Origin of the sequence: Grimontia sp. AD028 (assembly GCF_000973155.1) — a bacterium.
Lineage (GTDB): Bacteria > Pseudomonadota > Gammaproteobacteria > Enterobacterales > Vibrionaceae > Enterovibrio > Enterovibrio indicus.
The window spans coordinates 57,672-153,829 of the sequence record NZ_LASY01000070.1; the positions used below are offsets into that span (position 1 = coordinate 57,672).

Consider the following 96,158-nt stretch of genomic DNA (forward strand, 5'->3'; position numbering starts at 1 on the left):
TGTGTACGCTGGAATTCCAGGACAACCGTCGTCTGTACGACTGGGTTCTGGAGAACATCACTATTGAGTGTCAGCCACGTCAGTATGAGTTCAGCCGTCTGAACCTGGAATACACTGTGATGTCAAAGCGCAAGCTTAGCCAACTGGTCAGTGAAAATCTGGTTAATGGCTGGGATGACCCACGCATGCCGACCATTTCTGGCCTGCGTCGTCGCGGTTACACGCCTGCATCAATTCGTGAGTTCTGTAAGCGTATTGGTGTCACTAAACAAGACAACACCATTGAGATGAGCTCACTGGAGTCTTGCGTGCGTGATGACCTGAACGAAAACGCACCTCGCGCGATGGCCGTGCTTGACCCAATCAAACTGGTTATTGAGAACTACGCAGAGGGTGAAATCGAAACGCTGAATGCAGCTAATCACCCGAACAAACCAGAAATGGGCGAGCGTGAAATCCCATTCAGCCGCGAAATCTGGATTGAAGCTGAAGACTTCCGCGAAGAAGCGAACAAGAAGTACAAGCGTCTGGTGCTGGGTAAAGAAGTGCGTCTGCGTAACGCATACGTCGTGAAAGCTGAACGCTGTGACAAAGATGCTGATGGCAAGATCACCACGGTTTACTGCACCTATGATCCAGAGACACTGGGTAAAGACCCGGCAGATGGCCGAAAAGTAAAAGGCGTTATCCACTGGGTATCTGCGGATGCAGGTGTTGAAGCGGAAATCCGCTTGTACGATCGCCTGTTCACTGTGCCGAACCCTGGCGCAGCTGATGACTTTGCAGCGACCATTAACCCTGAGTCACTGACCGTGGTTCGTGGTTACGTGGAGCCAAGTCTGAAAGCAGCAGAAGCTGAGCAAGGCTACCAGTTCGAGCGTATGGGTTACTTCTGCGCAGATCGTAAAGACAGTAAAGAAGGTGCACTGGTATTCAACCGCACGGTCGGTCTTCGCGATACATGGGCGAAAATTGGCGACTAACGAGCCTTAAAAACAAAAAACCGGAGCTTGGCTCCGGTTTTTTTTGCCCGTTTATCGACGATATTAAACGTCGTGAATGCTCGGGTCGTCTTTGCAGCCATCTTTCGTGCAATGGCCATAAAGATACAGACTGTGGTTTGTGAGTCTGATGTTGAACTGATTTGCGATATCTTTCTGGCGCTGCTCGATGACATCATCAGTAAATTCGATAACGCGGCCACAGTCCAGACAAACTAAGTGATCGTGATGGTGTTGTGTCGCCAGTTCAAAAACCGATTTGCCACCTTCAAAGTGGTGACGGGTAACAATTCCGGCATCGTCAAACTGGTTAAGCACGCGATACACGGTAGCAAGTCCAATTTCTTCGCCGATATCGATAAGCTTTTTGTAGAGATCTTCAGCGCTGATGTGCTGGCAGTCCGGCTCTTGCAGTACTTCTAAGATCTTCAATCGAGGCAGCGTTACTTTCAGTCCTGCGTCTTTTAGTGCCTTGTTATTATCTGACATCCGGTTCTTTCCTACGTAATTGCTTTTTTCCCTGTGTGAGAGAACGGGAAAATTGATGTTTAGCGTAACAAATGTGATAAGACGTCGCCAGTGCAAAGGGGCAAATATCTGACCTAATTGGTTGGTTTTGCGGCTTGTTGTCGCATTGCAAAACTGGCAGTATTGACTGGTATGACCAGAAAAGGAATTCCTGTGTACAAATACTACAAACCCGGCATTGTGAAATTCGCCTTGAACTGTTGGCCTCCATTCTGGGGTGCGGGTATTAAGATCCTGAATATTAGCGAAGATTTCCGCCATGTTAAGATTCGTTTGAAACTCCGCTGGTGGAATAAAAACGCCAATCGAACCCAATACGGTGGCAGTATTTTCTCTATGACTGATCCTACTTATGCCCTCATGTTGATGGGGATCCTGGGAGAAAAATACTTTGTTTGGGACAAAGAGGCCGATATCAATTTTATCAAACCAGGTACCACAGATTTGTTCGCGGAATTTGTGATTTCTGAAGAAGCGATAACGTCTATTCAGCAAGCGACGGCGAACGGAGATAAGGTATTTCCGGAGTTCATCGTAAATGTGCAGGATGCCAATGGGGAAGTAGTGAGTCGAGTACGCCGCGTGCTGTATGTGCGGAAAAAACCAAAGTATCGTGAAGAAAAGTTAGCTTAAAGCCCTAAGACAGATACAAAAAACGCGCTCAAGGCGCGTTTTTTGTTGGGTGCTTGCTTAGCCTTCCAGCTCAGCCAGACACATTTCCTCGTAGACTTGGTTAACCCATTTTTCTACGCGGGCAGAAGTCAATTCTGGTTGGCGGTCTTCATCAACACATAGGCCGACAAAGTTGTTGTCATCAACCAGTGCTTTAGATGCCTCGAACTCGTAACCTTCTGTCGGCCAGTGACCAATAATGGTGCCGCCTTTGGTTTCTACGATGTCACGGATGGTACCCATCGCGTCACAGAAGTATTCCGCGTAGTCTTCCTGATCACCACAGCCAAAAATAGCGACCAACTTGGTAGAGAAATCGATCTGCTCAAGCTCTGGGAAGAAGTCGTCCCAGTCACATTGCGCTTCGCCGTAGTACCATGTTGGGATGCCAAGCAGAAGCAGATCAAAATTATTGATGTCTTCTTTGCTGCTCTTTGCAATGTCCTGAACATGGACCATGTGCTTGCCCAGTTGTTTTTGAATCATCTTGGCGATAGCTTCAGTGTTACCTGTATCGCTACCAAAGAAGAGACCTACGCTCGCCATAATAGAGAATACCTATTTATTGTTAATCGAGCCGCAATATACACAGCCCAGAATCTAAAGTGTAGAAGAAGGCTTCGCCTTCTTGCCGTTGTAATCTTTGTTAGGTGCCACAGTGGCAGGCTTAAATGCCTACGCCTTCCCAGAAAAGCTGGATCACGCCTTTGGTGATAAAGCCTGCACACCCAAGGAAAAGTACCAGCCACACAATTTTGCGGCCAAAAGGTGGGACTTTTCCTTCATTGAGCACATCCTTGATTGCCATGCCAATGAAAAAGAAGATACCTGCAAACAGCAGATCAAGACCTATCTTCTCGAGCAATTCGAAGTGCTCGTATAGCATTCCCGCCTCCGTTCGGAACCCATTTTCGCCGCGCACTATAGCACAAGTAAGACGGGTCTGTTAACGCTCTGAGTTTGTTAAAAAGCGAGTGATCACACGCGCTACTGTGTCCGGTTTTTCTGCGTGCAACCAATGCCCGGTGTTGGCAACGACGTGTGCCTTTGCTCGGGGGAACTGACGCTCAATATCTTCGCGATGTTCGGCGGAAATGTAGTCCGAGTTCGCACCTTTCAAAAACAAGGTATCACCCTCGAAGATCGCGTGTTCTTGCCAGCCAGTAATGTCGGCATAACGAGCTTCAAGTGTGGGGACGTTAAAACGCCAATCAAAAGTGCCATCTTCCGTTTTAGCGAGAGATTTCAACAGAAACTGACGAACGCCAGGCTCAACAATATGTTCAGCGAGTTTCGCTTCTGCTTCTTTTCGGCTCAAAATGGGCTGCGCCATACTGGCATTCAAACCAGCCAACACCGAATCATGGCGACGGACTTTGTACTCAACGGGCGCAATGTCCATCACGACCAAATCTTGCAGATAATCCGGGTGGAGCTGCGCAAGCATCATGGCCACTTTGCCACCCATGGAGTGACCGATAACAGTGACTTTCTCTATTTTCTGCTGATCAAGAAATTCTTTCACTGCGGTGGCTTGGGATACATAGTCAACGCTTTCAGAACGCGGAGACTGGCCATGATTAGGCAAATCAATTTGATAGACCTGATAATGTTCAGCCAATACTTTTGCTAATCCGCCGAGGTTGTCCAAACTGCCAAATAAGCCATGGATCAACAGTAGAGGCTTGCCTTCGCCCTGGATCTTAAAGTTCAGTTGCACTGCGTGTTTCCCGTAAAGTTCGTTGTTGAGCCTAGTATAACGATCCTGATGATGACTCAAAACCTTACCTCGATCACGAAGAGAGTTATTCTCACTGAAACCAGCATCTTGAGGTGGCTCGGGTACCCCTAACTCTGTATAATCGCAGCGTTGAATTGTAAACAGGACACGATGATCAAACGATGAAGACAATTGAGGTTGATGAAGAGCTATACCGGTACATTGCCAGCCAGACCCAGCACATTGGTGAAAGTGCATCGGACATTCTGCGCAGACTGCTGATGGCACCGCAGGTGGAGCAACAACCCGTTGCAACGTTGACACCGACCCCAGAGAAAAAGGGTATTGTGGTCAGTAAAGATGCGGGCAAAAGTGACACCGTTGATCGTGTAAAAGAAATGCGCTCCCTGTTGATCTCAGATGAATTCGCGGCGCAAGAGAAAGCCATCGGTCGCTTTATGCTGGTGCTTTCTACGTTGTACCGTATTGATTCCCAAGCGTTTGCCGAAGCAACGGCGCTGAAAGGACGCACGCGTGTTTACTTCGCGGATAACGAGCAGACTTTGCTCGAGAGCGGTAAAACGACCAAACCAAAACACATTCCGGAAACGCCATTTTGGGTGATCACCAATACCAACACAGGCCGCAAGCGTCAGATGGTTGAGCAGTTGATGACCAAAATGAATTTCTCCAACGACATCACTGAAAAAGTGGTAGGCGAGATTTAATCGCGCAACGTTTGGTGTAAAAAGAACATATCGATGAAGAGGCCTTGTCACTGACGGGCCTCTCACTATATCTAGACCTGTTGGGCGTTTAGTGCGGTGGTTATGCTGCCTCTCAACAGGTAACGTCAGAATTTTTTGTAAGGATGCGAGTAATGGCTAGCCATGAACGCGCTGGACAGCGAGCCCAGCAACAAGACCTCCATAATATTCCGATGCTGGTGTCGAACTATTTCCAATTGACACCAGATGCTGCGAATCCCGCCCACAAAGTAGAGTTCGGTACCTCTGGTCACCGCGGTTGCGCGGACAAAGTAACTTTTAACCAGCACCACATTTTAGCTATTGCTCAGGCAGTAGCAGAAGTACGAGCAGAGAAAGGTGTAACCGGTCCACTATTTGTGGGTAAAGACACCCATGCGCTGTCAGAGCCAGCGTTCTGTTCCGTTGTAGAAGTGCTGGTGGCAAATGGCGTGAGTGTGATTGCTCAGAAAGAGGGTGGGTATACACCGACCCCAGGCATCTCTCACGCGATCCTGACGCACAATCAGCAAAACGACGATAAAGCGGATGGCATTGTGATTACGCCTTCGCACAACCCACCTCAAGATGGTGGCATCAAATACAATCCGACACACGGTGGCCCGGCGGAAGGTGATCTCACTAAAGCTATTGAGCAGCGAGCCAATGCGCTGATTGCTGAAGGCTTGGCGGGTGTTCGCCGTATGACTTTTGCTGAAGCGGTGGCGAGCGATCTGTTTGTTGAAGCGGATCTGGTCATGCCATATGTGCAGGATTTAGCTTCTGTGGTTGATATGGATGCCATCAAAAAAGCGGGTCTTCGTATCGGTGTTGATCCATTAGGTGGTTCGGGTATTGATTACTGGAAAGCGATCACCGAGCACTTTGGTTTGGACATCACACTGGTTAACGACGATGTGGATCCGTCGTTCCGCTTTATGTCGCTTGATAAGGATGGTGTGATCCGTATGGATTGTTCATCACCGTCAGCGATGGCGGGTCTTCTCGCCTACAAAGACCAGTATGACCTGGCGTTTGGTAACGACCCCGATTTTGACCGCCATGGCATTGTCACGTCAGCCGGTCTGATGAATCCGAACCACTACCTTGCTGTGTGTATCGATTACCTTTACCAGCATCGTCCGCAGTGGGGCGCAGAAGTCGGTGTAGGTAAGACGCTGGTATCCAGTGCAATCATCGATAAAGTGGTGGCTAACCTTGGCCGAAAATTGTGTGAAGTACCAGTAGGCTTCAAGTGGTTTGTTGATGGCTTGTATTCAGGTGACATCGGCTTTGGTGGCGAAGAAAGTGCAGGAGCATCTTTCCTGCGTATGGACGGCACAGCTTGGGCGACGGATAAAGACGGTATTCTGCTTTGCCTTCTGGCGGCGGAGATTACCGCGGTGACAGGTAAGAACCCACAGCAGTACTATGACGAACTCGCGGCGAAGTTTGGTGCTTCCAGCTATGCGCGTTTGCAAGCTCCTGCAAACGGTGAGCAAAAAGCGGTGTTAAGCAAACTTTCTGCGGAAATGGTTACCGCTGAAACCTTGGCCGGTGACACGATCACAGCGAAACTGACTCATGCGCCGGGCAATGGTCAGGCGATTGGTGGTCTTAAGGTGACAACTGAGTTTGGTTGGTTTGCCGCGCGTCCATCCGGCACAGAAGATATTTATAAAATTTACTGTGAAAGCTTTAAAGGCGAAGAGCACCTTGCGCTGATCCAGAAAGAAGCACAAAGCATCGTGAGCGATGTATTTAAGGCTGCCGGGCTTTAATACTCCTCAGCGAAGTAAAAATTGAAAAACCACCGCATGGCGGTGGTTTTTTATATCTAAATAAGGGGCGGTTCAAAGAGAAGGCCAATTCTCTGGAACAACAAACCAGCGGTGACGGTTTTCGTCAATAAGATGTGTTGCCCTTGTGACAGTTTCTGGCAGCGAATATACAGGCAGATCTTCCAAAGAAGGGGCTTCCATCCACTGTGCTCTGGTTAGCTCGAAAAACTTTACATCTATAGGCAATTGGGAGGGCCAACACCAAAATCCATTGACGCTCTGCTCTTGCACATCTGGAGGCGAAGGCAAATCACTGAGAGGTAAGAAAGGATTGGTGTAAAGTCTGCCTTGAACGAGCAGTCTGCGTTTGGCTATCGGGTATTGGGAAAACTGCGTTTTGTATTCTTCAGTATCGGTAAGCATCAACTGTTGTTTGACCATCTTTTTGTGCTTCTTCGCCAACGTATCTTTTGCGTTCGGGCCTCGCCATTCTCCGTCAAACGCCAGATAAAACTTAATGGCAACTTCCCAGTGTTCCAACTCTCCGTTAGGGCTTGCAACGACAAAATCCACAGCACCAAGTGTGCGTTTCTCTCTCTCTACCTGTAATTCTTCGGCAACCAGTCGGTAAGTATCATTGTGATGCAAACATTGTTTGATCAGCCACTGGTAGTAGAAGCCAATCCGTTGACCTCCCTCATAGGCTGGGAATTGCTGGAATGAAATAGAAGACCAGAATGTGGGAGGGACGACGCTTGCGGCGTCTTGAACGATAATGTCTGTTGACTGCTGAATCCAAGCAATATCCCTTTGAACTTGAACACTGTCTGCGAACATGAATGACCTTCCTTGATAACTGTACCGAGAGCATATAGCAAACGAGGTTCACCTGCATCGTCATGGTGGTTAGAATATGTGTAACAGACACTGAGATTCAGGAAGAACATGAACAATTACCAACTCGAATCGCTCCTCAACGACTTTCTAAAGCCTTTCGCGATTAAAGATTACTGCCCAAATGGTATGCAGGTAGAAGGGAAGACTGAGGTGAAGAAAATCGTCACCGGTGTCACTGCTTCACAGGCACTAATAGATGCCGCGATTGAGCAGGGTGCAGACGCGCTGCTGGTTCACCATGGTTACTTTTGGCGGGGAGAGTCTGAGCCACTCAAAGGCATGAAATTTAAGCGTATCAAAGCGTTGATTGAGAATGGAATTAACCTCTATGCCTACCATTTACCACTGGATGTGCATCCTGAGGTGGGTAACAACGCACAACTTGCAAAACTGCTGGGTATCGAACAACGCGGTGGTTTAGAAGATGGCAATCCAAATTCGGTCGCTGTTTGGGGAGAGTTGCCGAATGCAATGTCTGCGAAGGAGTTTAGCGAACTACTGGCAATGAAATTAAACCGCGAACCACTGCATATTGAAAGCGGTGTTGCCAAGTCGATCAAGACAGTAGGTTGGTGCACAGGTGGTGGTCAGGACTTTATTGACCTGGCAGCAAGTAAAGGTATGGATGCTTTCGTTTCGGGTGAAATTTCTGAGCGCACGACGTATTCAGCCAGAGAGTTGGCTATCCATTATTTCAGTGCGGGACACCACGCGACAGAGCGCTATGGTGTGAAGGCTCTCGGCGAGTGGTTGGCGAACGAGCATGGTTTCGACGTGACCTTTATCGATATCGACAATCCAGTATAAGGTCGCTTACAAAACAAAAAACGCCGCGAGAAGCGGCGTTTTTTTCTTTGGCTTTTGCCTATTACTCGCGGTCTTTCAGAGGTTTGAAATCGCGCTTGTCGTAACCAGTGTAAAGCTGACGTGGACGACCGATTCGGTTTTGCGGGTCACTGTGCATTTCATTCCAGTGAGCGATCCAGCCGATGGTACGAGACATCGCGAAAATCACGGTGAACATCGACACTGGGATACCGATTGCTTTCAGAATGATGCCTGAGTAGAAGTCTACGTTCGGGTAGAGTTTCTTCTCGATGAAGTAAGGGTCAGAAAGTGCAATTCTTTCCAGCTCCATTGCTACATCCAGCAGAGGGTCATTGATTTTCAGCTCATCAAGAACTTCGTGACATGCTTCGTTCATGACGGTAGCACGCGGGTCGTAGTTCTTGTAAACGCGGTGACCGAAGCCCATCAGACGGAATGGGTCATCTTTGTCCTTAGCACGTTCAATGTACTCTGGAATGTTCTCTACAGAACCGATTTCTTCCAGCATGCGCAGACACGCTTCGTTAGCACCGCCGTGAGCAGGACCCCACAGTGAAGCAATACCCGCTGCAATACATGCAAATGGGTTTGCACCGGAAGAACCAGCCAAACGAACAGTAGACGTAGAAGCATTTTGCTCGTGGTCTGCGTGAAGGGTAAAGATTTTGTCCATTGCACGCGCAACAACAGGGTTCACTTCATACTCTTCTGCTGGTGTTGCAAACATCATATGCAGGAAGTTTTCAGCGTAATCCAGATCGTTACGTGGATAGATGAACGGTTGTCCGATCGAGTACTTGTAACACATCGCCGCCAACGTAGGCATCTTCGACAGAAGACGGAACGCAGTGATTTCGCGGTGCGTGTCGTTGTTGATGTCCAAAGAGTCGTGGTAGAACGCAGCCAGTGCGCCAACCACACCTACCATAACGGCCATTGGGTGGGCATCACGACGGAAACCATGGAAGAAACTCGCTATTTGCTCGTGAACCATGGTGTGGCGAGTTACGATACGACGGAACTCTTCGTATTGTTTAGGGCTTGGGGCTTCACCATATAGTAGGATGTAACAAACTTCCAAATAGTCAGCGTTATTGGCTAATTGATCAATTGGGTAGCCACGGTGCAATAGAACGCCAGCTGCGCCATCAATATATGTAATTTGTGACTCACACGACGCTGTTGCAACGAAACCTGGGTCAAACGTAAAAAAGCCGTTCGCACCCAATGCACGTACATCGATCACTTCTGGACCGACTGTGCCCCCTTTGATCGGCAGTTCGATAGGTGCTTTCCCTTCAATTTGTAGGGTAGCTTTCTTATCTGCCATAACATTCTCCTTTGTTTTTTTATAATCCTATCCCGGATACGGACCCCGTTGTTGTACCGATCGTCTCATTAGATGTCAATTTGCAGACGTGAACTTTGTCGGGTGTGCGCAAGTATCAAATTTATGTGCGCTTTAAGTTAATGCTCTGTTTCGGGATTTCCGTCAATTTTATTGGTTTGTGTTTAAATGTTACGGGGCATATACTCTCCGGCAGGTCTCTGGATATTACATAATGCCGGGGCGTTTCGGGGCTCAAATCGATATTTTCAATGCGGATTTCAGTGCTTCAACTGCAGTTAATAGCAGTGGCACGTGAAAACGTAATAAATGATGTTGTAGGTCTGGCGCAATAGCGAGATGTGATTCCAGAGAGTGTAATAACAATAATTTGCTCAATGGAGCTGAGTGGGCCATATCGTGAAAGTAAGAAAGCCAAGACCGGTAAACCTCGACCTCCAGACCATTCGCTTCCCTATCACAGCGATCGCGTCTATTACGCACCGTGTGTCGGGTGTCATCACCTTTATCTCGGTCGCCATCCTTCTCTGGCTGTTAAGCCTCTCCCTATCATCCCCTAGTGGTTTTGAAGCCGCCTCTGACATCGTAAACAGTTTCTTCGCCAAGTTTGTCCTGTGGGGCATTCTGACTGCGCTTGCCTATCACATTGTTGGCGGTATCCGTCACTTGTTGATGGACATGGGCCATTTTGAAGAGATGGAAGGTGGTTCGCAGAGCGCGAAAATCGGTTTCATCATCACTGCAGTGCTGTCTGTTTTAGCGGGGATTTTAGTATGGTAGGACACGTATCTTCTTTCGGCAGAAACGGGGTTCATGACTGGATCTTGCTCCGTGCGACTGCCATCATCATGACGCTTTACACCCTATATATGGTGGGTTTCTTTGCGTTTGGTCCCGAATTGACATATCAGAGCTGGATCGAGTTCTGGGGACAAACAAGCAACAAAGTTTTCACCATGTTGGCGCTGGTGTGCGTACTTATCCACGCTTGGATAGGTATGTGGCAGGTATTGACTGACTATATTAAGCCGACTGTGCTGCGTATGTTTATGCAGTTTGGTGTTGTCGCGCTGCTGTTTGTCTACCTGTTGACTGGCTTTTTTGTATTGTGGGGTGTGTAAGTGAGTATTCCAGTAAGAGAATTCGACGCAATTGTTATCGGTGCGGGTGGCGCAGGTATGCGCGCGGCACTGCAAATTTCTGAGCAGGGTCTTTCTTGTGCGCTGCTGTCTAAAGTTTTCCCAACCCGTTCCCACACCGTTTCTGCTCAGGGCGGTATCACGGTAGCGCTGGGTAATTCCCATGAAGATAACTGGGAATGGCACATGTATGACACGGTCAAAGGCTCCGACTACATCGGTGACCAAGACGCGATCGAGTACATGTGTAAAACCGGTCCTCAATCAATCATCGAACTGGAAAAAATGGGTCTTCCATTTTCCCGTTTCGATAACGGTCGCATTTATCAGCGCCCATTCGGTGGACAGTCTAAAGCTTTTGGCGGCGAGCAGGCTGCGCGCACTGCAGCAGCAGCTGATCGTACTGGCCATGCACTGCTTCACACCTTGTACCAGCAAAACATCAAGAACAAGACCACCATCTTCTCTGAGTGGTACGCGTTGGATCTGGTGAAAAACCAGGACGGCGCAGTTGTTGGTGCAACTGCGATGGACATGGAAAGCGGCGAAATTTGTTACTTCAAAGCGAAGGCAACTGTCTTGGCGACAGGCGGTGCGGGCCGTATTTACCAGTCAACGACGAATGCGCACATCAATACAGGTGATGGCGTAGGTATGGCGCTGCGTGCAGGCGTACCAATGCAAGACATGGAAATGTGGCAGTTCCACCCAACCGGTATCGCAGGTGCAGGTGTACTTGTGACGGAAGGTTGTCGCGGTGAAGGTGGTTACCTTCTCAATAAAGATGGTGAGCGCTTCATGGAGCGTTATGCACCAAACGCGAAAGACCTCGCGGGTCGAGACGTTGTTGCACGTTCAATGATGGTTGAAATTCGTGAAGGCCGTGGTTGTGAAGGCCCATGGGGTCCACACATTAAACTGAAACTGGATCACTTAGGTAAAGATGTTCTCGAAGCGCGTCTGCCAGGTATTCTTGAGCTGTCCCGCACATTTGCTCACGTTGATCCAATCAAAGAGCCAATCCCTGTTATCCCTACCTGTCACTACATGATGGGCGGTGTACCAACGCAGGTTTCTGGCCAAGCGATCAAGCAAGACGCAAACGGTAATGATGTGGAAGTACAAGGCCTGTTTGCATGTGGTGAAATCGCTAGCGTATCTGTTCACGGTGCAAACCGTTTGGGTGGTAACTCGCTGCTTGATCTCGTGGTATTTGGCCGCGCAACAGGTTTGCACTTGGGTGAAACTCTGGCTGCACAGGTTGAAGCACGTGATGCGTCAGAGTCTGACATCGAAGCGTCTCTGGCACGTGTCAACCGCTGGAATACAACCCAGAAAGGTGAAGACCCAGTTCAAATCCGCAAGGACCTTCAATCTTGTATGCAGAACAACTTCTCGGTATTCCGCGAAGGCGATGCGATGGCAAAAGGTCTGGAAGAGCTCAAAGTTATCCGCGAACGTCTGAAAGAAGCGCGCCTGGATGATACTTCCTCAGAATTTAACACTCAGCGTGTTGAGTGTCTGGAGCTGGACAACCTGATGGAGACAGCATTCTCTACAGCAGTTGCCGCAAATTACCGTACTGAGAGCCGTGGTGCACACGCACGCTTTGACTTCCAAGAGCGTGATGATGAGAACTGGCTGTGCCACACCATCTACAACCCGGAAACAGAAGCGATGTCAAAGCGTGATGTGAACATGACGCCAGTACATCGTGAAGCTTTCCCACCGAAAGCGCGTACTTACTAAGGGAGGTAGAAGATTATGAAACTGAATTTTTCTGTATACCGTTACAACCCGGACGTTGATGACGCGCCACACATGAAAGGGTACACCCTGGAAGTGCCTGACGGTTCTGACATGATGGTACTAGACGCACTGATCCTGCTGAAAGAGCAAGATCCAACGCTGTCATTCCGTCGTTCATGCCGTGAAGGTGTATGTGGTTCTGATGGTATTAACATGAACGGTAAGAATGGTTTGGCATGTATCACACCCTTGTCAGCGCTGACTGACAAGTCGAGCATTGTGATTCGTCCACTGCCTGGCTTGCCTGTGGTTCGTGACCTGATTGTCGATATGACTCAGTTCTACCAGAACTATGAGCGTGTTAAGCCTTACCTGATTAATGACAGCACACCGCCATCGCGTGAGAATCTTCAATCGCCTGACGACCGTGCTCACCTTGATGGTCTGTATGAGTGCATCATGTGTGCATGTTGTACCACCTCGTGCCCATCGTTCTGGTGGAACCCAGATAAGTTCGTAGGTCCTGCGGGACTTCTGGCTGCATATCGTTGGCTGATTGACAGCCGCGACACTGCCACAGATGAGCGTTTATCAGATCTGGACGACGCTTTTAGCGTTTTCCGTTGCCATAGCATCATGAACTGTGTAAATGTTTGTCCTAAAGGGCTAAATCCTACGAAGGCAATCGGCCATATTCGTTCAATGCTGCTTAAACGCGCAGTGTAATATCGGCCTCTGTACACCTACATATATCAAGATTTAGGCTCCCTTTCGGGGGAGCTTAAAAGGAACGCCGGCTAACCCCCGGTCGTAGCAACATAAAAACTAAGTGGTTAAGGGATAACAATGCAAAATGGCGTGATGAAGGCTTGGTTTGAGTCTTCTCATTTGGCTGGCGCCAATGCAACTTACGTAGAAGATCTCTACGAACTGTACCTCAGTGACCCCGAGTCTGTAGATAGCGAATGGCGAGCAGTTTTTGATGAACTGCCTGTCGTGAATGGCAACGCAACCGAGCAACCCCACTCAAGAGTTCGTGAATATTTCCGCAGACTTGCTACCGAGACAGCGCATTTCAGTGCATCAGTCAGTGATCCGGACGTCGACGCGAAACAGGTAAAAGTTCTCCAACTTATCAACGCCTACCGTTTCCGTGGACACCAACAAGCAAATCTGGACCCTCTCGGTCTTTGGCAGCGCGATCGCGTGCCTGACTTAGACCCATCTTTTCATAGTCTGAACGAAGACGATTTCCAAGAGACGTTTAACGTTGGTTCTTTTGCCATTGGGCAAGAGAGCATGAAGCTAGCCGATCTCTATGACGCATTGACCAAGACCTACTGTGGTTCTATCGGTGCCGAATACATGCACATCACCAATACAGAAGAGAAACGCTGGATTCAGCAGCGTCTTGAGTCTGTGATTGGCCAGCCAGAATTTTCAAGCGACGAGAAAATTACTTTGCTGGAAGAGCTGACGGCAGCGGAAGGTCTCGAACGTTACTTGGGCGCAAAATTCCCAGGCGCGAAGCGTTTCTCATTGGAAGGCGGTGATGCGCTGATCCCAATGGTGAAAGAAGTGATTCGCCATTCAGGTACGCAAGGTGTGCGTGAAGTAGTCGTTGGCATGGCGCACCGTGGTCGTTTGAACATGCTGGTCAACGTTCTGGGTAAGAAGCCTTCTGAGCTGTTTGACGAGTTTGCGGGTAAACATAGCGACTCTTGGGGAACGGGTGACGTGAAATATCACCAAGGTTTCTCAAGTGACTTTGCAACGCCGGGCGGTGACGTTCACCTGGTACTGGCATTTAACCCGTCTCACCTGGAAATCGTTAATCCAGTGGTCATGGGCTCAGTACGTGCGCGTCAAGATCGTCTTGGTGACAAAGACGGCTCAATGGTTCTGCCGATCACCATCCATGGTGACTCAGCGATTGCTGGTCAGGGTGTCGTGCAGGAGACGTTTAACATGTCTCAGGCACGTGGCTACAAGGTTGGCGGTACTATCCGTATCGTGGTTAACAACCAAGTGGGCTTTACCACTTCGAACCCGAACGACACACGCTCAACGCAATACTGTACTGACATCGCGAAGATGGTTCAGGCGCCAATCTTCCACGTGAATGCAGATGATCCGGAAGCGGTGGCATTTGTTGCACGCCTGGCAATTGATTACCGAAACGAATTCAAGCGCGATGTGGTGATTGATCTGGTGTGTTACCGCCGTCATGGTCACAACGAAGCGGATGAGCCGAATGCGACTCAGCCTCTGATGTACCAAAAGATCAAAAAGCACCCAACGCCACGTAAGCTCTATGCCGATGTCCTGTCAGACAAAGGTGTTGCCGACGTTGAAAAAGCCACCGAGTTGGTGAACGGTTATCGTGACGCGCTGGATCACGGCGAAATCGTGGTGAAAGAGTACCGCCCAATGGCGCTTCACTCTGTTGACTGGTCTCCATACTTGGGTCACGACTGGACAGTTGAATGGCCAAATACATTTGATAAGCAGCGCTTGGTTGAGCTCGCTAAACGTATTTGTACTTATCCAGAGAGCCACAAGCTTCACAGCCGCGTTAACAAGCTGTACAACGATCGCCTTGCGATGGCCAACGGTGAGAAAGCGTTGGATTGGGGCATGGCTGAAACACTGGCTTATGCAACGATTGTCGATGAGAGTCGTCGCATCCGTATCACGGGTCAGGACTCCGGGCGTGGTACCTTCTTCCACCGTCATGCTGTATTGCACAACCAAAACGATGCAAGCACCTATATTCCGCTGACTAACATTCATGACAAACAAGGCCCATTCCAGGTCTTTGATTCTGTGTTGTCAGAAGAAGCGGTACTGGCGTTTGAATACGGCTATGCGACTGCAGAACCTGGTGGTCTGACAGTTTGGGAAGCACAGTTCGGTGACTTCGCAAACGGCGCACAGGTTGTTATCGACCAGTTCATTAGTTCGGGTGAGCAGAAGTGGGGTCGTATGTGTGGCTTGACCATGCTGCTGCCTCATGGCTATGAAGGTCAGGGTCCAGAGCACTCCTCTGCACGCCTTGAGCGTTACTTGCAACTTTGCGCTGAGCAAAACATGCAGGTTATCGTCCCTTCAACGCCAGCACAGGTTTACCACATGCTGCGTCGCCAGGTGTTCCGCCCAATGCGTCGCCCTCTGATTGTGATGTCGCCTAAATCATTGCTCCGTCATCCACTGTGTACTTCAACACTGGATGAACTTGCTGATGGCAACTTCCAACCAGCAATCGGCGAGATTGACGATCTGGATCCAAAAGCGGTCAAACGTGTCGTGATGTGTTCGGGTAAAGTCTACTTTGACTTGCTGGAAGCGCGTCGCAAAGAAGAAATTAAAGATGTCGCCATCATTCGTATTGAGCAGATCTACCCGTTCCCGAAAGAGGACGTACAGGCTGCGATCAGCGAATATGTCAACGCCAAAGATTTTGTCTGGTGCCAGGAAGAGCCTCAAAACCAAGGCGCTTGGTACAGCAGCCAGCACAATTTCCGCTTGGCCATCCCGGCTGATGCCACCCTAAGCTATGCAGGCCGTGCGGCTTCTGCATCGCCAGCGGTAGGTTACATGTCGGTACACTTAAAACAACAAAAGGCGTTGATTGAAGACGCTCTTACCCTGAATTAAGAACTAGAAAGCTAAGGAATTAAACGAAATGACAATCGAAATTCTGGTTCCCGACCTACCTGAATCTGTTGCTGATGCAACAGTGGCGACATGGCACAAGAAACCAGGCGATGCGGTAAGCCGTGACGAAGTACTGGTTGATATTGAAACAGATAAAGTGGTTCTGGAAGTTCCAGCACCAGATGATGGCGTGCTAGAAGCCATTGTTGAAGAAGAAGGTGCGACTGTTCTGTCTAAGCAACTGCTTGCTAAGCTCAAGCCTGGTGCTGTTGCTGGCGAACCTACTCAAGACGCGCCAGCGTCTTCTGAAGCATCGCCTGACAAGCGTCACACTGCTTCTCTTTCTGAAGAGTCTAACGATGCCCTGAGCCCAGCTGTTCGCCGCCTTCTAGCAGAGAATGATCTGACGCCTGAGCAAATCAAAGGCACCGGTGTTGGCGGTCGAATCACTCGCGAAGACGTGGATGCCTTCCTGAAAAGTGGCGGTGCGAAAGCGGCTGCCGCAGCGCCAGCTGCAGCCAAAGATGAAGCGCCTGCACTTGGCCACCGTAGCGAGAAACGTGTTCCTATGACACGTCTTCGTAAGCGTGTTGCCGAGCGTCTGTTGGAAGCGAAAAACAGCACTGCGATGCTGACCACGTTTAACGAAGTGAACATGAAGCCAATCATGGACATTCGTAAACAATACAAAGATGTTTTCGAAGAGCGCCATGGTATTCGTTTGGGCTTCATGTCTTTCTACGTGAAAGCGGTTGTTGAAGCGCTGAAGCGCTACCCAGAAGTGAATGCGTCAATTGATGGTGATGACATTGTTTATCACAACTTCTTTGACGTAAGCATGGCCGTTTCGACTCCTCGTGGTCTAGTAACGCCAGTATTGCGTGACTGTGACCGCCTGGGCCTGGCTGAGATCGAAAAAGGGATCAAAGAGCTGGCTATTAAGGGCCGTGACGGTAAGCTGACGGTTGACGAACTGACCGGCGGTAATTTCACCATCACCAACGGTGGTGTATTTGGTTCTCTGATGTCGACGCCGATTATCAACCCACCACAAGCTGCTATTCTTGGTATGCACAAGATCCAAGAGCGTCCAATGGCAGTCGATGGCAAGGTTGAAATTCTGCCAATGATGTACCTTGCTCTTTCTTACGATCACCGTTTGATCGATGGACGCGAGTCTGTTGGTTTCTTGGTGACTGTAAAAGAGCTTTTAGAAGACCCAACGCGTCTGCTGCTTGACGTATAAGCAGCCCGGTTTTTACCGGATAACAGGGGGCTGGAGCCCCCTGTGTGGAAAGCAAATTAAACCTATAAAACGGAAATAGACACGGATAGAACATCATGAATCTGCACGAATATCAGTCAAAACAGCTGTTTGCTGAATATGGGCTGCCAGTATCCGAAGGGTATGCCTGTGACACTCCTCAAGAAGCTGCTGAAGCTGCCGACAAGCTTGGCGGAAATAAGTGGGTTGTTAAATGTCAGGTACACGCTGGCGGTCGCGGTAAAGCGGGCGGTGTGAAACTGGTTAGCAACAAAGAAGAAATCAAAGAATTCGCACAAAACTGGTTGGGCAAAAATCTGGTGACTTACCAGACAGATGCAAATGGCCAGCCTGTTAGCAAAATCCTGGTTGAAGAGTGTACTGACATTGCTCAAGAGCTCTACCTGGGTGCAGTAGTAGACCGTGGTACACGTCGCGTTGTTTTCATGGCATCGACTGAAGGTGGTGTGGAAATCGAAAAAGTCGCTGAAGAGACGCCAGAGCTGATCCACAAAGCTGCGATCGATCCATTGGTTGGTCCTCAGCCATATCAAGGCCGCCAACTGGCATTCAAGCTGGGTCTACAAGGCGAGCAAATCAAGCAATTCACCAAAATTTTCATGGGTATTGCAAAGCTGTTCATCGAGCGCGATGTTGCGCTGGTGGAAGTGAACCCATTGGTTATCACTGATCAGGGTAACCTGCACTGTCTGGATGCAAAACTGGCTGTTGATAGCAACGCTGTTTACCGTCAGCCAAAAATCCGTGAAATGCACGATCCATCTCAGGACGATCCACGTGAAGCACACGCTGCACAGTGGGAACTGAACTATGTTGCTCTGGACGGCAGCATTGGTTGCATGGTTAACGGTGCGGGCCTGGCAATGGGTACCATGGATATCGTTAACCTGCATGGCGGCAGCCCTGCAAACTTCCTGGATGTTGGTGGCGGCGCAACCAAAGAGCGCGTTACTGAAGCATTCAAAATCATCCTCTCTGACGACAACGTAAAAGCTGTTCTGGTGAACATCTTCGGCGGTATCGTACGCTGTGACCTGATCGCAGACGGAATCATCGGTGCGGTAGAAGAAGTTGGCGTTAAAGTACCGGTTGTTGTTCGCCTTGAAGGTAACAACGCTGAGCTTGGCGCGAAGAAACTGGCTGAGTCAGGCCTGAACATTATTGCTGCGACCTCACTGACTGAAGCAGCAGAGAAAGTTGTTGCTGCAGCGGAGGGCAAATAATGTCTGTTTTGATTAACAAAGATACCAAAGTAATCTGTCAGGGTTTCACCGGTGGTCAGGGTACTTTCCACTCAGAGCAAGCGATCGAGTACGGAACGCAAATGGTTGGTGGTGTATCACCAGGCAAAGGCGGCACGACTCATCTGGGTCTTCCAGTGTTCAATACTGTGGCAGAAGCCGTGGAAGCAACTGGCGCGACAGCGACTGTAATCTACGTACCAGCTCCGTTCTGTAAAGATGCGATCCTGGAAGCGATTGATGCAGGTATCGAACTGATTGTGACCATCACCGAAGGTATCCCTACGCTGGATATGCTGGAAGTGAAGGTGAAGCTGGATGAAGCTGGCGTTCGCATGATCGGTCCGAACTGCCCAGGCGTTATCACTCCGGGCGAATGTAAGATTGGCATCATGCCTGGCCACATCCACAAGCCAGGTAAAGTGGGTATCGTATCTCGTTCAGGTACCCTGACTTATGAAGCGGTTAAGCAGACGACTGACGAAGGTTTCGGCCAATCTACTTGTGTAGGTATCGGTGGTGACCCAATCCCAGGCTCTAACTTCATTGACGTTCTGAAAATGTTCGAAGAAGATCCACAGACTGAAGCGATTGTCATGATCGGTGAAATCGGTGGTACTGCAGAAGAAGAAGCAGCGGCATTCATCAAAGAGAATGTGACTAAGCCAGTTGTTTCTTACATCGCTGGTGTGACTGCTCCTCCGGGCAAGCGTATGGGTCACGCAGGTGCGATCATCTCTGGCGGTAAAGGTACTGCGGAAGACAAATTCGCAGCGCTGGAAGCGGCCGGCGTAACCACAGTGAAAAGCCTTGCTGATATCGGTAAAGCACTGCGTTCACGTACTGGTTGGTAAGCAAATCAGAATAGAAAAAACCGCTCCTTGGAGCGGTTTTTTTATGCCTTTAAATACTATTCGGCTTGTCGGTAGAATTGACTTAGAAAGAACAGGCTGGCAGCTGCGACTACTACAGAAGGGCCTGCCGGGGTGTCTTTAAACCATGACAAAGCAATTCCACCAAACACAGCAATGACGCCAATGACACTGGCAAGCATAGCCATTTGTTCTGGACTCCTTGAGAAACGTCGAGCTGTCGCCGCAGGGATGATCATCAAGGAGGTGATGATCAGAGCACCGACAAACTTCATCGCAACAGCAATGACCAGCCCAACCAATAACATCAGGATCAGTTTGAGTCGATCGACGTTGTAACCATCGACCCTTGCCATCTCTTCGTTAACCGTAATTGCGAGAAACGGCGTCCAGAGTTTATAGAGAAATGCCAATACCAGTGCGCAGCCTGCTGCAATCCAACTAATGTCTGCCGTTGTCACAGACAGAAGGTCACCAAACAAATACGCCATTAGGTCTACGCGTAAGTCGTCAACAAAACTGATTGTCACAAGGCCGAGCGACAAAGACGTATGTGCGATGATGCCAAGCAGAGTGTCCGTTGAGACACTGCTTTTACGTTGGAGCCCCACCAGTAAAATACCAATCACTATACAGCTGAAAACGAGCGCGATGTTCAGATTGATCTGAAGCATGAAGCCAAGAGCTAATCCCAGCAGTGAACCGTGAGCAAGCGTGTCGCCGAAGTAAGCCATCTTACGCCATACAACAAATGAGCCGAGAGGGCCTACAGTGGCAGCAATGAGGACACCTGCAAAAAGCGGGATCGCAAGAAACTCAAGCATTGTGATGGTCTCCATGTTGGCAGGGACCAATAGGGCTTCCTGACAGATCGTGTTCGTGGTTATGGTGATGCTGGTAAAGCGCTAGCTGTTCGCATTCTCGACGACCGAACAACGCAATATATTCAGGGTGAGATGAAATCGCTTCAGGTTCTCCAGAACAACATACATGGTGTTGAAGACAGATAACCTCATCAGTTTTTGCCATGACGATATGGAGATCGTGGGAAACCATGAGTACAGCACACTGCAACTTATCCTTTAGTTGGCCTATCAGGCTATAAAGCTCCAGCTGGCCTGACACATCCACGCCTTGAACCGGCTCATCCAAAACCAGCAAATCAGGCTTTTTCAAAACCGCACTGGCCAGCAATACTCGCTGGCATTCACCGCCGGATAAAGTGTGCATATTGGAATGAAGCAACTTAGTTGCTCCGACAAGTGCTAACGCTTCGTTAATGTTTTTGCGGTTAGCTCCCGGAGAAAGCTTCAGAAAACGCTCTACGTTAAGAGGCAGGCTTTCATTGAGCTTCAGCTTCTGCGGTACATAACCAACTTTTAATCCCTTGCTCTTTTCTACTTTGCCTTCTGTCGGGGCGTTCAAGCCAATAACTGTTTTCACCAGTGTGGATTTGCCTGCACCATTCGGGCCGATAAGGGTCGTGATTCTATTGCGGTACAGAGACAGTGACACACGGTCCAGTACACTTTTTCCATCAAAGTTGACGGAGACGTTGTCGAGTTTAACGAGAGCTGCGGACATATCTTGAACAAGTGGTTTAAAAATGAAATGTTATAATATAACATTTCTCGCTGTTTTTAAATTCGCATGATGGATGACACGATGATCAGTAGTACAAAGAAGTTTTTCATAGCCTTAATGTTATTCCTTCCAGCAGTTGCGAGCGCCCAGCCGAACTTGGTTACGACTATCAAACCGCTCGGTTTGATAGCCAATGACATCGCGGGTAATCATGCCAACGTGGAAGTGTTACTGCCGGATAGTGCATCTCCACATGATTATGCGCTGAAACCGTCAGACCTCAAAAAAATCTCCTCGGCTGATGCGGTATTCTGGGTAGGGCCAGAACTAGAGTTGTTTTTGGAGAAGCTACTGAGCGATGCGGACAATGCCGTTCGTTTAACAAGCTACCCAGGCATGCCAGTTCGCTACTTCGAAGAAGGCTCGCATGGTCACGATGACCACGACCACCACGATCACTCTCATGATGGTATTGATGGACACATCTGGTTAGGCCCAGATCAAAGCATCGTTATTGCACAGGCGGTAAAAGACAAGTTATCAAAAATAGACCCAGAGAATGCGAAGGCTTATGAGGATAACTACACAGCGTTTAAAGCTGAGTTGGAGCAGACAAAGCTTGCACTTCAAACTCGTCTCGCTGCTTTCAACAACAAAGGCTACTTCCTGTTTCATGATGCATACGGCTATTTTGAAGATGCATTTAAACTCAGTCCACTTGGTCATTTGACCATCAACCCAGATCGTAAGCCAGGTGCTAAAACGCTGGTTGCTATCCGTGGTGCCATCAAAGAGGGTAAAGCGCAGTGTGTATTCAGTGAGCCGCAGTTTAACCCAGCCATGGTATCAACCTTAGTGAAGGGAACTGACACGAAAGTGTTGGTGCTTGATCCAATGGCAACGGACTTAAAAGTAGGAAGCAATCAATATGTTGATTTCTTGAATCAACTAGGAAGCCAGTATCTATCTTGCTTTGGAGAGATTTGAGTCGGTGTAGTGTGAACTTGTTCGCATAATTCCTAACTTCGAAGAAGACCAAATCCGAAAAGCTGCGAAACTGCAGTGACAGTAAAAAATCATATAAAACAATGTTGTCACTGTTTCGCATTTTGCTTGCTCTGCACAAACCATTTCTCATGGCGATGTTGATCTTTACCGGACTGACGATAACGGTACAGGCATCGCCTATTTTCTATTCCTTCCCATTTGCCTCCGCGAGTGATACCACCAAAATCAAAGAGATAGAGCATGCCGAAGGAAAAGGTGTCTGGCTGCTCGATACCGGCGGTCGTGTCAGTTTCTATGACGGGTCGCACTACCACAAATTGGATGCCTTTACGCCCATCGGTAAGGGCGTTTCTAAAATTGAACTGTTCAGCGGAGATTTATGGCTGGTATTAAAAGGCCAGCTAATACAATACGATATCGACGAAAACCAGTTAACCCCTATTGATTTAGAAGGAGAGGTTACTGCGTTGGTTGGAACGAAAAAACAGCTCTGGGTCACCACGTCGCGCAAGACATTCACAATAGACACTGATAGCCATCAACCAGCCACCGTATCTGATAGGCCATATGACGCCTTGATAGCAATGGACGACAAGGCTGTAGCTCTGCACGAAAGCAAAGCTTACGCATTACCTTCGAAGCAACTCCTTTTTGAATTTGATGAGAAGATTAATAGCGTCTCGAAGCGTGGCGACCAATATTGGATGGGTACTGACAGGGGCGTGTTAGTCATTAAGTCTGGTACGGTGCTGAATCGTTACCTACCTGAGCTGCGCATTGATCACGTAGCAGTGACCCATGAAGGGGTTTGGGCGGGGTCACCAGCAGGGCTGTTTTTCAAGCAAGAGAATGAACGCGACTTTGATGCGCTCTCTGGACAGAGTGATGACACCTTCAGTTTTTCCGGACACGCCATTATGGATATTGAAGTGGGTGAAGCGGAAGATTTATGGGTCGCGAGCGATGTCGGGCTCAATTATCGCAGCAAAATTATCAGCCACATCAACCGATTCCCCATGTATGTTCTGTCCCCTGAACCTGGGGAGGAACAATTATCCTCACTGGTAGAGCACGATGACGGTTACCTTTTGAGTACCAGATATAAACTCGTCATGCTTAATGCCGAAATGATGCCGGTAAAATCCACTAAGCTGGACACCGCAATCGACAGCATGGTCAAGTTTGACGGTACCTTGTGGGTGGCGACTGCGTTAGGCCTTAAGGCCTATAACCCGGACACTTTTTCAAGGTTGGAGGGGCAGATCCCACCAGTGCTCGAGGGCGTACCCGTTGATCGCATTATTAGCGACAGCCACTCACTTTGGCTGGCAACTGGCTCCAAGATCATGCGTTTTTGGCCTCAAAGTCAGACAGTGGTGGACTTTGGCAGCGATTGGTCAGGTGCATTCAATAATCGACTTACCTCAGTGATCGATCTTGAAGAAAGTGGCACCTGGCTTGGAACAGCGAATGGTCTCTATTTCTATTTTGATGGCAGGTTTATTCCGAAACTCAGCCGGGAACAAGTGGGAGCGATAAAGTCCCTGAAAGTCGGGCCGAATGGCGAGGTATGGATGCTGACACAGCGTGGGATTTATACCTATGACGCTATCCAGCAATCTCTGCCCAAAGAGCAGTTTATTCATGCCAGCGACGATGTGGCCAAGTGTTTGGTTGTGAATGGCGCCTCAGCGCTTTATGTGACTAAAAAAGGGGTGTACCGACATCAATTCTCCCCTAATGCTCTGCAATTTGTGCAAGGCTCCCCAAATCCAGTCGCCTCTTTGCGTCATTTCTGTCAAAAGAACGCAGAGAGGATGTTGATTGCAGGGGACTTTGGTGTGTTCTCGATTCCTGAGGCGACTCTCACATCCCTTTTCAATACCCCATCTACTCCGGTATCGCCAAGCGCTGTTTATATCAACGGGATTCCCTGGCGGTTGGGACTTTCATCGGACAAACCACTTGGTATAAACCCCAATGGTACTGTTGCCGTTGAAGTGGGGCGGATACCGTTTGGAACCAGTGAAACACTCAAGTATCGCCTTGAAGGCCATGGTGATGGGAACTGGTATTCAACAAGTGATCAAAAACTCGTTTTCAGTGCGTTAAAACCCGGTGATTACACCTTGATGATCAAGATGGAAAAAGGTGACGGCACCAGTCAGCAGATACGGTTGATTAGGTTTGTGGTTGCGTCACCCTGGTACCAGCGATTGGGTTATTTCCTGCTGGTCTTGATCATCGGCATCATCTTTGTGGCCGTCTATTATCGAAGAAAGCACGATGCTGTAAGGGTTCAGAACAAGCAGCTTAGGGAAACCGTTCACCGCAAAGTTATTGAAATTGATAAGCGCGAAGTTTCCGTCAAACGCTTTTGCGGTGCTTTGCCGCCTGAAGATGATGACTCACCAGAAGCGCTCACAACGGTGCGAAGTGAAGACTTATCTTCTGAGTCTAAAGAGTCCGAAGCGTGGCGTGAGCGGGTGATTGCCGAAATTAACAGCCATTTCCATGACCCTGAATACTCTACTGCGCTGTTAGCAAGGGCGTTGTTTATCTCGGAGCGAAGCTTGCAACGCCGCTTTAAGCAAGAACTGGGCAATACATTCAAAGAGATGCTGATTACCACGCGACTGGAGAATGCGAAACGTATGCTTTGTCAGGGTGACAAGATCACTGACGTCGCCGTTGCCTGCGGATTCAACGAACCTTCCTACTTCGCCAAGTCGTTTAAGCAAAAATATGGTGTTACTCCCTCACAATTCCGTGAAACCTGCGGTAGTGAACAGCATCCATAAACGCTCTCTTCAATGCTAAATACCTGCTGGTGTAAGTCTATGGCTCGGGGTGGGGGCTACTACAAATAAAGGGAGGGCGAGAAAAAAAGAGCGTGGTATAGCCTGCTGACCATACCACGGGCGTCAAAGACACCTTCGCTTGCTGCCGGAGGTGTGTGGGAGACCGCACACCATCTGGAATTAGGTTTTAAATAACTTGGGTTCATTAAAACGATTTAACCGCGATCGCTGATAGTAATTTCCCGCCATTATTTCATTTCCATTAAAAAGCCCTGATTTCTTTGCACCGCCTCTAAAATTTCTAGGGGTCGAAGGGTTTGAAATTTTTTCTTTTGACGTTTTTAACGAAGAGTACAAGGTTTGATTTTTCTATTGAAGCTCAACCAAGGTGTGCGTCAACTGGCTGTTTTTATGATGAAACTGACGAAGTTAACGAGAATATTGACGAAATTGACGAACGGATCGACGTGCTGAACGAGTGAGGTATCGAACTTTCCTAGGGTCTGTTGATCAAAAACAACTTTCCTACGGAAACAATTTGCAATACTTTTGACTGCAAATGTATATGATTCTCATTGTGGTTGTATTTATGAAGCTTACGGAACTTAAACCCGGTAAGGCTGGGCGGGTGCTATCTCTCTCGTCTGTGCCTACTATCCCTCGAAAAAAACTGATGGCAATGGGTTTACTGCCCGAGACTGAGTTCAGTGTTATCCGTTATGCACCAATGGGCGATCCGGTCCAAATCCGAGTGAGAGGATGCGACATTGCACTTCGCCTATCTTTAGCGCAAAACATCGAGGTAGCCTCTCATGATGGGTAAGCAATTACTGACGGTGGGAAACCCCAATTCTGGTAAAACGACCTTGTTTAATCGCCTGACAGGCTCTCGTCAGGAAATCGGTAACTGGGCGGGTGTTACTGTCGACAAGAAAATGGGGCGGCTGTCACTGCAAGGTGAAGAGGCCTCACTCACTGATTTGCCGGGCATCTATACGCTCGACAATGCAGATGGTGAGAATAGTCTTGATGAATCAATCGCGATTTCCGCTTTGTTCAATCTCCCTTGCGATTTGATTGTTAACGTTCTAGATGCGAGCAGTCTTGAGCGCAGTTTGTATCTTACGCTGCAACTGCGTGAGCTTGGTCGTCCCATGGTTGTGATACTGAACAAAATGGATGTGGTTAAGGCTCAAGGTTTTGAAATCGATGAAAACGTTTTGTCGAATTGGCTCCAGTGTCCTGTCTATTCCGTGACAGCAACCGACATGAAGTCAGTTGAGGCGCTAAATGTTTCACTCTCTGAGGCGTTATCAGTTGCACCGTCTTCAAACAGTGGTTTTGAACTTCACTACGGTGAAAACCTTGAGCAAGGCATCTCGACGCTGTCGCAAGAACTTGTAAAAGAAGGCCATGTGTATAGTCGGGCAGCGGCTATCCGTCTTCTTTGCGGAGATAGCGCTCTTAAGCGTCAGATGTCTGATGGCATTGAGTATACCCTCCATACGGTCACAAACTCTCTGGAAGCAACAGATATCGACCTTATGGTTGCAGATGTCCGTTATTCACGGGTTGCGAAAATCTGTCATGCAGCCAAAACACAAGTCGTTCCTCTCAAAGCGAGAGTCACAGATGCCATCGATAATCTGGTATTGAGCCGCTACTTTGCGATGCCAATCTTCTTTGCCGTGATGTACATGATGTTTATGTTCTCCATCAATATTGGAGGCGCATTCATCGACTTTTTCGATATCGGTACTGGGGCATTGTTGGTCGATGGTGGTCATTATCTGCTGGATGACCACCTTCCGGTTTGGCTGGTCACTATTATTGCTGATGGTGTCGGTGGTGGTATCCAGACTGTCGCGACATTTATTCCTGTGATTGCCTGTCTGTATCTGTTCATGTCCCTCCTTGAAACGTCTGGCTATATGGCACGTGCTGCTTTTGTGCTGGATAAGGCAATGCAGAAGATAGGGCTGCCGGGTAAGGCTTTCGTTCCATTAGTTTTGGGCTTTGGCTGCAATGTCCCTGCGATTATGGCAACCCGAACACTGGATCAGGAACGTGAACGCCGGTTGGCGGCAGCGATGGCACCGTTTATGTCTTGTGGTGCAAGGCTACCGGTTTATGCACTGTTTGCAGCGGCATTTTTCCCGGAAAACGGTCAAAATGTTGTTTTTCTCCTTTACCTTTTGGGCATCGCTGTCGCCATTTTTACGGGTATTGTTTTGCGTCGGACTTTGTACCCCGGTGATAGCGAAGCCTTGTTAATGGAAATGCCGCGCTATGAATGGCCGCGGGTGAAAGACATCTACGTGAAAACCTGGCAGAAACTCAAGCGTTTTGTGCTTGGTGCCGGTAAGACCATTGTGGTGGTGGTGACTATCCTGAGCTTTGTGAATTCAATTGGTACGGATGGTTCGTTTGGTAACGAAGATTCAGATAACTCCGTGTTGGCAAAGGCGGCCCAATTTGTCACGCCAGTGTTTTCACCAATCGGTATTCAGGAGGATAACTGGCAGGCGACGGTTGGCATCATTACCGGCATTTTTGCTAAAGAAGCAGTTGTGGGCACGTTGAACAACCTTTATGCCTCTCCAAGTGATGAAGATGTATCAGAGTACGACTTGCTAAGTAGCCTGACCGAAGCGGTACAGACTATTCCTGAAAACCTGATGGGACTGAACTATGCAGACCCTCTGGGTATCCAAGTAGGTGATTTAGCAGACAATGAAGCAGTGGCTGAAGAGCAAGAAGTTGATCTGAGCATTTTTGCTAATCTGAGTGCTAATTTTACCGTGGCGAGCGCCTTTGCTTATCTGGTTTTCATCTTGCTATACACACCTTGTGTCGCGGCGATGGGGGCGTATGTCCGTGAATTTGGCCGACCATTTGCTGTCTTCATTGCTGGATGGACCATGCTGCTAGGTGTGGTGGTTGCAACCATTACCTATCAGTCGATGATGCTAATGGTGACACCTTTGGCGAGTGGTCTATGGATTGCCGGTAGCATTGCGTTGATGGTGGCGACGATAGCGTTACTCAAACGCCAAGGTTCATTCGCAAACACACTCAGAGTCGTTACAGTATGATTTTGTTTGCCTTGCGGGATTATATCCAATCTCACCCAAAGTGCTCTTTAAGGGAGTTGGCAAAAGCGTTCGCGCTGTCTGAAGATGGTGTTGAAGCCATGCTGAAAGAGTGGGTGAAACGGGGAAAACTCAAGGTGACAGTATCTAAGCGATCATCTTTCGAAGTCCGGCAATATACCTGGTTGGAAGACTCTGAGCTGGGGCTGACTGTCTACCAGTAAATACAAAAAGCGCGGATATAATCCGCGCTTTTCTTTTATCCCGCCGGCGTGAAGTCGGCGATCTCGCCGAGGAGGGCGCGCCATTTTTCCGTAATTTCGACTTGGGCTAAGTCATGGCGCAGCACCCCGTTGGTGTTGCCCCATACAGGACCAGGCCACGCAGTATCGGTTTGGAAGCGGGCAATATGATGAACGTGAAGCTGAGGCACCATGTTACCCAGAGCAGCGATGTTGAGCTTGTCTGCATTCGTGTGTGCTTCCAGTTTTGTCGCGACCCAAGAAGATTCACGAATAAACTGGAGTTGATCAGTTTCGGACAGATGGTGAATTTCGCGAATTCCTTCGACTCTGGGAACCAAAATCAACCAAGGACCAAAGTCTTCTTTACTTAAAAGAACACGGCAAAGTGGCAAGTCGCCGAGCCATGTGGTGTCTGCGTCCAAACGTGGGTGGAGTTCGAATGGCATTTCATCTTCTCTTGATGTCAGGAAATCAGGTCAAAACTACTGGGATTCCGCGCCAATGTAAATGATTGTTGGAGTGCGCATTCTCATGATTGAAACGATAGCTCAACCCTTTGAGCGGCTTGACCAAGATTAAACTCTTACTTGTCCTGTCGTGCAGGTCTTGCGTAAATGTCATAGTAAAATCACAAAACCAACGCCAATAGTGTCATTGAACCGCGTTAAATCAAATATGCAGTTAGGCTTTAAAGGTACTTATATTGCGTCAGAGGGAGGCGCGAATGGACTACATAGAAGTACTAGAGTTTTGGTTTGGCGATCCTGATGCTCCCAAAACAGACGATATGCTTAACGCCATGTGGTTTGAAAGCGATGAGGCGTTGGACAAGCAAATCCGAGAGCAGTTTCTTCCCTATGTCAGCATGGCGGGCGAGGGGAAATTGAATCAGTGGCTTTCTTCACCACAAGGAACATTAGCGACTATCGTTCTTCTTGATCAGTTTAGCCGCAGGGTTTATCGCGGATTGAGCGCGGCATTCCGGTATGACGAGTTTGCTTTGGCGGTCTGCAAGCGTGGCCTAGCAGAAGCACAGGATTTAACCTTACCGACCATTCAGCGAGCGTTTTTCTATATGCCTTTGCAACACTCGGAACACATGGAAGACCAAGAAGAAGCCCTTTTTCGTTTCAGTCAGCTGTGTAGTTCTGCTGGACTGGATGAGGCAGGGTTGTTTGAAAATATTTTTCGCCACGCGAGAAACAACTTTGACGTTATTAAGCGATTTGGACGCTTTCCGAGCCGAAATGCTTCGCTGGGCCGACTTTCTACAGAAGCTGAGTTGCAATGGCTCGCTGGTGGCGGAGCGAAGCTTACTCAATAGCAGGTTCGCTTAGCTAACCTGCGGCATGACGCAGTTGCGGCCTTTGTGTTTTGCGTTGTACAAGGCTTCGTCTGCTCTGGCTACTAATGCCAATCCACACTCATCACCTTCTCTCTCCGCGATACCAAATGATGCCGTAATCGAGTTGATTTTCTGTCCAGAACGCTTGTCTGTGACCGACAACCTTTCGAGTGTCGAACGCATTTTCTCGGCGAGCATAAACGTCGACTTTAGAGGCAGACTTGGCAAAATAGTCACGAACTCTTCTCCGCCGTATCTAAATACTGCCCCTGATTCATCAACCACCTGCTGCAGTTTGGCTGCAACAATCTGAAGTACCTTGTCGCCCATTTGATGACCAAACTCATCGTTGAAAGATTTGAAGTGATCGATATCTACCATCATGACACTGAATACGTTGTTTTGGCTAACGTTTTCATCGAGCTGCTTTTCAAATTCACGACGGTTTAAGCAGCCTGTCAAAGCATCATGTGAGGCTTGTTTCTGATATTCCTGAAGTTGTTTTTTTAGTGCGTCAATTTCAGTTTTTTGTGAGGTAACTTGTAACTGGTATTGGGACGTAGCACTCAGCAGATGCTGTGAACCTTTGAGAAGTTCATGCAGCACTTGCTTGCTTTCTCCGTTTTTGGCGATATCACCTTTTACGTTTTTCAGTTTATCTACAGAACTGCTTAGGATGTCTCGAAACTCTTCGGTATCCGATACCGTGTGTTCCATGGATTCGCCAAGATCAGCAGTCAGGTTCTGAAGCTTTTGACGGAAATTGTTCACTTCCCGCCTGGCATCATCAATCAGATACGTATCGATAATTTCGTCGCAGTGTTTAATCGAGCAGGCTCCAAAACGGCTGACTTTGTTATCAACAGCTTGATTTAACTGGGGGTTTGTACCTGCACAATAGGTATACCAAAGCGAGAAATAGTGAGGCGTTGTCGGTACCTTGTATTTTACCATTAAAGGTACGGCACGCTTGAAAATACTGGTGGCTTCAAAAAAGGCGTAATCACTCATTAGTGTCTCCTTAACGAACACTTTCTCCGTTATTGATACAGGATTATGTGCGATAAATTAACACTAGGTGTAAAAAACCCCGTACATTGGTACAGGGTTTTTGAGAATTGTGATCTAAATCTGATTTTAATTGGTTACATACGTTCTAGCGTATTAATTCCAAGCAGATCAAGGCCTTGTTTTATAGTGCGTGATGTCAGTGCAGCTAGTTTCATTCTGCTTTGCTTAGTTTCACCTTCAGCATTCAGGATCGGGCACGCTTCGTAGAAACTTGAGAAGGTACCAGCCAGATCAAACAGGTAGCTACACATGATGTGTGGCTGACCTTCGCGGGCGACACCATCAACGGCTTCTTCAAATTGCAGAAGTTTGGAAACCAGTGCTTTCTCTTTCTCTTCAGATACAATGATTTGGCCTTCGATGCTGTTCGCATCAATGCCGGCTTTGTTGAAGATAGAGGCCACACGGGTGTAAGCGTATTGCATGTAAGGCGCAGTATTGCCTTCAAACGCCAGCATGTTGTCCCAGTCAAACACGTAGTCAGTGGTGCGGTGCTTAGACAAGTCAGCGTATTTTACGGCTGCCATTGCTACTGTGTTCGCAATGTTGTCTTTTTCTTCCACTGACAATTCAGGATTTTTCTCTTCAATCAGCTTCTTCGCGCGAACTTCTGCTTCGTCCAGCAGGTCAGCCAGGCGAACGGTACCGCCTGCACGGGTCTTGAACGGCTTACCATCTTTACCCAGCATCATGCCGAACGCATGGTGCTCAAGGCTCATGCTTTCAGGTACATAACCCGCTTTACGAACGATAGTCCACGCCTGCATCAGGTGCTGGTGTTGACGTGAGTCGATGAAGTACAGCACGCGATCTGCGTTGAAGGTTTCGTAGCGGTATTTCGCACACGCGATATCCGTGGTGGTGTACAGGAAGCCGCCGTCACGCTTCTGGATGATCACACCCATAGGCTCGCCATCTTTGTTCTTGTATTCGTCCAGAAACACAACCATGGCGCCGTCATCTTCGACTGCCAGGCCTTGTGCTTTCAGGTCTTCAACAATGCCAGCAAGCATGCTGTTGTACATGCTTTCGCCCATTACGTCTTTGTCTGTTAGGGATACGTTCAAACGGTCGTAGTTACGCTGGTTTTGTTCCAGAGTGATTTTTACCAGTTGCTGCCATTTTGCTTTGCAGTACTCGTCACCGCTTTGCAGGCGAACAACATAGTTACGTGCAGTTTTCGCGAACTCTTCGTCTTCGTCGTAAAGCTTCTTCGATTCACGGTAGAAGCCTTCGATGTCGCTAAGATCCATTGAAATGTCGCCGCCTTGCGCTTCATGACGCTCAAGGTTTGCGATCAGCATGCCGAACTGGGTACCCCAGTCGCCAAGGTGGTTAGCGCGGATAACGTTGTGACCCATGAACTCCAGAGTGCGTACAACCGCATCACCAATGATGGTTGAACGCAAGTGACCAACGTGCATTTCTTTCGCTACGTTTGGTGCAGAGTAGTCAACCACAATGTTTTGTTTTTCAGCTTCTGCCACACCCAGACGGTCACTCGCCAGCGCTTCGTCTGCTTTGGCTGCGAGCCATTCAGTGCTCAAGAAAATATTGATAAATCCTGGGCCAGCGATTTCGGTTTTTTCCGCCATGCCATCCAGATCCAGAACATCCAGCACTTTCTGCGCGAATTCGCGTGGGTTACAACCCAGCTTTTTGGCAACACCCATGATGCCGTTTGCCTGGTAGTCACCAAACTGTGGTTTCGCTGATTGACGGACAGCCGCTGGGCTGCCTTCAGGTGCACCTGCAGCAACCATGGCTGCAGCGACTTTGTCGTTAAGAAGGGCTTGAATATTCACTTGCTTACCTTAATTCTGACACCCGGCAAAATGCAGCCGGGTTAAAGCAAAAAATCCGTCAACAATACCCACTGCAATTTGAGGCAAACAGGGCATGGTTGACGGCTTTAGCACTGAAACTTGGGCATCAAAGTGTGATGCGCGTATGTAGGCGTAATAATACCCACAAACAGGCGCAGTTTAAAAGCTGAATCCTGCGAAATGGGTGGATTTCATAACAAGTAAAAGTGTGTGCGTTCCAGTGATATCAACGCTGTGGTAAATTCCTGTCATCTTTGAAGGTAACGAGATGACCATGTCAGCATTAACCGTCGAATCCCTCTTCGCTACGCTCCCTGAATTTTCTGCTCGCTTGGATACGCTGTTAGAAGTGTTGGAGTTGGATCTTAGCGCCTATCAGGCCGACCACATCGCTTTGCGCATTAACGACAGAAAAGCGGCTGAGGAACTTCACCAATCCTGGCTTTCTTCGGGTGAAGAACTTTCTGTGAATAACATCAATGGCCGTCCGATTGTGGTGATCAAAGCCAACGAATTGCTGTCTTTTGGTCAATGGCAAACGCAATGTGTCGAGTTGCCTTATCCGGGTGACAAGCTCTATCCAGAAGAAGGGTGGGAACACGCCGAATGGGTGGTACCGTCTAAGGCGACAACACCAGAATTGTTGCTTGAGGATGTGTTTAGCTTGTTCCCAGCGCTTGCAGCAAAGTGGGATCAACTGGCATCACTGGGTGTGAAGGTGAAGCTGAGTTCTCCCGCAGGCGAGGGCGAGCGTATTGCCAACCCGACCGTGGCATTCAAGTTCAAGGGCGTCTGCGTCAAGCTCCACCCGGTTCCTCTGGAGCAAGTGATAGAAAGTGAAAAAGGAGCCTGAGGCTCCTTTTTCTTTGGTCGACTTCCGGCTTACAGAATGACGGTCTTGTTGCCATAAACGAAGACTTTGTCTTCGAGCACTTGGCTCAGAGCATTACTCAGGACGGTTTTTTCTACGTCACGACCCGCTTTCACCATGTCTTCTGCACTGAAGGTGTGGTCAACATGTTTCACGTTCTGGTCGATGATTGGACCTTCATCTAAATCGTTGGTCACGAAATGTGCCGTTGCACCAATGATTTTTACGCCACGTTCCCACGCCTGATGATAAGGGCGTGCGCCGATGAATGCTGGCAGGAAGCTGTGGTGAATGTTGATGATTTTGCGAGGGAAACGTGCAACGAAGTTTGGTGTCAGCACACGCATAAATTTCGCCAGAACAATATGGTCTGGTTCATACCCTTCGATGATGTCGATGATTTGGTTTTCATGCGCTTCACGTTCCAAGCCTTCATGGCTCACAAAGTGGAACGGAATATCGAATTTTTCCGTTAATGCTGCCAGCTTATCGTGGTTACCAATTACGGCGGCAATATCCACATCCAAAGAACCGTCATAGGCTTTCATCAGGATGTCACCCAGACAGTGTGACTCTTTGGTCACCATGATCACCACACGTTTACGGCGACTGGTGTCAACGAGATTACGGTGACTGCCTGCGGGAAGTGCCTGATCGATATCCATCAGGAAGGTTTCATCATTGAAAATCCCTTCCAGCTCAGTACGCATGAAGAACTGACCGGTACTGTGGTCAACGTACTCATTGTTGTGGATGATGTTGAGTTGGTGTTTGTAACAGATGTTGGTGATCTTGGCGATAAGACCTTGAGCGTCAGGGCAGTCCGTCAGCAGGATTTTTCTTTCCATAGAAACGTATTACTCGTGATGAATTTTAATTTGCTGTTCATCACGTTTTACTCTGAATTGGCCTCAAGGTCAAAGACTTGACAGTGGCGCTCTCCATGTCTGGCGATAAGGGGGGATTGTTGGCATAATGCAATCCTTTCAAATACTGTATAAATGACCAATGATTTCGAAGGTTTTCTCCACCACAGGTGCGTTGGCTAGAGCGATAAAAGGCTTCCAGCCACGCCAGCCGCAGACCGACATGGCGTTGTCAGTTGAGCGTTCAATCAAAAACCAAACTCAACTCGTGGTCGAGGCAGGGACGGGTACCGGTAAAACTTATGCTTATCTGGTACCTGCGCTGCTTAGCGGAAAGAAAACCATTGTCAGTACAGGTTCGAAAAACCTTCAGGAACAGCTGTTTCACCGCGACCTACCATTGATGGTCGACACCCTCGGCTTCTCAGGTCGTGTTGCCTTGCTGAAAGGGCGCGCAAACTACCTTTGCCCAGAACGCTTAAGCCGCCAGATGATTGAGAGTCACGACGGTCACGCCGACCCGACGCTGCTCAGCCAGTTAGTGAAAGTACGCAGCTGGTCTTCAGAAACCAAAACCGGCGATCTGGGCGAGTGCGATGATTTGGCGGAAGACAGCCCAATCATCCCCACAATTACTTCGACCAACGACAACTGTCTGGGTAAAGAATGCCCAAGCTATGAAGACTGTTTTGTGGTGAAGGCCCGCAAGCGCGCCATGGATGCAGACTTGGTGGTCGTGAATCACCATCTTTTCCTTGCCGATCTGGCGATCAAAGAGACAGGGTTTGGTGAGCTGATCCCGGAAGCGGAAGTGTTTATCTTCGATGAAGCGCATCAGATCCCCGATATCGCCAGCCAGTATTTCGGCCAGAGTCTTTCCAGTCGTCAGCTTCAGGAACTCGCCAAAGACATCAACATTGCGTATCGCACTGAACTTCGCGATACCAAACAGCTTGAGAAAGTGGCTGATCGCCTCTCTCAATCGGCATCTGATTTACGCATTGTACTGGGCGAGCCGGGCTTTCGCGGTAACTGGCGTGAAATAAGCACTTCGCCAGCCGTGGCAAGGGAGCTGGTGCGTTTGACTGACGCACTAGAGCTTGCCCACGACGTGATGAAACTGTCGTTGGGTCGAAGCCAGCTTTTAGATGCAGCTTTCGATCGTGCTACTTTATTTAAAGCCAGACTTGAGCGGGTAAAAGATACCTCCATCCCTGGGTATTCCTACTGGTACGAATGCAGCCGTCATCATTTCAGCCTGAACATCACACCTTTGTCCGTGGCTGAAAAATTCCGCGAGCAAATTCAGCAGCAGGAAGGGGCGTGGATATTTACCTCCGCAACGCTCGCGGTGAATGATGATTTCAGTCACTTCAGCAACCGCTTGGGTTTAGAGCCCACAGAGCAGTTTACGTTGCCCAGTCCATTCGATTACGAATCTCAGGCTATTCTCTGTGTGCCGCGCTTTTTGCCTGAGCCAAACAGCTATGGCCTTGCAGATAAGCTGGTGGACATGCTCAAGCCAGTGATTGAGCAAAACAACGGACGTTGTTTCTTCCTTTGTACGTCACATCAAATGGTGCGTGATTTGTCGGAGCGTTTCCGCGAATTGTCAGACTTGCCCGTATTGGTGCAAGGGGAAATGTCGAAACAGAAACTGCTCGCTGAATTTTTAGAGCTGGGTAATGCGCTTTTGGTTGCCACAGGTGCCTTCTGGGAAGGGATAGACGTTAGAGGGCAGGCGCTGAGCTGTGTTATTATCGACAAATTGCCTTTTACTGCGCCGGATGATCCGCTGCTAAAAGCACGGATTGAAGACTGTCGCCTTCAGGGCGGCGACCCGTTTTCCCAAGTTCAAATCCCCGATGCGGTGATTACCCTCAAGCAGGGAGTTGGTCGACTTATCCGTGACAGAAACGATCATGGTGCGCTTATTATCTGTGATAACCGCTTGGTGAGCAGAAATTATGGTGAAACCTTCCTGCGCAGCTTACCGCCAATTCCGCGAACGCGTGATCTGGCAAAAGTCAGTGAATTTCTCGCTGAAATAGATACGAACAACCAGTCTGCAGAATCGTCTGCAGCGTCAGAGGTATAAATGGCTTCTAAGATCCTTGCCGTCGATACGGCCACTGAAAACTGCTCCGTCGCCCTTAAGGTGGGGAATGACATTATCGCGCGTTGTGAAATGGCACCGCGTGAACACACCACGAAAATCCTGCCTATGGTCGATAGTGTACTGGCTGAAGCGGGCTTAAAGCTGAACCAGCTGGATGCGCTGGCGTTTGGTCGTGGTCCTGGCAGTTTTACTGGTGTGCGTATTGGCATTGGTATCGCTCAGGGTTTGGCATTTGGAGCCGACCTGCCAATGGTCGGTGTATCGACACTGGCTGCAATGGCGGAGCAAGCTCATCGTAAACAGCAGGCCACACACGTGCTGTCTACCATCGATGCGCGCATGAACGAAATCTATTCAGGTGGCTATGTGCGCCTTGAAAGCGGCGATTGGGAAACGGTCGTCGAAGAAGCAGTACTGCCTCCTGAAATGTTCAAGCCTGAATTGGCAGAAGGTGAGTGGTTTGTAGCAGGAACGGGCTGGCATGCTTACCCTGATCTGCAAGGCCAGCTACACTTGTCAGTAAGCGACAGCGGTGTGTTGTATCCTGAATCGCAGGATATGTTAATCCTTGCTCATCATGCGTTTGCGCGTGGAGAGGCAGTGGATGCAGAACATGCTAGCCCGGTATACCTTCGTGATACTGTGGCATGGAAGAAATTACCAGGTCGCGAATAGTTTTATCTAAAGCTAACCGATAAGGTCTTTCATGGTTTCAATTCAGGGATTACCACAGCAGATACAGCGTCCAGGAAAAGCTGGACGCAAACCCGCGCAGAAGAAGGAGGAGGCTCGTGATGTCTCCGAGCCTTCCGTGGTGGCAAAAGCGGTATCCCGTGGTATTCGAAACCCTGAAATGGCGGAAGATGCCTTTCAAAACATTCATTACGATTTACCCGATGGGCGAAGCCGCCATGCGCTGGCGTCCTACATGGATGTGAAAAACCAGGCCCGTCGTGAAGAACTTATCGCCATGTTCGGCGTAGATGTCTTCGTTTAAGTAACTCCTCGTACCACTTGGCCTGCACTCTCTGTGGTAGGCTTCGCGCGCTCTCAAACGGTCCAATATGACATTACAAGAAAAAAAATATGCAGTGAGATTTGGCGATCTCGCCGCGCAGGTTTATCTGACCGAGCGAAACACGCCGACTCTTCTGATGTTGCATGGGTGGCAAGATAATAGCGGAAGCTTTGCGCCACTCGCCCCGCAGCTCAGCGAGCACTTTGATTTGGTCATGCCAGATTGGCCCGGGCACGGTTATTCCGACCATAAAGGTGCCGACAGCTTCTATCCCTTCTTTGATTATGTGGACGACCTCCACCAACTGATCCTTCAGTTGGGCGACAGGCCGATCTATCTGGTCGGGCATTCGTTGGGCGCATTGGTAGCGTCTTGCTGGAGTGCTGCTTTCGCTGAAAGGGCGAAAGGGTTGGTGATGATAGAAGCGCTTGGCCCAATGTCTGAGCGCGAAGATAAAGTCGTCGAAAGGCTGAAACACGGCGTTGAAAGCCGCGAGAATATGAAGTTGCCTCGTGACTTACCCTCGCTGGATGCGGCGCTGAAACTTCGCCGGGGTATCAACAAAGTCAGCATTGAAGATCTGACACCGTTGGTTACGCGCGGCATTGAGCAAGTAGGCGATATCTGGCGCTGGCGTCATGATGCCAAGTTGAAGACGGAATCGATTTACCGGATGTCGACACATCATGCTGAACATTTGGTCCGTGGTATTGAATGTCCGGTGATGGCGATTATTGGCGAAGACGGTTATCCGGAACTTCGTAGCCCCATGGCTGAAAAACGTAAGGCGTGGTTCAAGAACCTGACCGTAGAAATGGTGGAAGGCACACATCACTGCCACCTTCAGAGTCAGGCGAAAACGGCGTCTCTGATCATTGATTTTGTGACCAAGCTACATCTCACAGCGCTTAGCGATGTTAATTGAATGTTACTTCTGGTCTAATTGCGAGTTAAAACACTCGTTTGAATTTATTGCGTCTGTCGCGGGCCTTTTCTGCCTGCGGTAAAAAATAGGAGAGATCAAGTGGATAAGGTTTGGCTTAACCGCTACCCATCAGATGTACCAGCGGAAATCTCACCGAACATGTACCCATCACTGGTAGAGATGTTCGAAAAGTCTGTGCAGAAATATGCTGATCAGACTGCCTTCATCAATATGGGGCAGGTGATGACCTTCCGTAAGCTGGAAGAACGCAGCCGTGCTTTTGCAGCTTACCTGCAAAACGATCTTGGCCTTAAAAAAGGCGATCGCGTGGCTGTCATGATGCCAAACCTGCTGCAATATCCGATTGCGCTGTTCGGTATTCTGCGTGCTGGCTGCGTAGTGGTAAACGTTAACCCGCTGTACACCCCTCGTGAACTCGAGCATCAGCTGAATGACTCAGGTGCGACCGCGATTGTTATCGTGTCGAACTTTGCGCATACGCTGGAAAAAATCGTCGATAACACCAGTGTGCGTCACGTTATTCTGACCAGCCTTGGCGACCAACTGCCACGCGCCAAAGGAACTATCGTTAACTTCGTGGTTAAGTACATCAAGAAGATGGTGCCGAAATACAACCTGCCACATGCGACTTCTATGCGCCTTGCATTGAAGCGCGGCCGTCGTATGCAGTATGTGAAGCCGTTTATGACGGGCGATGATATTGCCTTCCTGCAGTACACCGGCGGCACCACAGGCGTTGCGAAAGGGGCGGTTTTGACCCACAACAACATGCTGGCGAACCTGAACCAGGCGAAAGCTATGTATGCGCCTGTGTTGAAAGAAGGCCGTGAGTTAGTGGTCACTGCGTTGCCGCTTTACCACGTGTTTGCTTTGACGGTGAATGGTTTGCTGTTTATCGAAATGGGCGGACAAAACCTGCTGATCACCAACCCGCGCGATATTCCTGCGTTTGTGAAAGAGCTTAAACAGCATCCGTTTACGGCAATCACTGGCGTAAACACCCTGTTCAATGCCCTGCTGAACAATGAAGACTTCCATGAGTTGGATTTCAGTAATCTTAGCCTGACGGTTGGGGGTGGCATGGCGGTACAACGCGCCGTGGCTGAAAGCTGGATGAAGCTGACGGGTAAACACCTGCTGGAAGGTTACGGCCTGACTGAGTGTTCTCCGCTGGTGGCGGCGTACCCGTATGATTTGAAAGAGTACAACGGTTCTATCGGCCTGCCAGTGCCATCAACTGATGTCCGCATCGTTGATGAGGAAGGTAACGTACTGCCAAACGATCAGATTGGTGAGCTGCAGGTGAAAGGCCCTCAGGTTATGCAGGGTTACTGGCAGCGTCCTGAAGCGACAAAAGAAGTGATCACCGAAGATGGTTGGCTTTCAACGGGCGACATCGTCAAATTCGACGACGACGGTTTCCTGCACATTGTTGACCGTAAGAAGGACATGATTCTGGTGTCTGGCTTTAACGTTTATCCAAACGAAATCGAAGATGTTGTCGCGCTGCACGGTAAAGTGTTGGAAGTTGCGGCAATCGGCCAGCCACACGAAACCTCTGGTGAGATCGTGAAGATCTGTGTGGTGAAACGCGATCCAAGCCTGACGAAAGATGAGCTTCTTGCGCATTGTCGTGAACACCTGACCGGTTACAAAGTGCCTAAGGTGATCGAGTTCCGCGAAGATCTGCCGAAAACCAACGTGGGTAAGATCTTGCGTCGCGCTCTTCGTGAAGAGCAGGACGCCAAAAACGCAGAAGCATAATCGGACATGCGTCGACTCGCTTAAGCGCGTACAATAGGTAGTAACTAAACTACCTATGCCTTTGAAAACATGCTGGCTCAGGCCGGCATGTTTGTTTTCTGGGCTCAAAGATTGAACCCGGAACCTAAATGTGGATGACAGCGTGAATTTTGACATTGTAACTGAGCTATCCCAACTCGAACGTGTGTGTGAGAGAGCACGCCAAGTACCAGCAGTGATGCTGGATACCGAATTCGTTCGTACCCGCACACTCTATCCGCGCCTAGGTCTTATTCAGCTTTATGATGGCGACACGCTGTCCCTGATTGACCCGATTGAACTGGAAGACATGTCGCCGCTTTGGGCGCTGCTAACCGATGAATCTGTGGTGAAAGTACTGCATGCGTGCAGTGAAGATCTTGAAGTGTTTCATCATTATGCGGGCGTGATGCCAACGCCAATGGTCGATACCCAAATCATGGCAGCATTCTTGGGTCATGGTTTGTCGACGGGCTTTGCAACACTGGTTGAAGAGTATCTCGAGGTGACATTGGACAAAGGTGAAGCCAGAACTGACTGGTGTGCTCGCCCGCTAAGTGAAAAGCAACTCGAGTACGCTGCTGCCGATGTTTACTACCTGTTACCACTCTATAGTCTGCTTGCGAAACGCATCACCGAAGAAGGCTGGGAAGATGCGGTGAAGCAAGAATGTGCGCTGATGGTAAGCAAACGCGGCAAAACCCCGGAGCCAGAAAAAGCCTACCTTGATATTAAAAATGCGTGGCAACTGCGCCCGAAACAACTGGCTGTGCTGCAAAAGCTCGCGAGCTGGCGATTAAGAGAGGCGCAGCGTCGGGACTTGGCGTTGAACTTTGTGGTGAAAGAGCTGCACATTTGGAAAATGGCGCGTTTTAACATCCGTTCATTAGACAAAATGGCGGATGAAGGCTTCGATCGATTTGAGATTGAACGCCACGGCAGCCGCCTGATTCGCATGGCGCAGGAGGCAGACAAGACGCCTGTCGTTCATTACCCTGAAGAGATTCAGCGTCTTGTCGACATGCCTGGCTACAAACAGGCAGTGAAAAACATCAAAGAGCAAACTAACGCAGTCGCCGAGCAGCTGGGTATGGTGCCGGAATTCATCGGGTCGAAGAAGCAAATTCACCAGGTGCTTAAATGGGCATGGATAAATGACCGGAATCCAGAAAAAGCACCGGATATTCTCTCGGGTTGGCGTAAGCCATATCTGGAAGAAAAAGTGTTGGCAGTTCTGGATAAATAATCCGAACTCTGAAATAAGAAAAACCGGCGATTTCGCCGGTTTTTTCATTTATTCATCCCAATAAGAGCAGTAACTATATGGGTTACTTGTCTTCTGGCAGGGTGACGTTGAGCTCTAGAACAGACAAATCGTCATCGCGTTGTTCAAGAGCTACAGATACCTGCTCAGGGGAGATATCCACGTACTTGCGGATAACCTCAAGGATGTCTTGCTTCAGCTGGGGTAAGTACGTTGGCTCAGCACTCCCTGCGCTGCGGCGTTCTGCAACGATGATCTGCAGGCGCTCTTTAGCAAGCGATGCGGACGTCTTCTTCTTTGGACGGAAAAACTCCAGCAGTGCCATGAATTACCCTCCGAACAGTCGCTTCAAAAAGCCTTTCTTCTCTTCCTCCAGGAAGCGGAAAGGACACTCGTTACCCAGCAGACGGGTGATGGCATCGCTGTATGCCAGACCTGCATCAGACTCCTGATCCAGAATCACTGGCTCACCTTTATTAGACGCGTGCAATACAGAAGGGCTCTCTGGGATAACACTCAGCAGCGGTATGCGCAGGATTTCTTCGACGTCTGCGACGCTCAGCATCTCACCACGTGCAACACGCGCTGGGTTGTAGCGGGTCAGCAGCAGGTGAGTTTTCACTGGCTCTTCGCCGTTCTCTGCGCGGCGAGATTTAGAATCCAGGATGCCCAGAATACGGTCTGAGTCACGAACAGACGACACTTCAGGGTTAGTCGTGACGATGGCTTCATCGGCAAAGTAAAGCGCCATCAGTGCGCCAGCTTCGATACCTGCTGGAGAGTCACAGATGATGAAGTCGAAGTCCATTGCCTTCATATCTTCCAATACTCGGGCCACGCCTTCTTTGGTCAGGGCGTCTTTGTCGCGGGTTTGGGAAGCAGGCAGGACAAAAAGGTTTTCAACGCGTTTGTCTTTGATCAGTGCCTGATGGAGGTTGGCCTCGCCGTTGATGACGTTAACAAAGTCATAAACCACGCGACGTTCACAGCCCATGATGAGATCAAGGTTACGCAGACCAATATCAAAGTCGATAACAGCGGTTTTCTTCCCCGACAGCGCAAGGCCGGTAGCAATGGCAGCGCTTGAGGTGGTTTTACCCACGCCGCCTTTGCCAGAAGTGATTACGATAATTCGAGTCATTCCTCAGTCCTTTGGAAAGTTAGAGTGTGAGGTGTTCAATGTTTAATGAGTCGTCTTTCAGTGAAACTTTCACCGGGCGGGCAGCGTACTGCTCTGGGATGGTTTCACTGAGCCAGTATGTGCCTGCAATGGAAAGCAACTCGGATTGCAGGTTCTGGCAAAAAATATGGGCTTCTTTTTGTCCGCTTGCGCCAGCAATGGCACGTCCGCGGAGCACGCCGTAAATATGAATGCTGCCATCAGCAATAATTTCCGCACCGGCGCTGACATGGTTCAGCACGACCAAATCAGCATTCTTGGCATAAACCTGCTGGCCGGAGCGAATCGGCGTTGTGATGACTTTTGTTGGGGTTTGAATAGGGTCGTTAACGCGTACGGCTTGTTTGGCGGGGTTCATGACCGCCAATCCAGCGAGCTTTGCGGCTTCACGTACCTGATTTTGCTTGCAACCTGTGACTCCAACAACCAGCATGCCAGTCTTTTCGATGGTGGCTTTTAGCTGGAAGAAGTCAGGCTGGGAGTGAAGTCGGGAGATGTCGACAACAACAGGAGCACCGTCGAAAAAAGCGGGTGCCTGGCTTACTTTGTCAGACAGCACTTGCATTGCGCCATCCAAATCATCGTCCATTAAATGGAGCACAGAAAGAGTAAACGAACTGCCTTTGAGTTCAGCATTTTTTGTCATTCGGGTAGTTATCCAGCTGGCACGGTATTGTTGGATTTGACAACACTAACGTGGATTTTCGTCACCCAATTTTTCCGGTGGCGGACAAATTTAATTTGTGTGCCAATTTCAGGAGGAAGAAAGCGGGTTTCGTGCATTATCAGACAGTGTTCTGCATGGTATATTCATGACATCTTTGCGGCAAGCGCCAACGCTGACTGTGCTGCTTTAATCGCCGATTTCATTGCGATTTTCTAAGCCATTTCTCTAAATTGGGAACAGCGCAAAAAACGTTTGCTGCAAACTGACATGAATAGTGAGAGGTACAAGGTGTATTGCGCAATTTATAAGAGCACGAAAAAGGAATCGACCTATCTTTACGTAAGCCGTAAGGATGATTTTTCAGACGTGCCTGAACAATTGTTACAAACTTTCGGGAACCCGCAGTTCGTTATGATGGTCAACTTAGACAAGCGCGAAAAGCTGGCAATTGCCGATATCAATAAAGTACGTGAAAACCTTAAAAACGATGGATTCTATCTGCAGCTTCCACCTGCACCAGATGCGGCGCTGCAGCACATTCGACAAAAAAACACCAAATTATAAAGGAGCGCTATGCGTAAGGGATTAATCTCGATCCTCATTGGGGCTGCGTTATCTTTGTCTGCACCAGCGATGGCTGAGAAGCAGAGTTTTGACAGCTACGTTGAGGGTTTGAAGAAAGAAAGTGTGGAAAGAGGTTATGACGCCACACTGATTGAACAGGCATTCAGTAATCTGAATTACCGTGAGCGAGCGGTAAAAGCTGATCGTAATCAGCCAGAAAAACGTTTAACACTGGACGAGTATATTCCGCGCGCAGTGCCAGATTGGAAAGTAGCGCAAGCGCGTGATCTATATAACAAGCACTACGATGATTTAAAGCGTATCGGTGAAATATACGGTGTTCAACCGAGGTTTCTTGTCGCCTTGTGGGGTGTAGAAAGTAACTTCGGTAAGTTCACTGGTAACTTCAACGTGATTGAAGCGCTATCAACCATGGCCTATGACGGTCGCCGTGAAGCCTTTTTCCGCAATGAGGTTTTTGAAGCCCTCTCTATTTTACAGCAAGGTCATATAGGCATCGATGAATTTAAAGGCTCTTGGGCTGGCGCTATGGGACAGTGCCAGTTTATGCCAAGCTCTTTTAATGCCTTTGCAGCTGATGGCAATAATGACGGCAAAAAAGATATCTGGAATTCTAAGCCTGACGTGTTCGCTTCTTCCGCTAACTATTTAAAGAATGCGGGATGGAATGATGAATATACCTGGGGACGCCAAGTTATCATTCCAAAAAACCTCGACAACGATTTGTCAGGTTTGAGTCAGGATAAAGCAAAAACTTTGGCTGAATGGCAAGCACTTGGCGTACGACGTATGAATAATGCTTCGCTGCCTAATGTCGACATTAAAGCGTGGCTAATTCAACCTGATGATGAATATGGCCGAAGCTATTTGGTTTATGGCAATTATCAAAGCTTGATGAAGTGGAACCGTTCTCACTACTTTGCGTTAGCGGTGAGCCACTTAGCTGATCGTATTAAATTTGGCTGAGATAAGTAGTAAATAGGAAAGCGCGCGCTATGCGCGCTTTTTTGTATCTGGTCTTGGTGTCTTGAGAGGCGTCGTTTTACCTCAGGCACAAAAAAAGGAGCAAACTGCTCCTTTTCGTAATGATAGTTTTCTATCGTAGTATTAGATGTGATCCAATTAGATCAGGAAGTCTTCTACTTTACCACCAGCTTCAATAGCGTCTTTGATAACTTTTGGTGTACGACCCTGACCAGTCCAAGTTTTTTCTGAACCGTCTACGTCAGTGTATTTGTATTTCGCTGGGCGTGCTGCACGCTTAGATTTTGGCTTAGTACCACCAAGCGTTGCCAGAAGTTCTTCTGGATCAATACCGTCTTTGATCAGCATTTCACGATATTTCTCAAGCTTCTCAACGCGCTCTTTTTCCGCTTCACGTGCTTCTGCTTCGGCTTCTTCACGCTCGCTAACTACTGCTTGTAGTTTTTCCAGCGCTTCTTGTAGTTGTTCCAGAGTAAGTTCACGCGCAACGGCACGCAGGCTGCGCAGGTTTAACAATACTTTCAGTGCATCAGACATTATGCCAATCCTATTCTCTCGTTATGTAATATTTATTGCTTCACTAAGAGTAGCAAGAATAAATAATTCTTTGCAATATTTAATAAATAAGTTTCCCGCTTATTAGATATCTATTTTAATTAAAGTGCAAATTTAATATTAATCTGCCCTTTGATTTCATAGAAAACCCCTCCTTAATCGGTAGGCTGTACAATAAATCCGTCATACTTGTGTGAGTTTATGTGCGGAAAGAATAACCAAATCGTAAAATGTATCCAGTTTGTAACCATGTTGAGCTTGGTGTGTAAAACTTTTTATCTTTGTATTGCAAATAGACCAATGTCACATAAAATACGCTAGCTTTATGCTCAAACGGGCTTACTTTGTATATGTTTACCGGTGCAAAAACCGTCAATCGTATAAAAAGGTTTGAGTTGATACACGTAGAGGTGCGCGGTTTATCAGTAGTTTGTCTTAGGGTGATGCCAGTGAGGACAAATGAAAGGAGATAGCGCCGAAGCAGAATGTCGCTTATCTGGGGACTCTGCTGGGGTTGTGACCGAACAGGCACAACACTGCCATAGTATTGGGATTTAACTATGGAGCGCTACTGTAGGATTTAACGATGTGTATAACCGTTGTCTTCGTTCAGTCTGGTTTTCCATTTCTGCAGTAGATCTCCAACCGAATAGGTTGATATAGAGATCATGAATTTAGTCGATTTTTCTTCTTCTTCTCTTTCTTTGCTCCCCGCCATTTTGGCGTTGGGACTGGCTATTGTAACTCGCCGCGTTTTGCTCTCTTTGGGTCTGGGTATTCTGTCCGGTGCATTTTTGCTCAACGATTTTTCCGTTTCCGGCACAGCCTCTTATCTTGGCAACCTGATTAAGGGACTGTTTATTTCAGATGGCAGCATTAACTCATGGAACATGAGCATTGTTGCCTTTCTTCTGTTGTTGGGTGCAATCACGGCATTGTTGACGCTTTCTGGTGGTACACGTGCATTTGCAGAATGGGCACAGAGCCGCGTGAAAAGTAAACGTGGCGCGAAACTGCTGGCAGCATTTCTGGGCGTATTTATCTTTGTTGATGATTACTTCAACAGCCTGGCTGTCGGTGCCATCAGTCGTCCAGTAACGGACCGTTTCCACGTCTCCCGTGCGAAACTGGCTTATATCCTAGACTCAACTGCAGCGCCAATGTGCGTGATTATGCCTGCTTCAAGCTGGGGTGCTTACATCATTACTGTGATTGGCGGCATTCTGGTCAGTCACGGGGTCACTGATTACAGCCCGCTAAGCGCATTCGCACACATGATCCCAATGAACTTCTATGCCGTTTTCGCACTGCTATTGGTCTTTGCTGTGGCTTGGTTCCAGATGGATGTGGGTCCGATGCGTCGCTTTGAATACCAAGCATCAACCGGCAGTCGTCTGGGTGATGAAGAAAGTGGTCATGAGCCAATCGATGACGAACTTGGCATTGAAGAAAGCGAAAAAGGCCGAGTGTCTGATTTGGTTGTGCCGATTATCGTCCTTATCGTGGCGACCATGTCTTGGATGGTTTATTCAGGTGCACAGGCGCTGGAAGCCGACGGTAAAGCGTTCTCTGTGCTGGGTGCATTTGAGAACACAGATGTAGGCATGTCGCTGCTATATGGTGGCGCGATGGGCTTGCTATCAGCGCTGATCACTGTGGCGAAACAAGGCTTGGCGGTTTCTGATATCGCCCGTACCACTTGGATTGGCGCGAAATCTATGTTTGGTGCCATCCTGATCCTGTTCTTTGCATGGTCAATCGGTAGCGTAATTGGTGACATGGCGACCGGCAAATTCCTGTCGACCCTCATTCAGGGCAACCTGCCAGTTCAATTGCTCCCAGTGCTGTTGTTCCTGTTGTCAGCGGCGATGGCTTTCTCCACCGGCACATCTTGGGGTACCTTCGGTATCATGCTGCCAATCGCGGGTGACCTTGCAGGCGCAACAGATATCGCGCTGATGCTGCCGATGCTGTCAGCCGTTCTGGCGGGTGCGGTATTTGGTGATCACTGTTCACCGATTTCAGATACCACTATTCTGTCTTCTACCGGCGCGCGCTGTGGCCACATCGACCACGTAGCGACTCAGTTACCTTACGCTTTGGCTGGAGCACTGATTGCAGCTGTGTCTTATTTGGTGCTGGGTTTCACGGATTCACTGAGCATTTCCCTGCTGGCAGGTATGTGTGTATTCGTCATGGTATGTGCGGTGTTTGGCTGGATGTCACGTCGACCGGGCAAGCTGGCATAAACTACTCTCTGAGCCTCCGATTTCGGGGGCTTTTTTCTTGTAACGCGCTTTGCGCCGCTTTTACCGTTCTCCATTTTTCGGTAGCATTCGTCAGTCTTAATTTCGGGAGAATTCCATGGCCCAGCTGTACTTCTATTACTCTGCGATGAATGCAGGTAAATCCACCACGCTTTTGCAGTCTTCGTTTAACTATCAGGAACGCGGCATGAACCCGCTGATTTTTACCGCTGCAATCGATGACCGCTATGGTGTGGGTAAAGTCAGCTCTCGAATTGGTCTTCAGGCAGAAGCCCAACTTTACTCGCCGAAAGACGATATCTACGCAGCTGTTTGCGATATCAACGCCAACAACAAAGTGGATTGCCTTCTTATTGATGAATGCCAGTTCCTGACCGAAAAGCAGGTTTATCAAATCACTGAAGTAGTCGATAAACTGCGTATTCCTGTGCTTTGTTATGGTCTACGTACCGACTTCCGTGGTGAGCTGTTTGAAGGGGCGAAATACCTGCTGGCATGGGCAGACAAGCTGGTAGAACTGAAGACCATTTGTCACTGTGGCCGCAAAGCGAACATGGTGATCCGCACCGACGCAGAAGGCAATGCCATTGCTGATGGTGATCAAGTCGTGATTGGTGGTAACGACAGATACGTGTCAGTGTGTCGTGTGCACTACAAAGAAGCGCTAGGCAAATAAGCATAAAATCGATAAAAAATGCCGCTGAATTCAGCGGCATTTTTGTTTCTGGCGTTCTGAGTTTAGAGCCTTGAAACGAGCGGAATGATACTAACCCGATCACCCACTTCTGCGCTCTCCACTTCCGGTGACACCTCAATCAGGCAGTTTGCTTCATGCATTGAACGTAAAATCCCTGAGCCTTGGGAACCTGTCGAACGTACTTCAATTTGACCATTGGCGCTGATGGAATAAATACCGCGTGTGTATTCTGTGCGACCGAGACGGGAGCGAATTTTCTCTTGGGTCACTGCCGAGAAGAGCTGAGGTTGCCAGTTAGCATCACCCTGCATTTTACGAATGGCAGGTTCTACAAACTGCAGGAAGGTCACCATAACAGCTACTGGGTTACCCGGTAAGCCAAAGAAAGGTGTATTACCTAATTTGCCGAAGGCGAGAGGACGGCCTGGACGCATATTTACGCGCCAGAAGTTAATATCACCCAAGGCATCCAGAACGTTCTTGATGTAATCCGCATCACCGACTGATACACCACCGGAGGAAATCACCACATCGGCTTTTTCCATAGCCGTGGCCAGTGTATTTGTCAGTGCTTGCTCACTGTCTTCGATAATGCCCAAATCAAGAATTCGGCAACCGAGGTTTTCCAACATGCTGCGAACCGTAAAACGATTGGCATCATAGATGCAGCTTTCTTTGGCAAGAGTTCCGGGTGCCTGCACTTCATCTCCGGTTGAAAACAGAGCAGCGGTGAGAGGTTTGTAACACTTGGCTTGATTGAAACCCAGTGACGCCATCATCCCCACTGATGCGGCGTTTAGGCGGGTGCCTGCGTTAAATACCGCAGCACCTTTTTTAAGATCTTCGCCTGCCTGACGTACATTTTGTCCTGGACGGATGGCACCTTTTCGGGTATCGAACATCACCAAATCGCCGTCCATCGCTGCTTGCTCTCGCATCACGACAGTGTCAGCGCCTTCGGGAACAGGCGCGCCTGTCATGATGCGGACACACTCGCCTTTTTGCAGTGGTATGCCAAGACCATGGCCTGCATAAATTTCGCCTACGATTTGATAGCTGTCGCGCTCTAAATCATCACTGCGAATCGCGAAACCGTCCATTGCCGAGTTGGTGCTCGAAGGCACATTGACCGGTGCGATAACATCTTCTGACAAAACCCGTCCAGATAGAGACTCCAGTGGGTGAACTTCGCTGGACGTTGGCTCATCAATGGCTGTTAAAATCTTTGCCCTTCCAGCATCTACAGAGAGCATAGTGGGGGATAAGGAATCACAGGTGGCTGTCTGTGCTTTGTGGCCTTCCATCCAGCGCAGGATAAAACCGCAAATTGCCGATACATCATTGATGTCTAGCGTTGGCAAATCCGAATCCGGGTGGCTGTCGCAGGCAATCGCGATGATGTTTTTATCTTCTTTGTGAAGCCACTGCTTAGCGAGCTCATCGCGGCGAAGTTCGATTTTTGGGAAGCTCTCGTGCTTAAAGCCCTCTACAAGAACAAGATCGGCGCGGTTTTGGTCAAGGCGGCTGAGCAGTTGGTTGAGGGTATGTTCTTCTTCGGGTGTTTCTGTCATCAAGGCATTGCGATTGCGCGAGCTGATCAGCATTTGGGAGGCGCCTGCTTTTCTGAGGCGATAACTGTCTTTACCCGGTTTATCGACATCAAACTCGTGGTGCGCATGCTTCACCATGGCAATGCGCACGCCCGATTCCACTAACTGTGGAATGAGTTTTTCAAGCAGGGTGGTTTTACCTGTACCACTAAAGGCAGCGAACCCAAGTACAGGCAAAGAACAGTTGGAAAGACTCATGAAAGCGCCCCGAATTTTTCCAGCTCATCAGGTGTATTCAGATTAATGAAGGCATCATGCTCATCACTGAAATCAACGAATTCTGTCTTACATATGTCGTAGAGCAGAACGATTTTACGGTCACCGTTATTGAGGAAGTTTTGTAATCGCTCAAACACACTGCGTTTGTACATAGTCACCACTGGCTGGACGGACTCGCCATCATGGGCGACCACAATTTCGGTATCATCAGAGATAGTTTGATACATCTTTTCCAGCAGGTTATGAGGCAGGTTAGGACAGTCACAAGGGACGAAGCCGTACCACTCACTGTCCAGTTGTGCCATGGCAGCATGGATACCACCCAAAGGCCCAGGAAAGCCCTCGAAAACATCACTGAAAACCTGCCCGTATTGTGCATAGGTTTCCTGATTGCGGTTGGCATTTACGGCAACATGCGCGCCTTGCTCGGTCAGGCGGTCGTGAACATAATCGATGAGAGGTTTGTTATTCAGGGTCACAAGGCCCTTGTCTTTTCCACCCATGCGACGAGCTTGGCCGCCGGCAAGAATGACCCACGTGGTTTCAGGAAGCGACTGCATGGTTATCCTTGTTGATTAAGTTAAGTTTTGGCTTATGGATCAAGCGCTGGCTTTCGATCGACCAGCGTTGATTGCAGCAAGCAGTTAGCGAGTTAGGATGATGGCTGGTGATCACCAGACTTGAGCCACGATCTAACAGATCTTCGACCATGACCTTCTGTGCTTCGATGGCATCAGGGTCAAGGTTGGCGCAGGATTCATCCATCAAAAGGATAGAAGGGTTTAGCGCCCAGGCGCGAGCCATCGCCACTTTTTGTTTTTCTCCTCCGGAAAGTACGGAGATATGCTCCCGACTCAGGCTTTCCAGCCCAATCATTCGCAAGGCCTGCATTGTAAGCTGGCGGCAGGTTCTTTGACAGAAATGCCTGCCTTTCAGACCATAAGCCACGTTTTCAGCAACTGTACCGTCGAAAAGATAAGCGGCTTGGTGCATGTAGATAACACCGCTTTGCCCGGCGAATCCTGCCAGACGTTGCATCAGTGTCGGCTTGCGAAGGTTCAAAATGCCGCTGGTTGGTTTTTGGATACCAGCCAGTACCTTCAGCAGGGAGGTTTTGCCGATGCCATTTTGCCCGGTGAGATAAATCGCATCACCAGGGGTGATTTTCAGCGAAGGAATATGGAATAAAAGTCGGTGTTTGTATTTCACCGACAGGTCGCTGGCTTCCAATGTAATCTGACTCATCCTTGCCCCTAACTTGTTCTCAGGTGACCGTTACCACGCGCGTAACTAATGAAAAAGTTCATCGTGAGCGCGAGGATCAACAAAACCATGCCTAGTGCAACGCCTTGAGCAAAAGCCCCTTTTGACGTTTCAAGCGCAATGGCCGTGGGGATGTTTCTTGTGTAATTCAAAATATTGCCGCCGACCATCATGGAACAACCCACTTCCGTGATAATTCGGCTAAATGCTGTGATGACAGCTGCCAGCAATGGGAAGCGAATTTCCCACATCAGTGTCAGCATGGCGCGGGGGATAGAAGCGCCCAGCGTGTAGGCGGTTTCCCAAGCGCGGCGATCGCTGTTTTGAAAGGCCGCATGCATCATGGCGATCAAGATCGGCATCGCAATTAAAATCTGTCCGAGGATCATGGCTTTTTGGGTGAAGAGCATTTTCCAGTCGCCCATTGGTCCTGCTCTTGAAAGCATCATGTACAGCAGTAGGCCGATGACCACGGTAGGAACAGATTGAAGGGTGTTAACCAGTGACAACACCACCCATTTTCCGGGAATATCCCAGTACGCAAGCGCAAAGCTTATGAGAAGGGCGGGTAAAATCACCAGCCCGATAGCAAATAGCGATACGGAAAACGATACCCCGACAATACCCCATAGTGTTGTATCGCCACTAAACAGCAAGGTAACTGCCTGTCGGGTTGTTTCCATCATATCCATTAGCCAGCATCCGCCACGAATAGTTGTTGGCCGTTCACTTTAAAGCCATTAATCATTGCCTGTGCCTTTGGGTTCACCAGCCAATCACTGAAGACCTTCGCCCCTTCGTAGTTCATGTCTGGGTAACGGCTTGGGTTGATCAAAATGACTTGGTAAGGGTTAAAAAGACGCGTATCGCCTTCCACCAACACTTCCATATCCAGCTTGCTTTCATACGCTAACCAGGTACCACGGTCAGTCAGTGTGTAGCCCTGCATTTCGTTCGCCATGGTCAACGTTGGCCCCATGCCTTGGCCGACTGCTTTATAAGCACTAAATTCAGGACGTTGACCAGCCTTTTCCCATAGAAGCAGCTCTTTCTTGTTGGTACCAGAGTCATCACCACGGGAGATAAAATCAGCATTTTTCGCAGCAATCTCATTAAATGCGGCGGCGACGTCTTTCCCGCCTTTTACACCCGCAGGGTCGGACAATGGGCCGACCAAAACAAAATCGTTATACATCAGGCCGCGAGGCAGAACGCCAAAACCTTTGTCGACAAACTTAGCTTCAGCATTTGGCGCATGCGTCATGACCAAATCGACATCGCCATTTTCCCCCATTTTTAGTGCTTTACCTGTGCCTGCCGCCAGGATCTGTACTTCATAGCCAGTGTCTTTTTTAAACTCTGGTAATAGATACTCCAATAACCCTGAGTGATAAGTACTGGTGGTGGTGGCCAGTCTGATAATCTCCGCGGCATTTGCCGTCATGGAAAAAGTGAGGAAAATGATGAGCGCAAATATTTTCGAGTTTTTAATGAAGTTCATTTTGTCTTCCTGACGTTTGATTGCTTTTCTTGTTTTAGGGTGTTGCCTCGCCCACTTGGGATGGGTCGAATTGTGGACACTGCAACAAAAATGCCAAAAATTGAGCGCGTGCATTTAAGCGCATAAATAATTGAAAATTAAATAGGTTCGTCACAGTTCTGCGATCTGATGACCAGCTTTATATACATGATTCATTTAAGGCTTTGTTGGACTGAGTCAAAATGTCGCATGTATGATGATTGAGTCGGTATGCTATCGATACATACCAAACTTACTGATTCTTCACGCTGTTTGGGTACACCTGATACGAATACGAAGGCTTTTGACTGAATGAAGGACGCATTACAGCAATTCGGTTTCTCCGCGCTGGTCGTTGATGACGAACCCGGCATGCGCGCTATCTTAAATAAAGCGCTCTCCAAGAAGCTTACTCAGGTCGAAACGGCCTCTTCATTGGAAGAAGCTGAAGCGTTAAGACAGCGCAATCATTTCGATTTATTGATTGTTGATATCAACCTGCCGGGGCGTTCTGGTATCGATTGGCATGAAGCCTTCACCGATGATGAAAGGCGCAGCGACATCATTTTCATGACAGGTTATGCGGAACTCGAAACCGCCATCAAAGCCCTTCGCGCTGGTGCTTCCGACTTTATTCTCAAACCTTTCAACCTCGAACAAATGCTGCAATCGGTTCAACGCTGCCTCGATAAACGCATGATGGAAAGGCGTAATGTCGCCTTGCAGCGCGATGTCGCCCGTTCATTTCCAGTCGATATTATTGGCGAAGCACCCAAAACCCTCGCGATGCGAGAGATGGTCTCCCGACTGGCACCCTCTCCGGCAGCCGTCTTGATTGAAGGGGAGTCCGGTACAGGTAAAGAGTTGGTGGCGCGTGCACTGCATTCATTAAGTGGGCGGGGTGGGCCTTTTGTTCCGCTTAACTGTGGTGCCATTGCGCCAGAGCTTTTGGAAAGCGAGTTGTTTGGTCATGTATCTGGCGCGTTTACAGGTGCGCGAAAGAGCAAGGACGGACTCTTTAGGGTTGCGGATAAAGGGACGCTTTTCCTCGATGAAATCGGCGAGATGCCACTGCCGATGCAGGCTTCACTTTTACGAACTCTTGAACAAAAAACTATTCGTCCCGTCGGCGCAGAACGGGAAGTACAAGTCGATGTGCGTATCGTCGCGGCGACCAACCGAAACTTGCAGGAAGAAGTAGAAGAAGGGCGATTCCGAAAAGACCTCTTCTATCGCCTGAATGTGCTTTCCATCGAATTACCTCCGCTTCGAGAGCGTGCTGAAGATATCGGATTACTACTCAATCATTTCTCCGAAACACTGTCGCGGGAAATGGGCTTGAAACCTGTGGTGTGGTCAGCGGAAGAACTGGCAGCAATGCAAGGCTATGAGTGGCCGGGCAACATTCGTGAGCTTAAAAATACCGTTGAAAGGGCGGTATTGCTGGGTAAACCGGATCTGCAACACTGGAGTGACGGAGAGTTGCCAAAAGCCTCCACCAGCGGAGAAACACAGGTCGTGACAATCTGCGAGGATGGCTATCCGCAAGAATGGCAATTAAAAGACGTAGAACGCGCGCACATCGAAAAAGTCGTCGATGCTCATGAGGGAAATAAATCTGCTGCTGCGCGACAACTGGGTGTGGCGCGAAAGACATTGGAGCGAAAATTTAAAGAGTGGAACGACGAGTAACATGATGGAGCACAATGGATGAAATGGTTCACTAAATGGCGACAGCGTTTTCGCACTATGGTGCGTTATCGTCTCTTGGTGCTGACGTCTGTTCCCATCATTATTACTCTGCTTGCGCTGATTGCACTCACCATGTACTGGACCTTGGCGTATTCTTGGAAAAGCGCATTGGCGGGTGTGAACGCTGACCTTGCCGTCGCTAGCAACAGTATGGAGGTGTTACAGCGCGAACAGCGACTGCAATTGAATGCCATTGCGGGCTCTTATGATTTCCAAATGCAGATTGAACGTGACCCTGAGGGTATATTTTCTTGGGCGCAATCAAGAGCGGGGAAATATGATGTTGATTTCCTTGCGGTCTACCCAGCCAACGAAATAGACAGACTACCGCAAAGCTTACGAAAACCACTGATTGAAGGTCGCGAGCGCACTTTCTTTCAGGTGATGTCGGACATTGAACTGGAAGCGATTACGCCGGACTTATCTTCACGTGCGGAGATTCCGCTTCTCAATGAGCAGGTGATTGAATCCCGAGGTTTGATCAGCCGAAGCTTACTCCCTCTTTTCAACGAGGCTGGCGAACTAGAGTGGATCATTGATGGCGGCATATTGCTGAATAACAGTACTGAGCTGGTGGACAGAATTCGTGACCTTGTTTTCCCAGAAGGTACTCTGCCAGATGCCAGTGTGGGAACCGTCACCCTGTTTATGGACGACATCCGCGTCAGTACTAATGTGCCTCTCGATTCCGATAACAAGTTTGGCCGTGCTATCGGTACCCGTGTGTCGGATGAAGTGCGAAAGTCAGTGTTAGAAAATGGCGATGTATGGGTTAACCGGGCTTATGTTTACGATGCTTGGTATATCTCGGCGTACAAGCCAATCAGAGACTTCAATAACCGGGTGATAGGCATGCTTTACACTGGCTATCTCGAATGGCCATTGATCTCCCGTTACCTCACCAACTTGGTGGAATTAGGCTTCGGTATTCTCGCCACGTTGTTTGTGACGGGACTATTGGTGTATCGCGGTGCGAAGGACCTGTTCCGGCCCATTGAGCGTATTCACCGTGTCGTACGTCTGGTGCGCTTTGATCAGGATGCACGCATTGGCAAGCTGGGGTTGGACCCGCAGCATGAACTCGCGATTCTTGCCCGTCAGTTCGACACCATGCTCGATCAGCTCAAGCAGCAAAATGAAGCCATTCGACAGAATGCTTTGGAGCTGGAAGACAAGGTCAAAGAGCGGACAGCCAGTCTTCATGAAACCACCGAAGAACTCCGCCAGAACATCACCTTGTTAGAACAAACCCGAAGTAAGCTGCTACTAAACGAGAAGCTTGCTGCTCTGGGTGAGCTGACAGCGGGGATTGCACACGAAATCAATAACCCGACTGCGGTGATCCTTGGCAACATTGAGTTGATGGAATACGAGTTGGGCAAAAACGCGACGTTGGTGTCCGAAGAAATGAGTGCGGTCTTGGAGCAGATTGACCGTATTCGCAATATCACCCGGAGCTTACTCCAATACAGCCGCCAGGGTGGGGTGCAGGATGAAATCACTTGGCAACACGTCAATCCGGTGATTGAAGAGAGTGTCACTTTGGTTCGTTCGGGAACCAAGAAATCTGATGTGGAAGTGGTGACAGAGCTAAACGCCAAATGTTGTGTGGAGATTAACCGCCATCAGCTTTTGCAGGTACTGGTGAATCTGCAGATGAATGGCGTTCATGCCATGAATGACAGAGGTAAGCTGGTGGTGCGTTCTTCTGATTGGTTAGATGAGAACGGCAATCCCATCGGGGCGACCATTTCTGTGCAGGACTTTGGCTGTGGCATCGCCAATGAAAACCTCACCAAAATCTTCGACCCGTTCTTCACCACGCGCCGATCAGGAACTGGGCTTGGACTTGCGGTAACCCATGGCATCGTCAGCGGTTTGGGCGGTGAGATTAAGGTGGAATCCGAGCTTGGCGAAGGAACCACCTTCACGCTTTATCTGCGTGAAAAGATTCAGACCGATGATGAAATCACTTCGCTGCAGGTGATGGAGTAAGGCTGGCGCTTAGCCAGCCGCCCACATTTGCTTGCCAGCATGTTGAAGGTTGTAACCGCCGAACTGCTCGCTTTGTTTGACGATCTCCTCGTCATCCAGATGTTGCATCAGCTGTTGAACTAAGGAGCGGAAATAGATGTTTTTCGGGATGACCAGTTCAAAGGCCTCATTGGCAATGGGATGAAAAGCGAGGCCAAATTCTCCCGCGGCACTTTGGCTACCAAACCCAATGTCAGCCGCCCCCCGTGCAATCGCAGAACCTAATTCCCGCTCATTCAGACACACAGTGACCGTATTGAGCATGTCAGTGGTAATACCGTTTCTAAATAGCCATTCTTCCATCGCACGAGCACTGCCAGCGCCGCCTTGACGACCAGCCCATCGCCATTCTTTTCCCGTGAAATGGTGCGGGTCGTTCAATTGCTCGGCGAGTTCAGGGCGAACAATCAGACCTTGTTGGCGCTCGAAAGCATGGAGTAACACCCAGTTTTTGTGTCCGGCATATTGTTGGATAAGTGCAGGGTGGCGGAGCTTGGCTTCCTCGGCATTTCCCCAATGAATCGCACAGATATCGACATGCCCCTTTTCCAGCATCGACAATCCTTGCTTGGTGCCCGTGGCGGTGTAGCCAACCAATGCTGTACTTCCCAGTGCATTGGCCATTTTGCTCACAATGTGTTGCAGCAAAGGGTCATCAGAGCCTGCAATCAAAAGTCTGTCGCTGAATACGCCATTGTGGCTGGACTCCAGCAGCCATCGGTCAAGCAAGCTTTTTGGGAAAAGCCATTTTCCTGTGACTTTGGTGGCGGGAAGCACGCCGTCGTTGGCCAGGCTGTAGACCTTCTTTTCGTTCAGATCGAGATACTCCGCAACCTGGCGGGCATTCATGAACTCCGGAAATTCACTCATCTGACCCACCTTTTACATCGAAGTCTATGTTCTCTGCGCCATTGAAGACCTGAAAACGGTGGCCTTTAGCGCGGGCAATCATGGTAATACCAAGTTGTTTGGCAAGGTCATAACCCATCTGTGTCACGCCCGAGCGAGAGAGCAGCACAGGGATCCCCATTTGCGCCACCTTAATCACCATCTCTGACGTCAACCGCCCTGTGGTGTAGAAGACTTTATCTTCGCCAGTTTCACCTTTCAGCCACATCTCGCCCGTCAGGGTATCGACCGCATTGTGACGACCAATATCTTCGACGAAAGAAAGAATTTCCGTGCCTTTACACACCGCACAACCGTGTACAGCACCTGCTGCTTTGTAAGTGTCATTGTGGTGAGTGAGCGCTTCCAGCAGGCCATACAGGGAAGACTGAGTAATGCGGTGCTCTGGCAGTTTCAGGTCTTCGAGTTTTTTCATAACGTTGCCAAACATGGTGCCTTGACCGCATCCCGAGGTGACGGTTTTCTTGGAAAGCGTCTCGTCGATATCGTCGTTTTGCTCTGCGGTGACCACTGCGGCGGATTGGGTTTCCCAATCGATGATGACTGAATCCAGTGCGTCAGCATCGTTAATCAACCCTTGGTTTTTGAGATACCCCAATACCAGCATGTCCGGTCGGGCACCCAAGGTCATCAGGGTCACGATTTCCTTCCAGTTGAGATAAACCGTTAAGGCGCGTTCGCAGGCAATTTGCTTGGTCATTGGTTCGCCATACTCATCGAACACTGTCACATCAATGGTTTGAGGAATGTCGGTCTGGGTTTGAATAATTTTTGGTTGGGTCATTTACCCGGCTTCCTTTTGGGTGTGTAAGAGGCACGAAAACTGAACATCATCAGCAAAGTTAGCAATTCCCGTTCCAAGCCAGCAGAGTAATCCGGTCGCTGGTATGTGTTTTGCTTCATGGGGTTAGAAAATCAGACTTCTGCGTGCCTGCGGTAGCGTTTTTGAAGCCTGGAACCTCAAGGAGTGATGTGTGACGAAAATAATAAAAGACCCTCAATACTGGCTAATGCAATTTGACCTGGAAGCCACAGAGGTTGATGTCGGTCGCTGGAAAACCAAGCGCTGGTCTATCGCGAACCTGAACCTGCCCCGTACGGAGGAAGAGTGTTCAGGGGAACAGATTTCCTTGCCTTTAGAGCTATTTAAAGACGAACGCACGGACTATCGGTTTAACCTCAGTTCCCGCGATCCCCACCTCTTTTTCATCTTCGAAGTCGAAGACGATGAATCCATAAAACCCCTGAAACTTACAGCATCGCAGACCAATGCAGCCAGCTTTATGGATGGTGATTATCTGGTGCAGTCTGTGCCTATGCCATTGCCTGTTCAGGCCTGGATGGAAGCCTTTATTGGTCGTCATGGCGAGCTCCTCGAAGTGCGTAAGAAGAAGCGCAAAGGCGCGGGGAGGGCGAGTGGCAACTGATTCCTTTTTACACCGTTGGTCCAAGCGAAAGCAGGAACAAAGCACGGCTGAAGATGAAAAGCCGCCAGAGACTGAGCTGATTGAGGACGATGCCGAGCTGGTGGTCTCCGAGGCTTCGGCTGAACCTGAAGAATCAGAACTTCCCCCACCGTCCATGGACGACGTTGAGCGTTTGAGAGAAGGGGACTCCGTTGCAGCATTCCTGGTGAAAGGTGTGTCCTCACAGGTGAAGAAAGCGGCGCTTCGCAAACTATTTCACAGTGATGCTTACAACGTGCTTGATGGCATGAACGACTATGACCTCGATTATTCCAAAACTGCCAACCTCAGTGCGGAAGTGGCTGAAACCTTGAGAAAGTGGACTAAGGAAAAGCTGGAAGAAGCGACCGAGGAGAAACCGGAAGACGAAGCGTTGGCTCAGGAAACCTCAAGTGATCAACCAGTTAACGAGGGTGGTCTCAAGGAATTACCAGAAGGTGAGACAAAAAGTACCCATGAGGAATTAGGGGACAATTTGTCTCACCCGGAGGGACAAAATGTCCCAATAGAAAGTGTGGATAAGAATTTGGACGGATCCTGACTCCGTTTAGGTCATTTTTCTTCCTTCAAAGCTGGTTCGCTACTTGCTGTAACAGAAGTGTCTTACTCGAAGACGTAGCTAAGCCCCTGTTCAGCAACGCTAAACGGTGTAAAGCCAGCCTTGAAGAACTCTCGCATTGAAGCAGATTAACGCCGTTTGCCGGCTAGGGACGCAGGTGTTTATGGCTACACAGACAACAGCAATTGAGAATATGTCGACGGAAAACAACACAACAACACTCAATCAGTATCTAGAAAAACAAACAGATACCAATGGATTGGCCAGACTGCATGCTCTGAAAAGCACAGTCACGTTAGGAAACCTTATCCCGCCTACGGTGAGCTTTGAAAGCCGTGGGCTTGCTCTCGTTGTGGGAACGGCTGATGCACTCTCTGCTTTCAGTGAATCAATCGCAGATGATATCCGTGACCGCGTTGTGCTGCTTTGCAATCAAGCGGGCGCGACATTATCGAACCCTTCAGAGGGTCTTGCGCTGTTCTATGGCAGCGACGTGAGTATCGAAGGCTTCTTAGGAGCTTTTCAAGTCACCTTGAAGCGAAACGGAACGCCGCAAAATCTGGCGCAAATTGCTGTCGGGCGGGAGCATTTTGACCTGATCGTCGACCTCACTGAAAACGGTATCCATGCAGCACAATTGCCTCCTCTGGGATATCACGCTGTAGGTCGTGGCTTGGTGGCTACAGAAGAAGCGTTAGCGGCGATATCTGAAACGGTGGGAACCTTCGACAAGCCTAAATTTTTCCGTTTGGACAATGAGCGTTGTGCTCATGCATCCCGCGGACTTGAAGGCTGCACCCGTTGCATCGATGCTTGTCCTGCCGACGCACTAAGCTCGATCAATCAAACCATCACCATCAATCCTTACTTGTGTCAGGGGATGGGCTCGTGCGCTACTGCGTGTCCAACAGAAGCCATCAGCTATGCCTTACCTGATCCGGAAAACACCCAGCATTTTGTCTTCGACCTGATTCAAGGTTACCGTCAACAAGGTGGTGAGGTTCCAGCAATCCTTTTCTACGCCGAAGCGGATGAAGACGCTTTGGTTGATGCCATGTCAGTGCTGCCGAACAATACCATTCCAGTCCGACTGGAAGAGCTGGCCTCCGTCGGGTTGGACACATGGCTGAGCGCATTGGTTTACGGTGCTTCTCAGGTGATACTGGCCATGGCGCCAAACCTTCACGCTAAAACACGTCATGTGCTGGAGCAGGAACTTGCGGTATCTGCTTCCTTCCTTAGTGACCTCAATATCGAACCAGACCGCATTGCGTTGAAAGCTGTCGACTCACTTTCGTCACTCACCCAATACTCCAATGCGTTGCTCTCTCATACAGAGAGACTCACTGGTACCAAGCGCGAGAAACTAAGCGCAGCGTTGGATCTGTTGGCTGCGCAATCTGCTCAAACTCTCACCGTATCAATGTTTGCTCAAAATGCGCCATATGGCCGCGTAAACGTGAAAACTGACGAATGCACTCTTTGTATGGGGTGCGTGGCCGTGTGTCCGACTGATGCACTCTTAGCGATAGGTTCCCATCCGGGAATGACATTCCGCGAGCAGGACTGTGTGCAATGTGGGTTGTGTGAAACGAGCTGTCCTGAATCTGTGATCACGCTTGAACCCCGCTACAACTGGGACACCGAAACGCGTCAGCAAAGAGAAATCTTACATGAAGAGGAGGCGGCGAAATGCACCAGTTGCGGTAAGCCATTTGCGCCGGTTTCCATGGTGAACATGCTGATAGAAAAACTGCAAAACCACAGTCACTTTGAAGGTGATGCCATCAAACGTCTCTCGATGTGCGAAGACTGCCGGGTTCGCGACATTGTCGCTGAAACAATGATCAACAACCCAGAGAAACAGATGAAGGTTTAGGAGGGACGAATGGCAATGCAGGAAATCATCAACGTGGAAGATGTCACCCGTGAAGAAAATGAAATTCGTCTCAACATTTATCACCTTCTGGCGCATCTGTTCAGACAGGCACCTGATCAGGATGCACTGAACTGGCTTGCGACACTGGAAGTGGAAGGCGACGAAGAGGCAGGCATGGCAGCGGCTTGGTCTGTTCTCAGGCTTTCCGCTAGTAAAACCACACCCATGCAGGCGGCCGATGAGTATCAACAGCTATTTATCGGTGTCGGACGTGGTGAAGTGGTGCCATTCGGTTCCTGGTATCTAACCGGGTCTTTGATGGAACTGCCGTTGGCACACCTTCGTCAGGATTTACGACGATTGGGGTTTGAGCGTCAGGAAGAAACCAAAGAGCCAGAAGATCATATCGCCGCATTGCTGGAAGTGATGGCGATGCTGGTGGATGAAGAGGATATGGAAAGCCAGAAGGCTTTTTTCAACCGTCATATTGCGCCGTGGTTTGAGCGATTGTGTGACGACGTGATTCGTGCGAATGCAGCCGTGTTTTACTCCTCTGTTGCTGCACTCGCGAAACAGTTCTTAACGATAGAAAAAATAAGCTTTACCCAGCGACCGTGGTAGTTCTGCCTTGCAGAAAGCGGACAGAAGCGCTGATAAAAAGTACAAGGAGCAATGTGATGTCAGAGAAGCAAAAAGAGACAGACAAGCCAAATGAAGCGCGACGCCAGTTCCTTAAAGGACTGGGTGTTGCTGCAGCAGCTGGAGCGGCCACTACTGTGGTGAGCGGTGCGGCTCAAGCGGAAGTCACGGTGGCTAAGCCGGAACAGGAAAACCCCTCGGGCTATCGCGAAACGCAACATGTTCGTGATTACTACGATTCCCTCTAACCTGGCTGATGGAGTGAGATGATGAAACTGACGAAACGGTCTGACACCGTCAGCAAGGACGAAAAGCAACTGGGTGTTTCCCGTCGTACCTTTATGCGTAATTCTACGCTGGCTACCGCAGGTGGTATTGCCGCTGCTGGCATGTTTGCACCAGGTATGATGAAAAAAGCTGCAGCGAAAGACGTTGACCCAAACAAACCGATTGAACAAAAACGCACGATTTGTTCTCACTGCTCAGTGGGTTGTGGCGTGTATGCAGAAGTACAGGATGGTGTCTGGACGGGTCAGGAGCCTGCGTTTGACCACCCATTCAATGCCGGTGGACACTGCGCCAAAGGGGCTGCACTTCGTGAACATGGCCATGGTGAACGTCGCCTCAAATACCCAATGAAACTGGTGGATGGCAAGTGGCAGAAAATCAGCTGGGACACCGCCATCAATGAAATTGGCGACAAATGTCTGGAAATCCGCAAGCAAGACGGCCCTGACTCTGTGTACTTTCTGGGTTCGGCAAAGCATAGCAACGAACAGGCCTACATGTTCCGTAAAATGGCATCGCTTTGGGGAACCAATAACGTCGACCATCAGGCACGTATCTGTCACTCCACCACGGTAGCAGGGGTGGCGAATACCTGGGGTTACGGTGCGATGACCAACTCCTTTAACGACATGCATAACTGTAAGTCGATCCTTTTTGTCGGCTCCAACCCTGCCGAAGCTCATCCGGTTGCGATGCAGCATATTCTCATCGCGAAAGAGAAAAACGGCTGTAAGATTGTTGTGGCTGATCCTCGTCGCACCCGCACTGCCGCGAAAGGCGACCACTTTGTTTCTCTACGTCCGGGTACCGATATTGCGTTTATCTGGGGCCTGCTATGGCACATTTTCGATAACAACTGGGAAGACAAGGAATTCATTTACCAGCGCGTGTTTGGCATGGATGAAATCCGTGAAGAAGTTGCGAAATGGAATCCTGAAGAAGTAGAGCGTGTGTCCGGTGTTGGACGTGACGACATGTATCAGGCGGCGAAAATCCTTGCCGAAAACCGCCCAGGCTGTGTGGTTTGGTGTATGGGTGGTACGCAACACACCACAGGTAACAACAACACCCGCGCTTATTGTGTGCTGGAGCTTGCTCTGGGGAACATCGGTAAATCAGGCGGTGGTGCCAATATTTTCCGCGGACACGATAACGTGCAGGGTGCCACCGACCTTGGCGTGTTGTCCCACACCTTGCCGGGTTACTACGGTTTGTCTAACGGTGCATGGAAACATTGGTCGAAAGTCTGGGATCTGGACTATGACTGGGTTCAGGGGCGTTTTGACCAAACGGAATACAACGGCTCTAAACCAATGAACAGCAACGGTATACCGGTTTCACGCTGGATTGATGGCGTGCTGGAAGACCCTGATAAAATTGCCCAGAAAGCCAATATCCGCGTCATGTTTTACTGGGGGCATGCGGTGAACTCGCAAACCCGTGGTCCCGAGATGCAAAAGGCAATGGAAAAACTGGATATGATGGTCATTGTCGACCCTTATCCAACCGTTGCTGCAGTCATGAACAACCGTAAAAACGGCGTTTACCTGCTGCCAACGACCACTCAGTTTGAAACCTACGGATCGGTGACCGCATCTAACCGTTCACTGCAATGGCGTGACAAGGTGATTGACCCTCTGTTTGATTCAAAGCCTGATCACAACATCATGTATCTGCTTTCCCAAAAACTGGGTTTCTCAGACCAACTGTTTAAGAACGTGAAGGTGAATGGCGATGAACCTCTGATTGAAGACATTACCCGCGAGTTCAACCGTGGTATGTGGACAATCGGCTACACAGGCCAGAGCCCAGAACGTATCAAAACGCATCAGCAAAACTGGCACACCTTCAACAAAACATCACTGGAAGCAGAAGGTGGCCCGGTTAATGGGGAGACCTATGGTCTGCCATGGCCTTGTTGGGGAACACCGGAAATGAAACATCCGGGTACACACATCCTCTATGACACATCAAAAGAAGTCGCCCGCGGTGGTGGTAACTTCCGCGCACGTTTTGGTGTGGAATATGAAGGTGAAAGCCTGCTGGCAGTCGATAGCTATTCAAAAGGCTGTGAGTTGGAAGACGGGTATCCGGAGTTCACTGACAAGATGCTCAAACAACTTGGCTGGTGGGATGATCTGACAGCAGAAGAGAAAGCGGCTGCTGAAGGTAAAAACTGGAAGACAGACCTGTCTGGCGGTATTCAGCGTGTCGCCATCAATCACGGTTGTATCCCATTTGGTAACGCCAAAGCGCGTGCGATTGTCTGGACCTTCCCAGACAAAGTGCCACTTCACCGTGAACCACTGTATACCCCGCGCCGTGACTTGTTGCCTGAATACGCAACCTGGGATGACAAAGCGGATATCTATCGTCTGCCAACGCTGTACAAATCGATTCAGGAAATTGATGCGGCGAAAGAGTATCCAATCATTCTCACATCTGGCCGATTGGTTGAGTATGAGGGTGGGGGTGAAGAGACCCGTTCAAACCCATGGCTGGCGAAACTGCAGCAAGAGATGTTTGTGGAAGTCAACATTGCTGACGCGAACGATCTGGGGATTGTGGATGGACAGGATGTTTGGGTTGAAGGCCCTGATAAAGGCCGCGTGAAAGTGAAGGCCATGATTACACCTCGTGTCTACAAAGGGCTGGCCTTTATGCCATTCCACTTCGGTGGTGTGTTCCAGGGTGAAGATCTGAGGTCGAAATACCCAGAAGGGGCTGACCCGTATGTCGTTGGTGAAGCGGCGAACACCGCAACCACCTACGGTTACGACCCGGTTACCCTGATGCAGGAAACCAAAGTGACACTTTGTAAGATCTTACCGGCGTAATGGGAGCGCATAGTTATGGCTGATATGAAATTCTTATGTGACACCAAACGCTGCATTGAATGTAATGGCTGTGTCACCGCGTGTAGTAACGCTAACTCTGAAGTGGTGACCTGGGGAACCCAGCGTCGTCGTGTCGTCACCCTGAATGATGGTGAAGCGGGTGAGAACTCGGTGTCAGTTGCCTGTATGCACTGTGCCGATGCCCCTTGTATGGCTGTGTGTCCCGCTGACTGTTTTTACAAAACAGAAGATGGCATTGTTTTGCACAACAAGGAGACCTGCATTGGCTGCGGCTACTGCTTGTTTGCTTGTCCGTTTGGAGCGCCTCAGTTCCCGAAAACGGCGGCATTCGGGGAGCGCGGCAAGATGGATAAATGTACCTTCTGTGCAGGCGGTCCTGAGCCGGACGGTTCGGCAAAAGAGCGAGAGCTATATGGTGCAAACCGTATTGCCGAAGGTAAGTTGCCTTTGTGCGCTGAAATGTGTTCTACCAAAGCACTGTTGGCGGGGGATGCAGAGAAAATTTCTGCAGTATTCCGTCAGCGCGTTGTAGAACGTGGCGCAAAAGGGGCTGGCTGGACTAAGGGCGATGACCTCGCCTACGACGCGACCAAAAGCTGATTAGCAGGGACTCTGTGGGACGTGGCTCGTCCCACGGAGTCAGGAGGAGAGATATGTTTAGAACATTGCTCGCCATGCTAATGGTGATAGCAACCTTTTGGTCTCCAGTCAGTCTTGCTGAAGGCGGTGCCAAGGCGGATCCCCAGAAAGAAATAGTGCAACTGGCTGGCCCTGAATTCTGGAGAGAAGTGCGAGGCGGAGAGTCGGGATATACGGTTGCGACGGGAGCAGAAGCTGGACAACTGATCAATGTTGATGGTCAACGCTGGCGGGAAATTCGTAATGAGTGGATCAGTCCGCTTGGTTTGATTTTCCTTGGCGCATCGGCAGGCAGCTTGTTGTTGTTTTACCTGTGGGCTGGACGCATAGAGTTATCGCACAAGCGCACTGGTAAAAAGGTGATGCGCTGGACACCGTTTGAGCGCGCCATGCATTGGTTCACCGCCATCAACTTCCTGATCTTGGCGGTCAGTGGCGTGCTCTTGCTATACGGTAAGCACTTTATTAAACCTGTGGCGCCTGAAGCAGTTTGGGGCAGCATCATCTATGCGGCTAAAGTGTCGCACAACTATCTGGGGCCGTTGTTTGTGCTCGGACTGTTTTGTATGTTGGTGAAGTGGATGAAGAACAATTTCATCAACAAAGTCGACATTGAATGGTTCAAGCAGGGCGGTGGTATTCTGCCAAACGGCAAACACCCGGATGCAGGTTTTTGTAATGGTGGCGAGAAGATCTGGTTCTGGCTGCTGGCAACCGTTGGTGTGGTGGTCTGTGTTACAGGTCTGGTGATGGATTTCCCACTCTTTGGTCAAACCCGTGAGGATATGCAGATAGCAAACCTGCTACACGGTATCGCTTCTTTGGGTTTGTTCGCAGCTGCGTTAGGGCACATCTACATCGGTACAGTGGGTACTGAAGGTGCGCTTGAAGGGATGGCAACAGGCTACGTGGATGAAAGTTGGGCGAAGCAACACCACAAGCTTTGGCTGGACGAAGTGCAAGGCCAAAGCAGTTCTCAAACGACAGAAGCGAAAGAGCAACAAAGTACCTGACGTATAGGTAAACAAATGGAAGCCCGCAGATGCGGGCTTTTTTGTGCTTATTGCTGAGACTCATTTTTGGTCGTAGGCAGCCAAAACGAAATCACTGTGGTTGTTGCGAGGAAAGCGAAAGATACCCAGAGACATGCTGCAAACCCCCAGACCTGGAATATCCACCCCGAGAGAATGGTGCCAATCAAGCGTCCCATCGCGTTCGCCATGTAATAGAAACCCACATCCAGCGAAACGCCGTCACCTTTGGCATAGCTGACAATCAGGTAAGAGTGCAGTGAAGAGTTCACAGCAAAAACAGCACCGAACACCATCAAGCCAACAATAATAACGGTTTCTGGATGCCACTGTTGTTGAACGCTGACGGCAATGATCCCCGTGACGACGGAAAGCAACATAGCCCAATAGATTGCGGCTTTGCCATCCGGCGTTTTACCAGAAGCTTTACCTGTGATCTTCGGAGCAATCCCCTGAATAAAGCCATAGCCAATCACCCAAGTTGCCAGAAATGCGCCGACGGCACTGTGGTCCCAGCCAAAGGTGGTACCGAGATAGATGGGAAGGGCAATCACAAACCAGACATCACGGGCACCGAACAGGAACATACGGGCAGCAGACAGAATATTCACACTGCTGGATTTTGAGAATATCTCTGAGAACTTAGGCTTGGTTTTCGCTTTGCCCATGTCTGACTTCAGGAACAGCAGGCTGCCGATAAATACCAGCAGCAAGACACCTGCCATCGCAGCAACCGCAGATTGGAAACCAATCAAGGAAAGCAGTGCACCGCCCAGGAAGAAACCAGCACCTTTCAATGCGTTCTTAGATCCTGTGAGAATTGCAATCCACTTGTAGAGTGCGCCTTGTGCATCTTCAGGAACCAGTGTTTTGATTGAGCTCTTTGCGCTCATCTTATTGAGGTCTTTGGCTATACCGGACATGGCTTGCGCTGCCATTACCCAGGGAATACTGAGCCAAGCTGTCGGTACCGCCAGCATGGCGAGCGCGACAATTTGCATGCCGAGACCAATGTTCATGGTTCGGTTAAGACCTAACCTTGCACCGAGCCAGCCGCCAATCAGGTTGGTCACCACACCAAAGAATTCATAGAAAAGAAAGAGTGAAGCGATTTCCAGACTGGAGTAACCCAGGTCATAAAAATAAAGGACCACCAACATGCGCAGTGCACCGTCAGTGATGGTGAAATTCCAATAATTGAATGTCACCAGCATGTACTGGCGAACGTGGGAATTTAATTGAGACAGCATAACAACTCGCCCAAAAAAGAGCTGCGTTTGCAGCTCTTGATGTTTTTTCTGTGTTTACGCTAGACCTACTTTACGAACCAACTCTGCGGTGCGCGTAGCGTAGCCCATTTCGTTGTCATACCAGGCGTAGACTTTCACCATGCGCTTGCCAACAACCATAGTCGAGAGTGCATCGACGATGGTAGAGCGCTGATCGCCTTTGTAGTCGATAGATACCAGTGGGCGTTCTTCAAAGCCAAGAATGCCTTTCAGCTCGCCTTCAGACGCTTCCTTCAGCAGAGCATTCACTTCTTCTGCGGTGGTGTCGCGCTTCACATCGAAGATGATGTCAGTCAGAGAGGCATTCGCCAGCGGAACACGGACTGCATGACCGTTAATTTTACCTTCCAGCTCAGGGAAGATTTCAACGATAGCTTTCGCAGAACCCGTGGTGGTTGGGATCAAACTCATGCCACAGGCGCGCGCACGGCGAAGGTCTTTGTGCGGTGCATCCAGAATGGTTTGGGTGTTGGTGAGATCGTGAATCGTTGTGAAAGCAGATTGCTCGATACCCAGTTTCTCGTGAATCACTTTCACCACAGGAGCGATACAGTTGGTGGTGCACGATGCTGCGGTCACAACGCGGTGGACCTCTGGATCGAAGATGTTGTCGTTGATGCCCACAACAATGTTGGCAATACCGTCTTCTTTCACGGGTGCAGAGACAACCACGCGTTTAACGCCTTGCTCGAGGTATTGATTCAGAAACTCGGATTTACGGTGTACACCTGTTGCCTCGATAACAACGTCACAACCAGACCAATCGATATCACTGATGTTCTTTTGCTGTGTCGTGCGGATGGTTTTACCGTTGATCAGCATGGTATCGCTATCGGTGGAGACTTCATGGTGCCAGCGGCCCTGAACAGAGTCGAACTCCAGAAGGTGAGCCAGCGTCGCTGTATCGCCAGCGACATCGTTGATTTGAACAAACTCCAGTTCAGGCCAGTCGAATGCGGCGCGAAGTGCCAGACGGCCGATACGGCCAAAACCATTAATTCCTACTTTAATAGACATCTCAATTTTCCTCTAAACACAGCACTCTGGGCGAGATTTCATCTCCGAGAGACGCTGGATATCTTGCTGGTATTCTTGTTTAAGGCAGTTCGAATCGACCAGCCCCTGAATTTGTTTGCGCATCCAACCGGGAAGTTGGTCAGACAAGCGGTAAAACACCCATTGACCCTGGCGGGTATCCAAAATCACGCCGCTTGAACGAAGTTGTGCCAAGTGTCGGGAGATCTTTGGCTGGCTCTCGTTGAGTGCTTCCGTTAGCTCGCCCACGCAGATTTTTTCTTCCCGCGCGATGAGCAATAAACATCTCACGCGGGTTTCATCTGCGAGCAGTTTGAAAAACTGATGAGGTAACATTTGAATATCTCCATATGCGAATATCCATATATTAATTTCAATAAGGCATGAGTCAACAGGAAATAAGGTATGTCATGAAAGCTTCATATTTGGAGCTAGAACTAAGCAACAGAGTCGCTAGAACACTGTTGCTTGTTTGGAAATGGCTATTTGGAAATGAGTTCCCAATTAAGGGCCGTGCCCGCTGGAATATCAGAGAGTGCTATTCGTCCCATGACAACATCATAGTGCTTAGGCTCTAAACCAAACCCCGGACGAACGCTTTTTACGTTGTCTGGATTGAGGGTTTCACCTTTTTTGATGTCTTGAGCAACATAGAGCGAACGGCGAAATTGCACATTGCCTTTCTCCGCTTCTTTAAGTTGATAGCCTGCTTGTCCCAATGCTTGCCACGCGGTTTCTGTGTCCCTACAGAGCGATGCCAATTCATCAGGCTCCAGAGAAAAGGTAGAGTCTGGGCCTGGGTCATTGCGGCTCAGAGTGACGTGTTTTTCAATCACGGACGCGCCGAGCGCAACAGCAGCAACAGACACTGTGGTACCCAATGTGTGGTCAGACAGACCGCCAATGACACCGAACTTCTCCGCGAGATCGGGAATGGTGCGCAGATGGCTTTGGGAAGCTGGGGCAGGGTAGGCGCTGATGCAATGAAGAAGCACCAATTGCCCACAACCATTGTCACGGGCAGTCGCTACCGCTTCGGAAATTTCATCACCGTTAGCCATGCCTGTGGAGATGATCATCGGTTTTCCGGTTTGCGCCACATAACGGATTAGCGGTAAATCGACCGCTTCAAACGACGCTATCTTGTAGGCGGGCGCATTGAGATCTTCCAGCAAATCCACCGCTGTAAAATCAAATGGCGTACTGAACAGGGTAATACCAATGTCGCGTGCTTTATCAAACAGAGGCTTGTGCCATTCAAAGGGCGTGTGTGCTTCTTGGTAAAGGTCATATAGAGTGCGACCATCCCAGAGCCCGCCTTTGATTTGGAATTCGTCAGAATCGCAATTTAGCGTAATGGTGTCCGCGGTGTAGCTCTGCATCTTAATCGCATCAGCGCCAGCGCGTTTGGCCATTTCAATGGTCTGGAAAGCACGTTCGATGGAGCCGTTATGGTTTGCTGACATTTCAGCGATGATGTAAGGCTTGTGGTCTGGGCCAATTTTACGGCCATCGATGGTAATAAACGGGGTCATGATGCTGTGTTACCGTTCCAGTCTTCACGTGAAAGGAAGAAAGCAAAATAATCTTTGTCTCCCTCTGCTGTGATTAGGGTTTGCATGTCCCTTTCCTTTGAAAAGCCAAGCTTGTGGTGAAGGTAAAGGACTTTTGGATTGCTGCAAAGCACCCGGCTGCGAATACCTTCAAGCCTCAACTTATCAAAGCCAAGGTGCAATGCTTCAAATAGCAGCGTAAAACCAGTGCCTGAGGGCGCTTCAGGGGATTTATAAAACCCCCATTCTGCGGTGTTTGATTGTCTTTCAATCTCGGTGAAAGAGACCATGCCAACCGGCGTTCCCTCAGCGTGCGCAATAAAAAACTGTTTCGTGGCGTCAGTTGAAGCTTTGGCAAACCAGCGCTCATGCTCCTCAGCGCTGATTTCATGTTGGGTGAACATCATCTCGCGAACGCCAGGGTCATTTCGCCAACCTCGAACCATGGGTAAATCTTCGGTCGTCATGGGGCGGAATATCATCTGATTATTCGGTTCTGTCGGACACAAACTTTCCATGACCTCGACTACACGCTGCGCACCATTGCCGTCGATGTCTGATTTCTCCAAGCGATAAGGCAAAGTTTTCCAATGTTCCGCCAGCCATTTCAGTTCATTGGCGTAATCGTGCTCGGTGGTTTTGTCGCTCACACCAAGGTAACGGTACAGGCCGCTGGCACCAAGGTGTTCGGCCATTTGACGTTGGTTTTCTGCCACGGAAACGAGAGTTCCCGGTACACCGAGGCTGGCGCGTTCAATCGCGCTGACACCGGCACCGCCAAAAGCATATCGGCAGGCGGCAAGTTCAGCTTCGTAGTCGGGCAGGTTTTCAGAAAGCGTCACGAACTCCGGCAAAGGCAGCGACGCAATTTCATCTCTTCTCGGATTCGCTAACCCGTGCACAACATGCAGCCGGAAGGGGAGTGAATCAAAGTGTCTGCTGGCGTTTAAAAGCTTAATGCACTCACCACTTGGGTCTGTGCCACTGAAAAAAGCCAGTACCACATTCTTGAGCGCTGGGGGCTGTTGGCGAAGCTCGGAAAAGCGTGGGCGCAGCAGGCCAAATTTGGGTCCCAGAAGTTGAGTGCATTCCTTTGACACAACCTGATGATAGCGGTTTTCAAAATCCGGCCACGGGTTGTGGTCCAAGAGCACATCACACTTGTGTTCACGGTTAGCCAGATCGTCAATGGTAAAGATTCTGGTACCCGATGTACGCATCAGGTCTTGCCACTCACGGTCGAGCGCATAATGATCCATGGCAATCCAGTCTGGCTGAAATGCTTCCAGTGCTGCCAAGCATTCGTTTGCATCAGCTTCCTGTGTCACGCCGAGCCAGTGTCTGTAATCGCCGGCATCGGGTAAGAAGGTTTCCTGAATAGTTTTCAGGGAGATCACATCGACACCCTGAGTTTTGCAGTAATCGATAAGATTGCCTGTCAGAGGACGGCTAAGAAGCACAACCTCATGGCCGCGCTCAATCAGCTTTTTTGCTAGCACCAGACAGCGCATGATATGTCCGGTACCAATCTGGCTGGAGGCATCGACGCGAATGGCAACCTTCATAGCTCTCCCCGCTGTTCAAGAATTTGATAGAGCATTTCAGCGCGGATCCAATCGTCGGGCTCATCGATATCCTGAACCCGGAAATGAGGGATCTGAACGGCTTTGGAATGTGGTGCGAAAATCGGTTTGCCGGAGAGGAAAGCGTCCGGCTTGCCCCAGTAAAACATCCCCGCATCGTGATAAGCAGTCTCTAAATCCTGTGAGCGGGTAGAGAAATGCTCAGGCCAGAACATTTCCACATTGCCTTCGCCATTCATTCGGATACTACGCTGAATGGGGAACGAAAAGCGTGTGGCGGCGAAAGTGTATTGGGTCTGTTCTTTTTCCAGCAGTGCCAGACCTTCTTCCAAATCCTTGGCGCGGGTAAACGGCACAGTGGCGTAAAGACAACAAACCGAGCCCAATGGGCGGGTATCGTTCTCCTGAAGCCATTCGATGGCATGTTTGATTACATCCAACGTTGTCGCATGGTCGTTCGCGATATCAGAAGGACGAAGGAAAGGCACTTCTGCGCCATGTTCTTTGGCGACACCGGCAATATCTTCGCTGTCTGTCGAGACAATGATGCGGTCAAACAGGCCAGACTTTTTAGCGACATCAATGGCGTAGGCAATGATTGGCTTGCCAATAAAGGTCTTGAGGTTTTTTCCCGGAATACGCTTACTGCCACCACGGGCAGGAATAATACAGACTTTCATTTCGTCCTCAGCGCAGCACGTCAGCCAGTGCCTGAATCACTGTGTCCTGCTCATCTTCCGTCATATCAAAGTAAAGAGGCAGGCTGAGCGCAGCTTGATAATAATGTTCTGCAGCAGGGAATTGTCCCCACTCAAACCCCAGTTCGCGGTAATGCGGTTGGGTGTGAACCGGAATGTAATGCACGTGTACACCGATGCCTTTCGCGCGAAGTTCATCAAACACGCGGCGGCGGCAATCTGGTTCCGCTAACTGGATGACATACAAATGCCATGCCGATTTACTGGCGGGAAGTAATGTTGGTATGGTCAGCGGCAGTGCCGACAGCTTTTCAGTGTAGCGATCTGCAAGTACTTGTCGACGTTCTACAAATGTATCCAGTCTCGCCAGCTGAGAAGTTCCCAGCGCGGCTTGAAGATCTGTCATGCGGTAGTTGAAACCCAGTGACTGCTGCTCGTAGTACCAATCGCCTTGGTTGCTGTCGACCAAAGATTCCAAATCTCGCGTAACACCGTGGCTGCGAAGATTCTCCATCGCTTTGGCGAGCGCTGGATTGTTGGTCAGCGCCATGCCACCTTCTGCGGTGGTGATGATTTTTACCGGGTGAAAGCTGAAAACGGTGATATCGCTGTATTGGCAGTTACCAACATACTGATCCTGATATTTGCCGCCAATGGCGTGAGAGGCGTCTTCGATGATGCGGAAACCATACTGCTCGGAAAGCTGGTGGATAGCATCCATATCGCAGCTTTGGCCGCACATATGTACCACGACCACAATATGCGGCAGGGTGTCCGACAGCTTTGCGTGTTCCAGTTTCTCAGCTAAACGCTTTGGACAAAGGTTGTAGGTAGCTGGGTCGATATCGACAAAGTCGACATCTGCGCCACAATACAAAGCGCAGTTTGCTGACGCCACAAAGGTGTTGGGAGAGGTCCATAAACGCTGACCTTGGCCAAGCTCCAGCGCCAGGCAAGCGATATGCAGCGCGGAAGTCGCACTGTTAACTGCGATGGCATGTTTCGCCCCGACTTTTTGAGCGACAGCGTTTTCGAACTGAGTAACGCGCGGCCCTTGAGTGATGAAGTCAGACGATAAAGCGTCAACGACGGCATCGATATCGTCTTGGCTAATGTTTTGTTTGCCGTAAGGGATCATGCTTGTTGCTCAAATTCCAGGATCTGCTCGACGTTCAGAAAATCCGGATTACTGCCTGAATGGTATTCAAAACCAGCCGCAACGGGTTCGCCTTTTTCACCGAGAGGATTCACCGAATAGTCGTAATCAGCCGCATAGAATTTGATAGTTGGGCGCATCACATAGTGGTCAGCAAATTCCAGCGTCAGATGAGAGTCATCACTTGGACACATGATTTCATGCATTTTCTCGCCCGGACGAATACCAATCTCTTTCACCGGCAAACCATTACCGTAAGCGGTCGCTAGGTCCATCAAGCGGACAGATGGGATTTTCGGGACAAAGATTTCGCCGCCTTGCATGCGCTCGAAGTTCTTCAGAACAAAGTCGACGCCTTGCTGCAAGGTGATCCAAAAACGGGTCATATTAGGGTGGGTAATTGGCAGCGAATCTGCACCTTCTTCAACCAGCTTTTTGAAAAACGGCACCACAGAACCACGGGAGCCGACCACATTGCCATAGCGAACAACCGCAAAACGGGTTTGTCCGCCACCGGTCATGTTGTTCGCTGCTACGAAGAGTTTGTCTGAACAAAGTTTGGTAGCGCCGTAGAGGTTATTTGGGCTGGCGGCTTTGTCAGTTGAAAGGGCGATAACCTTTTCGACCTTGTTAGCAATGGCGGCGCGGATGATATTTTCTGCACCATGTACGTTAGTCTTGATGCATTCCATTGGGTTGTATTCGGCGGCAGGAACCTGCTTGAGAGCGGCTGCATGAATGACGTAATCGACACCATTCATGGCTTCCATCATGCGGCCAGCGTCGCGTACATCGCCGATAAAATAGCGCATGCAAGGGTCATTAAACTCTTGCTGCATTTCGAATTGTTTTAATTCATCGCGCGAGAGAATGATGAGTCGCTTAGGCTTGTAACGCGCAAGGATGGTCTTGGTGTATTTTTTTCCAAATGATCCGGTACCACCGGTGATCAAAATCGACTTGCCGTTAAACATTTCAATCCTTAAGCATTCGTCTCAGTATCTGATTGAAATTTTAACTGATAGCGCCAATTTCGGTGGGAGAAAATTGCCTACATCGTGATTGGATGACGAAAAAAAAGACAATCTCTTTCGAAATTGCCTTTTTCTGCGGTTTGCTTAGAAGCTTACTTGTGACGTTCCTTCAGCTTATTCGCGACGTCTTCGAGCGAGAAGCCTTGGTCTTGCAGCAGCACCATCAAGTGGTACATCAGGTCTGCAGACTCATTGATCAGCTCCTCCTTATCGCCCGACGTCGCTGCAAGCGCGACTTCGACGCCTTCTTCGCCCACTTTCTGCGAAATGCGCTTGGTGCCCTTGGCATACAAGGACGCCGTATAAGACGTTGAAGGATCGGATCCTCGACGGGAAGCCAGCACCTGCTCCAATTGATGAAGAAACACCAGAGCAGGTTTGTTTGCGTCGTCTTCTCCCCAGCAGGTTTCAGTGCCGAGGTGACAGGTTGGGCCGATTGGGTCGGCTTGCACCAGCAGGGTGTCTTTGTCACAGTCCACAGCAATGTGCTTGAGACGCAGTACGTTACCGGAGGTTTCGCCTTTGGTCCAAAGACGCTCCTTGGTGCGTGAGAAAAAGGTCACTTGCTCGGTATCGAGCGTTTTGGCCAGCGCGTCCTGATTCATGTAACCCATCATCAGAACCTGTCCGCTCTGTGAATTTTGGACAATAGCAGGTACTAAGCCGTCGACTTTTTCCCAGTCGATGCTTTCAGCGAGCGCCGCGTTTGATTGTGTCTGGCTCATAAGCGGATCTCCACGTCTTGTTGTTTTAAGTATTGTTTCAGTTCACCAATGTTGATGATCTGCTTGTGGAATACAGACGCTGCCAATGCACCGTCAACATTCGCTTTCTTGTAAGCTTCGGCAAAGTGCACCATCTCACCTGCGCCGCCCGAAGCAATTAGTGGAACGTGGCACACTTCGCGGACCATGTTTAATTGCTCAAGGTCGTAGCCGTTGCGCACGCCATCCTGGTTCATCATGTTCAGCACGATTTCACCGGCACCACGCTTTTGCACTTCCTGCACCCAGTCGCGGGTTTCCCATTGGGTTGCTTTGGTGCGGGTTTCGTCACCGGTGAACTGATAAACCTGATACTTGCCTGTGTCTTTGTCGTAGTAGGAATCGATACCGACCACGATACACTGCACGCCAAATTTCTCCGCAAGTTCGGTGATGAGTTCTGGGTTAGCCAATGCAGGGGAGTTGATGGAGATTTTATCTGCACCGAATTCCAGAATACGTTTAGCGTCCTCTGCGGTTTTAATGCCGCCAGCGACACAAAATGGAATGTCGATGACTTCTGCAACACGCGCGACCCAGCTTTTATCGACCACACGGCCATCACTGGACGCAGTGATATCGTAAAACACCAGTTCGTCTGCGCCTTCTGCCGCGTAACGTGCAGCCAGCGGGACGATATCGCCGATGATTTCGTGGTTACGGAACTGAACACCTTTCACCACCTGACCATCGCGAACATCAAGACATGGGATTATCCTTCTTGCCAGCATGCGAATGCCTCCTCTGCAGTGAACTTGCCGTCCAGCAATGCACGGCCCACGATAACGCCTGCGATACCTGTGCCTTTCAGCGCTTCGATGTCGGCCAGTGAGCCGATGCCGCCGGAAGACTGGAACTGAACCTGTGGGTACGCTGCACACAAATCTTTGTATAGATCGACGTTGGAACCTGCCAAGGTGCCGTCACGAGAGATATCAGTACACAGCACGTGCTTGAGACCAACCGTCAGGAAGTCGTCCAGCAGCGCTTCGATGGTCACGCCAGAGTCTTCTTGCCAGCCGGAAACCGCAACCATGCGGTTGCCGTTGCCATCAATGTTGATGTCGAGCGCCAGTACAATTTGCTCTGCGCCGTATTTTTCCATCCAGCCTTTAACCAGCTCAGGTTGCTTAACAGCGGTTGAACCGATGACGACACGTTTTGCGCCGGCACGTAGCAGCTCTACCACGTCGCTTTCCTTGCGCACGCCACCGCCAATTTGGATGTTGGCAGGTGTGCTGGCAATCAGCTTTTCAATCAATGGCAGCTGACGGGCAGACGTATCTTTAGCTCCCGTCAGGTCTACCAAGTGCAGCCAGTTTGCGCCTGCGTTGTGGTAAATCGCGAACTGCTCGCTTGGGTCAACTTTGTATTCGGTAACTTGTCCGTAGTCACCCTGATAGAGACGGACGACCTGCCCATCGATTAAATCCAAAGCGGGAATAATCATCCTTAATTACATCTCCAAAAAGTTCTTAATCAGTTGCGCACCAGCTTTGCTTGAGCGCTCAGGGTGGAATTGCACACCGTAATAGTTGCCACTTTGCACTGCTGCGGTAAACGGCTTGCCGTAGTCGCACTGACCAATGGTGTAATCACCGACTGGCATGGCGTAGCTGTGAACAAAATAGAAGTAGCTGTTTTCTGGAATGTCTTTAAACAGCGGGTGATTGTTCACTGGGGAGACCGTGTTCCAACCCATGTGGGGAAGCGGCAACTCGCCGGTTTCCATCAAGCTAGTGTCCGCATCAACATGGCCGAGGCAGTTCACCTGCTCTTTGCCTTCCTGTGAGGATTTACCCAGAAGCTGCATACCAAGGCATATGCCGAGAAGAGGCTGTTTGACTTCGCGTACCAGCGAAATCAGGTCGCGCTCTTCCAGGTTTTTCATCGCCTCGGACGCGGTGCCGACACCCGGAAGAAAGAGTTTGTCTGCTGCCAGCACAACGTCTGGGTCGCGGCTGATCGTGACATCGTAACCGAGGCGCTCAATCGCAAAACGCACAGAGCTGACGTTCGCACAACCCGTGTCGATGATGACAATCTTTGCATCGCTCATTACAGCACCCCTTTGCTGCTTGGCAGCTCGTTACCTTCTACGCGAATCGCCTGACGCAAAGTGCGGCCATAGGCTTTAAACAGGCTTTCCACGATGTGGTGTGTATTGTCGCCGTCTGATGAAAGGTGGAGGGTACACGCCATGGTGTCAGTCAGTGAGCGGAAGAAGTGCTCGACCATTTCAGTTGAAAGATCGCCAACCTTGTCCTGAGAGAAGGTCGCTTCGAACTTGAGGTAAGGGCGGCCAGACAAATCCAGAGCACATTGCGCCAGACACTCATCCATTGGCAGACTGAAACCGAAACGGCCAATACCGCGTTTGTCACCCAGCGCTTCTTTCAGCGCCTGACCCAGCGCGAGCGCCGTGTCTTCTACTGTGTGGTGATCGTCGATGTGCAGGTCGCCATCAACCGCCACTTCCATACGGAAGCCACCATGGGTCGCAATTTGATCCAGCATGTGGTCGAAGAAACCAAGTCCTGTGCTGATCTTATTGCCGCCAGTTTCATCGAGGTTCACCGTGATACGGATGTCCGTTTCTTTGGTGGTACGGACAACGGTTGCCACTCGAGGGTTGGTGGTCAAATCCTTCAGGATTTGCTGCCAACCCATGGTTTCCGGGTTGTATTGAATACCTCGGATTGCCATGTTTTCAGCAAGCTGCAGGTCGGTCTGACGGTCGCCAATCACGGCAGAGGTTTTGAAGTCCACACGGCCTTGCTGGAGATAGTCTTTAACCAAACCAAGCTTTGGCTTGCGGCAGCTACAATCTTCGTGGTCGAAGTGCGGGCAAATCAAAACGTCAGCAAATTTCACGCCTTGAGATTCGAAAATCTCCATCATCATGTTGTGTGGAGCGTCGAAATCTTCCTGTGGGTAGCTGTCAGTGCCCAGACCATCCTGGTTGGTCACCATCACCAGCTTATAGCCAGCGTCTTGCAGAGCCAGCAGGGCAGGGATCACGAATGGCTCAAGCTTGAGTTTGTCGAGGCGGTCGACCTGAAAATCTACAGGTGGCTCAACAATCAGCGTGCCATCGCGGTCGATAAAGAGGATTTTTTCTTTCACTACAAATTCCTTTTGTTGCGCTCTTTATGCCAGTTGCTGGCGGATAAAGGTCAGGGTCTTTTCACACTCTTCGCGGTTGCCCACGCTGATTCGGATGCATCCTTCAATTGGCGAACGGCGCAAGATAATGCCGTTGTCCCATAGGGCTGAGAACAGGAGATCAGCGTCTGGGAATTTCACCAGCAGGTAGTTGCCGTAGCCATCAAACACTTCCACGCCTGGCAGCATCGCAAGGCCTGCCTGAAGATAGGCACGGTTCGCATTCAGGTCCAGCACTTGATACTTCATTCGGGCAAGGCCTGCTTCACTTAACGCCTGTACCGCGATTTCAGTGACGGGTACTGGCACTGGGTATGGCGCAATCACTTTGGTCATCAATTGAATGATCTGCTGATTCGCCAGCGTGAAGCCACATCGCAAGCCGGCCAAAGCGAAGGCTTTTGACAGAGTACGAAGGATCGCAAGATTTGGGTAGCGTACCAGCAAGTCCACAGTTGAGGCTTCTGGACAGAAGTCGATGTAGGCTTCGTCCATCACTACCAACGCGCGGCCAGCCGTCATTTCCAGTAGCGTTTCAATATCGTCGCGGTTAATCAGATTACCGGTTGGGTTATTTGGGCTACACACAAACACCAGTTTGACGCTATCGAGGTTCTTTTCGATTTCAGGCAGGTTCAATTGCCACTCATCGGTCAGTGGCACTGTTTTGCGTGCAACACCTGTTGTTTCTGCGCTGATGGCATACATGCCGTAAGTCGGTGGGCAGAACAGAATGCTGTCTTCACCGGTTTCACAGAAAGTACGGATCAGCAGTTCGATGCTTTCATCTGCGCCACGAGAGGTCAGGACCTGCTCTGGGCGAACGCCTGCGTAGTCTGCGTAAGCACGGATCAACTCTTCAGGCTGACAGGTGCTGTAGCGGTTCAGGCCAGCACCGTTGATGGTGTATTCGTTGTTAAATGGTGATTCGTTCGCATTCAGCCAAACATCACCAGAGCCGCCCAATCGGCGGGCGGACATGTAAGGGGTCAGTGCCTGAACGTCCTTACGGGCTAATTTCTCAATGTCCATTGCTTCCCCTTTATTATTTTTTGTTATTGAGTTTTTCAACACGAAGGGTCACGGCGTTTCTGTGCGCATCCAGACCTTCAGCGTTGGCCATCGCAACGACAGTAGGGGCCAATGCTTGTAAGCCATCAGATGATAACTCTTGCACTGTCATGCGCTTACTGAAATCGGCAAGGCCAAGGCTTGAGTAGGTGCGGGTGTAGCCGTAAGTTGGCAGCACGTGGTTGGTGCCAGATGCGTAATCGCCAACAGATTCCGGTGACCATGCCCCCAGGAAAACCGAGCCTGCGTTATCCAGCAGTGGCAGCAATTCACGTGGGTTCTTGGTCTGAACAATCAAGTGCTCAGGGCCGTAGTTGTTTGAAATCGCGACACACTGGGTCAGGCTATCTGCAATGATGATGATGCTAGAACCCAGTGCCTGGCTTGCGATGTCAGCACGGCTCAGTACTTTTAGCTGTGCTTTGACGGCGTCAGCCACTTTCTCTGCCAGTACAGGCGATGGTGTGACAAGCACAACCTGAGAATCTGGGCCGTGTTCAGCCTGACTCAGCAAATCTGCAGCAACGAAATCCGCATCAGCATCTTCATCCGCAATCACCAGCACTTCAGAAGGGCCAGCTGGCATATCAATCGCGGCACCTTGGTGGTCATTGCTGACCTGACGCTTAGCTTCGGTAACGAAGGCGTTACCTGGGCCAAAAATCTTATCAACCTTGCTCACTGTTTCAGTGCCGTAAGCCATGGCTGCAACAGCCTGTGCGCCACCGAGGTTGTAGACTTCATCGATGCCACAAAGCTTGGCAACGTAAAGAATTTCATCAGCGATTGGCGGAGGTGAACAAAGTACTACTTTACGGCATCCGGCGATTTGAGAAGGCACACCCAGCATCAATACGGTTGATGGTAGCGGCGCACTGCCACCTGGAATGTAAAGACCAACGCGGTTAATCGGGCGGGTAACCAGCTCACATACCACACCCGGCATAGTTTCTACCGTCAGTGGCTCTGCTTTTTGCGCTTTGTGGAAGCAAGCGATGTTGTCATAAGCCTGTTTGAGTGCTGTTTTGATTTCCTCGCCCAGACGAGCTTCCGCCGCATCGATTTCGCTTTGTGAAACCTGAATATTCTCAGGTACCACTTTATCGAATTTCTCTGTCAGTGCTTTAAGCGCAGCATCACCGCCAGTGCGGACTTGTTTGATCACGCCTTCAACGGCTTCAGTGATTGATGCACTTTCAGAGATAGCAGGGCGCTCAAGCGCTTTTGCCTGCTGTATATCGCTGAGGGATTTCCAAACCACTGTTTTCATGGCTTACTCCATCATCTTCTCGATTGGCAGCACCAGAATGGAGCTCGCACCCAAGGCCTTCAGTTTTTCCATGGTTTCCCAGAACAGGTTCTCGGTACTAACCAGATGAACAGCCACACGTTGTTTGTCGTGTGCAAGAGGCAGGATAGTTGGGTCTTCTGCTCCTGGCAGCAATTCAACCACTTGCTCCAAGGTTTCGCTAGGCGCGTGAAGCATGATGTATTTTGATTCTTTTGCTTGGATAACGCCCTTGATACGGGTCAGCAGGCGTTCGATCAGTGCGGTTTTGTCTGCGTCGAACTCACCCATGCGCTGAATAAGTACCGCTTTAGAGCGGAAGATAACTTCTGCTTCTTTCAGGCCGTTGGCTTCCAGCGTTGCACCTGTAGACACCAAATCACAGATAGCATCCGCAAGACCGGCGCGCGGCGCGACTTCAACAGAACCGTTCAACATACAAGTGCTGAATTTAACGTCTTGTTTGTCGAGGTAATCTTTGAGGATATTTGGATAAGTCGTGGCAATACGCTTGCCAGCCAGATCCTGTGGGCCGTTGTAAGTTTTGTCTTTATCGATAGCAACAGACAGGCGGCAGCCACCAAAGTCGAGACGACGAAGCTTCACATACTCGTTTGGCTCGCCCAGTGCAACGCGCTCTAAACGCACTTCTTCGAGTTCGTTTTCGCCGATAACACCCAAATCAACCACACCATCCATGATGAGGCCTGGGATATCGTCGTCACGTACCAGCAGCAAATCGATTGGCATATTCTCGGCGTGAACGATCAGACGGTCGCCGGAAAAGTTAATTTTCACACCGCAGCGCTTGAGCAGTTCGTGACACTCTTTCGCAAGGCGGCCTTTTTTCTGAATGGCAATTCTTAGACGTTCTGTTTGCATGATCTATTCCCTGTATCTTTTTCGCTATGACGACTTCCCGTTTCCTTAAAGTGTCATCGCAATTTTTTTGAATCCTAAAAGTAAAAACCCCCGGAAGGTTCGCTTCCGGGGGTCTGAATCTTGTGTTCGCTTTGATGACCGGTGGAAGAACCTTACTCCTTGTCTTCCAGTCGAAACCACATCTCCCGAAAGACTAGTCAGGATGATGGTGGTGATGAATGGCCATGAGCGATTTTTGCATATTTTTCTTCTCTAAGTGCTGTAACGATTTAACGTTTGCTTGGCATCAACACTAACAAAATCGATAAAGATTGCAACACATTATTTCGATTAAAAACGACTTAAAAACAACGTTAGCAGTGCTTATTGGAGGGAATGCTTGAAATTGATGGAAATTGAAATGAAAACGCCCAGCTGATTTGCCGGGCGTTTAGTAGGAAACCCCTAATCAAGCGCGAGCATACCGTAGGTGCCAAGTTCTGGCATTCCGCCAACTTGTTGTTTCAATGTCAGGTCGCCATTGGGCTTGATGTCGAAAACCAAAATCGCGCCTTGGTTACCGACTAATTGATAGAGGTGTTTGCCGTCGCGGCTCACTGTCATATCACTGTAAAATGCTGTCTCAGAACTGTCTTTATACGCAACGTCATTCTTTAACGTGACATCGCCTTTTTTACTGACTGAAAACGAACTGATTGAGCTAGAAAGTGCATTTGCAGCCCACAGGGTTTTGCCGTCTGGAGAGAGGGCTACCCAACAGTTGGCAATTTCATCGCCTTCTACATTGCTTCCGGTGAGCACGTCCTGTGATACGGCAGCAATCTGGCCTTTTTTATCCACGGTGTATGTTGAGAGTGAACCCGTTTGCCAGCTATAAAGCGGGCTTTGTACCACTTCACCATTACCCTCTCGGAGCTTGAAGTCTGGTGTCAGGAAGCGTGCTTCCGACATCAGGATGACATCTTTATTGTTGTCACCACGCACATCAAACCCAACTGGAATGGCCTGAAAGCGGGATGCCTCAGCACGGGGACTGTCGATGCTGGAAACTGGGGACTCAGTCAGGTTATCGTTTTCAATACCGAAAACCTTCACTTTTCCTGTGACCAGCTCATTGACGTAAACAAACTCACCATTGGTCGAGAAACTGATCGTAGAAGGGCGGGCTTTTAGGTCGCGTCGGCTGTCTGCCACCACAATCAGTTTGCCATCTTTGATTTGGTACAGCGCGATGGAACCTGAGCCATTGTTGTCACCCACGCTCGCTGCAACAACTAAATCACCGGAAATGTCGACAGAGATAGGGAACAGATCGGATGCTTTCGCCGTGTTTACCAAGGCGAGTTTTCCGCCTTTTTGCCTTTCAGACAGCGCGATGGTGGCGTCACCGGGATTGACCGAGACAATGAGGTCGCCGTCTGCAGAAGCGCGAATGGCATTGGCTGAGATAAGCGGGTCATCGCCATTAGCTAACGGGTGGTCTGGATTTTTCTCAAGAGCAGGGATTTCCAAATCGCCTGTTCCTGTACCGCCGGAAGAATATTCAGCGACCATTGCAAAGGTTCCTTTGGCATCTTTGAAATGGGCGATCGTGTTACCGTCAGCTTTATTGGTAACGACATAGATATCGGTTGCAGCTGAATACGTTGCATAGGTGGAGATAAATAGTGTCGCGATAAGAGATAACTTCTGTTTCATATAAACGTCCTATTTAGAGATGAATCAGCCGAAATTTCATCCTAGGAGGTATTTTTATAAGTTAAATCTGATTTACCGTATTTGATTCGCTTTGAGCGGCATGTGAGTCTTTCGGGCCAAAAAGTAGGAAGTTGGAAGAGAAAAAGTTATGGAATCAGAAACTAGGCGCCGGTAAAAGTCAGCTTTTACAATCAGGTTCAAACATAGATATCGAGTAAACCATCGTTGCTCTTCTTGTTTTCCTCTGTGGTGGTTTCTTTATTGTCGTCGTGGCGTTCTTCTTCCTCAGCGCGCTTTTGTTGCTGTTGCTTGGTCTTATCCTGTTTGACGACGTTACCCACTTTTTGTGGCGAGTAATCTGAGATTTTGGGGAACCAATCCATCGTATTATCCTCATGGTTGCTTCCCCTCTTTATCGGCAATTGCCGTAGTTACTTGATGGTTTTTTAACCGCAGCACTTCTTGTGTTTTTTTCCGCTACCGCATGGGCAGGGGTCATTACGCCCAACTTTCTCAGCCTTCGGGTATTCACCGTCGATGTAATACCAAAGTCTCTCGCCGTCCTTTACTTCGGTGACGAAGCGAGATTTCTCATGCAGGCAATATTGTTTATCAGCGTCTTTGTAATGGGCTTTGAATTCAACGAAACCTTGTTTGCCGTCCTGATCAACTGAGCTTGAAAGCACTTCTAGCATCAACCATTCGCTGTTAACCGAATCAGCGATTGCGTCACGATGTTGCTCCGCGCCACAAGAGGGATGATAGGTTTTCACCACATAATCAACCAGCCCCTTTACGTGAGCAGAATAGCGAGAACGCATCAGCTTTTCTGGATGGTCGGCATTGGCGTGGTTTTGATGGATGGGCTCACAGCATTCGCTGTAAGGTTTTTGGCTGCCACAAGGGCAAAGCGCTGTCGTCATAGCTAGAAACCGCGTTGAATAAATAACGGCGGTATTGTCCAAGTGAGCGTGAAGCGAGTCAAGGTGAAGTGCCGACCCAGACCGCGAAAAAAACGGTCTGGGGAAAGGCGAGAAATCAGAAGGCGTGCAAGTACCAATCGTATTCGAGGGCGGTAACGTGCTGCTCAAACTCTTCAAGCTCTTTTTCTTTGCAGGTGACGAACACGTCTACAAAGTCCGTGCCGAGGAACTGTCGCATTGCATCAGAGGAAGAAAGCTCTCTCAATGCGTCGCGCAGGTTGGTAGGCAGTGGCTCGTTATCCAAGTCGTAAGCATTACCGACTACAGGTTCGGAAGGTTCGATTTTGTTGTCAATGCCATACATGATGGATGCCAGCAAAGCTGCCATCATCAGGTAAGGGTTGGCATCTGTACCTGCCACACGGTGTTCGATGCGCGTCGCAGCGGGTACGTCCCCCGGAATGCGAAGGGCAGTGGTGCGGTTTTCTATCCCCCAAGTTGCAGCATTCGGCACATAAAAATCAGGCGCGAACCGTCGGTAAGAGTTGATGTTTGGACACATGATTGCCAAGTACTGTGGCATCAGCGCTAACATTCCTCCCAACGCGTAACGAAGCATATCTGTCATCTCACCTTCAGCTTCTGGCTCGAACACATTGTTGCCATCGTCATCGAGAAGGCTGATGTGCAGGTGCATGCCATTGCCCGCTTGATCAGCATAAGGCTTTGCCATAAAGGTAGTGTCGAGATCATTATCATGAGCGACTTGCTTGATAACACGCTTAAGTAGGATGGAATGATCACAGGCAGCGAGCGCATCATCAGTATGCTTGAGGTTAATTTCAAACTGGCCAGGCGCAGATTCCGCAACAATGGTGTCTGCAGGCAAACCTTGTTCGCGGGCGGCTTCGATGATTTGAGTAAGAAGCTCTGCGTATTCATCCAGTTCATCGAGTGAATAAACCTGGGTATTTTCAGGTCGCTTGCCAGTGATCGGCGAAACAGGAGGAAGAGGAGCGTTGCCGGGCACCTTGCTGTCAATCAGGTAGAACTCTAGCTCGTAAGCCGAAACGGGTGTCAGTCCGCGGGCTTTAAACTGGCGGACAATGCGGCGTAAGATCATCCGCGGATCAGCGAAGAGTGGCGTTTCCCTGTCTTCATACATTTCCAGCATCAGCTGCGCGATGGGGCGTTTTTGCCAAGGCTGGCGGGTGAGTGAACCTGCTACTGGGTAACAAATCGCATCAGACTCGCCGATTTCTAGCCCAAGCCCCGTTTCTTCAACTGGTGTCCCTTTGATATTCATACCGTAGATGGAGATGGGTAAGGCTATGCCGTTTTCATAGGCTTTTTGCAGCTTATCTTTCTCTACACGTTTGCCACGCACGATGCCATTCATGTCGAGCAAGAGCAGGTCGACGAACTCTATATCCGGGTTCTGTTCAAGAAATTCAATGGCTTCGTTTGCATCTGGCAATTGTGCATCTTCAGACGTAAACATTTCCCTGTCTGTTTGATATCGCATGAAACACCTACCTGAGTGTAAATTATATCAATCACCTCTATGTGTGGTTCTGAGTGAATAGTAAAGCCTTGATTATGTCAACAGCGTTTCACATCACAAAACCTCTGTTTTTACTGCAAATCAATACGATAAGCCTCGAAACTTCATGGGTTTAATAATGTTAATGAAATGATAAATAATTCGTGCGATTTTGTTGTGTGTGTCACTTGCGTAATTTATTTTTAACGTGTAGCGTGAAAAAAAACGAACGCATAGCATACTGATAGTAGATAGCGATTTGCTTTGCGATTCGGTAGTCAATGCAGAGGAAGATATGGAAGACTCAACTATCCCAATGATTGGCGTGACAGGGTGTACGACTCAGATTGGGTTACATCCTTTCCATATTGTTGGCGATAAGTACGTCAGGAGTGTGGCGGACACTTTTGGGGGGTGCCCAATGGTGATCCCTGCGTTGGGCAAAGCTTTGCCCATAAAACGCGTTTTAGCTTCACTCGACGGGATACTCTTCACAGGATCTCCATCAAACATTGAGCCTCACCATTATCAAGGGTCACCGAGCGAAGCGGGCACAGATCATGACCCTGCCCGGGACGCCACCACCATACCCCTCCTTGCATTAGCCATAGAAATGGGCGTCCCCGTTTTAGCGATTTGCCGCGGCTTTCAGGAAATGAACGTGGTCATGGGGGGAAGCCTGCATCAAAAACTTCATGAGGTGGGCGGATTTATCGAACACCGCGAAGACAAAACCGCTGCTGTAGATATTCAATACGGCATTTCTCACACCGTAAACATCGAACCCGGGGGGCTTCTCTACGAGGCTTGGGGTCGCACCTCTGCTGACGTGAACTCTGTCCATACCCAGGGCATAGACAGATTAGGCAAAGGACTGCGACCAGAAGCGTACGCCCCGGACGGACTGATAGAGGCAGTCTCTGTCATCGATGCAAAAAACTTCGCCTTAGGAGTTCAGTGGCATCCTGAGTGGAAAGTCACAAAAAATCCTTTTTATTCAGCTATCTTCGATATGTTTGGGGAAGCCTGCCGAATAAGGGCGAATCAGCGTGAGAAAGAATATGGACAAGCTTAAGAAGTGGTTGAAAGAAAACGAGATTACGGAAGTTGAGTGCGTTGTCAGTGACTTATCCGGCATTGCTCGCGGAAAGATCGCACCTGTCGATAAGTTCATTAACGAAGGCGAAATGCGTCTGCCAGAGAGTGTTTTACTGCAAACAGTCACGGGCGACTATGTTGATGATGACATCTATTACGCCTTGCTGGATGAGGCAGACATTGACTTCATCTGTAAGCCGGATGAAGACGCCGTCTATCTGCTTCCATGGACGATTGAGAAAACTGCCCAAATCATTCATGACACCTTCGACAAAATGGGGAACCCCATTGAACTGACACCGCGTAACGTGTTGAAGAAGGTGCTGAAGCTCTACGAAGAGAAGGGTTGGAAACCGGTTGTTGCACCGGAAATGGAGTTTTATCTGACTGCTCGGTGTGAAGATCCTGACTTACCGCTTGAGCCGCCGATTGGCCGTTCTGGACGCATGGAGACAGGTCGCCAGTCTTTTTCTATTGATGCTGCCAACGAATTCGATCCGCTGTTTGAAGACATGTACGAATGGTGTGAAACGCAAGGGCTCGCCATTGATACTTTGATCCACGAAGAAGGCGTCGCTCAGATGGAAATCAACTTCCGTCATGGCGATCCTTTGGTGCTGGCAGATCAGGTGTTCCTGTTCAAGCGCACGCTGCGTGAAGCCGCGCTCAAGCATCAGGTGGTGGCGACCTTTATGTCTAAGCCAATTACTGATGAGCCGGGCAGTGCGATGCACCTTCACCAGAGCATCGTTGATGTGAAAACCGGTAAAAACATTTTCACCAATGAAGACGGTACCAGCTCATCACTCTTTTATGGGCATATTGCTGGCCTTCAGCAGTTCATTCCGGAAATGCTTCCTATGTTCGCCCCGAACGTAAACTCATTCCGTCGCTTCCTGCCAGATACCTCAGCACCGGTAAATGTGGAGTGGGGCGAAGAAAACCGCACTTGTGGCTTGCGTGTGCCGAGCTGTTCTCCTCAGGCGCGTCGTGTAGAAAACCGATTGCCGGGGGCGGATGCTAACTGTTACCTCGCTATTGCCGCCAGTCTTTTGTGTGGTTACATCGGTATGGAGCGTGGTTTGAAACCAACGCCTCCTGTACAGGGACGTGGCTATGAGCTGCGCAGCCCGGCGCTGCCTTACACCTTAGAAGGCGCGTTGGAGCGCATGGAACAGTGTGATGAGGTCGCAGAGTATTTGGGGGAATCCTTTGCTCGTGGCTACATCGCGGTGAAGCGCAAAGAGCAGGAGAACTTCAAACGTGTCATCAGTTCCTGGGAGCGGGAGTTCCTGTTGCTCACTGTTTAATGTGAAGACGGTCAGACTCGTTTAGTCATTGTTTTACAAGGGAGACAACCAAGACGGTTGCCAATGTTTCAAACTTCAAGGATGTGGAGGTCAGAATGACACACGTCGTACAACACCCAGATACCCAAACGCTACAGGCATTGGATAATGCGCATTATCTTCACCCATTCAGCGATCATAAAACGCTGAGGGAAAAGGGAGCGCGTATGATTGTTCGCGCCCAGGGCGTGTATATCTGGGACAGTGACGGCAACCGTATTCTTGATGGTATGGCTGGACTATGGTGCACCAACATTGGTTATGGCGAGAAACGTCTGGCTGATGCTGCCCACAAGCAAATGCTGGAATTGCCTTATTACAACAGCTTTTTCCAGTGTGCCCATCCACCTGTGGTTGAGTTGGCTAAAGAGATTGCTGAACTCGCACCGGATCACATGAATCAAGTGTTCTTTACTGGCTCAGGTTCAGAATCCAATGACACGGTTCTGCGTATGGTTCGCCATTACTGGACGCTGAAAGGTCAGCCGGAAAAATTCACCATCATCGGCCGCCATAACGGTTACCACGGCTCCACGGTTGCAGGAGCAAGCTTGGGCGGCATGAAAGCCATGCACAAGCAAGGCGGCCTTCCAATTCCAGGTATTCACCATATTCCGCAGCCTTATTGGTTTGGTGAGGGTGGGGACTTAACGCCTGAAGAATTTGGGGTGAAAGCGGCACAGGAATTGGAAAAAGCCATTCTGGAAATTGGCGAAGACAAGGTTGCGGCCTTTATCGCTGAGCCTGTTCAAGGGGCGGGTGGCGTTGTCATTCCACCGTCGACGTATTGGCCGGAAATTAACCGTATTCTGGCGAAGTACGACATCCTGATGATTGCTGATGAAGTGATTTGTGGTTTTGGCCGCACCGGTGAATGGTTCGGTAGCCAGACTTTTGATATCAAACCTGATTTTATGCCGATTGCGAAGGGCATGACTTCCGGATATATCCCAATGGGGGGTGTGATTGTCAGCGACCGTGTCGCCAATGCTTTTGAAGAAAAAGGCGGTGATTTCAATCACGGATACACCTACTCCGGTCATCCGGTAGCAGCAGCGGTTGCACTGGAAAACCTCAAAGTGATGAAAGAGAAAAATCTGGTTCAGTATGTGAAGGAAGATATTGGGCCTTACCTGCAATCCCAATGGCAAACGTTGGCCGAGCACCCGCTGGTTGGCGAAGCGCGCGGTGTTGGGCTGGTGGCGGCGATTGAATTGGTGCAAGACAAAGCAACCCGCAAACGCTTTGATGAAGAAGTCGGCATTGGCGAAGTTTGCCGTGATATCAGCGTGGAAAACGGCCTTGTGATGCGTGCGTGTGGAGACACCATGATCATCAGCCCGCCTTTAGTTATTACCCGTACCGAGGTGGATGAACTGATCCACAAGGCCAAGCTGGCATTGGATTTAACGCTGCAGGCACTTAAGGACAAGGGCGCGCTTTAGCCCGGAAAGAATTGAAATTCTGTCGGCACTCAAGGTCTACAGACCCTGATGCTGGCAAACCATCAAAACCAGAGTCAAAGATTGGTTCTGGTTTGGACATTGGAATGTAGTAACGACCTCGATAGGACTCGGGTCAAAAGGAGAAAACATGAAGATGGTAATCCGCAACAAAGTTTCTGCCGTCGTGTTGGCAGGATTGATGGTTTCAACCGGGCTACAGGCTGAAGAAATCCTTCGAATTTACAACTGGAGTGACTATATCGCGGAAGACACGATAGAAAACTTCGAGAAAGAGACCGGCATCAAGGTCACCTACGATGTGTATGACAGCAACGACGTTTTGGAAGCAAAGCTGCTTTCCGGTAACTCTGGCTACGATCTCGTTGTTCCGTCAAATAACTTCCTCGCCAAACAAATCAAAGCGGGTGCTTTCCAGCCGTTGGATAAGAGTCTTTTGACCAACAGTGGCAATCTGGATCCAAAACTGATGAAGCGCTTGGAAATGGCCGATCCGGGTAACCAATACGCCATCCCTTACATGTGGGGCACGAATGGCATTGGCTACAACGTCGATAAAGTGAAAGAGCGTCTGGGCGACGATATTCCAGAAAACAAACTCGATTTGCTGCTGGACCCTAAATATGCCGCAAAGCTTAAAGATTGCGGCATTGCAGTCGTGGATTCTGCAGATGAGGTAATGCCTCAGGTGCTGCAATACATCGGCAAAGACCCTAACTCCACCAAGAAAGGTGATTACAAAGAAGCTGGGGAAGTGCTGGCGAAAATCCGTCCTTACGTGACTTACTTCCATTCCTCCCGCTACATCACAGACCTTGCCAATGGCGATATCTGTCTAGCTTATGGCTTCTCTGGTGACATCTTCCAGGCTGCATACCGTGCAGAAGAAGCGGGTAACGGTCAGGTGATTGACTACTCCATTCCAAGCAAAGGCGCGCAGCTTTGGTTCGACATGATGGCAATACCGGCAGACGCCAAAAATGCCAAAAACGCCCATGCATTTATGAATTACATTCTGCGTCCAGAAGTGATCGCACCAATCACTGACTACGTGGCGTATGCAAACCCGAACCCAGCTTCCAACAAGCTGGTGGATCCGGAAGTGCTCAACAACCCGTCTATTTACCCTCCTCAAGAAGTGATGGACAAACTCTTTGTCTCTGAAGTGCTTCCACTGAAAATCAGCCGCACGTCCAACCGAACCTGGACGCGCATGAAAACTGGCCAGTAATGGCTTCGTCAGGGAGCTGAAATGTCAGCTCCCTGTTTTCGTGTGTTCCGGGGTAGTCACAGGGAGGATGAGATGGTGACCAGCAACCCTAATGGCAATGGCGCGAAGAAGCCGGAGCTATTGAGAATCGACCGTGTCAGTAAGCTGTTCGGGGATGTCCGCGCGGTAGATGATGTTTCCTTAACGATTGAGAAAGGTGAGATTTTTTCTTTACTCGGTGGTTCCGGTTCCGGGAAATCTACCTTGCTTCGTATGTTGGCGGGTTTCGAAACCCCGTCGAGCGGACGCATCTATCTCGATGGGGAAGACATTACCGATATGGCGCCCTATGACAGACCCATCAACATGATGTTTCAGTCTTACGCTTTGTTTCCGCACATGACGGTTGAACAGAATATTGCGTTTGGTCTGAAGCAGGACAAGCTCAAGAAAGCCGATATTCAGGATCGGGTCAAAGAGATGCTGAAGCTGGTGCACATGGAGCAATACGCCAAACGCAAGCCGCATCAGCTATCAGGTGGTCAACGCCAACGTGTTGCGTTGGCAAGATCGCTGGCTAAACGCCCGAAACTCTTGCTGCTTGATGAGCCGATGGGCGCATTGGATAAGAAGCTTCGTAACCAGATGCAGTTGGAAGTCGTAGATATTCTGGAGCGTGTTGGCGTGACCTGTGTGATGGTAACCCACGATCAGGAAGAGGCCATGACGATGGCAGGGCGCATTGCCATCATGCATGAAGGCTGGATTGCCCAAACTGGCACACCCACAGATATTTACGAGTCGCCAAACAGCTGCATGATTGCCGAATTCATTGGTTCGGTGAACCTGTTTGAAGGCGAAATCGTGGTGGATGAAACCGATCACTGTGTCATTTCGTCCAGCGACACAGTGCAACAAATCTACGTGGGGCACGGTGTGGCAACCAACGTGGAAGACAGAAAAGTGTGGTTAGCAGTTCGCCCTGAAAAAGCTTTTATTAGCCGAGAGCAACCGGACGGTGAATATAATTGGTCGAAGGGCACAGTACATGACATCGCCTACCTTGGTGGTACTTCCATGTACTACGTGAAGTTACCGAGCAACAAAGTGGTGATGTGCAGTATGGCCAATGTTTCCCGCCATCAGGATCGCCCCACTTGGGATGACGAGGTGTTCATCAGCTGGGAGGCCACCGGTGGTGTGGTATTACGCGTATGACGACCTTGACGAACTCCCAGACGAAAACGCCAGCACCAAGCAAAGCGCCGCACAAAAATAAGATGTTGTTTCCCAAGGGACGACACATCACCATGGGTATTCCTTACCTCTGGCTGCTGCTCTTTTTTGCTGTGCCATTCCTTATCGTTTTCAAAATCAGTTTTTCGATGGCGGCGTTGGCAATCCCTCCTTACGAAGCCATTGTCGCTTATGTTGATGAAGTCATCGAAATTACCCTGAATCTCGAGAACTATTTGCGGATTCTGGATGATGACCTCTACTACCTTGCCTATCTGAGCTCGGTAAAAATCGCCTTTGTATCAACGCTAGGCTGTTTGCTTTTAGGTTACCCCATGGCGTATGCGATTGCCCGCGCGCCAGCGAGAATGCAAACGGTGCTTTTGCTGCTGATCATGCTGCCATCCTGGACCTCATTTTTGATCCGTGTGTATGCCTGGATGGGCCTACTTAGCAACACAGGGATCATTAACAACACCTTGATGTGGCTGGGTGTGATATCCGATCCGATTCAGATCTTGAACACCAACACCGCAGTGTATATCGGCATTGTGTATACCTACCTGCCATTTATGGTGCTTCCGTTATACGCCAATCTGGTGAAGCTGGATGGAAGCTTGCTGGAAGCCGCGGCAGATCTAGGCTCGCGCAACTTCAACACCTTCTGGAAAGTGACCTTACCGCTGTCGAAAGGCGGCATTATCGCAGGATCTATGCTGGTGTTTATTCCCGTGGTGGGTGAAGTAGTGATCCCTGAACTTCTGGGCGGTCCTGAAACCTTGATGATCGGCAAAGTGTTGTGGCAGGAATTCTTCAATAACCGTGACTGGCCCGTTGCCTCAGCATTGGCGATTGTGATGCTGCTTTTGCTCATCATCCCTATCACGCTATTCCACCATTATCAATCCAAGGACATGGAGGCTGACCGATGAAACGCTGGCAATTTTCGACGGTCATGCTCTGGGTAGGTTTGGTTTTCCTTTACCTGCCCATGCTGATCCTGGTGATTTACTCTTTTAATGCTTCTAAGCTGGTCACCGTCTGGGGTGGGTTCTCACCCAAATGGTATGCCGAGCTGTTCAAAGACGAGCAAATCCTGCAGGCGGTTTGGACCAGCCTTCGCATTGCGTTCTATAGCTCTACCATGGCGGTGATCATCGGCACGTTAGCAGCCTTTGTGATGACGCGGTTCCGACGTTCATGGGGACGGTTAACACTCTCCAATATGATCACCGCACCGCTTGTCATGCCGGATGTGATTATAGGTCTGTCCTTGCTGCTTCTGTTTGTGCAGATGGGGGAACTGTTTGGTTGGCCTGCCGAGCGAGGCATGACCACGGTGTGGATTGCGCACTCTACTTTCTGTGCTGCTTATGTCGCAGTGGTGGTCTCTTCAAGACTAAGGGAACTGGATTTCTCGATTGAAGAGGCAGGTATGGATTTGGGTGCAACACCGTTCAAAGTCTTCTTTGTGATCACAGTCCCCATGATTGCCCCGGCGCTGGTGGCGGGATGGCTTCTGAGCTTCAGTCTTTCCCTTGATGATCTGGTTATCGCGAGCTTCGTCTCTGGGCCAGGTTCTACCACGTTGCCTATGGTGGTCTTTTCTTCTGTCAGGCTTGGGGTTTCACCGAAAATCAATGCACTTGCCACCATCATCATTTTGGTTGTGTCGCTGTTTGCGTTTTTGTCCTGGTACGTGGCGCGTCGCGCAGAGCAAAAATCGCTGGAAGACATGAAGCGCCTTAACCAAGAGCTTCAGGAATAGGATTGTCATCATGGAACAAGTCAGTTCGATTCAGAACCAACAAAATCAGTCACAACACACCAGACAGGAAGCCAGTCAGGCTCATGCACCTTCTTATTACGCTGCATCAGCCAATCCTTCTCCGATGCGAGAAGTGCTGAATGCAGAAATCACGACTGATATTTGCATTGTCGGAGCTGGTTATACGGGTCTTTCATCAGCGCTGCATTTGCTTGAAGCGGGTTTTAACGTCGTGGTGTTGGAAGCGGCCAAAGTCGGGTGGGGCGCTTCTGGCCGTAATGGCGGGCAGATTGTGAATAGCTTCAGCCGTGACATTGATGTGATTGAGAAGACCGTCGGTAAGGAAAAAATTGGTCTTTTTGGTGAAATGGCTTTTGAAGGCGGGAAGATCATCCGTGAGCGCGTTGAGAAATACAACATCCACTGTGATCTGAAAAACGGCGGTGTGTTTGCTGCGTTGAATGACAAGCAAATGCAGGAGCTGGAACATCAAAAGGCGCTGTGGGAAAAATACGGCAATACCCAACTCGAAATGCTGAATGACAGCGACATCCGTTGTGTGGTGGATACGGAGAGCTATGTTGGCGGATTGCTGGATAAATCTGGCGGGCATATCCACCCACTTAACCTTGCGCTGGGAGAAGCCGCTGCGGTTGAAAGTTTGGGTGGGAAAATCTACGAACATTCGCCAGTGGTGAACATTGAGCGCGGCGAACCGGCAAAAGTGATAACAGAGCAGGGCTCTGTCACCGCCTCTTTCGTTATCGTGGCAGGCAATGCTTACCTCGGTAACCTGATGCCAGAGCTTCGTGCCAAGTCTATGCCCTGTGGAACACAGGTGATTGCCACTGAGCCACTGACCGATCAGCAGGCGAAAAGTTTGCTGCCGCAGGATTACTGCGTGGAGGACTGTAACTATCTTCTTGATTACTTCCGGCTGTCTGGCGATAGAAGGCTGATCTATGGCGGTGGTGTCGTTTACGGTGCGCGGGATCCGGCTGATATAGACGCTATTATCTGCCCAAAGATGCTGAATACCTTTCCGCAGCTTAGCGGTGTGAAAATTGATTACCGCTGGACGGGTAATTTCCTGCTGACCCTATCGCGCTTACCGCAAGTGGGACGTATCGGTAACAATATCTATTACTCACAAGGCTGCAGTGGTCACGGTGTCACTTATACCCATCTGGCAGGCAGATTGATGTCGGAAGTGCTGAAAGGGCAGGCGGAGCGATTTGATGCTTTTGCCAACCTACCGCACTTACCGTTCCCCGGTGGACACATGCTGAGTGTACCGTTTTCGGCCCTGGGGGCATGGTATTACTCAGTCAGGGACAAGTTCGGTATTTAATACCAATCGTAGTAAATATCTGCTCATCCTAGCTTGTTAAAATGCTCGATAACTGCGTTGGAAAATTTGATTGTAGAATAACTGCTTATCGAAATTTTC

91 protein-coding genes, 1 riboswitch and 1 other annotated feature (1 of these 93 only partly in view) are annotated in these 96,158 nt (G+C 49.5%); of the genes, 48 read left to right on the top strand and 43 right to left on the bottom strand.

The features are described from left to right. Positions 1 to 983 carry the 3' portion of a glutamine--tRNA ligase gene (gene glnS, locus RN22_RS15950; RefSeq protein WP_046305710.1) on the top strand. 685 nt of this gene lie to the left of the window's left edge, so only the last 983 of its 1,668 coding nucleotides appear in the window; its start codon lies off the left edge, out of view; it ends in the stop codon at positions 981 to 983. 63 nt (positions 984 to 1,046) lie between these two features. Here glnS and fur read toward each other — a convergent pair whose 3' ends face one another. Further along, positions 1,047 to 1,490 carry a ferric iron uptake transcriptional regulator gene (fur, locus tag RN22_RS15955; RefSeq protein ID WP_002539579.1) on the bottom strand — a complete coding sequence of 148 codons (444 nt, stop codon included), beginning with the start codon at positions 1,488 to 1,490 and terminating at the stop codon, positions 1,047 to 1,049. A 192-nt stretch (positions 1,491 to 1,682) separates the two neighbouring features. On the opposite strand from fur, the gene RN22_RS15960 reads away from it, so the two are divergent. Next, on the top strand, positions 1,683 to 2,162 hold the full coding sequence (locus RN22_RS15960) for a DUF4442 domain-containing protein (protein ID WP_046305711.1): 480 nt from the start codon (positions 1,683 to 1,685) through the stop codon (positions 2,160 to 2,162). A gap of 57 nt (positions 2,163 to 2,219) precedes the next feature. Here the strand turns inward: RN22_RS15960 and fldA are convergent, their stop codons facing one another. The 3 genes from fldA to RN22_RS15975 all read right to left on the bottom strand — a co-directional run bounded on the left by fldA (position 2,220) and on the right by RN22_RS15975 (position 3,921). After that, positions 2,220 to 2,747 (bottom strand): flavodoxin FldA, encoded by a 528-nt coding sequence (fldA, locus tag RN22_RS15965; RefSeq protein WP_046305712.1) that lies wholly within the window; start codon positions 2,745 to 2,747, stop codon positions 2,220 to 2,222. A gap of 121 nt (positions 2,748 to 2,868) precedes the next feature. Next, entirely contained in the window at positions 2,869 to 3,087 is a 219-nt protein-coding gene (locus RN22_RS15970; protein ID WP_005506339.1) for a DUF2788 domain-containing protein, read from the bottom strand. 60 nt (positions 3,088 to 3,147) lie between these two features. Further along, the gene (locus RN22_RS15975) at positions 3,148 to 3,921 is read right to left on the bottom strand and encodes an alpha/beta fold hydrolase (protein ID WP_046305713.1); all 774 of its coding nucleotides are present in this window, start codon (positions 3,919 to 3,921) and stop codon (positions 3,148 to 3,150) included. Positions 3,922 to 4,103: 182 nt separating this feature from the next. Here RN22_RS15975 and seqA point away from each other — a divergent pair, with 182 nt between their 5' ends. Continuing rightward, positions 4,104 to 4,649, top strand: a complete 546-nt coding sequence (gene seqA / locus RN22_RS15980; protein ID WP_046305715.1) for a replication initiation negative regulator SeqA — start codon at positions 4,104 to 4,106, stop codon at positions 4,647 to 4,649. A 152-nt stretch (positions 4,650 to 4,801) separates the two neighbouring features. Continuing rightward, a complete protein-coding gene (gene pgm / locus RN22_RS15985; RefSeq protein ID WP_046305716.1) occupies positions 4,802 to 6,448 on the top strand; it encodes a phosphoglucomutase (alpha-D-glucose-1,6-bisphosphate-dependent) in 1,647 nt (548 codons plus the stop codon). Between the two features lie 72 nt (positions 6,449 to 6,520). Here the strand turns inward: pgm and RN22_RS15990 are convergent, their stop codons facing one another. Then, the gene (locus RN22_RS15990) at positions 6,521 to 7,285 is read right to left on the bottom strand and encodes a DUF1853 family protein (protein WP_046305718.1); all 765 of its coding nucleotides are present in this window, start codon (positions 7,283 to 7,285) and stop codon (positions 6,521 to 6,523) included. 108 nt (positions 7,286 to 7,393) lie between these two features. Here RN22_RS15990 and RN22_RS15995 point away from each other — a divergent pair, with 108 nt between their 5' ends. Then, positions 7,394 to 8,152, top strand: a complete 759-nt coding sequence (locus tag RN22_RS15995) for a Nif3-like dinuclear metal center hexameric protein (protein ID WP_046305719.1) — start codon at positions 7,394 to 7,396, stop codon at positions 8,150 to 8,152. A 61-nt stretch (positions 8,153 to 8,213) separates the two neighbouring features. Here RN22_RS15995 and RN22_RS16000 read toward each other — a convergent pair whose 3' ends face one another. Next, positions 8,214 to 9,503: a citrate synthase gene (locus RN22_RS16000; protein WP_002539570.1), complete on the bottom strand. Its 1,290-nt coding sequence runs from the start codon at positions 9,501 to 9,503 to the stop codon at positions 8,214 to 8,216. Between the two features lie 405 nt (positions 9,504 to 9,908). Here RN22_RS16000 and sdhC point away from each other — a divergent pair, with 405 nt between their 5' ends. From sdhC to sucD, 8 genes are all read left to right on the top strand, one after another. Beyond that, positions 9,909 to 10,301 carry a succinate dehydrogenase cytochrome b556 subunit gene (sdhC, locus tag RN22_RS16005; protein WP_046305722.1) on the top strand — a complete coding sequence of 131 codons (393 nt, stop codon included), beginning with the start codon at positions 9,909 to 9,911 and terminating at the stop codon, positions 10,299 to 10,301. Beyond that, on the top strand, positions 10,295 to 10,642 hold the full coding sequence (gene sdhD / locus RN22_RS16010) for a succinate dehydrogenase, hydrophobic membrane anchor protein (protein WP_002539568.1): 348 nt from the start codon (positions 10,295 to 10,297) through the stop codon (positions 10,640 to 10,642). The genes sdhC and sdhD overlap by 7 nt, the downstream gene beginning before the upstream one ends. After that, entirely contained in the window at positions 10,643 to 12,409 is a 1,767-nt protein-coding gene (gene sdhA / locus RN22_RS16015; protein ID WP_002539566.1) for a succinate dehydrogenase flavoprotein subunit, read from the top strand. 15 nt (positions 12,410 to 12,424) lie between these two features. Next, on the top strand, positions 12,425 to 13,135 hold the full coding sequence (locus RN22_RS16020; protein WP_002539565.1) for a succinate dehydrogenase iron-sulfur subunit: 711 nt from the start codon (positions 12,425 to 12,427) through the stop codon (positions 13,133 to 13,135). Positions 13,136 to 13,255: 120 nt separating this feature from the next. Further along, a complete protein-coding gene (gene sucA / locus RN22_RS16025; protein ID WP_046305724.1) occupies positions 13,256 to 16,066 on the top strand; it encodes a 2-oxoglutarate dehydrogenase E1 component in 2,811 nt (936 codons plus the stop codon). Positions 16,067 to 16,094: 28 nt separating this feature from the next. Continuing rightward, positions 16,095 to 17,312, top strand: coding sequence for a 2-oxoglutarate dehydrogenase complex dihydrolipoyllysine-residue succinyltransferase (odhB, locus tag RN22_RS16030; protein ID WP_002539562.1), 1,218 nt, complete (start codon positions 16,095 to 16,097; stop codon positions 17,310 to 17,312). A gap of 95 nt (positions 17,313 to 17,407) precedes the next feature. Continuing rightward, positions 17,408 to 18,574: an ADP-forming succinate--CoA ligase subunit beta gene (sucC, locus tag RN22_RS16035; protein ID WP_002539561.1), complete on the top strand. Its 1,167-nt coding sequence runs from the start codon at positions 17,408 to 17,410 to the stop codon at positions 18,572 to 18,574. Continuing rightward, on the top strand, positions 18,574 to 19,446 hold the full coding sequence (gene sucD, locus RN22_RS16040) for a succinate--CoA ligase subunit alpha (RefSeq protein WP_002539560.1): 873 nt from the start codon (positions 18,574 to 18,576) through the stop codon (positions 19,444 to 19,446). Before sucC ends, sucD begins: the two co-directional genes overlap by 1 nt. Before the next feature lie 56 nt (positions 19,447 to 19,502). Here the strand turns inward: sucD and znuB are convergent, their stop codons facing one another. Both znuB and znuC read right to left on the bottom strand, forming a co-directional pair. Continuing rightward, entirely contained in the window at positions 19,503 to 20,288 is a 786-nt protein-coding gene (gene znuB / locus RN22_RS16045; RefSeq protein ID WP_046305726.1) for a zinc ABC transporter permease subunit ZnuB, read from the bottom strand. Continuing rightward, complete coding sequence (gene znuC, locus RN22_RS16050; protein WP_046305728.1) at positions 20,281 to 21,048, bottom strand: zinc ABC transporter ATP-binding protein ZnuC; 768 nt, start codon at positions 21,046 to 21,048, stop codon at positions 20,281 to 20,283. The genes znuB and znuC overlap by 8 nt, the downstream gene beginning before the upstream one ends. A gap of 81 nt (positions 21,049 to 21,129) precedes the next feature. Here znuC and znuA point away from each other — a divergent pair, with 81 nt between their 5' ends. The 5 genes from znuA (at position 21,130) to RN22_RS16075 (ending at position 28,173) form a co-directional block, all read left to right on the top strand. Then, on the top strand, positions 21,130 to 22,035 hold the full coding sequence (gene znuA, locus RN22_RS16055; RefSeq protein WP_046305730.1) for a zinc ABC transporter substrate-binding protein ZnuA: 906 nt from the start codon (positions 21,130 to 21,132) through the stop codon (positions 22,033 to 22,035). Positions 22,036 to 22,184: 149 nt separating this feature from the next. Further along, positions 22,185 to 24,857: a helix-turn-helix domain-containing protein gene (locus RN22_RS16060; RefSeq protein ID WP_231590914.1), complete on the top strand. Its 2,673-nt coding sequence runs from the start codon at positions 22,185 to 22,187 to the stop codon at positions 24,855 to 24,857. Between the two features lie 589 nt (positions 24,858 to 25,446). Continuing rightward, positions 25,447 to 25,680, top strand: coding sequence for a FeoA family protein (locus tag RN22_RS16065; protein ID WP_039850147.1), 234 nt, complete (start codon positions 25,447 to 25,449; stop codon positions 25,678 to 25,680). After that, positions 25,673 to 27,952: a Fe(2+) transporter permease subunit FeoB gene (gene feoB, locus RN22_RS16070; protein WP_231590917.1), complete on the top strand. Its 2,280-nt coding sequence runs from the start codon at positions 25,673 to 25,675 to the stop codon at positions 27,950 to 27,952. The genes RN22_RS16065 and feoB overlap by 8 nt, the downstream gene beginning before the upstream one ends. After that, positions 27,949 to 28,173: a FeoC-like transcriptional regulator gene (locus RN22_RS16075; RefSeq protein WP_046305736.1), complete on the top strand. Its 225-nt coding sequence runs from the start codon at positions 27,949 to 27,951 to the stop codon at positions 28,171 to 28,173. Before feoB ends, RN22_RS16075 begins: the two co-directional genes overlap by 4 nt. 35 nt (positions 28,174 to 28,208) lie before the next feature. Here the strand turns inward: RN22_RS16075 and RN22_RS16080 are convergent, their stop codons facing one another. Then, positions 28,209 to 28,640 (bottom strand): HIT domain-containing protein, encoded by a 432-nt coding sequence (locus RN22_RS16080; RefSeq protein WP_046305738.1) that lies wholly within the window; start codon positions 28,638 to 28,640, stop codon positions 28,209 to 28,211. 278 nt (positions 28,641 to 28,918) lie between these two features. On the opposite strand from RN22_RS16080, the gene RN22_RS16085 reads away from it, so the two are divergent. Next, positions 28,919 to 29,518, top strand: a complete 600-nt coding sequence (locus tag RN22_RS16085; protein WP_002539552.1) for a DUF924 family protein — start codon at positions 28,919 to 28,921, stop codon at positions 29,516 to 29,518. Between the two features lie 9 nt (positions 29,519 to 29,527). Here the strand turns inward: RN22_RS16085 and RN22_RS16090 are convergent, their stop codons facing one another. After that, positions 29,528 to 30,550 (bottom strand): GGDEF domain-containing protein, encoded by a 1,023-nt coding sequence (locus RN22_RS16090; protein WP_002539551.1) that lies wholly within the window; start codon positions 30,548 to 30,550, stop codon positions 29,528 to 29,530. Positions 30,551 to 30,684: 134 nt separating this feature from the next. Continuing rightward, on the bottom strand, positions 30,685 to 32,415 hold the full coding sequence (argS, locus tag RN22_RS16095) for an arginine--tRNA ligase (protein WP_046305740.1): 1,731 nt from the start codon (positions 32,413 to 32,415) through the stop codon (positions 30,685 to 30,687). Positions 32,416 to 32,710: 295 nt separating this feature from the next. Between argS and RN22_RS16100 the strand changes: the two genes are divergently transcribed. Further along, on the top strand, positions 32,711 to 33,289 hold the full coding sequence (locus RN22_RS16100) for a VOC family protein (protein ID WP_046305829.1): 579 nt from the start codon (positions 32,711 to 32,713) through the stop codon (positions 33,287 to 33,289). Between the two features lie 29 nt (positions 33,290 to 33,318). Here the strand turns inward: RN22_RS16100 and purU are convergent, their stop codons facing one another. Next, the gene (gene purU / locus RN22_RS16105) at positions 33,319 to 34,155 is read right to left on the bottom strand and encodes a formyltetrahydrofolate deformylase (protein ID WP_046305742.1); all 837 of its coding nucleotides are present in this window, start codon (positions 34,153 to 34,155) and stop codon (positions 33,319 to 33,321) included. Positions 34,156 to 34,315: 160 nt separating this feature from the next. Here purU and RN22_RS16110 point away from each other — a divergent pair, with 160 nt between their 5' ends. The 6 genes from RN22_RS16110 (at position 34,316) to rnd (ending at position 41,284) form a co-directional block, all read left to right on the top strand. Then, entirely contained in the window at positions 34,316 to 36,271 is a 1,956-nt protein-coding gene (locus RN22_RS16110; RefSeq protein WP_046305744.1) for an ATP-dependent DNA helicase, read from the top strand. Beyond that, positions 36,272 to 36,967: a tRNA (adenosine(37)-N6)-threonylcarbamoyltransferase complex dimerization subunit type 1 TsaB gene (gene tsaB, locus RN22_RS16115; protein WP_046305746.1), complete on the top strand. Its 696-nt coding sequence runs from the start codon at positions 36,272 to 36,274 to the stop codon at positions 36,965 to 36,967. It abuts the gene before it with no gap. Between the two features lie 31 nt (positions 36,968 to 36,998). Continuing rightward, a complete protein-coding gene (locus tag RN22_RS16120; RefSeq protein WP_002539544.1) occupies positions 36,999 to 37,289 on the top strand; it encodes a hypothetical protein in 291 nt (96 codons plus the stop codon). 67 nt (positions 37,290 to 37,356) lie between these two features. Continuing rightward, a complete protein-coding gene (locus RN22_RS16125) occupies positions 37,357 to 38,235 on the top strand; it encodes an alpha/beta fold hydrolase (protein WP_002539543.1) in 879 nt (292 codons plus the stop codon). Between the two features lie 99 nt (positions 38,236 to 38,334). Next, positions 38,335 to 40,020, top strand: coding sequence for a long-chain-fatty-acid--CoA ligase FadD (fadD, locus tag RN22_RS16130; RefSeq protein ID WP_046305748.1), 1,686 nt, complete (start codon positions 38,335 to 38,337; stop codon positions 40,018 to 40,020). Positions 40,021 to 40,162: 142 nt separating this feature from the next. Continuing rightward, a complete protein-coding gene (gene rnd, locus RN22_RS16135) occupies positions 40,163 to 41,284 on the top strand; it encodes a ribonuclease D (RefSeq protein WP_046305831.1) in 1,122 nt (373 codons plus the stop codon). A gap of 82 nt (positions 41,285 to 41,366) precedes the next feature. Here rnd and minE read toward each other — a convergent pair whose 3' ends face one another. Genes minE through minC form a run of 3 tightly spaced genes read right to left on the bottom strand, consistent with a single transcriptional unit; the run spans position 41,367 to position 43,128 of the window. Beyond that, positions 41,367 to 41,627: a cell division topological specificity factor MinE gene (gene minE / locus RN22_RS16140; RefSeq protein WP_002539539.1), complete on the bottom strand. Its 261-nt coding sequence runs from the start codon at positions 41,625 to 41,627 to the stop codon at positions 41,367 to 41,369. A 3-nt stretch (positions 41,628 to 41,630) separates the two neighbouring features. Beyond that, positions 41,631 to 42,443 (bottom strand): septum site-determining protein MinD, encoded by an 813-nt coding sequence (gene minD, locus RN22_RS16145; protein ID WP_002539537.1) that lies wholly within the window; start codon positions 42,441 to 42,443, stop codon positions 41,631 to 41,633. 19 nt (positions 42,444 to 42,462) lie between these two features. Then, positions 42,463 to 43,128: a septum site-determining protein MinC gene (gene minC, locus RN22_RS16150; protein WP_046305750.1), complete on the bottom strand. Its 666-nt coding sequence runs from the start codon at positions 43,126 to 43,128 to the stop codon at positions 42,463 to 42,465. A gap of 309 nt (positions 43,129 to 43,437) precedes the next feature. Between minC and RN22_RS16155 the strand changes: the two genes are divergently transcribed. Together RN22_RS16155 and RN22_RS16160 are read left to right on the top strand one after the other, a co-directional pair. Continuing rightward, positions 43,438 to 43,713 (top strand): YcgL domain-containing protein, encoded by a 276-nt coding sequence (locus tag RN22_RS16155; RefSeq protein WP_039850128.1) that lies wholly within the window; start codon positions 43,438 to 43,440, stop codon positions 43,711 to 43,713. Positions 43,714 to 43,722: 9 nt separating this feature from the next. Continuing rightward, complete coding sequence (locus RN22_RS16160; protein WP_002539532.1) at positions 43,723 to 44,700, top strand: lytic transglycosylase domain-containing protein; 978 nt, start codon at positions 43,723 to 43,725, stop codon at positions 44,698 to 44,700. Between the two features lie 156 nt (positions 44,701 to 44,856). On the opposite strand, the gene RN22_RS16165 is transcribed toward RN22_RS16160, so the two are convergent. Continuing rightward, entirely contained in the window at positions 44,857 to 45,255 is a 399-nt protein-coding gene (locus RN22_RS16165) for an H-NS family nucleoid-associated regulatory protein (RefSeq protein ID WP_002539529.1), read from the bottom strand. 415 nt (positions 45,256 to 45,670) lie between these two features. Continuing rightward, positions 45,671 to 45,852, top strand: a riboswitch (Lysine riboswitch). An 89-nt stretch (positions 45,853 to 45,941) separates the two neighbouring features. Between RN22_RS16165 and RN22_RS16170 the strand changes: the two genes are divergently transcribed. After that, positions 45,942 to 47,522 carry a Na+/H+ antiporter NhaC family protein gene (locus RN22_RS16170; protein WP_046305752.1) on the top strand — a complete coding sequence of 527 codons (1,581 nt, stop codon included), beginning with the start codon at positions 45,942 to 45,944 and terminating at the stop codon, positions 47,520 to 47,522. Positions 47,523 to 47,637: 115 nt separating this feature from the next. After that, positions 47,638 to 48,216 (top strand): thymidine kinase, encoded by a 579-nt coding sequence (locus RN22_RS16175; protein ID WP_046305754.1) that lies wholly within the window; start codon positions 47,638 to 47,640, stop codon positions 48,214 to 48,216. A gap of 62 nt (positions 48,217 to 48,278) precedes the next feature. On the opposite strand, the gene RN22_RS16180 is transcribed toward RN22_RS16175, so the two are convergent. The 5 genes from RN22_RS16180 to RN22_RS16200 are packed head-to-tail and all read right to left on the bottom strand — an operon-like array spanning position 48,279 to position 52,830. Further along, positions 48,279 to 50,045 (bottom strand): bifunctional molybdopterin-guanine dinucleotide biosynthesis adaptor protein MobB/molybdopterin molybdotransferase MoeA, encoded by a 1,767-nt coding sequence (locus tag RN22_RS16180; protein WP_046305756.1) that lies wholly within the window; start codon positions 50,043 to 50,045, stop codon positions 48,279 to 48,281. Then, positions 50,042 to 50,626, bottom strand: a complete 585-nt coding sequence (gene mobA / locus RN22_RS16185; RefSeq protein ID WP_046305758.1) for a molybdenum cofactor guanylyltransferase MobA — start codon at positions 50,624 to 50,626, stop codon at positions 50,042 to 50,044. Before mobA ends, RN22_RS16180 begins: the two co-directional genes overlap by 4 nt. Beyond that, positions 50,610 to 51,311, bottom strand: coding sequence for an energy-coupling factor ABC transporter ATP-binding protein (locus RN22_RS16190; RefSeq protein ID WP_046305760.1), 702 nt, complete (start codon positions 51,309 to 51,311; stop codon positions 50,610 to 50,612). The genes mobA and RN22_RS16190 overlap by 17 nt, the downstream gene beginning before the upstream one ends. An 8-nt stretch (positions 51,312 to 51,319) precedes the next feature. Further along, complete coding sequence (locus tag RN22_RS16195) at positions 51,320 to 52,021, bottom strand: ABC transporter permease (protein ID WP_046305761.1); 702 nt, start codon at positions 52,019 to 52,021, stop codon at positions 51,320 to 51,322. Continuing rightward, positions 52,021 to 52,830: a substrate-binding domain-containing protein gene (locus RN22_RS16200; RefSeq protein WP_046305763.1), complete on the bottom strand. Its 810-nt coding sequence runs from the start codon at positions 52,828 to 52,830 to the stop codon at positions 52,021 to 52,023. The genes RN22_RS16195 and RN22_RS16200 overlap by 1 nt, the downstream gene beginning before the upstream one ends. 330 nt (positions 52,831 to 53,160) lie before the next feature. On the opposite strand from RN22_RS16200, the gene RN22_RS16205 reads away from it, so the two are divergent. Together RN22_RS16205 and RN22_RS16210 are read left to right on the top strand one after the other, a co-directional pair. Further along, entirely contained in the window at positions 53,161 to 54,540 is a 1,380-nt protein-coding gene (locus RN22_RS16205) for a sigma-54 dependent transcriptional regulator (protein WP_046305765.1), read from the top strand. An 18-nt stretch (positions 54,541 to 54,558) separates the two neighbouring features. Continuing rightward, on the top strand, positions 54,559 to 56,595 hold the full coding sequence (locus tag RN22_RS16210) for a cache domain-containing protein (protein ID WP_046305767.1): 2,037 nt from the start codon (positions 54,559 to 54,561) through the stop codon (positions 56,593 to 56,595). A gap of 9 nt (positions 56,596 to 56,604) precedes the next feature. Here the strand turns inward: RN22_RS16210 and RN22_RS16215 are convergent, their stop codons facing one another. Next, the gene (locus tag RN22_RS16215; RefSeq protein ID WP_046305769.1) at positions 56,605 to 57,504 is read right to left on the bottom strand and encodes a helix-turn-helix transcriptional regulator; all 900 of its coding nucleotides are present in this window, start codon (positions 57,502 to 57,504) and stop codon (positions 56,605 to 56,607) included. Then, positions 57,497 to 58,327: a formate dehydrogenase accessory sulfurtransferase FdhD gene (locus tag RN22_RS16220; RefSeq protein WP_002542124.1), complete on the bottom strand. Its 831-nt coding sequence runs from the start codon at positions 58,325 to 58,327 to the stop codon at positions 57,497 to 57,499. Before RN22_RS16220 ends, RN22_RS16215 begins: the two co-directional genes overlap by 8 nt. Before the next feature lie 190 nt (positions 58,328 to 58,517). Between RN22_RS16220 and RN22_RS16225 the strand changes: the two genes are divergently transcribed. From RN22_RS16225 to RN22_RS16260, 8 genes are all read left to right on the top strand, one after another. After that, a complete protein-coding gene (locus tag RN22_RS16225; protein WP_046305771.1) occupies positions 58,518 to 58,970 on the top strand; it encodes a DUF3305 domain-containing protein in 453 nt (150 codons plus the stop codon). After that, the gene (locus RN22_RS16230; protein WP_046305773.1) at positions 58,960 to 59,550 is read left to right on the top strand and encodes a DUF3306 domain-containing protein; all 591 of its coding nucleotides are present in this window, start codon (positions 58,960 to 58,962) and stop codon (positions 59,548 to 59,550) included. The genes RN22_RS16225 and RN22_RS16230 overlap by 11 nt, the downstream gene beginning before the upstream one ends. A gap of 181 nt (positions 59,551 to 59,731) precedes the next feature. Then, entirely contained in the window at positions 59,732 to 61,447 is a 1,716-nt protein-coding gene (locus RN22_RS16235) for a 4Fe-4S binding protein (protein WP_369700104.1), read from the top strand. A gap of 9 nt (positions 61,448 to 61,456) precedes the next feature. Then, positions 61,457 to 62,068 carry a molecular chaperone gene (locus RN22_RS16240; RefSeq protein WP_002542128.1) on the top strand — a complete coding sequence of 204 codons (612 nt, stop codon included), beginning with the start codon at positions 61,457 to 61,459 and terminating at the stop codon, positions 62,066 to 62,068. Between the two features lie 56 nt (positions 62,069 to 62,124). Beyond that, complete coding sequence (locus RN22_RS16245) at positions 62,125 to 62,334, top strand: twin-arginine translocation signal domain-containing protein (RefSeq protein WP_002542129.1); 210 nt, start codon at positions 62,125 to 62,127, stop codon at positions 62,332 to 62,334. A gap of 21 nt (positions 62,335 to 62,355) precedes the next feature. After that, positions 62,356 to 65,211: a formate dehydrogenase subunit alpha gene (locus tag RN22_RS16250; protein ID WP_046305775.1), complete on the top strand. Its 2,856-nt coding sequence runs from the start codon at positions 62,356 to 62,358 to the stop codon at positions 65,209 to 65,211. 15 nt (positions 65,212 to 65,226) lie between these two features. Beyond that, positions 65,227 to 65,832: a formate dehydrogenase FDH3 subunit beta gene (fdh3B, locus tag RN22_RS16255; protein ID WP_002542131.1), complete on the top strand. Its 606-nt coding sequence runs from the start codon at positions 65,227 to 65,229 to the stop codon at positions 65,830 to 65,832. A 53-nt stretch (positions 65,833 to 65,885) separates the two neighbouring features. Beyond that, positions 65,886 to 66,884, top strand: a complete 999-nt coding sequence (locus RN22_RS16260; RefSeq protein WP_046305777.1) for a formate dehydrogenase subunit gamma — start codon at positions 65,886 to 65,888, stop codon at positions 66,882 to 66,884. 47 nt (positions 66,885 to 66,931) lie between these two features. Here RN22_RS16260 and arsJ read toward each other — a convergent pair whose 3' ends face one another. From arsJ to RN22_RS16360, 20 genes are all read right to left on the bottom strand, one after another. Beyond that, positions 66,932 to 68,152 (bottom strand): organoarsenical effux MFS transporter ArsJ, encoded by a 1,221-nt coding sequence (gene arsJ, locus RN22_RS16265; RefSeq protein ID WP_046305780.1) that lies wholly within the window; start codon positions 68,150 to 68,152, stop codon positions 66,932 to 66,934. 54 nt (positions 68,153 to 68,206) lie between these two features. Further along, on the bottom strand, positions 68,207 to 69,208 hold the full coding sequence (locus tag RN22_RS16270) for an ArsJ-associated glyceraldehyde-3-phosphate dehydrogenase (protein ID WP_046305783.1): 1,002 nt from the start codon (positions 69,206 to 69,208) through the stop codon (positions 68,207 to 68,209). A 12-nt stretch (positions 69,209 to 69,220) separates the two neighbouring features. Then, positions 69,221 to 69,562 carry a metalloregulator ArsR/SmtB family transcription factor gene (locus RN22_RS16275; RefSeq protein WP_002542138.1) on the bottom strand — a complete coding sequence of 114 codons (342 nt, stop codon included), beginning with the start codon at positions 69,560 to 69,562 and terminating at the stop codon, positions 69,221 to 69,223. Positions 69,563 to 69,708: 146 nt separating this feature from the next. Next, complete coding sequence (gene pseI / locus RN22_RS16280; protein ID WP_046305786.1) at positions 69,709 to 70,761, bottom strand: pseudaminic acid synthase; 1,053 nt, start codon at positions 70,759 to 70,761, stop codon at positions 69,709 to 69,711. Next, positions 70,758 to 72,344: a UDP-2,4-diacetamido-2,4,6-trideoxy-beta-L-altropyranose hydrolase gene (gene pseG, locus RN22_RS16285; RefSeq protein ID WP_046305788.1), complete on the bottom strand. Its 1,587-nt coding sequence runs from the start codon at positions 72,342 to 72,344 to the stop codon at positions 70,758 to 70,760. Before pseG ends, pseI begins: the two co-directional genes overlap by 4 nt. Next, positions 72,341 to 73,042, bottom strand: coding sequence for a pseudaminic acid cytidylyltransferase (gene pseF, locus RN22_RS16290; RefSeq protein ID WP_046305791.1), 702 nt, complete (start codon positions 73,040 to 73,042; stop codon positions 72,341 to 72,343). The genes pseG and pseF overlap by 4 nt, the downstream gene beginning before the upstream one ends. Positions 73,043 to 73,049: 7 nt before the next feature. After that, on the bottom strand, positions 73,050 to 74,198 hold the full coding sequence (gene pseC / locus RN22_RS16295; protein WP_046305793.1) for a UDP-4-amino-4,6-dideoxy-N-acetyl-beta-L-altrosamine transaminase: 1,149 nt from the start codon (positions 74,196 to 74,198) through the stop codon (positions 73,050 to 73,052). Further along, positions 74,195 to 75,190: a UDP-N-acetylglucosamine 4,6-dehydratase (inverting) gene (gene pseB / locus RN22_RS16300; protein ID WP_046305795.1), complete on the bottom strand. Its 996-nt coding sequence runs from the start codon at positions 75,188 to 75,190 to the stop codon at positions 74,195 to 74,197. Before pseB ends, pseC begins: the two co-directional genes overlap by 4 nt. Positions 75,191 to 75,342: 152 nt before the next feature. Beyond that, positions 75,343 to 75,975 carry a bifunctional phosphoribosyl-AMP cyclohydrolase/phosphoribosyl-ATP diphosphatase HisIE gene (gene hisIE / locus RN22_RS16305; protein WP_046305797.1) on the bottom strand — a complete coding sequence of 211 codons (633 nt, stop codon included), beginning with the start codon at positions 75,973 to 75,975 and terminating at the stop codon, positions 75,343 to 75,345. Then, a complete protein-coding gene (gene hisF / locus RN22_RS16310) occupies positions 75,972 to 76,745 on the bottom strand; it encodes an imidazole glycerol phosphate synthase subunit HisF (protein WP_046305799.1) in 774 nt (257 codons plus the stop codon). The genes hisIE and hisF overlap by 4 nt, the downstream gene beginning before the upstream one ends. After that, on the bottom strand, positions 76,727 to 77,464 hold the full coding sequence (gene hisA / locus RN22_RS16315; RefSeq protein ID WP_046305800.1) for a 1-(5-phosphoribosyl)-5-[(5-phosphoribosylamino)methylideneamino]imidazole-4-carboxamide isomerase: 738 nt from the start codon (positions 77,462 to 77,464) through the stop codon (positions 76,727 to 76,729). Before hisA ends, hisF begins: the two co-directional genes overlap by 19 nt. A gap of 6 nt (positions 77,465 to 77,470) precedes the next feature. Next, a complete protein-coding gene (gene hisH / locus RN22_RS16320) occupies positions 77,471 to 78,073 on the bottom strand; it encodes an imidazole glycerol phosphate synthase subunit HisH (protein ID WP_046305802.1) in 603 nt (200 codons plus the stop codon). After that, positions 78,073 to 79,140 carry a bifunctional histidinol-phosphatase/imidazoleglycerol-phosphate dehydratase HisB gene (gene hisB, locus RN22_RS16325; protein ID WP_046305804.1) on the bottom strand — a complete coding sequence of 356 codons (1,068 nt, stop codon included), beginning with the start codon at positions 79,138 to 79,140 and terminating at the stop codon, positions 78,073 to 78,075. The genes hisH and hisB overlap by 1 nt, the downstream gene beginning before the upstream one ends. Positions 79,141 to 79,164: 24 nt before the next feature. Next, complete coding sequence (hisC, locus tag RN22_RS16330) at positions 79,165 to 80,205, bottom strand: histidinol-phosphate transaminase (RefSeq protein ID WP_156168218.1); 1,041 nt, start codon at positions 80,203 to 80,205, stop codon at positions 79,165 to 79,167. A gap of 19 nt (positions 80,206 to 80,224) precedes the next feature. Beyond that, positions 80,225 to 81,520, bottom strand: a complete 1,296-nt coding sequence (gene hisD, locus RN22_RS16335) for a histidinol dehydrogenase (RefSeq protein WP_046305808.1) — start codon at positions 81,518 to 81,520, stop codon at positions 80,225 to 80,227. Positions 81,521 to 81,523: 3 nt separating this feature from the next. After that, positions 81,524 to 82,420 carry an ATP phosphoribosyltransferase gene (hisG, locus tag RN22_RS16340; RefSeq protein ID WP_002542155.1) on the bottom strand — a complete coding sequence of 299 codons (897 nt, stop codon included), beginning with the start codon at positions 82,418 to 82,420 and terminating at the stop codon, positions 81,524 to 81,526. Positions 82,421 to 82,498: 78 nt separating this feature from the next. Beyond that, positions 82,499 to 82,638: a sequence feature (His leader region), on the bottom strand. Between the two features lie 226 nt (positions 82,639 to 82,864). Continuing rightward, complete coding sequence (locus RN22_RS16345) at positions 82,865 to 84,118, bottom strand: beta-propeller fold lactonase family protein (RefSeq protein ID WP_046305810.1); 1,254 nt, start codon at positions 84,116 to 84,118, stop codon at positions 82,865 to 82,867. Between the two features lie 197 nt (positions 84,119 to 84,315). Continuing rightward, positions 84,316 to 84,501 (bottom strand): hypothetical protein, encoded by a 186-nt coding sequence (locus RN22_RS16350; protein WP_046305812.1) that lies wholly within the window; start codon positions 84,499 to 84,501, stop codon positions 84,316 to 84,318. 63 nt (positions 84,502 to 84,564) lie between these two features. Next, positions 84,565 to 85,041 (bottom strand): YchJ family metal-binding protein, encoded by a 477-nt coding sequence (locus RN22_RS16355; RefSeq protein ID WP_046305814.1) that lies wholly within the window; start codon positions 85,039 to 85,041, stop codon positions 84,565 to 84,567. A gap of 115 nt (positions 85,042 to 85,156) precedes the next feature. Further along, positions 85,157 to 86,566 (bottom strand): glutamine synthetase family protein, encoded by a 1,410-nt coding sequence (locus RN22_RS16360; RefSeq protein WP_002542160.1) that lies wholly within the window; start codon positions 86,564 to 86,566, stop codon positions 85,157 to 85,159. 313 nt (positions 86,567 to 86,879) lie between these two features. Between RN22_RS16360 and RN22_RS16365 the strand changes: the two genes are divergently transcribed. The 8 genes from RN22_RS16365 to RN22_RS16400 all read left to right on the top strand — a co-directional run bounded on the left by RN22_RS16365 (position 86,880) and on the right by RN22_RS16400 (position 96,059). Continuing rightward, on the top strand, positions 86,880 to 87,659 hold the full coding sequence (locus RN22_RS16365) for a gamma-glutamyl-gamma-aminobutyrate hydrolase family protein (RefSeq protein ID WP_046305816.1): 780 nt from the start codon (positions 86,880 to 86,882) through the stop codon (positions 87,657 to 87,659). Further along, positions 87,646 to 88,992: a glutamine synthetase family protein gene (locus RN22_RS16370; RefSeq protein ID WP_046305818.1), complete on the top strand. Its 1,347-nt coding sequence runs from the start codon at positions 87,646 to 87,648 to the stop codon at positions 88,990 to 88,992. The genes RN22_RS16365 and RN22_RS16370 overlap by 14 nt, the downstream gene beginning before the upstream one ends. A 95-nt stretch (positions 88,993 to 89,087) precedes the next feature. Then, the gene (locus RN22_RS16375) at positions 89,088 to 90,476 is read left to right on the top strand and encodes an aspartate aminotransferase family protein (protein WP_046305820.1); all 1,389 of its coding nucleotides are present in this window, start codon (positions 89,088 to 89,090) and stop codon (positions 90,474 to 90,476) included. Positions 90,477 to 90,624: 148 nt separating this feature from the next. Then, a complete protein-coding gene (locus RN22_RS16380; RefSeq protein WP_046305822.1) occupies positions 90,625 to 91,725 on the top strand; it encodes a polyamine ABC transporter substrate-binding protein in 1,101 nt (366 codons plus the stop codon). A gap of 72 nt (positions 91,726 to 91,797) precedes the next feature. Then, entirely contained in the window at positions 91,798 to 92,922 is a 1,125-nt protein-coding gene (locus tag RN22_RS16385) for an ABC transporter ATP-binding protein (protein ID WP_046305824.1), read from the top strand. Between the two features lie 92 nt (positions 92,923 to 93,014). Further along, positions 93,015 to 93,872: an ABC transporter permease subunit gene (locus tag RN22_RS16390; RefSeq protein WP_002542170.1), complete on the top strand. Its 858-nt coding sequence runs from the start codon at positions 93,015 to 93,017 to the stop codon at positions 93,870 to 93,872. Beyond that, a complete protein-coding gene (locus tag RN22_RS16395; protein WP_002542171.1) occupies positions 93,869 to 94,708 on the top strand; it encodes an ABC transporter permease subunit in 840 nt (279 codons plus the stop codon). The genes RN22_RS16390 and RN22_RS16395 overlap by 4 nt, the downstream gene beginning before the upstream one ends. A gap of 124 nt (positions 94,709 to 94,832) precedes the next feature. Further along, positions 94,833 to 96,059 carry an FAD-binding oxidoreductase gene (locus RN22_RS16400; protein ID WP_156168219.1) on the top strand — a complete coding sequence of 409 codons (1,227 nt, stop codon included), beginning with the start codon at positions 94,833 to 94,835 and terminating at the stop codon, positions 96,057 to 96,059. The last annotated feature ends 99 nt before the right edge of the window (positions 96,060 to 96,158 follow it).

Excerpts from the sequence above, each read along its gene's own strand:
- seqA (WP_046305715.1), top strand. The coding sequence starts at position 4,104 with ATGAAGACAATTGAGGTTGATGAAGAGCTATACCGGTACATTGCCAGC.
- hisF (WP_046305799.1), bottom strand. The coding sequence starts at position 76,745 with ATGCTGGCAAGAAGGATAATCCCATGTCTTGATGTTCGCGATGGTCAG.
- RN22_RS16375 (WP_046305820.1), top strand. The coding sequence starts at position 89,088 with ATGACACACGTCGTACAACACCCAGATACCCAAACGCTACAGGCATTG.
- pseC (WP_046305793.1), bottom strand. The coding sequence starts at position 74,198 with ATGATCCCTTACGGCAAACAAAACATTAGCCAAGACGATATCGATGCC.
- RN22_RS16065 (WP_039850147.1), top strand. The coding sequence starts at position 25,447 with ATGAAGCTTACGGAACTTAAACCCGGTAAGGCTGGGCGGGTGCTATCT.
- znuB (WP_046305726.1), bottom strand. The coding sequence starts at position 20,288 with ATGCTTGAGTTTCTTGCGATCCCGCTTTTTGCAGGTGTCCTCATTGCT.
- RN22_RS16370 (WP_046305818.1), top strand. The coding sequence starts at position 87,646 with ATGGACAAGCTTAAGAAGTGGTTGAAAGAAAACGAGATTACGGAAGTT.
- RN22_RS16360 (WP_002542160.1), bottom strand. The coding sequence starts at position 86,566 with ATGCGATATCAAACAGACAGGGAAATGTTTACGTCTGAAGATGCACAA.
- RN22_RS16270 (WP_046305783.1), bottom strand. The coding sequence starts at position 69,208 with ATGTCTATTAAAGTAGGAATTAATGGTTTTGGCCGTATCGGCCGTCTG.
- RN22_RS16240 (WP_002542128.1), top strand. The coding sequence starts at position 61,457 with ATGGCAATGCAGGAAATCATCAACGTGGAAGATGTCACCCGTGAAGAA.
- RN22_RS16175 (WP_046305754.1), top strand. The coding sequence starts at position 47,638 with ATGGCCCAGCTGTACTTCTATTACTCTGCGATGAATGCAGGTAAATCC.
- RN22_RS16020 (WP_002539565.1), top strand. The coding sequence starts at position 12,425 with ATGAAACTGAATTTTTCTGTATACCGTTACAACCCGGACGTTGATGAC.
- RN22_RS16085 (WP_002539552.1), top strand. The coding sequence starts at position 28,919 with ATGGACTACATAGAAGTACTAGAGTTTTGGTTTGGCGATCCTGATGCT.
- RN22_RS15995 (WP_046305719.1), top strand. The coding sequence starts at position 7,394 with ATGAACAATTACCAACTCGAATCGCTCCTCAACGACTTTCTAAAGCCT.
- tsaB (WP_046305746.1), top strand. The coding sequence starts at position 36,272 with ATGGCTTCTAAGATCCTTGCCGTCGATACGGCCACTGAAAACTGCTCC.
- hisIE (WP_046305797.1), bottom strand. The coding sequence starts at position 75,975 with ATGAGCCAGACACAATCAAACGCGGCGCTCGCTGAAAGCATCGACTGG.
- RN22_RS16165 (WP_002539529.1), bottom strand. The coding sequence starts at position 45,255 with ATGTCTGATGCACTGAAAGTATTGTTAAACCTGCGCAGCCTGCGTGCC.
- fldA (WP_046305712.1), bottom strand. The coding sequence starts at position 2,747 with ATGGCGAGCGTAGGTCTCTTCTTTGGTAGCGATACAGGTAACACTGAA.
- minE (WP_002539539.1), bottom strand. The coding sequence starts at position 41,627 with ATGGCACTGCTGGAGTTTTTCCGTCCAAAGAAGAAGACGTCCGCATCG.
- RN22_RS16100 (WP_046305829.1), top strand. The coding sequence starts at position 32,711 with ATGTCAGCATTAACCGTCGAATCCCTCTTCGCTACGCTCCCTGAATTT.
- RN22_RS16365 (WP_046305816.1), top strand. The coding sequence starts at position 86,880 with ATGGAAGACTCAACTATCCCAATGATTGGCGTGACAGGGTGTACGACT.
- mobA (WP_046305758.1), bottom strand. The coding sequence starts at position 50,626 with ATGCAGTCGCTTCCTGAAACCACGTGGGTCATTCTTGCCGGCGGCCAA.
- pseF (WP_046305791.1), bottom strand. The coding sequence starts at position 73,042 with ATGAAAGTCTGTATTATTCCTGCCCGTGGTGGCAGTAAGCGTATTCCG.
- pseB (WP_046305795.1), bottom strand. The coding sequence starts at position 75,190 with ATGTTTAACGGCAAGTCGATTTTGATCACCGGTGGTACCGGATCATTT.
- RN22_RS16350 (WP_046305812.1), bottom strand. The coding sequence starts at position 84,501 with ATGGATTGGTTCCCCAAAATCTCAGATTACTCGCCACAAAAAGTGGGT.
- RN22_RS16195 (WP_046305761.1), bottom strand. The coding sequence starts at position 52,021 with ATGGATATGATGGAAACAACCCGACAGGCAGTTACCTTGCTGTTTAGT.
- RN22_RS16180 (WP_046305756.1), bottom strand. The coding sequence starts at position 50,045 with ATGAGTCTTTCCAACTGTTCTTTGCCTGTACTTGGGTTCGCTGCCTTT.
- feoB (WP_231590917.1), top strand. The coding sequence starts at position 25,673 with ATGGGTAAGCAATTACTGACGGTGGGAAACCCCAATTCTGGTAAAACG.
- RN22_RS15990 (WP_046305718.1), bottom strand. The coding sequence starts at position 7,285 with ATGTTCGCAGACAGTGTTCAAGTTCAAAGGGATATTGCTTGGATTCAG.
- fdh3B (WP_002542131.1), top strand. The coding sequence starts at position 65,227 with ATGGCTGATATGAAATTCTTATGTGACACCAAACGCTGCATTGAATGT.
- minD (WP_002539537.1), bottom strand. The coding sequence starts at position 42,443 with ATGACTCGAATTATCGTAATCACTTCTGGCAAAGGCGGCGTGGGTAAA.
- RN22_RS16355 (WP_046305814.1), bottom strand. The coding sequence starts at position 85,041 with ATGACGACAGCGCTTTGCCCTTGTGGCAGCCAAAAACCTTACAGCGAA.
- fur (WP_002539579.1), bottom strand. The coding sequence starts at position 1,490 with ATGTCAGATAATAACAAGGCACTAAAAGACGCAGGACTGAAAGTAACG.
- pseG (WP_046305788.1), bottom strand. The coding sequence starts at position 72,344 with ATGAAGGTTGCCATTCGCGTCGATGCCTCCAGCCAGATTGGTACCGGA.
- RN22_RS16170 (WP_046305752.1), top strand. The coding sequence starts at position 45,942 with ATGAATTTAGTCGATTTTTCTTCTTCTTCTCTTTCTTTGCTCCCCGCC.
- sucC (WP_002539561.1), top strand. The coding sequence starts at position 17,408 with ATGAATCTGCACGAATATCAGTCAAAACAGCTGTTTGCTGAATATGGG.
- RN22_RS16075 (WP_046305736.1), top strand. The coding sequence starts at position 27,949 with ATGATTTTGTTTGCCTTGCGGGATTATATCCAATCTCACCCAAAGTGC.
- RN22_RS16000 (WP_002539570.1), bottom strand. The coding sequence starts at position 9,503 with ATGGCAGATAAGAAAGCTACCCTACAAATTGAAGGGAAAGCACCTATC.
- minC (WP_046305750.1), bottom strand. The coding sequence starts at position 43,128 with ATGACAAAAAATGCTGAACTCAAAGGCAGTTCGTTTACTCTTTCTGTG.
- hisG (WP_002542155.1), bottom strand. The coding sequence starts at position 82,420 with ATGCAAACAGAACGTCTAAGAATTGCCATTCAGAAAAAAGGCCGCCTT.
- RN22_RS16060 (WP_231590914.1), top strand. The coding sequence starts at position 22,185 with ATGGCGATGTTGATCTTTACCGGACTGACGATAACGGTACAGGCATCG.
- RN22_RS16220 (WP_002542124.1), bottom strand. The coding sequence starts at position 58,327 with ATGACCCAACCAAAAATTATTCAAACCCAGACCGACATTCCTCAAACC.
- RN22_RS16395 (WP_002542171.1), top strand. The coding sequence starts at position 93,869 with ATGAAACGCTGGCAATTTTCGACGGTCATGCTCTGGGTAGGTTTGGTT.
- znuC (WP_046305728.1), bottom strand. The coding sequence starts at position 21,048 with ATGTCCGCAGCTCTCGTTAAACTCGACAACGTCTCCGTCAACTTTGAT.
- RN22_RS16250 (WP_046305775.1), top strand. The coding sequence starts at position 62,356 with ATGAAACTGACGAAACGGTCTGACACCGTCAGCAAGGACGAAAAGCAA.
- RN22_RS16345 (WP_046305810.1), bottom strand. The coding sequence starts at position 84,118 with ATGAAACAGAAGTTATCTCTTATCGCGACACTATTTATCTCCACCTAT.
- hisD (WP_046305808.1), bottom strand. The coding sequence starts at position 81,520 with ATGAAAACAGTGGTTTGGAAATCCCTCAGCGATATACAGCAGGCAAAA.
- RN22_RS16400 (WP_156168219.1), top strand. The coding sequence starts at position 94,833 with ATGCGAGAAGTGCTGAATGCAGAAATCACGACTGATATTTGCATTGTC.
- znuA (WP_046305730.1), top strand. The coding sequence starts at position 21,130 with ATGATCAGTAGTACAAAGAAGTTTTTCATAGCCTTAATGTTATTCCTT.
- odhB (WP_002539562.1), top strand. The coding sequence starts at position 16,095 with ATGACAATCGAAATTCTGGTTCCCGACCTACCTGAATCTGTTGCTGAT.
- RN22_RS16080 (WP_046305738.1), bottom strand. The coding sequence starts at position 28,640 with ATGCCATTCGAACTCCACCCACGTTTGGACGCAGACACCACATGGCTC.
- sucA (WP_046305724.1), top strand. The coding sequence starts at position 13,256 with ATGCAAAATGGCGTGATGAAGGCTTGGTTTGAGTCTTCTCATTTGGCT.
- RN22_RS16275 (WP_002542138.1), bottom strand. The coding sequence starts at position 69,562 with ATGTTACCTCATCAGTTTTTCAAACTGCTCGCAGATGAAACCCGCGTG.
- RN22_RS16385 (WP_046305824.1), top strand. The coding sequence starts at position 91,798 with ATGGTGACCAGCAACCCTAATGGCAATGGCGCGAAGAAGCCGGAGCTA.
- arsJ (WP_046305780.1), bottom strand. The coding sequence starts at position 68,152 with ATGCTGTCTCAATTAAATTCCCACGTTCGCCAGTACATGCTGGTGACA.
- RN22_RS16160 (WP_002539532.1), top strand. The coding sequence starts at position 43,723 with ATGCGTAAGGGATTAATCTCGATCCTCATTGGGGCTGCGTTATCTTTG.
- RN22_RS16090 (WP_002539551.1), bottom strand. The coding sequence starts at position 30,550 with ATGAGTGATTACGCCTTTTTTGAAGCCACCAGTATTTTCAAGCGTGCC.
- RN22_RS16260 (WP_046305777.1), top strand. The coding sequence starts at position 65,886 with ATGTTTAGAACATTGCTCGCCATGCTAATGGTGATAGCAACCTTTTGG.
- sdhD (WP_002539568.1), top strand. The coding sequence starts at position 10,295 with ATGGTAGGACACGTATCTTCTTTCGGCAGAAACGGGGTTCATGACTGG.
- RN22_RS16245 (WP_002542129.1), top strand. The coding sequence starts at position 62,125 with ATGTCAGAGAAGCAAAAAGAGACAGACAAGCCAAATGAAGCGCGACGC.
- pseI (WP_046305786.1), bottom strand. The coding sequence starts at position 70,761 with ATGACCCCGTTTATTACCATCGATGGCCGTAAAATTGGCCCAGACCAC.
- sucD (WP_002539560.1), top strand. The coding sequence starts at position 18,574 with ATGTCTGTTTTGATTAACAAAGATACCAAAGTAATCTGTCAGGGTTTC.
- RN22_RS16380 (WP_046305822.1), top strand. The coding sequence starts at position 90,625 with ATGAAGATGGTAATCCGCAACAAAGTTTCTGCCGTCGTGTTGGCAGGA.
- RN22_RS16215 (WP_046305769.1), bottom strand. The coding sequence starts at position 57,504 with ATGAGTGAATTTCCGGAGTTCATGAATGCCCGCCAGGTTGCGGAGTAT.
- RN22_RS15970 (WP_005506339.1), bottom strand. The coding sequence starts at position 3,087 with ATGCTATACGAGCACTTCGAATTGCTCGAGAAGATAGGTCTTGATCTG.
- hisH (WP_046305802.1), bottom strand. The coding sequence starts at position 78,073 with ATGAGCGATGCAAAGATTGTCATCATCGACACGGGTTGTGCGAACGTC.
- RN22_RS16200 (WP_046305763.1), bottom strand. The coding sequence starts at position 52,830 with ATGAACTTCATTAAAAACTCGAAAATATTTGCGCTCATCATTTTCCTC.
- RN22_RS16125 (WP_002539543.1), top strand. The coding sequence starts at position 37,357 with ATGACATTACAAGAAAAAAAATATGCAGTGAGATTTGGCGATCTCGCC.
- pgm (WP_046305716.1), top strand. The coding sequence starts at position 4,802 with ATGGCTAGCCATGAACGCGCTGGACAGCGAGCCCAGCAACAAGACCTC.
- RN22_RS16390 (WP_002542170.1), top strand. The coding sequence starts at position 93,015 with ATGGGTATTCCTTACCTCTGGCTGCTGCTCTTTTTTGCTGTGCCATTC.
- RN22_RS16120 (WP_002539544.1), top strand. The coding sequence starts at position 36,999 with ATGGTTTCAATTCAGGGATTACCACAGCAGATACAGCGTCCAGGAAAA.
- RN22_RS16190 (WP_046305760.1), bottom strand. The coding sequence starts at position 51,311 with ATGAGTCAGATTACATTGGAAGCCAGCGACCTGTCGGTGAAATACAAA.
- RN22_RS16235 (WP_369700104.1), top strand. The coding sequence starts at position 59,732 with ATGGCTACACAGACAACAGCAATTGAGAATATGTCGACGGAAAACAAC.
- RN22_RS16210 (WP_046305767.1), top strand. The coding sequence starts at position 54,559 with ATGAAATGGTTCACTAAATGGCGACAGCGTTTTCGCACTATGGTGCGT.
- RN22_RS16110 (WP_046305744.1), top strand. The coding sequence starts at position 34,316 with ATGATTTCGAAGGTTTTCTCCACCACAGGTGCGTTGGCTAGAGCGATA.
- RN22_RS16205 (WP_046305765.1), top strand. The coding sequence starts at position 53,161 with ATGAAGGACGCATTACAGCAATTCGGTTTCTCCGCGCTGGTCGTTGAT.
- purU (WP_046305742.1), bottom strand. The coding sequence starts at position 34,155 with ATGGAAAGAAAAATCCTGCTGACGGACTGCCCTGACGCTCAAGGTCTT.
- hisA (WP_046305800.1), bottom strand. The coding sequence starts at position 77,464 with ATGATTATTCCCGCTTTGGATTTAATCGATGGGCAGGTCGTCCGTCTC.